Origin of the sequence: Polynucleobacter sp. UB-Siik-W21, assembly GCF_018687415.1 — a bacterium.
Lineage (GTDB): Bacteria > Pseudomonadota > Gammaproteobacteria > Burkholderiales > Burkholderiaceae > Polynucleobacter.
Genome location: NZ_CP061289.1, coordinates 1,436,943 through 1,552,285 on the forward strand (window position 1 = coordinate 1,436,943; position 115,343 = coordinate 1,552,285).

The following is a 115,343-nucleotide window of genomic DNA, read 5'->3' on the forward strand; positions in this document are numbered from 1 at the left end:
GATTCACCTCCACTGCTAGGAATGCTGCTGCATGGCGTTCATGGAGCGTTAATTGGTATCAGCGTTATAGACACGCCAAAGTGGGTTGAGTTAATTGATGCCGCAATGAATGGCGACGCCGTTAAAGCACAAAAAATTCACCGTGATTTTTGTATTCCAATCATGGATGGAGTCTTTGAAAACCAAGAGCCAAGCTCTCCCACCAGTGAAGTGGCTTGCGTTAAAGAAGCTTTAGTACAGCTTGGGCAAATTCCTAACTCTCTCGTGAGACCGCCAGCAGTAGATGTCACTGAGAGTCACCGCGCGCATGTTAAGCGCGGTTTAATTGCTTCCGGCTTATTAAAAGGCTAAGCAGCATTTCCTTTTGGGCTGGTGGTTTTAGAGGAAACCCAAATCCCAGCCACAATCAAGGCAAACGCCAAGCCATGAAATAACTGTGGGGGCTCACCTAACATGGCTGCAGATAAGATGGCAGTAAACAATGGAATAAAGTTTGCAAAGAAAGCGGCTACGGTAGGACCCGCTCCACTGACACCCATACCCCAGCAACGGTAAGCAATGAGTGAGGGTCCAACGGCGACAAACAGAATCAAAGAGCCAGTCCATAGATTGAGATCAAGATAAGCATGCCCAGTGGCAATCTCAAAGCCATCAAACAGTCCGGTCCATAACAGGCCCACCAATACTTGGGCCATCAAAAAATCTGCCCAAGGCCATTGACGTTCCGAGCTTGAACCAGGCTTACTAAGCATCCAGCTATAAGTAGCCCACAAGAACGTGGCTAACATAATAAAGAGATCGCCGATAACCAATTGCATCTCCAGCAAGGTGGATGGCTCACCTCTCGTTAATACAATCGCTACCCCAAGCAAAGAAACGATGGCACCAATCAATTGCAGTAGATTTGGCTTCACTTGGTAAAACACAGCACCAATAAACAACATCCAAATTGGCATACTGGCACCAATTAAGGTGACATTGATTGCGGTAGAAGTTTGTAACGCTAGATATAAAAGAACGTTATAGCTACCTACCCCAAAGAGACCTAAGAGCACAAAACGCTTCTTGTTCTGCCATAAATCACTTCCCGGTTTAAAGACACGCCAACCCAAAGGTAGTAAGAGTAAAGCGGCTAGACCCCAACGTACCGTACTCAAGGTAATCGGCGAAACACTGCCCACCAATAAGCGCCCAGCTATCGCATTTCCAGCCCATAAGGCTGTCGCGATCAACAGATAAGTAGCAGTAGCAAAGGTCAGTTTAGGCATGCAATCGTGAGGGATGGATAGCCATTAAAGGCGCTCTGAATAGGTATACCCTAGCATTGTAGAAACAAATCCTCGGTATTGCTAAGATAGAGCTTAATTAGATAAATGCTAATCCAAAAGAGCAATCAATAAGGGTTCACAGTGCCAATCATTACCAATATCGAAGACTTACGGGTTCTTCACCAAAAACGTACCCCCAAGATGTTTTATGACTATGCAGATTCAGGGTCTTGGACAGAGTCTACCTATCGTGCGAATGAATCTGATTTTCAGAAAATCAAATTACGTCAACGTGTCGCAGTCAATATGACCAATCGCACCACCAAAACAACGATGGTGGGTGAAGAGGTGGCTATGCCAGTAGCACTAGCACCCACTGGTTTAACTGGTATGCAACATGCAGATGGCGAAATTCTGGCAGCAAGAGCTGCTGAAAAGTTTGGTGTGCCCTTCTGCTTGTCAACGATGAGCATCTGCTCGATCGAAGATGTGGCAGAACGTACTACCAAACCCTTTTGGTTTCAGCTTTACGTCATGAAAGATCGCGGCTTTATTGAGCGCCTCATTGAGCGTGCAAAAGCAGCGAAGTGCTCCGCCCTAGTCTTAACACTCGATTTGCAAATCTTAGGTCAACGTCATAAAGATTTAAAGAACGGCTTGTCTGCCCCTCCAAAGCTAACGATCGCTAATATGATGAATATGGCCACGAAGCCACGCTGGTGCTTAGGAATGGTGATGACTCCGCGCAGAACATTCCGCAACATCGTCGGTCACGCTACTGGTGTAGGCAATATGTCTTCACTCTCCTCTTGGACTGCGGAGCAATTCGATCCAGGTTTGAACTGGGGCGATGTTGAATGGATCAAAAAACTCTGGGGTGGCAAGCTCATCATCAAAGGCATCTTGGATGAAGAAGATGCGCGCCTCGCAGCAAACTCAGGCGCTGATGCATTAATCGTCTCAAACCATGGCGGTCGCCAACTCGATGGTGCGATTTCGAGTATCCAAGCGCTACCCAGCATTGTGAATGCCGTAGGCAAAGATATTGAAGTCTGGATGGATGGTGGCATTCGCTCTGGCCAAGATGTTTTAAAAGCATGGGCATTGGGTGCGCGCGGTACGATGATTGGGCGCCCCTTTCTCTATGGCCTAGGCGCCATGGGTGAGGCTGGCGTGACTAAATGCCTTGAACTCATCCACAATGAGTTAGATATCACTATGGCATTTACAGGTCATCGTGATATTCAGGATGTGACTAAAGACATTTTGTATCCGGGAACTTTCTAAATTTCTTATCTCCTTAACCACCCCGCTTTAGTCTTTGGGATTGCATTTCTGTGCTTCGCTTTATCTGTTCTTTTTGGTAACGCAGTACTGAGTCGCTTTCGCACGAAAGACACCGAAACCTCAGAAGACCTCGGTGTCATTCAAACGGCAACCCTGACCTTACTGGCACTCATTATTGGCTTTACTTTCTCAATGGCGATTGACCGGCATGACAATCGAGAGACTCTCGAAGAAGGTGAAGCCAATGCTATTGGTACTGAATATCTCAGGGCGGATCTTCTACCGAGCAAGGCTTCCGCTAGAACCAAGGACCTCCTCAATCAATACCTTGATCAGCGCATTCTCTTCTACTCAAGACAAAGTAAAGATAAAGTTCAGGAGATACAGCAAAAGACCGATGCACTTCAGAATGCCCTCTGGGTTGAAGTGCTAGAGGTCGCTCGTTCACAGCCAAGCCCCACTATAGCCCTGGTCATTTCAGGCATGAATGATGTTTTAAATTCTCAAGGATATGTACAAGCCGCCTGGTGGAATCGAATCCCCTATCCTGCCTGGGCCCTCATGTCAGCAATTGCCATATGTGCAAACATGTTGGTTGGCTTTGGCGCCCGCAATTTTAGAAAAAATGTAGGGCTTTTCATGATCTTCCCTTTTGTGACATCGATATCTTTCTTTTTAATAGCAGATATTGATAGTCCGAGAGGTGGCGTGATCCGCATTGAACCACGCAATCTCATGACTCTGAAACAAAATTTAAATCCCAAGATGGTCATCACCAATCCATCTTCAACCAATCATTAAGCTACACCCTAAATAGGCGGTAATCATGAAACGTGTTGTTGATGTGTATAAGAACCGCGGCCGCGAGTTGGTATGGACTTACGTTATTCACCTACAAAATGATGATGAGTTTCATCCTGGCCAACTCGATTTTGAGGTCGAAGCGCTACGGCTATCTCTGCTGGATAAAAGAGGCCTGCTGAGCGAACTTAGCGCCAAAGTAAGGCTAAATTAACCCTGGGATACCCAGAAATAGGGGAAATTACCCATAGTCTTGTTATTGCTAATGAGAGTCATTATCATTTATGATGAATCATTACCTCAATAACGCCTTACTATGTCTAAATCACAATATCACCCTGCTTCCATCTTTCTTCACTGGTTTGTATTCCTTCTCGTCATCGCAGCATTTATTGCTATTGAATTAAAAGGTCAGTTTCCTAAAGGGAGTGAGCCCCGTGAACTTTGTAAAACAGTTCACGGTGTGATTGGGCAGCTCATTTTTTTAGCCATGGCCCTTCGCCTCATGGTTCGCTTGGTTTATGGCGTTCCTAAGCCTACTAACCCCAAACCGATATTGACTTCTTTTGCTCAAGCAATGCATTGGCTCATGTATGCCCTGCTATTGATATCGCCCATCTTTGGCATGCTTTATTTCCAATACGGTGGCAAAGAAATCCATTTCTTTGGATTGGTATGGCCTCAGCTACTAACCCCTAATCCGGAGATGAAAAAACTCGTTGAAGGAATCCATGAGTTTTTAGGAAATTCACTTTACTTCCTGATTGGCATTCATGCTTTAGCTGGCTTGTGGCGACATTACATTATTAAGGACGACACCCTGCGTCGTATGCTCAATAAGATCAAAGCCCCCGCTTAAGGACTTTTAAAGATGAAACCGCTTTCTAAAAAAGCCAAGATGGCTGTTGGATGGACGATTTTGATGACCGTAGTAGGCACCGCTATGTTGCATCAATGGCAATTCTTTGCAATGGGTTGTGCCTCGCTTGCTTTATTACTAGTAGCTAATCACTACGACCTTCTCAAAGACCCCGAAGACAAAAAATAAACCCCACCGATAAGAGTGGGGTTTATTCAGTAGCTTCATGCGCTTACTGTCATTGCTCTAGAGCGTTGGGTAATCGGTATAACCCGCCTCTTGACCGCCATAGAAGGTAGCGCGGTTATAGGGATTCAGAGAAGCATTACTTTGGAAGCGCTCAACTAAATCTGGATTAGAGATGTAGAGACGACCGTAAGCTACTGCATCAGCCAAACCTGCTTCTAATACTTTTTCGCCCATTGCCTGATCGTAGCCACCAGCAGTGATAAATTGCCCCTGATAGGCTTTACGGAAAAGCTCTGAAGTCACTGGCGCATCCTCATTTACCTGATCTCCGCCACCAGCACTGGTAGCGCGTGGCTCAATCATATGGACATAAGCCAAGTTGTAAGTATTTAACTTCTGGATTGCTGCAGTAAATAGCGCCACTGGATCGCTATCAGCCATGTCATTAAAGGTGCCATAAGGTGAAAGACGAACGCCAACCTTATCACTGGGAAATACTTTACTGACTACATCAATCACTTCGCCTAATAAACGCAAACGATTGTCGATTGAGCCGCCATATTGATCGGATCGTTGATTGGTTTTATCTTGCAAGAACTGATCCAATAAATAACCATTGGCAGAATGAATTTCAACCCCGTCAAAGCCTGCAAGCTTTGCATTCTGAGCGGCCGCTGTGTACTCTTTCAAAAGACGCGCAATATCATCTAAGCTCATTGCCTTGGGAGTTTCGTAGTCGTGCAACTTCCAATCAGCGCCATAAGTTTGCCCTGATGCAGCAATGGCCGAAGGAGCCTCCGGTACGCCCTGCTCTGGATGTAATGAAGAATGAGAAATGCGCCCCACATGCCACAACTGCGCAACGATAGTGCCACCTTTGGCATGCACAGCGTCAACAATTTCTTTCCAGGCAGCCGTTTGCTCTGGCGAGTAAATACCCGGCGTTGCTGGATAACCCATTCCCAAAGGGGAGATTTGCGTTGCTTCTGTAATGATGAGGCCAGCACTCGCACGCTGCGCATAATAAGTCTTTGCCAGTGGATTTGGTACGTCACCTGCTACTGCACGCATCCTTGTCAGTGGCGCCATGACCAGGCGATTCTTTAATTGAATAGAACCCAGTTTTACTGGGGTAAACATAATTTCTTTTCCGGACATTAAATACTTTCTTTATGAATGATGAAACAACAGGGGTGACTCTAACAATGTTTACTATTTCGTGCAGGGCTTACTTTGACTTTTGAAGATTGATACCAAAGCGCTCCCGAATACAAGCCGATAGTGCAGCAAACTCTGCGAGGTGGGCAGTAGACGATCTTGCAACCAAAGCAATGATCCGTTTTGGCGCAGGTGCAGCCATGGCTTTGGCAACCAAATCGCTGTTATTGAGCAGACTACTTTTCACGGCCATCTCTGGTAGCAAAGCAATCCCAAAACCAGATTCAACCATTTGCAACAAGGTCAACAAGCTAGTCGCTTCCATGCCCTCATCCTTCCGAATGTCTGCTTTTTTGCATGCTTGCAAGCTATGCTCGCGCAAGCAATGCCCCTCTTCTAAGAGCAATAGTCGCTCCGCCATTTTGGCAGGCAAAGTAACCTCTTTGCCTTTGAGTGCTGGATCACCCTCGCGAGCTACCAACCAAAAGTGATCATCGAATAATTCTTCTACTAGCAGACCGCTGACATCATAAGGCAAGGCAATTAAGGCGAAATCCAATTTATGCTCAGCCAACCTAGATAACAAGTTCGCTGTTAAATCTTCTCGCAAAGTAATTTTAAGGTCTGGAAATCGTTTACGAACTTCTGGTAACACTGTAGGCAGTAAGAATGGTGCAATCGTTGGAATCACCCCTAACCGAATGGTTGCTGTCATGGGCTTACCCGAAGCACCCGCATACTCCACTAAATCTTCAGAGGCCGTCAAAATTAATTTAGCGCGCTCAAGAACCTCAACACCCGCAGGAGTGATAGAAACATTTTGGCGATCACGCTCAACTAGCTTTATCCCCAAACCCTCTTCTAATTCTTTTAAGCCAGCACTGAGAGTAGATTGCCCGACAAAACAGGTCTCAGCGGCACGAGTGAAATTCAGCTCTTTAGCTAAAGCCACCAAATAATTCAGCTGTCTTAATGACGGTAAATACGCCATGACGCCTCCTTATCGATTAATTTGATTAATAATAGCATATTCATTCATTGGAATGATATCAAAATACCCTCTGCAACAAGCTGTTGAGGCTCAGCAAGAAATAAAGCGGAATTAAATTTAAACTCATCCTTCAACATCAAAGGAACCAAAATGAATTCTTGGCAATGTATCGTATGTGGCTTTATCTATGATGAAGCAAAAGGCCTTCCAGAGGATGGGATTGCCCCCGGTACCGCTTGGGCGGATGTACCAGATAACTGGGAGTGTCCAGATTGTGGAGTATCAAAATCTGACTTTGAAATGGTGCAGATTTAATCATCGAATCTATTTCGATATCTACATTGCATCACCACAATTAACGCATTACTAGGGAGTCCAGCTTGGATCAAAATAATTCGAAATCCTCATCTGCTATTGTCATTGTTGGTAGCGGATTGGCTGGATATACCGTCATACGCGAAATCCGGAAACTCGATAAAGAGATTCCTATTACGCTTGTGACAAAAGAGCCGGGATACTTTTACTCCAAGCCAATGCTCTCAACTGCGCTAGCTGGAAAAAAAGAGGCAGCTCAATTAATTTCTACTCCAGCAGAGGCTATGGCAAGCCAATTAGGGCTCAACATCTTGTCTGAAACAGATGTGCATGCGATCGATAGCGCCAAGCAAATCATCAACACGAGTAAAGGTGAGATCACTTACCGTCAACTCGTCTTGGCTCTGGGCGCAGATCAGATTCACCTCCCACTTCAAGGCAATGCCGCTCATGAAGTATTGACTGTCAATGATCTTGAAGACTATGCAAAGTTTCGCAATGCCATTTCAGGCAAAAAGAAAGTCGCTATTTTGGGTGCCGGACTAATTGGCTGCGAGTTTGCCAATGACTTAGTGCTAGGCAGCTACGAAGTCGATGTCATTGACTTGGCACCTCAAGCTCTTGGACGCTTGATTCCAGAGATGGCAGCAAACGATTTGCAAAGTAAACTAAGTGCTGCTGGAGTGCGTTGGCATTTCAACACCACTGTGCAATCCATCGATCGCAATAGCAATGAACTCAATATCACTTTAGCCAATGGCACTCTGATTGCTAGCGATGTAGTGCTGTCAGCTGTGGGACTAAAACCTCGCCTTGATCTTGCTAAAGCAGCTGGCATAGCTACCGGCATTGGCATTCAAGTCAACCGAGAATTAGAAACCAATGCACCCCATGTATATGCACTAGGTGATTGTGCTGAAGTGGAAGGTCTGGTGCTGCCTTATGTGATGCCGATCATGCAAGCAGCTCGAGCATTGGCAGTGACGCTGACTGGTCAACGTACTGCCCTCACCTATCCTGCAATGCCCGTGATGGTGAAAACACCGGCATTGGCTACGATCGTTTCGCCCCCAGCCAAAGGTGTCGCTGGGCAGTGGAAAACCAATCCCGTTGAAGGCGGACTAGAAGCGCGCTTTGAGTCTGATGATGGCAAGCTTTTAGGATTTGTACTGATGGGCACAGCGACTGCACAGCGTGGTGCCCTCACTAAGGAGTTGCCCGCTATTCTGGCCTAGCGTTTTTACGCTTACCCTTTAGGGAATAAAAAAGGCCCGCATCGCGGGCCTTTTTACTAATGCGAACTCAGAGTGATTATGAAACGATCACGAACCAAGTAGTGTTATGTGATTGTGCAGACATCAAGAACAACATTGGCACTGAGAGCACTGTGTTCAAGCGGGATGTCAACATCGCAACGCGAGCAGATTTTGCTTTGACATCAGCTTCAACAGTTACGATGCCAAGAGCACGTTTCTGATTAGGCCAAATGATGAACCATACGTTGAAAGCCATTATTAAGGCAATCCACATGCCCAAGCCAATCGCACGGAATGGTGCTTGCAATGTAAACGCTTGATGGAGGTAGCCATTCAAAGCAGCAACAATCAAACCAGTCACTACCGTGAAGAGTGCTGCGTAACGAAACCAAAACAATGCTGTTGGAGCAATCACTTTACCAATGGCTGGCTTTTGCTCATCCGGGATTTTTGGCATAGATGGAATTTGCACAAAGTTGAAGTACCAGAGCAAACCAATCCACATCACACCAAACATCACGTGCAACCAACGGAATATGAATGGCAATTCAGCAGAGCTAAAGTTACCGCCCAAAGCGAGAATAATTAAAACGAGGAGCACAAAACCAGCCAATACTGTGCGTCCCAATGAGGTCAAAATTGAAGCCATGAAAGGATCTCCTAGATATAAGAATGCGCTGTAACTATAAACGATTCTGCTGATTTTGTTCGGGTAGCCAAAATTCCATCATTCTTACCCAAAATTGTCACTTCGATAGTGACTTCGCCCAGTTTGGGGCGCAAAATAAGCAAAAAACAGCAACCAAACGAGACGATATATGCCTGCCCCATCTTTTTTCAAAACACTGATTTACCTCACACTCACAGCATTTACTTACATCTCTAGCGTCTACGCTCAGGAATTTCCACCTAAGAAGACCATCACGATTGTGGTTGGCTTTGCAGCCGGCGGATCTGCTGACAGTGCAGCTCGTGTGATTGCCAAAAAATTAAGTGAAGATCTTGGACAAAATGTGATTGTGGACAATAAGCCCGGTGCTGGTGGCAACATTGCGCATGCTTATACCGCTACTGCACCAACTGATGGATCGGTCATCCTCTTTGGCTCCATCGGACCACTGTCTATCGCACCGCATCTGATGAAATTGCCCTATGATCCCCAAAAAGATTTAGCCCCCTTAACGATGGGGGTTACCTTCCCGAATGTCTTGGTGGTAATTCCAGAGCTGGGTGTCAAGAACTTTAAAGAATATATAGCGCTAGCCAAAAAGAATCCTGGCAAGATTACTTTTGCCTCTACAGGTAGTGGCTCTGCATCTCACTTACAGGGCGAACTCTTAAACGTACGTGCTGATATTGATACCGTTCATGTCCCCTATAAAGGTGGCAGCCCAGCGATGGTCGATCTTCTAGGTGGCCGAGTCTCTTCTTATTACTCTGCTCTAGCGACTGCTGATCCCTATATCAAAAATGGCAAGCTCATTCCGATTGCGACCACTGGATTAAAACGCGCACCCACCCTTCCCAATGTCCCAACGATTGCAGAGTCAGGCTATCCAGGATTTGATGCCAGTAACTGGTATGCATTTGTAGCACCAGGAAAAACGCCTGACATCATTTTAGAGAAGTGGAATAAAGCGCTAGTAGCAGCGCTGAAAGATAAGGCCACTAGTACGCAATTAGCCGAGCATGGCTTAACGCCCAATCCAGGCAGCAGAGAAGACTTACAAAAATACATTGCGAGTCAATCTGCGATGTGGGGCAAGATCATCGCAGATAAAAAGATCACTGATGAGTAAGCTCTGCAGAGTTACTCAAAGCTAGCGCTATTGGTAATAAATATTTACTGAGCAGCCCAACCGCCATCCATATTCCAAGCTACGCCACGAACTTCCGAGGCGTCAGGACCACAGAGAAATACCGCAAGCGCGGCTAACTGCTCTGGAGTTACAAACTCTCCAGACGGTTGCTTCTCCGATACCAAGGCAGTCTTAGCGGCGTCATTAGAGATGCCTTCACGCTCAGCGCGAGCGTCTACCTGCTTTTGTACCAATGGTGTCAATACCCAACCTGGGCAAATCGCATTACAGGTAATACCAGTGCGGGCATTTTCAAGTGCAGTGACTTTGGTTAAACCAATGATGCCATGCTTAGCAGCGACATAAGCTGCCTTCTGAGTCGACGCAACCAAGCCATGAACAGAGGCAATATTAATAATACGGCCCCAGTTACGCTGTTTCATTCCCGGCAGCGCATGATGTGTCGTATGGAATGCAGAACTTAAATTAATGGCAATGATGGCATCCCATTTATCTGTTGGGAATTCTTCAATATTGGCGGTGTACTGAATACCAGCGTTATTCACCAAAATATCCAATGAGCCAAAACGTTTTTCCGTTTGCGCAATGAGATCTTTAATCTCGGCAGGCTTACTCATATCTGCGCCGTGGTAATCCACTTCGACCCCACAGGCCTTGATCTTGGCAATCGCTTCCTCTTTTTCGCCAAAGCCATTGACCATGATGTTGGCACCTTGTTTTGCTAAAGCAATGGCCATACCCAAACCAATACCGCTAGTAGATCCTGTCACTAGGGCTGTTTTACCTTTTAATGAATACATATCGATTTTTACCGTATCAAGTTAACCCAAAGACTAGCCCAAAAAGGGTTTGCCTAAAAACTTGATGTTACAGGATGTGCAAACCCCCATTCGGGGTTATGCACCAAGGTCAGGAGAAGCCTTGAAAAATTAGATTTTCTTGAGCGCCCGCAGGATCTTCTCACAGGTAATTGGCTGATCAAACACTACAGTATTAAACGGCAGCAAAGCATCGTTGATAGCATTTTGGACTGCGCCAGGAGCACCAGCAGTTCCGGCTTCACCAGCCCCTTTGGCACCCAGCTTAGAAGATTGGGTTGGGGTTTCTACGTGAGCCACCTCAATATCTGGCATCTCGTTTGCCATCGGCACAAGGTAGTCAGCCATACTGCCATTACGCAGCAAACCACTCTCATCGTAGAGGCACTCTTCAAAGAGCACGCCACCGATACCCTGAACAATCGCGCCGCGAACTTGCTCATCGACCAACATCGGATTAAGTACACGACCACAGTCTTCTACCGCCCAATGTTTGAGGAGCTTCACAAAGCCGGTATCAGGATCTACTTCCACATAGGATGCTTGTACGCCGTTGGTAAAGATGAATGGATAATCTTTTTGGGTGTAATGGCGAGTCACCATCAAGTCTGCAGAAAAGCCCGCTGGCAAAGTATCGGTCCGGAAATAGCCAATGCGGCCGATTTCACTAAAGGGCAATAACTGTTCACCAGTTGCTTTATCCAAAACATGACTGCGATGCACGCTTAACTCAGCAACCGGACGATTCAAAATCGCACCCGCCAGTTTCAAAATATTTTCTTGCAATGCTTGGCAGGCCAGCAATACTGCTTCGCCACCAACGCCAGCCCCACGGGAAGCCCAAGTACCGCCGCCGTAAGGGGTGACATCGGTATCGCCAGTAACAATACGTACTTGATTGATAGATACACCTACAGCATCCGCAGCAATCTGCGCATAGATACCTTCTGTGCCTTGACCTTGTTCACCAACGCCTACTAATACGGAAACTACACCACTAGGATCTAAACGCACTGAAGCGCCATCTTGAGACGCAATACGCGCACCACCTACTCCATAGAAAGCAGGGCTTGGGTTAGTGAGCTCAATTAAAGTTGCAAAGCCAATACCACGATAGATACCCTTCTTACGTAACTCTGCTTGCTCTTTGCGCAAAGCTGAGTAGTTCATCATCTTTTCAATCGTACGCAAACATTGTTCGTGTGAGAGTACTTCTAACTTGATGCCCGAGATTCCAGAACAGGGATAAGCATCATCAGGAATCACATTGCGCTTACGAAACTCTAGCGGATCCATCTGCAACTTTTGAGCAGCCAAATCTACCAAGCCCTCGGTCACTGCACACGCAATCGGATGACCGACTCCACGGTATTGGCAAGTGGGGGTTTTGTTCTGAAACACCACATCTAAATGCGCACGATAATGTTGGTGCTTGTAAGGACCACCAACCAAGTTCACTACTTGGTTACCTTCAATCGCACTGGTCCTGGGGAACATGGAGTATGGTCCAATACCCGTTAGGTCATGAATCTCAAAGGCTAAGATATCGCCTGCTTTATTAGCCGCAATTCGCCCTTTAATGCGGTGCTCACGAGCATGAATATCGCTCGTAAAAGATTCCAAGCGATCGGCCACAAACTTCACCGGGCGCTCCAGCATCATAGCCAAACCGACGGTCGCAAAATCATCAGGATAGGCGTGCACCTTGATACCAAAAGATCCGCCAACGTCTTTACAAATTACATGCACATCGGATTCAGATAAACCAAACTGACGGCAATACAAGTCTTGCATCATATGCGGCGCTTGTTGCGAGTGATACACGGTCAGACGACGCTCACCCGGGTTGTAATCTGCAATTTGGCAACGCGGCTCTAGGGTTACGCCAGTGTGGCGCCCAAAACCAAAAGTAGCTTCAGCGACAACATCTGCAGTCGCAAAGGCTTCATCAACATTACCAACATCTAAGCTGCGGGTGAAGCACAAGTTGTCACCCAATTCTGGATGAATCAATGGCGTCTTCGGATCCAACGCGGACTCCATAGAGATCACAGCAGGCAATTCTTCCCACTCCACATCAACGAGTTGCAGGGCATCTTCTGCCTGCGCCCTTGTCTCTGCGACCACGGCAACTACCGGCTCACCTTGCCAGCAAGCCCTATCAATTGCAAGAGCATGCTGAGGTGCGGATTTCATACCAGCTAAGTGACCTAGGGTAGCAACCCAAGGCTTACAAATTTTTGCCATCTGAACGCCATCAACGATTGCTAGAACTCCTGGCATCTTGCTCGCTTGCTCAGTATGAATTTTGCCGATCTTCATATGGGCTACTGGTGAACGCCAGAAGACCACGTGGCCCATGCGTGGCAATTGAATGTCATCAATATAAGTACCTTGACCTTCCAGCAAGCGACGCGCGCTATGTCTTGGTTCGCTATTACCGATGTAGCGTTGATCGTTAGTAACGGGATCGAGAACGAGTCCCTTTAAATCGCTTGGCTTATTCATAATACGTTTCCTAAATCCCTTATCCCTTAAGCGTGAGCAACGACAGGTTTAATTTTTTGACCCTTAGCACGAGCCTCTAAAACATCGACAATCGCATCAACGATAGAGTGATAACCAGTGCAACGACAATAATTTCCAGAGATCCATTCGCGGACCTCCTCACGACTAGCCTTAGGCTGCTTTTCAATCAGTTCAGCAGCCGCCAGCAACATCCCCGAAGAGCAGAAGCCGCATTGCATAGCGTTATGGCGCATAAACGATTCTTGAAGATCAGCCAGAGCACCGCTTTTTGTTAGACCTTCAATCGTTTCAACTACGCAGCCATCAGCTTGCACTGCCAAATATAAGCAACCGCGGATGATTTGACCATCCACCTTGACGGTGCAAGCACCGCAAGCGCCCTGCTCGCAACCGAGATGTGGGCCTTTAAGATGTAAATCCTCGCGGAGAAAATCAACCAAATGACGACGTGGCTCAATTTCTGCATTGACAGCAACACCATTCACCGTCATCGATACTTTTTTCTTCAAGCTCATTTTCAAATCTCCGAACAATCTGAGTAATTAGGCAAGCATGTGCTTGAGACCACGCTCAAGCAATATACCAATCAAATGGGTCTTCGCTTCTGCACTATTGGTAATATCTGCAATCGCATCTATTTCTTCGCGCGCACTTGCTACCGCCTGTGCAATCAACTGATCATTTAAAGACTGCCCATTGATCAAATCTTGCGCAGCACTTGCCATTACAGGTGTAGCACTTACTGAGAAGAAGGTAAATGCGCAGTGACTTAATACGCCCCCTTGTTTCTCAGCCACCGCTGCCAAACCAGCGACCGCGTAATCGCCATGACGCCTTGCTAGTTCGTGGAAGTAAAAAACTTGATTGCTAGTAGCCAGTGGAATTTCAGTAGCGACCAGAATTTCATCTGGCTCTAACGAAGTGGTGTACAGATCAATAAAGAAATCTTTGGCAGCAATTTTGCGCTCGCCACTAGGCCCATGAATCACCATAGTGGCTTGTAAAGTCAAACTGCAAGCAGGCCATTCCGCCGCAGGATCGCCATAAGCGAGTGAGCCGCCCCATGTTCCTAGGTTACGAATCGCTCGATGCGCAATATGAGGCGCCGCAGCTTTTAAGAGTGGTGCGTGTTTTGCAACTAAAGCAGAATCTTCGATTTCGGTATGGGTTACTAAAGCGCCAATCCGCAGTTTGTCGCCTACAACAGAAATACCCTTGAGCTCGGCAACATCGGTAATATCAATCAAGATGCTTGGCTCTGACAGTCGCATATTGAGCGTAGCCAGAAGTGTTTGTCCGCCAGCAATTAATCTCGCGTCATCACCGCCTTGCTCCAGCAAAGACAAAGCATCACTTAAAGCCTTTGGCTTTACATAGTCAAATGCTGCTGCTTTCATTCTGTCTCCTCCACCGCTAATTGAAGTAAGCCTTTGTGGCTCTTTTGATTTCTACTTTTAACTACTATTTTATTTTTTGAACTACTTTTTTATTCACTACCAGCGCCAGACTCCAGCGCCACTGTCTCCCCGCCTAATTCTTTTGCAAACTTTTGAAAAAAGTCATCTGCAATCTTTTTTGCGGAAGCGCTAATTAAGCGCCCGCCAATCTGACCTAACTTTCCACCAATGGATGCTTCAGTTGTATAGGAAATTAAGGTGCCACCTTCAGCAGCTTTGAGCTCGACGCGTGAGCGTCCTTTTGCAAAACCGGCAGCGCCTCCTGAACCTTCGAATGCCATAGAGCAGGATTGATCTGGAATCACATCACTGAGCAGTAACTTGCCCGAGAAGCGGGCTCTGACAGGCCCAATCTTGAACATCACCCTGGCATGGACTTCTTCTGGCGATATACGGCTGATCTCTTCGCAACCAGGAATGGATTTGGCAAGCACATCAACATCGTTCAATCCTCTCCAGACATCAGGGATCGATGCGGCTATGAGTTGTTCGCCATTGAGTTCCATTTAACTTCCTTGGGGTTTGTACGGATAGAGTGTTATCTACCAACTGTTCAACAATGTACCATTATTTAACTTTTGGTCAATAAGTCCAAATTCGGATAAACCCTGAGAATCCATGCGTTTTACTGAAGATAGCGTTTCCAGCCCAGAGCAAGCCGAAAATTCGGCAGAAATACTCATACCGGCACGTCGCAGAATGAATACCGCCGATCGAAAGCGCCAAATTTTGGATCGAGCGATTCAGTTTTTTGCTAAATACGGTATTGAAGCTCAACTGCGTAATCTCACCAAAGAATTGGGCGTTACCCATACCCTGCTCTATCACTACTTCCCCACTAAAGAAGCCTTAATTCAAGAAGTCTACAAAGAGGTTTTCGAATCCCGCTGGAAACCCGAATGGGAAGCATTGTTAGACGATCACAATCTGACGCCAGAAGAAAAGTTCAATGCCTTTTATTTGGATTACACCAAGACAGTACTCACTTACGACTTTGTGCGGATCTTAATCTTTTCAGGGTTAAGCGATCAATCAATTAGTGACCGCTTCTTTGAGCTCTTGCGCTCACGCTTGTTGCCGCGACTGATTCGTGAAACACGCAAATACTGCAATCGACCAGTAGAGCCAAAACCAACCGAGCGCGAGCTTGAATTCTTGATGGGCCTGCATGGCGGTATTTTCTATATTGGCATGCGCCGCTGGATCTATGGCCAAGCCATCTATGCCCCGAGCATTCCAAATTCTGAACAGGAAATCATTCGCGACCGCGTTGAGTCCTACTTACATTCCGCTAAAACTTTATTTGCTTAAATGAAAAGGTCATCATGTCCAATCTAAGCCTCAATCACTTCTCGATCCGTAGTCTAGAGATTGAAAAAACAACAGAATTTTTCAGTAAGCTGCTGGGCTTAACCATAGGCCCAAGACCAGAGTTTCCTTTTCCTGGTGTATGGCTCTACAACGGCGACGATAGCAGCTGGGCAAACGCAGTACTGCATTTGATTGCGATTGATAAGAATGATCCAGATGGTTTAAAAAAATATCTAGGTGATCGTGATACCAGCTCACTTCATGGGTCAGGTGCGGTTGATCACATCGCCTTTTTTGCAACTGGCCTAGAAGAAAAAATTACCTTGTTGAAGCAACTCAAGGTTCCTTATCGTGAGCGCACGGTTCCCATCTTAAAACTTCACCAAATCTTTTTGGATGATCCTAACGGTGTGGTGATTGAGCTCAATTACCCTGCCGAAGAAAAAACAGCCTTAGATGCGAAGGCTGCATAAGGAATTAGCCATGGCAAAAATACTAGTGGTTGGCGGATCCTTAGGCGGTTTATTTGTAGCAAACATCTTGCTACGCCAAGGTCATGACGTCACCCTTCTAGAAAAAGCGACTGGCTCCCTTGATGGTCGAGGCGCAGGCATTGTGACGCACGATGCCCTTGCCCAAGCTTTACGTGCCGCTGGTGTAAGCGTTGATCACACACTAGGGGTACCAGTAACTCAACGCGTTACCCTAGGTTCAGATGGTCAAAGTCTAGGTGAGATGGAGTTGCCACAAATACTCACATCTTGGAGTCGTCTGTATCACATGCTGAAGGAAGCATTTCCAGTAGAGCGCTACTTGCAAGGCAAGACTGTCAAAACAGTAATGCAAGATGCCAATGCAGTAGAGGTGCATTGCGAAGATGGCAGTCAATACAAGGCAGAATTATTAATTGCGTCTGATGGCATTCGTTCAGGTGTTAGAGCACAAGTTGCCCCAGATATTCAACCTGAATATGCTGGCTATATTGCTTGGCGCGGTGTCTGTGATGAGGCCTGCCTCTCGCAATACACGCTAGAGACGCTATTTAATCGTTTTGGTTTTTGCCTTCCTAATGGAGAGCAGATGCTCGGTTATCCCGTAGCCGGATCTGGCAACGATACCCGCCCAGGCAAACGTCGCTATAACTTTGTTTGGTATCGACCCGCTTCTGAGCAGGAAGAGTTGGTTAGCTTACTCACCGATGATGATGGTCATTACTACCCTACTGGCATTCCCCCATTAAAAGTTTCCTGGAAACACATTGCCCATATGCGCAAAGTCGCTCGTGATATTTTGGCGCCACAGTATGCAGAAATTTTAGAAAAAACGGCGTCTCCTTTTTTGCAAGCTATTTACGACGTGCGCTCTGAGCAAATTGTATTCGGCAGAATTGCCTTGATGGGTGATGCGGCATTTGTAGGTAGACCCCACGTTGGTATGGGTGTTACCAAGGCAGGTGATGAGGCTATCGTGATTGCAAAACAGATTGAAACCCTGGGCGCCACCCCGGAAGCTTTGCAAGCCTATAGCGCTGAGCGCCTCAAATTAGGCCAACAAGTAGTAGCGCGAGCCCAGTATTTAGGGCGTTATATGCAGTCTCAGGGTAGCAAAGGAACAAGGGATGCCGATAATCTCAAACGGAATGCCGGTACGGTCATGGCAGAAACTGCCATCGACATTAGCGATTTATTAGCCCAAGGGAAAGCAGTGCCTGAATCTGCCCATTAAAAGGCGCATTCAGTTAAGATTTGATAAACAAAAAGTATTCTTATTTAAACAAGTTTTATATGGAGGAGACAACCATGAAACAAAAAGTAACGAATCAAACTAGAAGAAAGATGTTGATTGGCGGCGCTGCTGCTGCAAGCACCCCACTTTGGCTCAACGTTGCCAATGCCCAAGCCGAAACTATCAAGATTGGTTTTCCAACTCCATTGACTGGGCCATTCTCTGCTGAAGCACAAGACCAAGTCAAAGCTGCTGAATTAGCTATCAAAGAATTCAATGATGCTGGTGGATTTAATGGTCGTAAAGCAGAACTTCTAGTGCGTGATGATAAGCTCAATCCTGGTGAAGCTGCTACTCGCACACTCGAATTGATTGAAAAAGATAAAGTGAATTACGTGGTTGGCTCACTTTCTGCCGCTACCCAGCTCTCCATCAATGCCGTATGTAAAGAGCGCAAAGTACTCTTTAACTCCATCAGTCAATCTGATGCGATTAACGAAGTAAAAGATTGGAGTGTCTATACATTCCATGAAGCTTTGAACCCAACCATGACAGCGGGTGCAGTAGCGCGCTACTCCATTCCCCGTTTCGGTAAAAAGATTGTGTTCCTCACCGCTGACTATGCGTACGGACATGAGATGGTGCGTGCGTTTGAGCGTGCTGGTAAAGAAATGGGTGCCACTACCTTGGCTGATATTCGTCATCCATTGGGTGCATCGGATTACTCAGCATTCTTGCCACGCATTAAAGCCTTGAACCCTGATATTTTGGTGCTCTGTAACTTCGGACGGGATTTGGTAAATGCTGCCAAACAATGTACTGACTTTGGTCTGAAATCGAGCATGAAGATCGTGACACCAGTCTTGTTGTACACCTCACGTTTAGCAGGTGGTCCAGAGGCGTTTGAAGGCATCATCGGTGGCACCTCTTACTACTGGGGTCTAGAAGATCGTATTCCAACAGCCAAAACATTTAACGATGCTTTCCGCAAGATGTATAACGGCTCTGTTCCATCCGATTACGGTGCATTAGGTTACGCTGGCGTGAAGAGCGTATTGGCATCGGTCAAGATTGCTAAGTCCACCGACACTATGAAAGTAGTGAGTGCGATGGAGAACCTCAAGTACGACTGGTACAAAGGTCCTGAGTACTATCGCAAGTGCGATCACCAAGCAGTTCAAACCGTCATCATCGTAGAGTCTAAATCTAAGAATATGAAAGACAAATATGATGTCTTCAATATTTTGACAATTGAGCCTACTACTGAGAAGAACATGCGCTCCTGCGCAGAGTTAGGTCACAAAGCCTAATAGCAAAATCAGGGAGGATCAGTTGATCTTCCCTGAACCACTCCCCTTGCACCTAGTGGTCTTGGGGAGTTTTTCTGAGTACATTTATGACTGGTCTGACGTTTGAACTTTTATGCATGCAACTGCTTACGGGAATTGCCCTAGGCAGTATCTATGCGCTTTTAGCACTGGGTTTGTGCCTCATTTTTGGCATGCTCAACGTAGTGAACTTTGCCCATGGCGCTTTTTTTATGGTCGGCGCTTTCTTGGGCGTGTATTTCTTAGGTGTCACTGGCAACTTCTGGTTTAGCTTAATCCTCACACCTTTGCTCACTGGATGTCTTGGCTTGGTAACGGAACGCTTCTTAGTAAGACCGCTTTATGGTCGTGGACTAGACTACCCGCTGCTGCTCACTTTTGGTCTGTCATATGTATTGATTGAAGTCATGCGCGTGACATTTGGTATCGAAGGCTTACCCTCCATCACTCCTGATGGCTTAACTGGCACCATGAATGTTGGCATTGGTTACTTCCCCAAATACAGACTCTTTTTGATTGGTGCAACAGCACTCATTATTCTTGGCGTTTGGTTCTTGATTCAAAAGACACGCTATGGCCTCATTATTAAAGCAGGCGCGGCTGATCAAGAGATTGTTAAAGTACTCGGGGTCGATATCGCCAAAGTATGGCTCTTAGTGTTTGGTCTGGGCTGTGCTATTGCTGGCCTGTCAGGCATCCTGGCTTCACCAACCCGCTCCGTCAACCCAGAGATGGGTATTCCCATTTTGGCGGAGTCATTTGTGGTGACTGTAGTTGGCGGCATGGGCTCACCTGTTGGCGCTGTGGTTGCGGGCTTATTGGTTGGAGTGGTTTACAGCATGACCTCCCTCTTCTTTCCTGACCTATCCGAATTATCTATTTTTGTATTGATGGCCGTTGTCTTGTTAATTCGACCACAAGGCCTCTTTGGTAAAGCGGGGGCGATGGGCTAAGGCTCCGTATTTTATGAATTTATTTTTCCAACTCATCGCTCGTCATCGCGTTTTAGCGAGCACCCTGTTCTTAGCGATCTTCCCGTTCATCATGCCGTATGAGGCGCTGGCAATTAATATCCTCATCTTCGGTTTATTCGCCATGGGCTTTAACCTGCTGTTTGGCTACATGGGCTTGCTCTCATTTGGACACGGAGCCTTTTTGGGTATTGGCAGCTACCTTACTGGTATCAGCATCGTTCACTATGGCTTAGGATGGGCCACTGCCATCTTGGTAGGCGTGATTGGTGCTGCAATTGGCGGACTCATCATGGGCTTTTTAGCGATCCGCACTCGGGGAATTTATTTCTCGATGGTGACATTAGCGCTTGGCCAAATTGTCTATTACATCTTCTATAAAGCAGAAAGTCTGACTGGCGGTGAAAATGGTTTACGTGGTGTCCGCGTCGACTCATTCAACATCTTCGGTATCCCAGTTGACTTCCTCAACCCCATGGTGAAGTACTACATCATTCTCTTCTTCGTAGTCATTGCGATTTGGTTGATCTCCCGTATTTTGAACTCACCGCTAGGTGCAGTCATGGAAGCCATTCGTGAAAATGAAAAACGAGCAGCAGCCTGTGGCTTTGATGTCGCTAGAACTAAATTGCTCGTATTTGTATTGTCAGCTGCCATTTGTGGATTAGCTGGATCATTACGAGCCCTACACCTTTCCATTGTTCCGATTGATTCCTTGCATTATCTGCAATCTGGTCAAGCGGTGATGATGAGCATCTTGGGCGGCATGGGCACCTTCTTTGGTCCATTTGTAGGTGCCGCAGTGATGCTCTACCTTGAAGACGTTGTTACCACCTTTACAAAACATTGGATGGCAGTGGTTGGCCTAGTATTTATGTTCTTTGTGCTGTTCTTCCCTAAAGGTATCTGGGGAACCATTCTGAGCAAGCTACAAGTTAATCGGGATTTAAAATAATGAATAGCGCAAGCACTCCTATTCTTGAAGCGCGCAATGTCAGCAAGAGCTTTGGTAAATTCAAAGCACTACAAAATGTTTCTACTAGCTTTATGCCTGGAACATTAACCGCGATCATTGGCCCCAACGGCGCAGGGAAGAGCACTTTCTTTAACGTCTTAAGTGGCGCATTCCCTCCGACTAGCGGAGAAATCCTCTTTAATGGCAAAGATATTACTGGCATGCAGCAACATGAGTTTGCACGTATTGGTATTTCTAAAAGCTTTCAGATCACGAATGTTTTTAAGCAACTGACCGTTCATGAAAATGTCCGCGTAGCTGCACAAATGGAAACAGCCCGCTATAACTTTCTGCGAAATGCTCAAAGCTATCCAGGTCCGATTGAGCTCGCAGACCAACTTCTGCACCGCGTGAACTTAGAGCATCTGCGCAATAAGAAAACGGGTGATCTTGCTCATGGTCAACAACGGGCTCTAGAAATTGTGATGGCTTTAGCTTGCAATCCCAGCCTCCTCCTTTTGGATGAGCCTACTGCAGGCATGTCCCCTGAAGAGACCTTAGTCATGATGGAACTCATTCGTACTTTGGCTAGCGAGCGCACCGTCATTTTGGTAGAACACAAGATGAAACTTATTATGGGCTTATGCAAGCGCATCATCGTGTTACATCATGGTGAATTTTTAGCTGAGGGCACTCCCGAAGAAATCCAAAATAATGCTGAGGTGCGTCGGGTGTACCTCGGTCATGGTTAATTGAAGGTTCCTTATGTTGCACATTGAAAACTTAAACGCTTGGTATGACCGCAGTCACGTCTTGCAAGGCATCTCACTTGAAGTAAATAAAGGAGAAATTGTGACCTTAATGGGTCGCAATGGTGCCGGTAAGACCACTACCCTGCGCTCACTCATGGGCTTGCTCTCTAAACGTCAAGGCAAAGCCTCAATCGATGGCACATCCTTTTTAGATCTGCCTGCACATGAGCGCTTTCACTTAGGTCTGGCTTATGTACCAGAAGACCGCCGCGTTGTTCCAGGTTTGACTGTTAAAGAAAATCTGGAGTTGGGTGTGATTGCCCAAAAGAGTCGTGGTGATATGAGCGCTTTAGTAGATGAAATTGCTGAGACCTTTCCTAGGTTGAAAGAGCGTCTTCAACAGGATGGCACTTCCATGTCGGGTGGAGAACAACAAATGCTCGCCATTGCTCGCGCCATGATTGCTAAACCAAAAGTCATTTTGCTCGATGAACCCTCTGAGGGCATCATGCCAGTCTTAGTAGAAGAAATGTTTGAGCTCTTTGCAAAACTGAAGCAGCAAGGTTTAACGATTCTGTTAGTTGAGCAAAATGTCCAGCAAGCTTTGAGGATCTCTGACCGCGCTTATATCTTGGATCAGGGAGAAATTGTGTTTCAGGACACCGCCCAGAATCTTCTCAATAACGAGGAGATCCAACAGAAGTATTGCGCTGTTTAGTTCGCTGCTTAGTTAGCTTTTGAGTTAGCCACTTGGTTGATGATTAAATCAAGTGCAACCAATGGCCTAACTGGTGCCAAAAGCTCTCAGGCACCAAGGACAACAACCAAGTTAATATTAAGTAGCGCAGCATCTTGCCGAAAAACATATACATCAGGCACGATTTCCAAGGCAGTCTTAACCACCCTGCTGCAACACACAAGGGGTCACCAAAACCGGGTAACCAAGAAAGCAGCAGCATCTTTGGTCCCCACTCTCCAAGCCAAGCTTTTAGACGACTATCTGTAGTTTCAGCAATGGATTTAATGCGACTGCGAGCGAGCAATCCCAGCCACCAATCCAGCATGCCTCCCAAGGTATTGCCAACCGTAGCCACCAGTATTGCCACCCAATACAAATGGGGATTGAGAGAGATGTAACCAAAGAGAATGGGCTCAGAGCCAACAGGAAGTAGGGTTGCTGAAACAAAGGCGCTAATAAACACTGCTGGAAGACCCACCGAGGGCATGCCAAACCATCCAAAAAAATGCGTGAGTGCGTGCTCCATGAAACGCATACCCCTTTGAGTAACTTTGTTGGGATTGGTTTAATCCCATCTAGGCTATTTTGCCCTGTTTTGTGGATTCTTCATGATTTTCAAATCTTGCTTAAACTAATGCCTTTACAGCAAAAGCAGCACCCATCTTATAAAACGAGAGATTCATGAATCACCCCATTCCCAAGCCTGATCAATATCAAGATATGCGCGAAGCCTTACGCGACCTCTGTAATCGCTTTGATTCGGCTTACTGGCAAAAGATTGATCACGAACGTGGCTATCCAGAGGCATTTGTAACAGCGATGACTGAGGCGGGTTGGTTGGCCGCACTGATTCCAGAGGAATATGGTGGTTCCGGATTGGGCTTGGCAGAAGCTTCTGTCATCATGGAGGAAATTAATTTTTCTGGTGGCAACTCTGGTTCATGCCATGGTCAGATGTACAACATGGGTACGCTACTTCGCCATGGTAGTGAAGCTCAGAAAAAAATGTATCTACCGAAGATTGCCAGTGGCGAGTTGCGCTTACAAAGTATGGCGGTGACTGAACCAACAACAGGTACCGACACCACTAAGCTCAAAACAACTGCAGTCAAAAAAGGTGATAAGTATGTCGTGAATGGTCAGAAGGTTTGGATTTCTCGTATCCAGCACTCAGACCTCATGATTCTCTTGGCGCGCACCACCCCTATTAATGAAGTACAACGTAAATCTGAAGGGATGTCGATTTTTATCGTTAATCTCAAAGATGCTATTGGTAAGGGCATGGAAGTCAGACCTATCGCCAATATGGTGAACCATGAAACCAACGAAGTCTTTTTCGATAACCTAGAAATTCCTGCAGAAAATCTCATCGGTACTGAAGGTCAAGGTTTTAAATACATATTAGATGGCCTCAATGCAGAACGTGTGCTCATTGCTGCTGAATGTATTGGTGATGCCTACTGGTTTATCGATCGTGCACGTCGCTATGCCAATGATCGCGTAGTATTCGATCGCCCGATCGGCAAAAACCAAGGTATTCAATTTCCGATTGCTGATAGCTATATCGAAACAGAAGCAGCCAACTTAATGCGCTTTAAGGCTTGCGAACTCTTTGACAGTCATCAGCCCTGTGGTCCTGAAGCTAATATGTCAAAGTACCTCGCTGCCAAAGCCTCTTGGGAAGCGGCCAACGTTTGCCTCCAAACCCATGGTGGTTTTGGTTTTGCAAATGAATACGATGTAGAGCGTAAATTTAGAGAAACTCGTCTTTATCAAGTAGCCCCGATTTCAACAAACTTGATCTACTCTTATATTGCTGAGCACGTTCTTGGCCTACCAAGATCTTTCTGATTCTGCTAATAGGCCTTTGATATGAGCGTTCGCCCCTTAGACGGAATTACTGTTGTTGCGCTAGAGCATGTGATTGCGGCACCATTCTGCACGCGTCAGCTAGCCGATTTAGGAGCGCGCATCATTAAGATTGAACGCCCTGGTGATGGCGACTTTGCCAGAGGGTATGACAGACAAGTCGAGGGACTGTCATCTCACTTTGTATGGGTCAATCGCTCAAAGGAGAGTTTGACGCTCGATCTCAAACAAGAATCAGCAATTGCCGTATTGAAGAATTTATTAAAGACTGCTGATGTCTTCATTCAAAATTTGGCACCTGGTGCAGCAGCCCGCATGGGACTGACTGCAGAAGCCTTGCAAAAAGATAACCCCGGTTTGATTTTGTGCGCCATCTCTGGCTACGGTAACGATGGTCCTTATCGCGATAAAAAAGCCTACGACCTCTTAATTCAGAGTGAGGCTGGCTTTCTATCGATTACTGGTACGCCTGAGACGCCGAGCAAAGCCGGTAACTCCATCGCAGATATTGCTGCCGGCATGTATGCCTACACCAATATTTTGGCCGCGCTATTGCAACGAGGTAAGACTGGTAAAGGTACTGTCATTGATATCTCGATGCTAGAAGCTTTAAGCGAATGGATGAGCTTCCCAATGTATTACGCCTACAAGGGGGCTAATCCACCCTCTAGAAATGGCGCATCGCATGCCACAATTTATCCATACGGCCCCTTTAAAGCGGGCGATGGCAAGACCGTCATGCTGGGTCTTCAAAATGAACGCGAGTGGGCGAAGTTCTGCGAGACCGTACTCGAAAATCCTGCGCTTGCCAAAGATGAGCGCTTCGATAAAAACTTCAAACGTAATGAAAAGCGCGCTGAATTACTAGAAATCATTAACGCCTGTTTTAGCAAACTCAGCTCTGAACAGTTAATTGCTCGCTTAGAGCAGGCGCAGATTGCTAATGCCCATCTAAATGACATGGAAGGCTTGTGGAAGCACGAGCAATTAAAGGCACGTCATCGCTGGACAGAAGTCAATACTCCCAATGGTCAAATCCCCGCACTGCTGCCACCGGGCTTAAATGACAGCTACGAATATCGAATGGACCCCGTGCCATCGGTGGGGCAACATACTGACGCCATCCTCAAAGAGCTGGGTATAGCGGAATCTGAAATCGCTAATATGCGTGCAAGCGGAGCAATTTAAAGTAGCGGCGATGTGAGATGGGCGGCATTCTCGAGATAGTGATGCCAACGTGGTCGCTTCGCCCAAGTCGTCATGTCTATGAAATCCGATTCGTTTAAATAAGACTGCACTAGTTGGTTCAGCTTGGCGCAGAAATCTTTGTCATAGGCAATCAAGCTAATCTCGAAGTTCAAACGCAAACTGCGTTGGTCAAAATTAACCGATCCAAAGACAGCAATTCTGCTATCCACTAATAAGCTCTTGGTATGTAGCAATCCCCCGCGAAACTCTGCAATCCGCACCCCCGATCGCAATAAATCAGCGTAGTAGCTTTTACTACTCCAGGCAACCAAGGTCGAGTCATTCAACTTGGGAACAATCAGGGTCACTTTCACACCTCGTCTTGCAGAGGCCATGAGGGCCTGCAAGAGACCATCGTCTGGACCAAAGTAAGGAGTCGTAATGGTTAATTCTTCACGGGCATCAATAATGGCCGAGAGCAACACTTGATACAAAATATCATCTCGATATACAGGGCCTGATGCAAGCTCTTGCGCAATGGCAGCCCCCTCAAACGGCGCTGCGGGAGGATTTCTATCATTGAAGTGCGTAATCTTAGGGTTATCAACGCTCCAGTCAAATGAGAAAGTCAGTTCAAACTGCGCTGCTACTGGACCCTCTACGCGAACCATGGCATCAACCCACTCACCCACCCCTGAGTCTTGTTTAAAAGTGCGTGGATCTACCATATTCATACTACCTGTCCACACGATGGAGCCATCAACGACAAATATTTTTCGGTGTAATCGCAGATCTGCCCGTCGAAACTGAAAGCGACCCACCTGAATTGGTAATGCTTCGGTTACCTGAATACCAGCATTGCGAAAACGCGCTGGCCATTTAGATTTAAACCAAGCAGAACTACCTAAAGAATCTAATAGCACTTTACATGACACGCCACGCTTGGCAGCAGCGATTAAAGCCTTTCCAACACGGTCTGCATCTCCACCTAAAGCCCAAATATAAAACTCGAGGTGAAGACTTTTCTTAGCTGCATTGATCTCGTCAATAAAGCATTGCAGAATTTCGAGAGAGTTTGTATGCAGCTCAAGCTTGTTCCCAGCCACAACCGGAGAGCCATTCTTGGCCTCTGCCAGTAGGCTTAAAGCTCTATCCTCTAAAGGCATCCCCAGCCTATCCTTAGCGTATTGCTGACGCATGTTCTCAGTGATCTTTTCATATTCACGATTCATGCGAGTAATTTTTCGCGTTAATTTTCGACCTACCGGACGCTCACCAATCAGGACATATAAACCGATTCCTAACACTGGAAAGGTCATCACAATAAAGATCCAGGCAAAGGCAACGCCAACTGGCCTTCTCACCGCAATAATGACGCCAATAAAGTAAGTGACTAAGAAAAAATGGGCGAAGAGTAGCCAATTTAAGTTCAGCTCAAATGTATGTTTTAGAAATAAGCTTAGTAGGTCATTCATATCAGTTCCAGTTCTGCTGCAATGCCCAAATGATCAGACAATTTCATCCATTCATGCAAAATTTCTGCTGAATGGATCTTAAGTCCACGAACATAAATGCGATCCATGGGTAATAAGGGCTTCACGCTAGGGAAGGTCTTCGCTGGTGTGCCCGTTAAGACTTCAAACACCTCTTCAAACCCTGCAAGCCGCATAGGGGCACTGACACGGTTACGCCAGTCATTGAAGTCGCCAGCAACAATCGTTGGCGCGTCATTCGTCAATTCTCCAATATAACGAATAATCTCTTCTAATTGACGTTCCCTACCCCGTTCAAACAAAGCGAGGTGCACACAAAAACAATGGATCTCTGGGCTTCCATTGCCCAACTGAATCACGCTATGCAATAGTCCACGCCTCTCAAAACGATAGGCAGAGATATCGTAATTTTTACCCTTGTGCAAAGGGTGCTTTGATAATATCGCGTTACCGTGATGGCCATCTGGATATTCCACATTTTTACCGTAGTGCCAGTCATGCCAAAAATCTTCAGAGAGAAAATGGGTTAACTCAGTTAGGGGCCATTGACCAAATCGCCGAATTCTACCGCGATGCTCTTGCTGCAGTTCTTGAAGAAACAATAAATCCGGATGATGACTTCGCATCTTTTGACGCAACTGATAAATAGTGGAATGGCGATGCAGAGGTGATAGACCTTTATGCACATTCATACTCATCACCGTAAAACGACTAACTTTGATTTGGGTCATTCACTCTGCCCTGCTGCGCGCTGGCGACGTACGCGAGCCAAATAGATCTCACCTTCCACCAGTTCTTGGCACTGCATACATTTATTGCAAATAGATGCCTGGTCCCTCAACTCATCAATCGAGTCGATAGGATGGGTGTCTAGGTATTCGCGCAGGTCAATATCCAAGACCTCGTTGCAGAGGCAGACTACTTCAGCCATAAGTCACAAATTAGGGGTATGAGTCTCATTAAACTCATTTTGCCATTGCCTTGATAGAATCGACCGCATGTTGAACGCTTTTTCAGATGCCTTTGCACTTCTTGCCCACCTAGACGGTGGAGTGCTAGGGATCGTCCTGGTCTCCCTACAGGTCAGTATGACTGCCCTCTTCTTTGGGGTTCTGTTTGGACTTCCAATCGGCGCCCTTTTAGCGACCGAAGAATTTACTGGCAAGAAAACCGTGATCGTGACCCTCAACACCCTCATGGGTGTGCCCACGGTCATTATTGGGGTGATTGTTTACCTGCTTCTCTCTCGCACAGGGCCTTTAGGGGCGTGGGGATGGCTTTTCACACCCAAGGGCATGATTGTGGCCCAAACACTGCTAACAACACCCTTAATTGCAGCCTTAAGCCGGCAAATTCTGGAAGATTCCTGGAAGATTCATCGGGATTCATTCATGAGCTTACGTCTGCCACTACTATCTCGCTATCAGTGGCTCATCTGGGACTGCCGCTTTTCGCTGACCATTGCCTTGCTAGCTGGTCTTGCCAGAGCCATTTCCGAGGTAGGGGCAGTCATGATTGTGGGCGGCAATATTCAAAACTCGACTCGAACCATGACTACTGCAATTGCACTAGAAACCAGTAAAGGCGACTTACCATTGGCACTTGCTTTAGGCATCGTGTTGCTGGGAATCGTATTGATTGCAAACCTATTTACTTTTATTGTTCGTCAAATGGTGGAGCGTCGCTATGGCTGATTTGACAGAGCAATTTGAAAAGTACATTGAACTGAAAGACATTACTGTCCTTAGTAATGGTCGAACCATTCTCAACATACCTCATGCCATCATTCCGGCCGATCGGATTACAGCATGCATAGGGCCAAACGGGGCTGGTAAAACTACGCTCTTAAAACTACTCGATGGCCTGATCAAGCCTGATACCGGAACGGTGAACTATTCCTTTAGAAATAAGACAGCATTGGTTTTACATCACACACCCATGATTAAAGCCTCAGCTAGAACCAATATCAGCCTGGTGAGAGATGCAGATTCTGCAATCACTTTGAGTGAGATTGATCAAGTGATTGAGCGGGTGGGACTCAAGAATTTAAGCGCTAGCCCAGCACACAAGTTATCGGCTGGCGAAAGACAAAAACTGTGCCTTGGCAGAGCTATTTTGCAAAAACCGAATTTGGTATTACTGGATGAACCCACTGCAAACCTCGATCCTAGCGCCACCGAGCAAGTTGAAGACATCATTCGAGAATTTAATCAACAAGGATCAGACGTGATTTTTTCATCACACCAACTCGCGCAAGTGCAAAGGCTTGCGCAGTACATCCTCTTTATTGATCAAGGTAAGATAAAAGAAAAGGGACCCGTAGGCCCCTTCTTTTCAAATCCTCAAACAGCAGCAGCGAAACGTTACTTACATCAAGAATTACTAGCTGACTAGAGGCTAATCAATTACTTTGCTGCAGGTGCAGCTGGCGCAGGTGCAGCCGCTGCAGCAACTGGCGCCACAAACGGTGGCGGCGCTACACAAGCTGCAGGTGCAGCAGTTCCAGATACTTTATAGCGTTCAGCCACTCGATTTTGAGCTTGGCAGAGTTGAAATGCACCCACTCTGTCACCGTAAGCAGTTTTAGCTTTCGCCAAAGTGGCAGCTTCTTGTGCCTCAGGAGTTAATGGTGGCAATGTTGCCATCACCGATGCACTAGTTAGCGCGCAGAATATAAAAGCAATGATCTTTTTCATAGCTTTGTCCTTATTTATTAACCTTGTTGTACCAAAGCTCATGATGCTCTTTAGCCCAAGTAGCATCAACGTAGCCAGACATCATGCCGTCTGAGGAGCCTTGCATACCAATTGAACCAATATAAATATGACCCATGGCCATCGTAGTCATCAGAACTGCCGCACAGCCGTGAATAATATTGGCAATCTGCATCGTGCCGCGAATGTATTCAACTTGCATAAATGGCACGATCATGTCTAGCACAAGACCAGATGCAGAGATCACTAAGCCCAAGAAAGTCATACCAAACCAGAACCAAATTTTCTCGCCAAAGTTGAAGAAACCTGCGGGAGGATGTTTTCCACCAAGCATTCCGCCAAATGACATGAGCCAGTTAAGATCACCTTCGCCAGGAATATTTCTGGTAGCAAACAACAGGAAGAAAATAATGATGCTCAGCGTAAATAGCGGGCCAGAATAATTATGGATATTCTTGCAAACCATCAAGAATGACCCAAATGCAGCGCCACCCATTAAAGGCATTGCGAAATACTTTCCGTACAAAATCAACATGCCAGTGAAAGCAAGTCCAACAAAGCTAATCGCCATCACCCAGTGAGTAAAGCGCTCGAAGCCATTAAAACGCTTGATTTTTTGCCCTGATAACGGCGCATGCAATTTGATTGGGCCTTTGATAATAAAGACAGCTGCAATGCCAAAGAAAGCAATCGCCAATAGCCAGCCACCGAAGACGGTAATCACTCCATTGCGAATCACGCGCCACTGCTCACCAGAGCGCTGAATCAGGACACTAGCTTCTTTGTCTGGAATGCTGACATAGTTATATGGGTCGCTATTCGCAGAAGTAAAAATGGATGGGTTAGCTGGCTGAGCTTGCGCTTGCGTACCATTAGCCAAGCTATTCGGATTTGCTGGCACAGACGCAGGTGGAACATCAACCCCGCTAGGCGAAGGCAAGGGTGCCATTGGCCCACGCTCAGCAAAGCTCATGCCGCTCGCGAGAGTGAGTGACAAACCTGCAGCCACCACCAAAGTGCGTAGAACTTTAGAAAATGATCGTTTCATACACATATCCTTAAACGTTTTCGTTTTATTTATTGTTGTTTAGTTGATCACTTAACGCGACTGTATTCGTTTTGACCTTGAGTACGCTTATCAACCGACTCAGTCCAACTGGCTTGATTTTTTGGGGTCCAGTTTTTGGTCATGAAGCCATTGTCCGCACCCATGTATGGTGCAACATCAGGTCGCTTAGCAGCTTTTGCTGCAATTTCTGGTGGCTCTGAACAAGCAGCTAACAGCGCTGCTACTGCAAAACACAAACCGAGAGTTTTGAAATTGAATTTCATTATTTCGCTCCTGGAATTTTTGCAGCAGGCGTTGGAGTTGGCGCTGGAGTGTCTGGTCCACCATAAGCAGTAGTCCAACCAAAAGCCTTAGAGCCGGCATACTTGCCATTCTTCTCACGAGTGGCAACACGATTATTGAAGATGCCAGAAATAATATCGCTATCGCCACCAATCAAAGCCTTGGTAGAGCACATTTCAGCGCAAAGAGGTAATTTACCTTCTGCCAAGCGATTACGGCCATATTTCTCAAATTCAGCAACGCTACCGTTTTCTTCAGGACCGCCACTACAGAATGTGCACTTGTCCATCTTGCTACGAGAGCCAAAGGCACCCTTACTCAAAAACTGTGGGGCGCCAAATGGGCATGCAAAGGAGCAATAACCGCAACCAATACAAATGTCTTTGTCATGAAGCACGACACCTTCATCGGTACGGTAGAAGCAATCGACTGGGCACACAGCCATACAAGGAGCATCAGTACAGTGCATACAGGCCACTGAAATTGATTTCTCTTGACCGACAATGCCATCGTTCACCGTAACAACACGGCGACGATTTACGCCCCAAGGTACTTCGTTATCGTTTTTACAAGCAGTGACACAACCGTTGCATTCGATGCATCGTTCTGTGTCGCAGATAAATTTCATTCTTGCCATTGTGTTCTCCTGACTTTATTTTTTAACTTAGGCAAATTTTTCGATTTGACACATGGTGGTTTTGGTTTCTTGCATCATAGTCACCTGGTCATAACCATATGTAGTCGCAGTATTGACCGCTTCACCTTGAACTACTGGTGCTGCGCCCTCTGGATAGTACTTACGAATGTCTTCGCCCTGCCACCAGCCAGCAAAGTGGAATGGTACGAAAGCAGTTCCCTGATCAACACGCTCGGTAACCATTGCACGTACTTTGATCTTGGCGCCGGTTGGCGACTTTACCCAAACGTAATCCCAGTTCTTAATGCCACGATCTGCTGCAGCCTTAGGATTAATTTCCACAAAGTTTTCTTGTTGGAGCTCTGCTAACCATGGGTTAGAACGGGTCTCATCACCACCACCTTCGTACTCAACCAAACGACCAGAAGTCAGAATGATTGGGAACTTCTCATATAACTTGTCATTCAAGTTTTGATCTTGAACAGTCTTATAGAGCGTTGGTAAGCGCCAGAAATTCTTCTTGTCTGCAGAAGTTGGATACTTGCGCATCATCGGTGCATTAGTACTGTAAAGCGCTTCACGGTGAATTGGAACTGGGTCTGGGAAGTTCCAGACAACCGCACGTGCTTTGGCATTTCCAAATGGATGGCAACCATTCTTCATCACAACGCGTTGGATACCACCAGACAAATCGGTCTTCCAGTTTTTACCTTCAGCGAGTTTTTTCTCATCTTCGGTTAACTGATCCCACCAACCTAATTTCTTCACAAAGACGTGGTCAAACTCTGGGTAGCCAGTAGTAATGGCAGCACCCTTGGAATGAGATCCATCTCCGGCCAACAAACTCACTCCTTCACGCTCAACACCGAAGTTCGCGCGGAAGTTACCGCCACCCTCCATCACAGTCTTGCTGGTGTCATAGAGGTTTGGTGAACCTGGATGTTTGATTGCGGCTGTGCCGTAGCAAGGCCAAGGCAAGCCATAGTAGTCACCTGTTGTGTCGTACCCAGTCACAGGATCAACTCCACCACGAGACTTCAAGGTCTTCGGATCGAATGTTGCAACCATTCTCATATGCGCTTTGAGACGCTCAGGCGTTTGACCGGTGTAACCAATCGTCCAGACAGAACGATTAATTTCACGCAAGATATCCTCAATTTGTGGCTCTTTCCATTGCTTACCAGCAAATTTAGAGTTGAGCATCTTGTAGTTCTTGGATAGCTCTTGACCAAAACCTAAGCGATCAGCAAAAGCTTGCATGATCACATGGTCAGGAACAGATTCAAATAATGGATCGATCACTTTCTCGCGCCACTGCAATGAGCGGTTTGATGCAGTAGCAGTGCCACAAGTCTCAAACTGGGTTGCTGCTGGCAACAAATAGACATTGCGGTTCTTGTTGATTGTCTGTCCTTCTGCTGGTGGCATTGCAGCCATCGCAGCGGTTGCACTTGGATAAGGATCCACTACCACCAAGAGATCCAACTTATCCATCGCACGCTTCATATCTAAGCCGCGAGTTTGTGAGTTTGGAGCATGACCCCAGAAGAACAAACCTTTCACGTTAGTCTGCTGATCAATCATGTCGTTCTTTTCAAGAACAGCATCCACCCAACGAGAAACAGTGGTACCTGACTTCTCCATCATGTCTGGTGCATAGCGACCTTTAATCCAGTCGTAATCAACGCCCCACACTGCTGCGAAGTGCTTCCATGAACCAGCTGCCAAGCCATAGTAACCAGGCAATGAATCTGGGTTAGGACCTACGTCAGTTGCGCCTTGAACGTTATCGTGGCCGCGGAAAATATTAGTACCACCACCAGATTTACCAACGTTACCGAGAGCCAACTGCAAGATGCAGGAGGCACGCACCATTGCATTACCAATGGTGTGCTGGGTTTGACCCATACACCAAACAACTGTACTCGGACGATTTGTTGCCATAGTCTTGGCTACTTGATAAACCTGTGCCTCTGGAACACCGCAAGCCTCTTCAACTGCAGCAGGCGTCCACTTTTCCATCACTTCTTTGCGGATCTCATCCATACCGTATACGCGGTCGTTGATGTACTTCTTATCTTCCCAGCCGTTTTTGAAGATGTGATACAGAACGCCGAACAAGAAAGGAATGTCGCTACCTGAACGAATACGAACGAACTGATCTGACTTAGCAGCGGTACGGGTGTAACGTGGATCAACCACAATCACTTTGCAGCCGTTTTCCTTAGCGTGCAACAACATCAACATTGAAACTGGGTGAGCTTCAGCAGCGTTGGAGCCAATATACATGGCTGCCTTGGCATTCATCATGTCGTTATAGCTATTGGTCATCGCGCCATAACCCCAGGTATTGGCTACCCCGGCAACTGTGGTCGAGTGACAGATACGCGCCTGATGGTCTGTATTGTTGGTGCCAAAGAAAGAGACCCACTTACGCAGTAAGTAGGCCTGTTCATTGTTGTGCTTTGATGATCCAATAAAGAACATCGCATCTGGAGAATACTTCTCACGAATACCCTTCATCTGAGCGGTAATTTCAGTAAGTGCCTGATCCCAAGAAATACGCTGATACTTACCATCCACCAGCTTCATTGGGTAGCGCAAGCGATAGTCACCGTGACCATGCTCACGCAAAGCAGCACCTTTGGCACAGTGCGCGCCCATATTGATTGGGGAGTCAAACACTGCGTCTTGACGAACCCAAACACCATTCTCAACTGTGGCATCTACCGCACAGCCTACTGAACAGTGAGTACAAATCGATCTCTTGACTTCAATCTTGCCCTTGCCGTCCAGCATGGCTTTACTTGGCTCAGCTACAGCTTTTTGCACCAAGCTTAATTGGCTAGCAGCAATACCAGCACCGATACCGACGCCTGAACGCTTTAGGAATGTTCGACGATCCATCGTCGGCACCGCTGCTTTTAAGCCACGCGATAAGCTGCCGATGAGGCGTGATGAAGTACGACTGCTTTGTGGGGTATTTGATTTACGAGTCAGACTCATATGATGTCCCTGGGAAAGTTTTTTTATTTATTAATGATTAAATCAATTCAACTGAAACCAACTCTTTAGAGCATGGTGCTTTCGTAATACTTACGCATGTGCGCAGTAATCGTTTGGCCTTTGCTCTGATCTTTTACGGTGCTACCAATTTCTTGAATAACAGCCTTACCAATAGAGGTTTGGGAGGCTACGGCAACCGCACCTACTGCAGCGCCTGCACCAATAAAGAAGTTGCGGCGAGATGGCTTATTTTCTTCGCTAGATACAACTTTGGATTTCGTGCTCATGGCATGCTCCTATTTGGTTATTCTTGATATCCGTCAAGTGTAATTCGTATTTGCATTTTTGACACTTATATGACTTGTAGGGCTAACTAGGACTTTCCCTTTGTTGCAATGCAACATTAAATCATGTCAAAACTTTGTCCCTCAATCGCTAGGAATTCTCGGGTTAGCGTGGCGATTGGACGATACAAATGCATCTCGGGAATGTCTTCAATCGCATCACATAAGTCCTCAAACCAAGGACGAATATGCGCATTGAAAAAAACCCTTTGATTTGTAAGGTTTGATACCTCTACATCGTCACCCGCAATCAGATATCGCATCACCTCGCAAAGTGCAGAGATATGGTCTTCGGTTTCAGTAACTTCTTCAGCCGACTCAAGACCAAATTCCTCTAATGCCTTACGAATATTGACTAAGGGTCTTTCATTTAAATGACCAGCCATATAGAAAGAGCCATTAAGAACCACATTAGGCTTGCCCACACTAATAAAGTTCAGATCAAACTCATCATGCCAAGCTTTGGCTGGATTGTTCTTGGCTACCTCAACAACATCCATCCAGGCTTTAGCCAAAGGCGCCTCATCGCTTGCATCCTGCTGATCTGCAGTAGCCGCAATTTGATCAAGCAACTCTTGATCTGGTGGCAAATGAAAAAATCTGGCGATCAGACCATAAAGATCCGCTCTCGCCAAATCCTCTGGCAGGCCTACATCACCTACTTCAGTTGATGCATTCTCTTTTTCGCTCATGTTTCTTTTTTCACCATATCCACTACTCGACAATCACCACACATCTTTAATCTATCCATTGCCGCTCCAGCAAAGGCACCATGAGCACCAAGCTTAGTCAGCATCAGATCAACCATCTTCGCAGTACCGAAGGGCTTTCCACAACTGATGCAGTGAAACGCTTGCGTTTCATTCAGCACCACCTTCTGTTTCCGTTGCTCAACTGTTTGTAGGCGTGGCATTAAGGTGAGAGCATGCTCGGGACAAGTTTGCGCACAAATGCCACATTGCACACAATGCTTCTCAATAAACGACAATATGGGTTCATCAGGATTATCGAGCAGCGCGCCCTCCGGACAGCTGCTGACACAAGACATGCATAAAGTGCAAGCGTCTTTGTTAATTGCCAGACCACCTAATAAAGAATTGTTTGGCAAAGCCACACCCAACTCAGGCAATGGTGTCTTTGCTTGCTTTTGTAGATGCTCTAGCGCAGCTTCCAAGGTTTCACGCTTTTGATTGGAGAGGCCATAACTGGCGGGGGTGCACATGACATCCAGAGCGCCCCGTTGACGCAGCGTACCCATGGCTTTCGATACACCTTGAAGATCGTCTACAGAATCAGCCACTACCAATTGAATGCGCGCTTCAAAGCCATAGGCTTGCAAAATAGCATTCGCTAATTGAGCCTGCTCTTCAAGAGCGGCACGATAAGCCGGATCTTCATCACCACTCAATAGCATGATGACTTCAGCAAAGCCGTAGGTTAAAGCCCCCAACCAGAGATCTAAGCCAGTAGAGGCAATATGTTCTATGCCATAAGGAATAACAAATGATGGCAGTCCTTCATATTGTTTTGGCATCACATGCGCGGAGCGGCCCAAGCCATCAATCATGCGAGTGCCAGCCTTCAAGGTATGTAAGAGCAAGCTTGGGGCGACTGATTGATTGAGCTTTTTGGCTTCAGCATGAAAAACGCTAGCCAAGGTTTTTAATTCTTTACCTTGATGCGGCACGCTTGGATAGTTATAGCGCATCGCCCCCGATGGGCATACAGTCGAGCAAGCACCACAACCCATGCAAAGATTAGGATTGACTTCAACGCTACCTTGCCCATTTTTAAAGATAGAACGGATGGCACCGGTAGAGCAGACATCAATACAGGCACTACAGCCTACTTTACCGTTGCGTCCATGGGCACAAACTTTTTCGTTGTAGGCAAAATATTTAGGCTTCTCAAACTCACCCACCATCTCTAATAATTGATTTACAACCAATGCTTGATCAAGAGGATCTTTACCAGGAGCAAAGTAGCCCTGAGGAGTTTGGCTCATCGGCATTTTTGGATCTGCGCGTAAATCCAAGATCAAATCAAATTCGGCGCTGCGTTTACGTTCCACACGATCAAATGCAATGGCGCCAATACTGGCACAGGCGGTCACACAGGCTCGATGGGATTTACATTTGTCTAAATCAATTTGAAATGAGAGATCAATGGCATTTTCAGGGCAGACTTCAACGCAAGCCCCGCAACGAGTACACATCTCCGGATCAATTGGGTTTTGTAAATCCCAATCTACTGAGAAATTACCCAGATAACCCTCAAGCTTAGTCACTACGCCGGTATAAATGGGATAGTTGCGCACTAAAGGCAAATCACCTGACTCGGTACACAACACAGAGATACCCAAAGAAGCGCCAAGCTTTTCTGCCCAAGGTAAGACCTGAGATCCAGGGCCTACTAATAACAATCTTCCCTGACTTTCATAATTCACCACAGGCACAGGCTCAGCTTCGGGCATATCAGCCAAAGCCAAAAGTGCCGCAATCTTAGGTCCTGATAATTTTGCTTCTTGCGTCCAACCGGCAACTTCGCGAATATTGACAAAGCGCAATGGCGCCACCAAAGGCTTTTCAGATTGCTCTGCTAATTCAGCAAAGAGTGCTCCCTCTTGCGTGCAAGCTACGACTAGAGAGTCAGAACCATCCAGGGCTTTTAAAAAAGATCCAACTTCCTGTCGACATAAGGAACGATGTACTGAAACACCCAAAGCCTTCGCATCCAAAGGCATCGTGCCATTACAGTTACAGACTAATTTTTGACTCATTGACAACCTTCTTAGGTTTTTTTCTGATCTGACGCAAGCGGCATTTTATCCAGACTGGCAGATTTTTCCTGTGCTTGGATTTGAGTGGATGTTAAATCACTTTGTGTGGGAGCCTCTAAAGTGGCTTGATCAGGCTCTGCTGCTTTAGTAATCCCAGCAGGCCCTTCCTTTTGATCAGCTTCATCACTACTCTTCTTGAAGAGATTAAGCATATCGCTTTGGACCATTCTTTCTAGCATGCCAGGTGGTAAAGGATCCGGCTTGGAATAGTCATCAATATAGATATCTAGACCATCCATCACATTGAAATGGGGATCAGTAAACATCTTCTTAAGAGCGGCCTGCTGAACAGCAGGATCAACATCCGGTTTCATAAATGCAGAAAAGTCCGGCGCAAAGCGATCGATCTTTTCGACATCATCTAAAGTCGCTGGCGGTGGCACCTCAGGATCTGGGGCCTTCATTTCTGCATTTGTCTGAGCTAGTGGCTGAGTAGCTTCTTTTTGTTGCTCCGCTACTTCATCCTCTTTGCCTGCCTTACGGCGTGACCAGCGACTTAGAAAACCATCTGCCATCATTCCTCCGCTGAGCGCTCGGCGCCTTTAAATGATGCTGGCTTGTGCCGTTTTTTGGGCTCAGGTCGATAATTTTCATTGACATACTCTTGCAGCCAAGAGGCATGCTCATCATTCATAGGAACAGTGTCCACTGACTCTCCTCCATCAAGCAATCGTGCTGCTTCGTTATAGCTCACACAGATACGATGAGGAACGGCAATACTGACTTCCGCTTTAGCCATCTCAAGTGACCGTGCATCAATATAGCGATCAATCTCTTCTTCCAAGCGCCACATCACAAACCATGCGGGCGTTGTTGCAGAAACGTTCAGGTAATAGCCTTCAGCCTCATCAGGAAAAAGATTTAATTCAAAGCCGGTGAATAACCAAGATTCACCCTCAGCATCACGACCCAAGAACTGCCCTGAGATAGCGCTATTTTGATTGGCATTGAATTGTCCAAAATCAGGGAGCACTTCCTGAGGAACCCATCGGTATGACACCCATGGGTTATCCATATTTTGTTTACGCATTAGCACTGCAAAGCGCATAAGTACCCAGCGCCTTAGGTGTTCTGAACCACAATGTTCGGAAATTTGCTGCTCATATCTTTTGACAGAGTAGCAACACGAATAGCGACTTGTCTTGCGATGTTCTTATAGATTGCACTAATGGCTCCATCCGGGTCAGCAACCACAGTTGGACGGCCAGCATCTGCCTGTTCACGAATCGATAAATTCAGTGGCAATGAACCCAAGAAATCAACGCCATACTCTTTGCACATTTTTTCACCGCCACCACTACCAAAAACATGCTCTTCATGACCGCACTGAGTGCAAACATAAGTACTCATATTTTCAATAATGCCGATGATCGGCACACCGACTTTTTCAAACATCTTTAAACCTTTGCGAGCATCCAGCAGTGCGATGTCTTGCGGCGTAGTCACAATGACCGAGCCGGTAACAGGCACCTTTTGCGATAAGGTCAACTGGATATCACCAGTGCCTGGTGGCATATCAACAATCAAGTAATCTAGATCACGCCAGCGGGTTTGACGCAGTAGTTGCTCCAAAGCAGAAGTCACCATAGGACCACGCCATACCATTGGTGCATCTTCTTCAATTAAGAAACCAATAGAGCTAGCTTGCAAGCCATGGCCTTCCATTGGCTCAATCGTATTCTCTTCAACAGATTCTGGTCTACCGGTAATACCTAACATCATGGGCTGACTTGGCCCATAGATATCGGCATCTAATATTCCGACTTGCGCACCTTCAGCTGCTAACGCTAATGCCAAGTTCACAGCAGTGGTTGATTTACCAACTCCACCCTTACCGCTCGCAACAGCAATAATATTTTTCACGCCCGGCAATAATTTAACGCCCCGTTGCACAGCATGCGCGACAACCTGACTGCTCACATTCACGCTGACGTTTTTAACCCCAGGCAATGCGCGCACAGCATTGATAACGGATTTACGAATCAAATCAAATTGACTTTTAGCGGGATACCCCAAAACAATATCGAACGAAACATCGCCATCTTCAATACGCAAATTTTTGAGGTTTTTAGCTGTTACAAAGTCGATCTTTGTATTGGGATCAAGCAAGCCCTTGAGGGCTACTTGTACAGCATCTACAGTAACTGACACTACTTTCTCCTATGCTCAGTAGCTCTGAATACATCTTCAGAACTGCTTTAATTAATTTTTGGAACATCAAGTAGATTAACCGCACCAGCAAAACTTTGCTGAGCAGGTGCTTATGGATCTCTTGGTAATTATTGAATAACCGGAAAACCTGCTTCCGTAATGATCTGACTGGCCTGCTCAGCCGATAAGGAAGTTTCTAGATTGACCATCTGAGATGGCAAATCAGCCTGTACTGTAGCTTGCGGATCCTGAGCTTGAATTGCCCTCGTTACGGCATTAATACAGCCCCCACAGGTCATACCGGATACTTTAAGACTCAACATATCAACCTTTTTGCATTGAATTTACTTGGCATGAAGTAGATTATCTTCCATATGAACACCCTAAAAGAGATGAGTTCTGAGCTTTTTACCTTAGATATTGGTGGAATGACCTGTGCCTCTTGCGTTGGGCGGGTTGAAAAGGCGCTTCATCAGATCCCTGGAGTAGAAGCTGCCAGCGTCAATTTAGCAACTGAGCAAGCCAGAATTCGCCTCAATACATCATCCCCTAGCAACATTGCTGAGGTTATTGCGGCAGTGAATAAAACCGGCTATGAAGCGCGCTTGAGCAATCCCCACTCAAGTGCAGAGATAAAACCCTCGCATTCATTTTGGGGGGCAGATGGTCTGGGAAGAGTGTTACTGAGTTTTGCTTTATCAGCGCCACTCATCTTGCCAATGCTGTTAATGCCCTTTGGGATTCATTGGGTGCTATCTCCCAAATGGCAACTGCTCTTAGCAAGTCCAGTGCAATTTTGGCTTGGGTGGCGATTTTATAAGTCTGGTTTTAAAGCACTTCTGTCAGGCGTTGGCAATATGGATTTACTAGTTGCCATTGGGACAAGTGCTGCTTATGGTTTGAGCGTATCTCAAATGCTGACTTCACCGCATGCAGTTCATGAGCTCTATTTCGAGGGGTCTGCTGTCATTATTTGTATGGTAATTCTTGGCAAATGGTTAGAAGCTCGTGCAAAGCAACAAACTAGTGAAGCGATACGAGCACTACAAAAACTTTGGCCAGAGCATGCAAAAGTCATTGACCCTAGGATTGCTATCGCAGAGGGTGTTCCACTCGACCAATATCGCGATCTCCCTCTAGAGCAGGTTTTCCCTAAAGACCGTGTATTGGTTTTACCTGGGGAGCGCATTCCTGTAGATGGCTTCATCTTGCTTGGATCTAGCCATATAGATGAATCGCTCCTGACCGGAGAAAGTGAGCCAGTTAAAAAAATACTGGGTGTAAAAGTCATTGGTGGATCACTGAATGGCGAAGGCTTACTGGTGGTTGAGGCGCAAGCTGTTGGCGTAGAAAGTGTTCTTTCCCAAATCATTTCATTAGTAGAGGATGCGCAAACCCAAAAAGCGCCCATTCAAAAATTAGTAGATCAAGTCAGTGCAATCTTTGTACCGAGCGTGATTGTGATTGCCATCATCACTGGATTGGTAAATTGGTTTTACCTGGACTCTGCATCGATTGCCATACTGAGAGCAGTCTCTGTCCTAGTGATTGCCTGCCCTTGCGCTCTTGGCTTAGCAACACCTGCAGCCATCATGGCGGGAACTGGTATTGCAGCGCGCTTTGGTATTTTAATTAAAGACCCTCAAGTACTTGAGTTAGCACACCGCTTAAGTATTGTTGCGTTTGATAAAACAGGTACTCTCACGATTGGTAAACCCAGGCTTCTCAATATCATTTCATTTACTGATTCTGTAGATGAAGATGCCATCTTAGCGAGTGCTGCAGGCTTGCAATTGGGTAGCGAGCATCCCTTAGCTAAAGCCTTGCTAGATGCAGCTAAACAAAAAGGGGTCAGCCCAATACCACCCTTGAAAAGTAAGGCGCTAGCAGGTATTGGCATTAGCGGTAAACCGAGTGCTGGTAGTTGGATGGGTCAAAGCCTCTGCTTACAAAGTGTTGCCTCACTAGATGCAAACCCACACCAAGCAGACATTATTCAAAAAGCACAAGTGTGTTTCGATGCAGGGCAGACTGTTTCTGTGCTCATGAATGAAGCTACTTCGTCTCCGATTGCGATCGTTGCCTTTGGTGATGAACTCAAACCGAATGCCAAAGAGGCGATCGCTTCTTTACAGCAACTGCACATTCGTACCGTGATGCTCTCGGGTGATAACACTGCGGCAGCAAATCGCGTGGGTCAGTCCATCGGGATCGATGAAGTCTTTGCGCAGGTGATGCCAAGCAACAAAGCAGATATTATTCAGAAACTGCAATCCTCTCAAAAAGATGGTGATCGTCATTGGGTGGCGATGGTAGGTGATGGCATCAATGATGCTCCCGCTCTCGCAACAGCAGATGTTGGTATGGCCATGTCTACCGGTACTGATGTTGCAATGCAGGCTGCAGGCATTACTTTGATGCGCGGAGATCCCACTTTGGTGGCGGATGCTATTGATATCTCCAAGAGAACCTGGAGAAAGATTCAGCAAAACTTATTCTGGGCTTTTATCTTCAACTCCACCGGAATTCCGTTGGCAGCACTAGGCTATCTTTCACCAATGCTCGCCGGCAGTGCCATGGCACTCTCGAGCTTTTGCGTTCTGAGTAACGCCTTACTCCTAAAACGCTGGCGCCCCTCTCACGCGTAAGCAATCTTTATTTGGGGATTTTACGAATGAGCTCAATATCGCCATAAATAGCGCGTGTTTCTGATTTTGTATTGTCAGTATCAGTTAATAAGGCAATCCCAATAACTTCGCCAGGAGCCTCACCATAAGCACGTCTGTAATCAGCGGCAAGATCACGTTGGTGTTTGTGCCAATTTCCTAAATTTTCCCAACCAGAATCCACCACAATCATTTTGATACGCGAGGTATGCGCATTGGTAATGACCGTGTCGATTGGAGATTTACCTGACCAGATATACATCAAAGTAGCGTATGGCATTTCTTGACCGCTAATGAGATTGGCCATCTCAAATGTCATTTTTTCTTTTAAAGAAAGTTTTGATTTATTGCCATCAAAGGCGACCAAAATTCTTAAGGGCGCATCATCTTGATAACTCTCAGCATTGTCAGCATCAGGCAAAGCGCCTAAAGCCTTCCATTCCCACTGTAACCATAAATTATTTGCTTGACGTGGGCGCAGTTTCACCGCCAACCCTGAAGCAGAGGTTTTGGAGTTGGCACTCAAAACAGTTTTGCCTTGGTAAGTTTCTAGGCGATAAACCGTATTCTTTTTATAAGGAGCAATCCGATAGAAATTCCAGCCATTAGGCATCCCATCGCGCGGAGTCTCAGCCGAAAATTTTGGCAACTCATCTTGTGCAGGAATTTGAGCGACATTAAAAGCCTGCCCTGACTCATTTTGCACTGACCCGCCACCCAGCCCTGCGCAAGCCGTTAGAGCCAGCGCAATGCAGACAATGAAGAAAAGGGAAAGGAGCTTGGGCATGGGCTAATTGTCCCAATTATTGACCTAAGTAAGTCTAAAATCAAAGTATGCGCCGACAATCTCCCTCTAGCTGGGCTGCAATCTGCATCTGTATTGCAGCAGTGGTGCACTTTGCTCTAGGATTTGCGATTGAATTCTCGGTTGATGAAGCGCATTACGCACTGTATGCACAGCATCTAGCGTGGAGCTATTTTGATCATCCGCCACTCGTTGGCTGGATTCAGTGGCCACTAGTAGCACTCGCCTCCTCCGAAGGCATTATTCGATTGATCCCAGAGTTACTCTGGGTACTTTCCTGTTTCTTGGTTTATCAAGTGACTTTGGAGGTGCATCACTTTATCCAAGGACGTAACGCTGGATATCTGACAAGTGCACTACCTTCGTCTAACACTTGCGGACTCATGGCAGTACTAGCCATCATTGCGGCACCAATGCCACATGTATTAGCAATTGGCTTGTTACCCGACAGCTTACTCATTCCGCTGAGTCTAGGTCTGCTGTTGATGGCACTACGCTGGTTAATGAAAGATCACTTCAGCATTGCTGATTGGCTTATCACTGGAGCATTGCTTGGTTTAGCGGGACTCAGTAAATATACTGCCGTCTTTACTGCAATGGCATTGCTGCTGATTTTTTTAAGTAGCCCTAGAAAACCTTGGATTAACAAAATCGGTTTTTGGCTTGCTGCAATTGTTGCTCTTCTACTCATTAGTCCTGTTCTATATTGGAATTGGACTCATGACTGGATCTCATTTAAATATCAAGTGGCTCATGGAGCTGGCAGTGTTTGGCTCTGGCGCAGATTTGGTGGCTACCTGGCTATCCAAGTGGTGGTCTATGGACCCCTACTCATTTTAGGTGCCTATCTTTTTATTAAACATTGTATTCACGGCACCAGACTAGCTTTATTAGCCTTACTAGGATTCTTTGTGATTCCTTTTGTAATCTTTACAAGTCTCTCTGGTGGTGGCGGATTACCACACTGGACATCGCCTGCATGGTTTTGTCTGGCGCCATTTGCAGGCATTGGCTTAGCAAAAGCATGGTCCACTCAACGTCATCAGCTCATTCGAATTTTATTCATCGTACAAGTTGTACTCTGTTGTATTGGATTTACCTATGTTCTGTCTGGTGGCATGAATTCAGTAGCTATCAAATCCAACCCGATTGCAGATCTCTATGGCTGGAAACTAGCAGGTCAAAAGGCTGCTGAATTAAGGCAAGCAACAAAAGCGAGTGGGATCGCCGTTCAAAATTGGACTTTAGGTAGTCGCACCGCTTGGTATGCCCAACCGCTTCCAGTGTTTGTTTTGGATGAACGTCAAGACCAGTTTGATCTCTGGTTTGGGCAATTGCCCCGTGGGGCAAACATCATCCTCATAAATTGGTCGGGAATGTCTTTTGCACCCCCGCTTGGTAAGCAGTCTGCCTTTGAACGCTGCGAAGCTTTGGATACCCTAGAAATTGTGCGATTTGGACAAATCTTGTCTAAATTTGACTTTAGCCTTTGCAGCAACTGGCAAGGCACTGGTTTAGCGAAGTAATTCACCCAAATTCAAGACCTTAGGCGCCCAAAGCATTATCCTTACGCCTATGAGTTCACTGCCCCAGTCCACCCCAAAAGCCCAATCTGGGTGGAAATCAATGCTAAAGCGCGCCTGGCCGACCATTCGCATTTTGCTATCCATCGCCCTGCTTTGGAAAGCCACCAGCGGAATCGACTGGCATACCCTCCTTGATTCTGAAATCAAGATGCAACCAGCTTGGCTAATAGCTGCAGGAGTAGCAATTTGTTGCGCGTTTATTTGTGGCGGTCTGCGTTGGGGATTTTTAATGCGGAGTGTGGGTTTTCAAGGTGGCTTCAAAACTTATATCGCTCTATATTTTGCTGGCGGACTCATTAACCAAGGACTACCAAGTACGCTAGGGGGAGATAGTTATCGCGCCATCACCGCAACACATCTCAACAGCACCGGAAATCTCACTGAAACACAAGAGCTTGATAAAGAGCTTCATCACTCTGTTGATTTAGAGCATGCCCCTGCAAAACTGCGCCTCAGCTTTGCGATGGTTTTAGTGGATCGCTTTTTAGGTTTAGCGGGCAATAATTTACTCGGTGGCTTAGGCTTAATTCTCGGTGGCGCTACGCTTGCTGCCTGGGGACAAGATTTAGGTTACGCCGTTGTTGCCGTCATGGTGTTAGCAGGGTTAATCATCGCCTTGGTATTGGCTTGGGCGCCAACCCGTCAACTACTGCAAAACTTACTTGACCGCCTGCGTATGAACAACGCCATGCCTGGTATTCGTTTGGCCTTTTCCTGGCCGATGAATATTGCACAAGCCCTCTTCGCAATCGCCATTCATGGCTTCATTATTTTGGCTTTTGGTTGTTGCCTCAGAGCCTATGGTGCTGAAGCGCCAATCTCTAGCCTGATGATTGGCCTGCCCGCATTAAGTCTTTTGTTAATGCTCCCGATTAGTATTTCTGGCTGGGGTTTGCGTGAAGCAACTCTATCGTCTGTGCTAGCACTATGGGGCGTTAACCCTTCACTTACTGTATTAGCCTCTATAAGCTATGGTGCAATTACTGTGATCTCAGTCCTGCCGGGTGCTTACTTTTTATTAAAACGAAAATAATTCTTTCAGAGCAAAATTATGACTATTAGCGTCAATACCATGCGTGCCATTGATCATTGGGTTGGAGTACCCCTTTGCGCAATTGCCAGCCCATTAGTGGTATTGATAGATGCTGTAAAAAGAATTTTTAGCCGTGGTCCAAAAACTCCCAAGAAATTACTGTTTATCGAACTCTCCGAAATGGGGAGCGCCATCTTGGTTGACCCAGCGATGCGCAATGCACAAGCGCGTGGCGCTGAATTATTTTTCTTAATCTTTAAGAGCAATCGCGCTAGTCTCACCCTTTTAAATACGGTTAAGCCAGAAAATATTTTCACGATTGACTCTTCAAGCTTGGGTGGATTAATTAAAGACACCTTGCGCTTTTTGCTCGTCGCCCGTGCACATCGCATCGATACCGTGATTGATCTTGAGCTCTTCTCACGCTTTACTGCCCTTCTCACTGGACTATGTGGTGCTCGTCATCGCGTGGGCTATCACATTTTTCACGGGGAAGGTTTATGGCGTGGCTTCATGCTTACCCGCAAGGTGCATTACAACCCGCACATTCACATTACTAAAAACTTTCTCTCTTTAATTCATGCAGCTTTTGCAAAAGAGATTGAAGTGCCTTTTAGCAAAATTCAGATTCCGGATTCTGAAGTCAAACTTGAGCAAGCCATCATCCATCCAGATGTTATGAAAAAAGTGCTTGCTCGGATTGAAAAGAAAGCTGCTGAAGCCGGCATTCCCTATACCTATGGAAAAAATCGCCTCATTTTGATTAATCCGAATGCTAGCGATCTCTTGCCACAACGTCGCTGGGCGCAACAGCGCTTCTCGGAGCTCATTCAAGCTGTAAATCAGCGCTATCCAAACGATTTAATTCTGATTACGGGCTCCCCTACTGAATTTGTCTATGTCGATAAAGTGCGCTCTGTTGCCAACGTTAAAAATGCTCTGAACTTTGCAGGCCAAGTTACCTTTACTGAATTGCCACCGCTGTACACGCTATCTGATGTGATGGTGACCAATGATTCTGGCCCAGGTCACTTCTCTGCAGTGACACCACTCAGAACAGTGGTTCTGTTTGGACCAGAGACGCCCGCCCTCTACGGCTCTATTGGTAACTCTATTGCAATCACCGCCAATCTTGCTTGCTCACCTTGTGTGAGCGCAGCTAATCATCGCAAAACACCTTGTCAAGATAATGTCTGCATGCAAGCCATTTCGGTTGCGCAAGTATTGGATAAAGTGACTGTTCAATTGCAAGAAGCGGATAGAGCAAAAGGTCGTTCAGCTGGATGAGCAAGACAGTAATCCCCAAACTAGCTTGGTTTGTCCCGCTTGCTCCTATCGCTCTTGCTGCAGCGATTTACTTTGGGGAATTTCAAAGTAGTAGCTTTTTATTCATTAATCGTCTTACCCAGTTATTGCCTGACACAGTTTGGGCCTGGCTCACTTTTCTAGGGAATGGCTGGGGCATATTTGCATTGGCATTTCCGCTACTCCTTTTAGCGCCCCGCTTACTCACTGCCGGTTTATTTGCAGGTGCCCTCTCCGCAATTGCCAGCACAATTCTCAAAAACGGGTTTGATCTTCCAAGACCAGCTGGTCTTTTAGAGAATGGTAGTTTTTATCGCATTGGCGAGCCCCTGCTGCATAAAGCATTGCCATCAGGTCACACCCTTACGGCTTTCGCGATTGCCAGTGCACTGTATTTTGTCTCCAGCAGAGCGAAGCGTAGCCATCTATTGCCACTGTTCTTGGTTGCGGCATTAGTAGGCTTATCGCGCAGCGCAGTTGGCGCACATTGGCTCACAGACATATTGGCCGGAGCAGGCGTTGGCATTTGGTGTGGGATGTTGGGTGCCCTACTTGCACAATACGTTCCAGAGAATCAACTATCCCTCAAGAATCTTTGGCCTCGCTTGATTGCCCTTGGCGGTGTTGCAGCTATCTATGCGCATTACACCCAAATTATGGATCTTGAATTAAATCTGCCATTGCAATATGCCTCCATTGCCATCGTAGCTATCACCTTCATATTTTTTGTTAAAGCGCAATTTAACAACTCACCTGGCAGCCCAGAATAGTTTTGTATGTTTAGCTATCGACATGCTTTTCATGCTGGCAGCCATGCTGACATTCTCAAGCACCTTACCCTTATTCATCTTGTAGAGTATTTACAAGAAAAACCGGTAGCCTTGACGATGGTCGACACCCATGCTGGTGCTGGTATCTATAGCCTAGAGGATGGCTTTGCTGCTGTGAGCAAAGAAGCAGAAGGTGGAATATATCGTTTATTGAAATTCAAAGAAGCGGGCAATCCCATTCCGGAAAGCGTTCAAACATATTTGGATTGTATTAAGGCGGAAAATGTTGGGGGGGATCTCAAGACTTATCCTGGGTCCCCATTTATTCTGGCTCGACTGTTGAGACCGCAAGATCGCCTGAAGTTATTTGAACTTCATCCCAAAGAGATTGATATTCTTCGCCATAACATTGGAGAACTGAAGCAATCAAAACAGATTGATATTTATGCTGAAGATAGTTTTAGCAGACTGAAGGGCTTACTACCGCCTCCTAGTAGGCGCGGTTTAGTACTCATTGATCCTTCTTATGAAGACAAGCAGGATTATCGGTATTTAGAGCTTGCAATCGAAGAAGCATTACAGCGTTTTGCTACTGGCTGTTACGCAGTCTGGTATCCGATTCTTTCCAGAAGAGAATCTATCGCTCTACCTGATCGCATGAAAAAGATTTGCGCCGCTCATCAGCGCTCTTGGCTTCATACTGAGTTGCGTGTTGAGAATGCACCTGGTGAACGGCGCCTTCAAGCGAGTGGCATGTTCATTATTAATCCACCGTGGACACTAGAAAAGCATCTCGCTGATGCACTACCCACTTTAACCAAGGCTCTAGGTATTGATGGTGGAGCGCAATTCTTACTCAAGAGTTTTGAGGCATAAAACGAATCTTAGATTTACTCAGTCGCGCACATCAATCATGATCTCGTTGCGACGCATGAACGGTAGTGTCCAAGGCGGGTTATAGCGGGCGAATTTTGGTGAGCCATTCGCTGATAGATTGTGTGTCTTCATCCACTCTTCTAACTCTAAGACTCTCTCGGCGACTTTTTGACTGTTATAAAAACCTGAGAAGGTAATCACCGCTCTTTTGACTGCAGGAATTTGCCTGATCTGCACCTTTGAATTGAGGGGCTTCGGTAGCGTTTCCATAGTGTATTCAGAGGGCATGACAAATGAAACCACCCATTGCCCAGCCTTACTCTCAATATTGACTGGGGTGGTCATGGCTATCTTGGCACTTTTAGCAGGCTGCTCCTCTACCGCAACTGGAGTAGTCATCGCAATTTTTTCACTAACTTGGTTTTGGCCAAAGATATAAGCAGCAATGAGCCGAAAGCCTTGACCTGATGCTTCATCGAGATCGCCCTCAACCTGAACCTCAGCCAAAATCATCGGCGCATAAGATCGAAGTTCAAATGGGGGCGCCTTTTCAAGCACGGAATATTTTGGTTCTTCAATTGCCATGACTGCCCCCGTGAAAGTCAGCGCTAAAAAAAGAATACTTTGCGTGATAAATCTTTTAAAAGACATCTTCACCAGCTTGTCTTAAGATTAAAGCCTGCAGCACTGTACTCAAGAGTAGCACTTGCTCCAACGGGTAGAGTAAGTTTATTGGCTTGATGGCCAAATGGTAGATCAGTCAAAATAGGAATGGATTTTGCTAGGCGATGACGAATAGCCTCAACTGCACGCTCAAGCGTATAGCCTTTATCGTTGTCGTATAAACGATATGCCGAGAAACCGCCTAGTAATACTGCTGACTGATTACCCAGTACACCAGCATCCAATAACTGCATCAAGTTTCTTTCCAGCCGATAGGGATGCTCATTCACATCCTCTAAAAATAAAATACCGCCCTTGGTTTGGGTGCTTGATGGCAGATAAGATGTTCCGATAAGACTGGCTAGCACCGTGAGATTTCCACCCCAAAGCATTCCAGTAATTGAACCTGAATCTACTTGTCCCAAGAATGCTTGAGATGCATTAATAGTGCAATCGAGTTTTCTTTCTTGTATAGCAGATAAGAAATGCTTCCACATGAATTCATCTGGAGGAATTGGCTTGCCATTCTCATCGATTCTGCCAAAGTCATAATTGAGCATAGGGCCAGATAAAGTAATCGCGCCCGTCTTAGCCAAGAGACCCAGCTCAAAACTTGTGAAGTCGCTATGCCCACAAATCTGGAGCCCACCCTTCACTGCTTGAGCAATTGCATTCCATTGAATATCAGACAGCAAACGATGAATACCATAACCACCACGCATTGCCATCACAATTTGCTTCGTATCTAATGTGGCTAAGTGATTGAGCTCATTTAATCGCTCGGCATCACTTCCAGCAAAACGCTCGTGTACACGATGAACACAATCAGGATTATGAATCGCCATACCCTGGCTTTTTAACCAAGCCATCCCGGATAAAGGGCTCTTCTCATCCAGACTAGCGCCTGATGGAGCAACCAGATGGATGGAGTTCAACGTCGCTCCTTAAAGAAGCTGCGCAGTAATTGACCACACTCTTCACTCATGACGCCACCCTCAACGCTGGTTTGATGATTAATTTCTTTTGAAGAGAATACATCCAAAACACTTCCAGCGGCACCTGTTTTAGGATCTGGTGCGCCAAAGACAAGCCGCTCTACCCTGGCATGCAGGATGGCGCCTGAGCACATTGCACAAGGCTCTAGGGTTACATATAGGGTGGTGCCTGGAAGGCGATAATTTGCTTCCACCCTTGCCGCTTCTCTCAGAGCCAGCATCTCGGCATGCGCACTAGGATCATGATGCGAGATAGGTTGATTAAATCCCCTAGAAATGACCTTACCGTCGCGTACCAAAACTGCACCAACCGGCACCTCATTTGCAGCAGCAGCTAATTGAGCTTGCTTAATCGCTTGCTCCATAAACTGATGATCAAGTTCAGCTTGATTCATTTAACTAGGGTGAACGTCAGCCCAACAATTTGGAGTTTCATATAGACGAATTGCTGAGAGCTCAAGACGACCACCAAATGCTTTAGCAAAGACAGGCTGCAAAATAGCGAATGCAGCATTTGCCAGATTCTCGACAGTGGGAACATGCTCCATGATGACGGTTTTATGATTTGGCAATGTCGCCAAGAATGCCACCAAACCTTGGTCTTCTTTAGCGACTAAAAATGCATGATCCCAAGGTTCAACAACATGTTGATTGGTGAGCTTTTTGATATCACCAAAATCTAAGACCATGCCATCATCGGCCTTGCCAGGATGATCTGCCACCTCACCAGTCAAGGTCACCTCGATTGCATAGCGATGCCCATGCAAATGCTTGCATTGCCCATCATGATTTGGAATGCGATGACCTGAGTCAAACTCAAGACGGCGGGTAATGGAGATGGCAGCTTGTTTACTAGTCATTTGGTGCTTTAAAGAATTGGGCGCAGCCCTTTTATCGGATTCCAATCAGTTTATGCGATTGAATACTCAGTCTCCACAAGGGACGTTTTTGGCACAAACCCACTGCCAGCTCAGTATTGCTTTTAAGATTTGGTCCATCCATGGGTTGCAAGAAGCGATTGCGGTAATCCATCTTCTCAAAACGGGCCATTAGATTTTCTACAGAATCATGCCCAGCTTGCGGAACCACCAACTTGAGTTCGTTTGCCTGCAACACAATCAGATCAGAACCTGCCTTTGGACTAACGCAAACCCAGTCAACTCCTTTTGGAACCTTGATGGTGCCGTTAGTTTCAATCGCCACCTCAAAACCTTTTTGATGAAGCACGGTGATGAGCTCTTCATCTAACTGCAAGAGTGGTTCACCACCAGTAAACACCACATAACGTTGCTGCGGGCCTGCCGAAGTACTTCTCCAAGCAGTCTCTATAGCCTTTGCTAAATTATTGGCAGTCTCAAATTTTCCACCACCAACACCATCACTACCGACAAAATCGGTATCGCAAAATTGACAGACTGCTGAAGCACGATCCTCTTCGCGACCACTCCATAGATTGCACCCGGAAAAACGGCAAAAAATAGCAGCACGTCCAGCGTGAGCGCCCTCACCTTGTAAGGTTGGAAATAGTTCTTTAACGGTATACATAGCAATAGGCTATTTTAAGCGCTTTGCTTACTTCCAGGAGACTAACTCCCATTGCCAATAGTCTTCCCAGTAGGCGTTTGACCAAAACACTCCGGGCGTAATGTAGCGCCCACTGCCCCTGCGGATCACCCAGCGGCCGATTTCCGGAGAGAACCAAACATCTTCCTCGCGGATATTTTGAACTCTAAAGAGGTCATTACTCTCAAAATAAGGTATCTCATTGTGGAGGTGAAGAGTCAGAAACTTTCCTAATGGAGACTGGATTTGCTCCCAAGCAAGTGCCGACATATTGAGCCCCCAGTAATAACTTCCATCTGGATAAGCGGGAACTTGATAGTGGATTTTATAAAACCGATACCAGCCCACCTGAAGTTGTTCAGGCCAAAGAGGAATTGCCTGCTGAAATTTTTGTGGAGGGCTCCAATGCGGATCCTGCAAGACAAAGCCCCAGGGCGCTTGGATTTCATCGGGCAATGGACCCGACTTGACTCCCGAGCGTGCAATACGAATTTCACTACCTACCGAGACAACTCTTTCGGTGACCGTATCAATGATTTCTTGGTTAAATACATTACGGACTTGGTAAACCCATTCTTGCCCTACCTTGGGCGCCCGAACGATTGGCGTTGGTATGGGTTGACCTACATTGACACCTTGAGGAAATGGCTGCGAAGAAATGCACCCTAGCAAAAAAATTGGCAGGGCTACTAAAAAGAATCTGCGCCAGTGTTTTACTTGTATGAAGTGAGTTGCCATTGAAGACTATCTTCCAAATTTGGCATGCCTAACTGACCCTGAATCATATAAGAGCCAGAGGATTCGCGGGCAACCCAACGACCAATACTGGGAGCAAACCAGACAGTTTCTTTACGGATGCAATTGACTTTGTTGTCATCATCGCTCACATAATTAATCAGATTTTGGTAACGCAAAGTCAGAAAACTACCTGCAGGTACAGTCATTTGTTCCCAACCGTGGGCGCTCATATATTCTTGCCAGCCATAAGCATTATCTGGGTAGCCTGCCAAGCTATATTTGGTAATCAATTGCTTACTCCAGCTTGAAGCTAACTCTTGAGGCCATAAAGGGATGGCTGGGTTAAAGCTAATGACCCTAGACCAATGCGGATCTCGAATCACTGTACCCCAAGATCCTTGAATTTCATTAGGTAGTTTTTCGCCGCTTTCGTTCGATCGATCAATCACAATCGTTGAACCAATGCTGGCTACACGCTCAGTAATCAGCCCTAAATTTTTACCGTCAAATACATTGCGTTTAACGTAGGTCCATTCCTGGCCAACTTGGGGCGCACGAATAGCGGGTGCCGGGTTAGGCTGCGCAACTGGAATGCCACGCTCATATGAAAGCGGCACGCCACAAGCTACCGGCGCTAACGCAGCCGATGTGATGAATGTGCGACGAGATAAATTCATATACTCTCCTAATCAATATTTATTGTGACTATACCCCAAGCAAACTGAGCTCTTCAGCAGTAAATCCTGCTTGCTTACGAGCCTCAAAGTTAAATGGCCCCCGTAATTTGGGTGCGGAATATTTTTTTGCTAGATCTCTATAGGCGGTAATTGGCGAGAGATTGTCTTTCTCACATAAGAAATTGAACCAATGATTACCAATGGCAACATGACCGATTTCATCTCGGAGAATGGTCTCTAGAATATCGACTGCGCCGAGCTCTTTAATTTGCTTGAAACGATCTCGAATCATGGGTACGGCATCTAGGCCCCTAGCTTCCATGGTGCGCGGAACAAGCGCCATCCGAGCAATGACTGAGTCTTGTGTTCTCTCTACCATTTCCCACAAACTATTGTGTGCAGAAAAATCACCATAAGAAAATCCAAAGGATTGGATGTATTCGTTCACTAGTTTGAAGTGGTAAGCCTCTTCTTTGGCAACTCTGAGCCAATCTTCATAGTATTGCTGAGGCATGTTAGGAAAACGCCAAATCGCGTCTAAGGCAAGATTAATCGCATTAAATTCGATATGGGCTAGTGAATGCAATAAAGCCACCCTTCCCTCAACGCTATCCATTTTTCTTTTGGGAACCTGAAGAGGTGGAATCAATTCAGGCCGTTGTGGGCGCCCAGGCAAAGCCAGATCTTGACTATTCAATAGTGCAGCAGGATTTATGTCGACGAGTTGCTTGTGATATTCGTCAAATAATTGAAAAACTCGGCTTACCTTTATTTGCGCATCGGTAATGGCCAGTATTTCAAGAGTGGCTTGGCGTAACTCAGTCATTTATCAACAATATATAGGGTTCTCAAAGCCTACAAGAAAGATTGCATCGTCATAATTTCCACGATGAAAACTCATTGCCATTATAGGAACAGGTCTTGTATGATCAACAGAGTCTAGAACGAACGCAATTGCTTAGGGAGCGATGAAATGTCCAGAGATAAATTGGGATTGTTTGCATTTGGCTTAGTACTAATAGGCTTTGTGGTGTTTGTAAAAACCGGCTCTTTTTTTCTCTTTTCCATAGGCATCGTATCTGTCGCCCTGTTAGTGTTTTCAAAAAGCAAATTCATTAAATAGATGACTGGTGAAAAGCTAGAGCTAATCTTTGAGTTTGGTGTGATATTGATCTCACCCATCATCTATCATCTCTATCTTTTGAAATACAAAAAAATTGCGCGAGAAATTGTTTTTAAGGATATCAAGATTTACTTGTTCCTTTACATTCTGATTGCCATCACCGGCTTATTCGCTCTATTGAGATAGCCCAATCATGAAGGCTGAGTTGGCTTAAATCCTAACGGTCGTATTCGCTAGCAAACTCATGATTCACGTCGCGATGCTTTGCCTCATCCTCTCGGACTGCAATCACCACATCACGCAATGTAGCGTCTGCAGATAAGTTCCAATAGTCAATGGCAATTTTTGGCGCAGGGATATTGGGTAAGCTTCCATTATCAATTTCACGTAAATATTCTGTATAGGAATAAACCGCTTCTTCTTCAAAATATCCAACAATACGATGAGCTGTTCTTGGAAAAAAAACGTAGATAACAAAAAACATATTCCAAAATACTGCTTGCGCAGTCAGGACTAAAAAGCGCTCAAAGGCATTTGGCTTAGCAATCTCAATAAAAGTCATTAAGTGCATTCTTTCATTTTCCGCCTCATCCAACAAAGTACGGATCTTCGGACCATATCCCGTTTTCATCTTGCGCAAACTGGTCAGATGCGTCCACATCCCAGAAACCATGCCAGGAACGCCTGCAACGGTCTCAAGAACGACTGCGCGGTGACCATATCTTTTTTGGAAAAAAGTATCTGCAAAAAAACGCATACTTTTTGTAAAGAAAAGGGCCACCCGGTCGGAGAAATTAATGGGTTGGTAGTGACTCATTTGATACTCTTAAGCTAGTTATTTATATAAATATTACTCGCTTAAGAAAATATCTGCTTGGCTCAGTGAAGCTTGACGATAGAATGCGTTCTACGGTGGATTAAACGGCTGATGGTGTCTAAAGCCACCTTAACCCAGCCATGCAGGGCCAGTTGATGAAGTTTGTACAAGCTGATGTACATCAGCTTTGCAAACAAACCTTCCACCATCAGACTGCCGCCAATCAAACCTCCCATCATGCTGCCCACACTACTGTATTCACCCAAGGATACGAGTGAGCCAAAATCGCGATATTGATAAGGTCGCAGCGGCTTGCCATCCATGATTTGATTGATTTGGGAAAAGAGATGTGAGGCTTGTTGATGGGCTGCCTGAGCTCTAGGAGGAACAATGCCGCCCTTGCCATTATTCGCCTCTGGCCATGGGCATGCAGCACAGTCTCCCATTGCAAAAATATGAGGGTCAAGGGTAGTTTGCAAGGTTGGTAATACCAATAGTTGATTAGCGCGATTACTTTCTAAGCCGCCAATCCCATTCAAAAAGTCTGGTGCCTTAACCCCAGCCGCCCACACAATTAATTCAGCTGGAATTTCTACGCCACTAGATAAACATACTCGATCAGACTGGATTTCTTTCACCTTGGCATTAGTCATGACTTCAACGCCAAGATCAGTGAGTAATTTTTCAGCCGCGCTGGAGATTCTTGCAGAGAGTGCAGGTAATATCTTAGGAGCAGCCTCAATCAAAATGACTTTGAGATCTTTTTCAGGATCCACGCGATCCATGCCAAAAGAAATAATCGCACGCGTAGTGCGATGTAATTCTGCGGCTAACTCTACTCCAGTAGCACCAGCCCCAATAATGACAACCTGTAATTGATGGGCTTCCAAAGGCTTGGTTTGAGCTTGCGCCCTAAGACAAGCATTGATCAAACGTAAGTGAAAGCGCTTTGCATCTACAAGAGACTCAAGCCTTTGAGCATATTGTTCAACGCCCGGGGTACCAAAATCATTCGTTAAGCTACCAATAGAAATAATTAGGGTGTCGTATTGAATCGTTTGCTCAGGCGTAATCAATACACCCGCGTCATCATAAAAAGGGGCCACCTGAATTTGTCGGTTGACTCTATCTATACCGGTTAACTCACCTAAGCGAAAACTAAAATGATGCCAGTGTGCTTGCGCAATGTAGTCTAGCTCTTGATCGGCAAGATCCATAGAGCCTGCAGCAACCTCATGCAGTTTTGGCTTCCATAGATGGGTACGATTCTTATCCACCAAAATAACGGATACTTTTTTAGAGCCACTATTACGGGAGCGAAAACGATCGCCGAGTTTGGTTGCGAGCTCTAGACCGCCAGCACCACCTCCCACAATCACGATTCGATGTTCTTTAGTCATGGACTTCTCTTAATTTGTTTTATCTGCATCCCAGTCGCACTTCTAGGCGAAGGGGCCATTCAGTCGAACTGTATCCCAATTTAAAACAATCGCAATACTGACCCATACCAAATACGGCAAGATGTATAAGCTATATTTAGTAGAAATTTTTCTGATTGTCAGAAAAATAGCTAGCACTGAAAGCCATAAAAATACGGCTTCATATAAAGACCAATCAGGTCTTTGAAAACGAAAATACAAAATGCTCCACAGTAAATTCAGAAGTGCATTGAGCCAAAAGAAAATATTCAGGCGACCAAGAATCAAAGTATCCGAGGTCAAGTGTTTTACCCCTACCCAAGCGATACCTGAAAGAATAAAAATAGTAGACCAAATGGGACCAAATAAAAAATCAGGGGGTTTCCAAAAAGGCTCTTTTAAAGCGTGGTACCAAGGCCCCAAATCCGTTGCTAAGCCGCCCAGAATGGCTATGGATAGGCCCCACACAAATGGCACGACCATTTTCTTATTCAACATGGGTTAATCAGCCTTTGGTTCAGTATTTAAGCGTAATAGTTGATTAAGAAAAAAATCAAAATGAAAAGATTCAGAGTGCCAAAGATGATGGCAACAGGTTTACCAATGTATTGCCACTTTTGTTCTTTTGATAAACCTTGAGTGTCTTTTTTTTCTATCTTAAACATGAAATAGATCGTTAGATTTGAAAATGCTCACGCACCTTAGTCAGAATTTTTTTCGGGGATAGACCATAAAAATCTAGCAGCACATTAATATCACCATGCTCGACATACTCATCGGGTAGTCCAATTTGTAAAGTCGGTATTTGAATCTTGTGTGCTGATAAGGCTTCTAAACAGGCGCTACCGGCCCCTCCTTGGATAGCGCTATCTTCAACAAAGACCAAAGCATCATGATTTTTTGCCAGATCTAATAATAATTTTTCATCTAGAGGTTTCACAAAGCGCATATCGGCAACCGTAGCATCAAGCTCCTCTGCAGCCTCTAGCGCACTGTAAAGCAAAGGACCAAAACAAACGAAAGCAATCTTTTTACCGACGGCTACAGTATTTTTGATTTTGCGAACGATCAATCCTTCGCCAACAGTAATAACCTCAAGTTTCTGAGAGGCTTCAGGACCCAATCCAGAACCCCGTGGATAACGCACCACTGAGGGACCATTTAAGCTAAAAGCTGTGGTCAACATATTTCTGCAATCTGCTTGATTAGATGGCGTCATGAGCACCACATTCGGCAAGCATCTTAAAAAGGCCACATCAAATGCACCTGCATGTGTTGCACCATCTGCACCAACCATGCCGGCTCGGTCTACGGCAAAGACAATCGGTAAATTTTGCAAGGTCACATCGTGGATCAGTTGATCGTAGCCCCTTTGTAAAAAGGTGGAATAGATAGCGACTACTGGCTTGAGACCTTCACAAGCAATACCTGCCGCAAAAGTCACCGCATGTTGTTCTGCAATGCCTACGTCAAAGTAACGTTCAGGAAACTGTTTTTCAAACTGAACTAGACCAGAACCCTCACGCATCGCTGGCGTAATACCAATCAGACGCTGATCTTGCTTTGCCATGTCGCAAAGCCATTCACCAAACACTTCGGTATAGGTTTTTTTACCTGGCGCGGAAGGCTTTAGACCTTCGCTAGGATTAAATTTTCCCGGCCCATGATAAGCAATCGGATTTAACTCTGCCCTCTCGTATCCTTTACCTTTTTTGGTAACGATATGCAGAAATTGTGGACCATCAGTTTGGGCAATCTTTTTTAAATTACTCAATGTGACAATCAAATCTTCCAAGTTATGACCATCGATTGGGCCATAGTAATCAAAACCAAATTCTTCAAAAATGGTAGCTGGACCAATCATCCCCTTAGCATGACCCTCCAGTCTTTTTGCAAACTCTCGCAAGGGAGGGCTATAGGAAAGCACCTTATCTAAGCCTTTTTTAGTGGCCCCATAAATTGAACCGCTAATCAGTTTTGCTAAATATCGATTGAGAGCTCCGACGGCTGGCGAAATCGACATTTCGTTATCGTTCAAAATCACGATCAAGGGAATGGATTTATCAACTCCGGCATTATTTAAACCTTCATAGGCCATGCCCGCGCTCATGGAGCCATCTCCAATCACGGCAACCACATTGCGCTTTTCGCCCTTCACTTTACTGGCGACCGCCATTCCTAAAGCAGCTGAAATACTAGTGGAAGAATGTGCTGTGCCAAAAGCATCGTATTCGCTTTCCGAACGCTTAGGGAATCCAGACAAGCCTCCAAACTGACGCAACTGAGGCATTCCCTCTCTGCGCCCAGTCAAAATTTTATGAGCATAGCTTTGATGGCCTACGTCCCAAACGATTCTGTCATCAGGCGTATTGAAAACGTAGTGCAAGGCGACTGCTAACTCTACTGTTCCAAGATTAGAAGATAGATGCCCACCCGTACTAGCAACAGATTGAAGGATAAATTCACGCAATTCATCGGCCAATTGTGGAAGCTCAGACTGTTCGAGTTGCTTTAAGTCCTGCGAAGAATTAATCGTATGGAGTAGTTTGGTGACCTGGAGCATATTCAACGCCGTCATTATTTTGGAGGATAAATACTAGTGAGAATTCGCTTGAAATCTTCGATCTCATTATTGGGTGAATTTTGTAATGCATTGATAGGGGCATGCATAAATTTATTCGCTAGGGCATCTGCCATGATCGATAAAACCTCAACCGGATCTTCGCCCCTTTTAATACGCCGCACTGCTTTTTCCAATTCAATTTCTTTGAGTCGGCCTGCAGTATTTTGCAAGGACTGAATGATTGGCACTAGTGTTCTTTTTTGTAGCGTCTGGAAAAATTCACTCACACCATTGTCAATAATAATTTCAGCGTCAGCCATTGAAAGCTCGCGGATATTACGACCTTCATTAACCAGGCTGCCCAAATCATCAACCGAATACAGGTAGGCATCCTTGAGAGAGCGAATCTCTGGCTCTATATCACGTGGCACAGCTAAGTCGATTAATACAATCGGCCTACTATTTCTAGTCTTCAAAGCTGTTTTAACAAGCCCCATACCTATGATGGGCAAGGAACTAGCCGTGCATGAAACAACGACATCAAACTCATGCAAACGGGTCGGTAGCGATTGCAAAGGAAAGGAGTCGGTTTTTAAACCCTTCTCTGCAAAAACTTTGGCCATTTCGTCGCCACGGTCAACGGTACGATTCGTGATCGCAATCTGCTTTGGTTTTTTACCAGCAAAGTGTGAGGCGCATAACTGAATCATTTCGCCCGCACCAATAAATAAGACTTTTGAGTTATTTAAATCACCAAAGATTCTTTCGGCTAAGCGAACTGATGCGCTAGCCATGGAAACTGAATGTTTACCAATATCCGTTGTTGCGCGTACTGCCTTAGCAACTGAAAAAGTTTTATTAAATAGTGGCTTTAAATAGGACCCCAATGTGCCTGCTTGATCAGCGAATTCAACCGCTTTCTTCATTTGACCCAGAATCTGAGTCTCACCCAAAACCATTGAGTCCATTCCGCAGCTCACTCTAAATACATGCTTTACAGCATCAGTCTCTTTTGCAGAATAAATATATGGCTTTAATGCATCACTGTGCAAACGCTTTTGTGCAGTCAGCCAATTAAAAGCACGCTCTTCTAAATGATGACTCGGTTGAATCACGTCATTAGCGGCACAGTAAATCTCCATGCGATTGCAGGTCGATAAAATGGCGACTTCGGGCATTAACTCGCGATGGGTGCCTCGCAAATAATCACGAAGATCTAATAATGAGTCTTGCAAATCCTCTGGAGAAATAGCGACACTCTCTCGAATATCAATTGGAGCTGTGTGATGATTCACACCAAGATTGAGTAATTGCATACGAGAGGCTATCTAAAAATAGCTTGAAGTGGGCATAGAAAAATCATGAAAATGATTCTTCCCCGTGATTCACAAGATGTCAATCAAGATTGACACCTATTTCAGTTTCCCACCTAGGGAAAACCCACATATGAACCCATTATTGCTGGCTCTTAGCAGCAGCCTCGTAAGTTTTGAATTTTTTGTATGAATTCACTGTGGAATACAAGGCCAAGGCCGTGATCAGCACAAAAAGTAAATTGGTAAATGAATACTCCTGATAGAGAATCCAGATCTGCCCGAGCAAGGCGATGGGGAAGACAACGATGGCAAATTTGAGCCAAAGCATGGTTCTTTTAAACTTCGCATCAATTGGGCTCGATGTAGATTGCTTATTCATAACCTATCCTTATCAAACAAGAGGCCGGACCTCACATTAATCTCAACGCAGTATACGAAAAATGAAGCTTGTGAGGCCCTGCGCAAGAATGAAGGTGAAAATTGCCCCCATGAGGCCCATAAAAACACCAGGGACGTCTCCTAAATCGAGCTGCTTGGCAAATAGGAGGGACATGGCAAACCCGCCTGCAGCACAAGCGATCTCAAAAATGATTTTGATAGTGCTAAAACGCTCACTAGATTGACTCATATGACACCTCAATTAGACCGTGTTCGGAGCCCATTTTATCCCCCAAAAGCCCTAAAACAGCTCAAAAATAGCTGTTTTGCCATGTATTCTGCAGTGCAACACGTTGACTTATAAGGGAAATTCCTTAGAAAAGTGTCTAGATTTTTTTACACATTAGGACTAAATTCACCTTGTGGCAAAGAAGGTTAATTAGTACCCTCGTGTGGGTTTGCACGACGCAGTTAGATTTGAGAGGAAAACACTATGACAAATAACACTCTTACAGGTCTGAGTGTTGAGGAGGCGGAAGAGCTACATCGCAACCTCATTCAAGGTACGCAATTTTTTGGGATGATCGCAGCACTTGCCCATTTACTTGCTTACATCTATTCACCTTGGTTGAAGTAATTTAAGGAGCTTAAGATGATCTACGGAAAAATGTGGACAGTAGTAAAGCCAACAGTTGGTATCCCATTGTTTTTGGGTGCAGTAGCAGTTGGTTCCTTTTCAGTTCATTTGGCATTACTTAATAACACAACTTGGGTGAAGGCTTTTTTAGAAGGCGGTAAGTCTGCTAAGGCTGGCGCTACTTCTGGAGCGCCCGCGGCACCAGCAGCACAAAAATAAGTTTTATTTTGTCTCATAAGACCTAGATCGTTAGATCTGGGTCTTATTTTTTTGTTTTGCATACTCGTCAGTTAAACTCAGTTTTAGATGAATCGCTTTAGTCAAAAATTAATCAGTACCTGGGCTAATTTAGGCCCCCGTTTTTTGCCCTTCGCAGACGCCGCTTCTGCTGAACTACCACTAGGTAGATTACTCAGACTATCCCTCTTCCAAGTATCAGTTGGCATGGCCTTAGTGCTCTTAGTGGGCACACTGAATCGAGTAATGATTGTGGAGTTACATGTACCAGCATCATTGGTATCGATCATGGTTTCCTTGCCCATTATTTTTGCTCCTATTAGAGCGCTGATTGGTTTTCGCTCCGACACTCATAAATCTGCTCTCGGTTGGCGTCGCGTTCCTTATATTTGGATGGGAACCATGGTGCAATTCGGCGGACTAGCCATCATGCCTTTTGCTTTGCTAGTGTTAGCTGGTGCAGGCAATGCGAGCGAAGCGCCAGCATGGATTGGATTAGCAGCTGCTGGACTGTCATTTTTATTTGTTGGCGCCGGCATTCACACAACTCAAACTGTTGGTCTTGCCTTGGCTTGTGATCTTGCGCCGCCTAAGGCGCAACCTAATATTGTTGGCCTGATGTTTGTGATGTTACTCATTGGCATGATTGGTAGCGCTTTGATTTTTGGTCAGTTATTAGAAGAGTACAGCCCTGGACGCTTAATCCAAGTCATTCAAGGGAGTGCTGTCGTCACGATTTTGTTGAATGCCATTGCACTTTGGAAACAAGAAAGCCGCGAAGAAGCGCGTGCTAGAGCGCAAGTCGCTAGAGAACAAAACTTTAAAGAGTCCTGGGAAACCTTCAAGGAGGGTGGTCAAGCAATTCGTCGCTTAATTGCAGTAGGTTTTGGCACCATGGCATTTAGCATGAATGATGTTTTGCTAGAGCCTTATGGCGGTGAATTATTAAACATGAGTGTGAGTGCTACCACTGTGTTAACTGCTACTTTGGCCGTTGGCTGTTTGTTTGGCTTTAGCATTGCCTCCAAGGTATTAAGTGCTGGTTACGACCCTTTTAAGATGGCTAGTAATGGCGCCAAAATTGGTATTCCTGCATTCATGTTGGTCATCATCGCTGCGCCATTTAATAGCACTCTCATTTTTATTCTCGGGGTGGTATTAATTGGCTTTGGTAACGGGCTATTTAGCCATGGCACCTTAACTGCCACCATGAGATATGCCCCAGAAAATCAAAGCGGCTTGGCATTGGGTGCATGGGGAGCAGTGCAAGCAACTGCTGCAGGGATTGCAGTTGGCTTTGGAGGCATTTTTCGGGATATTTTGGCTGGCATGGCTTCCAGAAATTATTTTGGCGAAGAGCTCAATAGCCCAGCTACCGGTTACTGCGGTGTCTATCTAATAGAAATCATCTTGCTGCTCATCACTATCGCAGCAATGACCAATTTCATATGGCCAGCCAAGCCAGTAGAGTCGGTTGCTTAATTGAAGCTGCCTGCTAGGCTCCCAAGCTACTAGCCGTCATCAACCAAATGACCAACTTACCGCAATTAGCTGAAAAGACCTTCATCCTTTCGGGCTTCTTCATTAGCTCGGTTAGCTTTATCTTGATTAGCTTGAGTCTGTGGGACTTCATTTCTGCCGATATGTTTTCTTTTGGTCTTTCTTCAGGCATTCGTGTATTGGGTGGCTGCGCTATCATTGGATGCCTTCTGAGCGCAATTGGCTACGGAATTGGGGATTATTTTAATAACGAAGTGAAGGAGTGAATATGTTTAAAAAATCAGATTACTTCATTCTCATGGCGGTGGTGATTTCATTCTTTACCTCAGCCTATTTATGGTTTGTAGTCCAAGATCGTGAGCAGTCGATCTTTACAGCGCTTTGGGTGCCCTCAATATTTTGCTTTGGGATTTATTTCAAATTATCTGCATTATTGAATCGTAAAAAATGAGTAACACTACCCTACTCCTTCTATCGATCTTTGTTTTTTGTCTCTTAATTGCTGGCCTGTATTACATGGTTCGTGAATTTATGGGTGAAGTTCAAGATGCCTTCCCAGATGTCAACGAATGGTTAGACTCCGATAAGAAGAAAAAGAAGTAACTACTTCTCTAGGCAGCATCTCATTTAGAGTAGTTTTTGAAGCGCTTCTTCCATCTTACTAGCGCCATCGGCCGATGCAAGTCGTGTGATGGATTGACCATCTTTGCTCACAATAAACTTAGTGAAGTTCCACTTAATCCCAGTGGTTCCCAATATGCCAGGAGCCCGATCCTTTAAATAAGCATACAAGGGATGAGTGTTATCCCCATTCACATCAATTTTCTCAAACATCGGAAAAGTCACACCATAGTTAGTGCTGCAAAAGCTTTGAATCTGCTCTGCAGAGCCCGGCTCTTGAGCGCCGAATTGATTGCATGGAAATCCTAAAATTTCTAACCCTTTGGCTTTGTTTGCCTCATACAGTTTTTGTAAATCACGGTATTGAGAAGTAAAGCCGCAGTTACTGGCGACATTCACGATCAAGAGCACCTTACCAGCATAATCCTGTAAATTTTCTGCACTTCCATCAAGTCTTTTGAGGGGGATATTCGGTAGCATGATGACTCTCCATATTCATAAAATTGGTCTGCAAGTATTTCTTATTCAGGTCATAATAAATGCATTATCTTTACCTTGCTTTTTGCCCCACTACCCTAAAATGATAATGACCAAAGGACTGTGTGAACCCTTCTAATGCACCTTATCGGAGCCTCTGCACTGACTGTGGTATTTCTCGCACTGATAATCCAAAACGTTGCGGCGAAGCTTGTCAATTTATCAAGCCCAATTACCCAGAATTAGAAACTCAGGTTCATGGCAGGGCAAGAGATTTGGGTCGTCCTGATGAACTGCATTTTGGTCCCTTCATCAAAATGCTGAGGGCTGCACTCAATCATCCTAGTGCAGGCGCGCAATGGACTGGAATTACCACTCGGATCGGGGAGCGCCTACTTGAAACAGGCGCAGTCGATGCCATTCTGACGATGACCGAGGATCCCCAGGATCGCTGGAAACCATTGCCGATCATTATTGATAAAGCATCAGATATGGCCAAGTGTCGTGGCATGAGAATGGGCTATGCGCCACTTCTCTCGCTATTAGAGCCGGCGATTGCTAAAGGCTATAAAAAGATGGCTGTGATTGGCATCCCTTGTCAGGTATACGCTTTAAGGGCTCTAGAAAAAGAATTAGGCCTCGAAAAACTTTACGTGATTGGAACGCCGTGTTCTGACAACACCACCACTGAGAACTTTCATCACTTTCTGTCCTTAGTTAGCCCAGAGCCAGATGAGATTAACTATCTTGAATTTAGAGCGGATTATCACGTTGAAGTGCGCTTTAAAAATGGCAAAAAGAAAGAGATTCCGTTTCTGCAATTGCCGCTCTCTACTTTGCCAAATGACTTTTTTCCCTTAACCTGTCGCACCTGTGTTGATTACACCAATGTGCTGTCTGACATCACAGTTGGCTATATGGGCGGTCAGGGTGAGCAATGGCTGATCGTTCGTAATCAACGTGGCGAAGAATTACTAGCGCTCTTGGGTGATGAAGTGCACACCTCTGTACCAGGAAGTGCTGGCAAACGTCACTCAGCCGTGGTGGGCTTTATGAAAAATGTTGAGCGCGCTGCTGGTGGCCTTCCTTTAAGAAAAATGCCGAACTGGTTAAGACCGATTGTGGGTTGGTTAATGCCTAAGGTTGGACCTCGTGGTCTTGAATTTGCTCGCACTCGCGTAGAAATGAAAGCCATTGAAACTGTGATTCATCTAAGAAGAGAGCAGCCTGCAAAAATGGCCTCGATGATTCCTAAACACATCTGGCCTCTAGTAGAACCCTATGGCATTAAGCCCAGCGAATCAGAAATTCACAAACCTTAAAACCTATTTTCCCTTTGGAGTATTCCATGGCTTTATTTCTATTCGGTCTCTTTATTTTTCTCGCCAGTCACTCTTGTCGCATCTTTGCTGAGTCATGGCGCAACCAAATCATTGATCAAATCGGTGAAGTGAAATGGAAAGGCCTCTACACCATCATTTCCTTAATTGGATTCATCATCATGGTAGTTGGCTATGGGCAAGCAAGACAAGATACCTTGGTTTTATGGCAGCCTAATGCATTTCTCATTTATATCGCCTTGGTATTAAACCTCATCGCCTTTATCTTCTTAGCCGGAAGCTCGCCTTCGAATAATGCGATCCGCCTCAAGCTAAAACATCCAATGATTCTCGGCGTCAAAGTATGGGCCCTAGCGCATTTACTATCTAACGGCACCCTAGTAGATCTCATCCTATTTGGCAGCTTTCTCATCTGGGCTGTTTTGGATTTTCGTTCTGCCAGAAAACGACCAGTTCATATGCCTGAGCAAGCTCAAATCAGCACTAAGGCTACTGTAATTACTATCGCTTCTGGCGTGATTCTCTGGGTGGTTTTCATATTCGGATTGCACCAATACTTGATTGGGGTTTCTCCTCTCGCTCAACTCTCTTAAGCGCTAGTTTTGGCGTCTGCCCCGATGAGTCTAAAGAACGCTTTAGCGTCTCTATTATTGGCTTTGGCTTTATGGGGTTGCGACTCTCATGCACCCAAAATAGACGCGATTGATCGTAAAGCAAAGACACTGGCATGCGTTCTCAATGGTAGTCCTATGCAGATAGTCATTCATAAAGACTCGCTGGTTGCAAGCTTGCTCTATGAAGGCAAAGAGATTAGGATTGACCTATTAGAGGTGAAAGATTTCTACCAAATATTAATGCGCTTTGACCCACAAATTGGGCAACTTAAAATCAATAAGATGGGCAATGAATTGATTCAACTCAAAAGCGGTAATGAACAAATCACTACTTGCAGCATTCAACTCACTGAAAAAAACTGAGGTAAATATCATGAGAAAACATCACTATATTTTTGGCTTACTTTTTTTCTTATGCGCACAAACTGAGGTGATAGCCCAAGCTGAACCAAAGCCAAATGCCCCTGTTAAAACAATCCCTTCACTAGACGTTGCCCGCTATCAAGGGACTTGGTACGAGATTGCCAAGTTTCCAAATTGGTTTCAAAGAAAGTGTATTGCTGATACCAATGCCACCTACAAGATCAAAGATGATGGCAATGTGAGCGTGACGAATCGCTGCACATTTGAAAATAATGAAAAAGGTGAGGCCTTAGGTACCGCAAGGCAAATTGGTGACTCCACTTCACCCAAGCTAGAGGTCCGTTTTGCACCAGCTTGGTTAGGGTTCCTGCCTTTAGTCTGGGGCGACTACTGGGTCATTGATATTGACCCAGAGTACCAGTTGGCCGCCGTCAGCGATCCCAGAAGAGAATACCTCTGGATACTCTCACGCACTAAAACAGTGGATTCCAATCGCTACCAAGCGCTATTAAGCCGCTTGGTGAACGACAATGGCTTCAGTCTCGAAAAACTGAGCCTGACCCCACAAAATTAAACTGAGAACAAGAACTTAATAAAGACAATTCCGGTAATCAAACCGGAAAAGGCAATAATCCCAATCAGATACATTTTGCCGGACTTCATTTTTAAGGTTGCTGCGCTATTATCTTTCATGATGCTACTTCCTTTCAGTAGTCAAAACTGATTAAAAACTGCTGCCAAACTAACACCCCACTCTTTAAACTTTTGCAAAACCCAATAAATGGGCGGTATCTTTTAAGAAAATCTTGAAGTGCGCCAAAGGATCACGGCGAACAAGTTTCTTATTCATATACGATTCAAATGTTAAGCGCTGAACGTCTTTATCTTCACACATCTTGACAAAGCGTTCGCGGCGTTTATCGTTGTTGTACCAAAAACGCTGCATGATTCCGAGTACCAAAAATACAGTACCGTGTTCTTTCATGAAACGCTTGCGAGCTTTTGCTAACACCTTGCCATTGCCAGTTACCAGGAGCTCTTCAACAGCCTCAGCAGCGACTCTGCCGCCATACATTCCGTAATAGATGCCTTCGCCTGAGGCTGGCGCAACCACGCCAGCAGCATCTCCTGCCAAGACAACATCTCTGCCGTTATCCCATTTTTTTAATGGCTTCATTGGTAGCGGTGCGCCTTCATGCCTGAGCATTTCAGCACCCTCAAGACCAGTTTGTTTCTTGAGCGCACCTACTGCACTTCTTAAAGAGAAGCCTTTATCAGCAGTTCCAGTTCCAATACTCATGGTTTTGCCATGAGGAAAGATCCAGCCATAAAAGTCTGGAGATAAAGCGCCTTGATAAAAAACATCGCAGCGAGAACCATCAAAGTCAGCTGGTGGATTATCAGGAACCTTCACTATCTCATGATAGGCAAAGACATATTCCACATCCTTAGCGCCTGGAATCGCTTGGCGTCCAACCCCAGATTTAGCTCCATCTGCACCAATCACTGCCTTAGCACGAACAGCTATGGTTTCATCAGGTGCGCCATGCTTGCCACGCACAACATAGTGAATGACTGAGACTCCATCTTGATCTCGAGTGATTTTCTCAAAGATGCCCGTTCTTCTCTCGGCACCATCATTGGCGGCACGCACGCGCAAAAATTCATCAAACTTATCGCGATCGACCATCCCGACAAAGCCGCCCTCAATATGCATATCTACTGCCTTATCTGACGGCGCAATCATTCTGGCGCAATTGGCCTTGGCTACAAGGAGCTCATCAGGGATTTCAAAATCCTTAATTAGGCGTGGAGGTATGGCGCCGCCGCAAGGCTTGATTCGGCCCATGCGATCCAAGAGGAGCACTTTGCGACCTTTCTTGGCCAGATCACTTGCCGCTGTGGCTCCAGTTGGACCACCACCAACTACTACGACATCAAAAGTTTCTAAAGTACCCATTCTGATCTCCATATATTGAGCACATCATTTAATCTTGAAAAACTTACGCACCTACCAAATGCTTTGACAACTCGTTTGTTTGCTTGTGCGGACGTGTCTGAAATGACAAGTACGCAGCCACAACAAATAAAACAGCTTCTAATAAAAAGACAAATGCATAGGCAGTCGCTGGGTTTCCTAAAACAATCCGAGCTATATCGCTCAGACCAGTCCCGACGATGCCACCTAAACCAAAAGCAAGGGCCTGCGAAGCGCCCCAAATACCCATGCGAACCCCTTCACGCTTTTCACTGCCTAAGCTGGCAAATTGCATCATTGAGCCAATGGCTGCAATTGAAAAAGCGCCATTAAAGATACCTAAGAAAAAGACAGCGGTCTTGAAAAAGAGACTGCTGGCAACCGGTCCGGATAAGACCAAGCCCATCATGGCAATCGCTGAAGCAAGACACCCACCAATAGTCCAATTGCGCAGAGAAGTTAAATTCTTGGACTTTGCTCTGCTGGTAATAAACGCTAACGCGAGCATCCCTACCAAGACACCACCATTTTGAAGGCCTGATAAAGCCGTGGTTTCAGCGGGGGTGTAGCCAAACGCCACTGCAGCAAATGGCTCCAAGATCAAATCTTGTGAGCTATAGGCCAACATGGAAATGAAGACAAACCAGGTAAATGAGCGTACGGTTCCCTCTTGCCAAACTTCAGCAAGTGCCTCACGGAAATTAACCTTGGTATTCTGTTTTTGTAAATCCTCGCGGGCTAGATTGATCGCTTGTTTTTCAACTGACTCTGCTGGTGTCTCCATACCCCAAATAGCCAAAAAGGTAACGATAACTGCTATTACAGAAACGGTAGAAGAGATCATCAATAAACGCTCAAAAGAAAATGGCGTCAAAAATTTTCCGCTGATGCTGGCAGTCATTGCAAAGCCAAAAATCATCATTAGCCAAACACAGGTTGCTGCAGCTGCTTTGCGTTTTGGGTCAACGCGTTTAGCAAGTAAAACCAATAAGGCAGTACCGCTAGCACTCACACCAATACCAATCATGGCAAAGGCAACTATCGCTAGCGCAATACCCAAAATAATAGATTGCTCCAAGAGAATGATTGAAGTTGCAGCCAATATGCCGCCACTTGCTAAAACCAATATGCCGCCTCGTATCCAAGGTGAAGCACTTCGAGTCTGATCTGAGCCAAAACCCATGCGGGGACGAACCAATTGAACCAAGTAATGCAGAGCAACTAGTGCTCCAGGCAAAATAGCTGGAAGTGCAAGTTCAATTACCATCACTCGGTTTAAGAGAGAGGTGGTTAAGACCACGATGGAACCTAAAGAGGCTTGCACCAATCCTAGCCTAGCAATTTGCAGCCAACTGAGATAAGAAATGTTTGCGGTGCTCATAGGTTCAATGAATTAACTGATAGCAAATCGCCCTGCTACTGCAAATGCACTGACCATCATTCCTGCAACAAATAATGGCACCCCAAAACCACTCAAAAATAATGCGCGCTTAACTGGATCCTGCAAGAAATAATGCATCATCTTGATTTGACCGGCGATGAGCAGCAAGATCACGAATGCTTGCCAAAAGGCACCCCAAATCAAAAGCAGCCCAAGCACACCGAACTGTGGAACCAGCATCATCAAACAGGCATTTTCAGCGGCGCCTGCGATACCTAGTTGCACTGGCAGAGATAGAACGCCCATTCGACGATCGCCCTCTACTGCCTTGAAATCATTCAAAGTCATAATGCCATGAGCGCCAATGCTATATAGAATGGCAAGTAAAATCGAAGGGGTCGATGGAAATACATCACCCATCATGACAGCCGAACCGGTAAACCAAGCTAAGCCTTCATAAGATATTCCGCAAGCGGCATTACCCAACCAACCGTTTTGTTTAAAACGTAATGGCGGCATGCTGTAGAGCCACGCTAATAAAAGACCAAGCAGTGTCGCAACAAATGCCCAAGGACTAATAAACCAGCCCAATGCCAGTGATAGCAATGTCCAAATGAAAGCGACATAAAGCCCCCAAGTTCCGGGCATGCGACCTGAAGGAATGGGACGCTGAGGCTCATTGATGGCATCTACTTCACGGTCAAACCAATCATTCACTGCTTGGCTAGCCGCACATACCATAGGGCCTGCCAAGATCACGCCAGCGATTAATAAATGCCAGCGACCCTGAAAAGAAACACCAGTCGCTATCACACCGCAGGCAAAAGCCCACATTGGCGGAAACCAAGTAATCGGCTTCAGTAATTCGAGAATGGCCGAGGGCGCAGGATACCTCTGCACCGGAAGAGTATTTATGATCGCATTCCCCATTTCCACAAGCCTTCACTAGAAAAAGGAACAACCATCAAAATATGCTCCAACACAGCCAAAGATAAAATCGCGCCGGTGAGAGACATGGAAGCTACTTCAAAATCAGTACTACTGGGATGAATTGCAACCTCCCAGAGTGGAATAGCGCACAGCACACCACCAATTACTGAGAGTGGCAACAAGGGATTCATCGGCTTGCAGGTGAAGTAAGTAAAGATGTATTTCAGGTGATTCGGTAAAAACCGTTCGTTCAGGTTCAGTACACCCAAGAAGATATTGAGCTTCGCACTCTGTCTCATGAGCCAAAGAATCATGAAGGTCCAAAAGCCTGTCTGGTTGGCACCACCCCAAGTCATGATGGTTACTAACACTGCTAGAACTACCAAAGCAATTTCATGGTGCTGAATAGTCTGAAAGGCATAGTGCATCTTTTTTAAGCCACGACAATCTTCAGGACAAGGCTCTCTACGAGGGCCAGTGACATAACCGAATAAGAAACCGATTTCTTGCCAACCCCAAACTAAAATTGCGCAGGTAAAACCACAATAAGCTCCCGCTACCGTACCTAAGTTGGCACTTGTTTTCAGCCCTACCAATGCCATAGCTAGCACCATACCGCTTACCCAAAAAGCATTTCTATAGGTGGAGGGATGGCGCTGATTTAAGAGCAGAATGATCCCGGTGCTAAACCACCATATAAAAATCGAGTAGAGGATAGGCCAAACGATGCTCATAAAATTACCAGGTAGGGACCATCCGAACGTTGGCAGGTAAGGTGTTATCTTGGACTGGAATGAAGTAAAGCTTCGCAAACACTAAACCAGCGCGAGCACCCAGAATGGCTGTCTTCACTTTATTAATAAAGCCACCCTCTTTCTTGTATGCGTCCATCTTCTCAAACAAGGCTCGCATCTCCTCAAGATAGTGATAGAAACGCGGATCATCTAAATTCACAGAAATTGGGAAGACCTGCTTAATAATTTCGTTTGTGATGAAAAGTACTTTCTTGTCGTAATCCGTTGGAGAAATTTTCATCGCTTTATATAGCTCAATGCGGGTATGGTCGCGCACATACATCGTTGCATAGACTGCCAAGATGAAAAAGCGAATCCATAATTTATTTACACCTTGCAGCAACTTAGGATTAGCACGCATGATCAACGCAAAGGATTCGCCATGACGGAACTCGTCATTACACCAACGTTCAAACCATAAAAAGATTGGATGAAAACGAACCTCAGGGCGACTCTCAATTTCCCTAAAGATCGTGATGTAACGGGCATAACCAATCTTTTCTGAGAGATAGGTCGCGTAGAAAATAAACTTCGGCTTGAAGTAAGTATATTTCTTAGCTTTTGCCAAAAAGCCTAAGTCAATACCAATATTAAAGTCCTTCAGCCACTGATTAATAAAACCAGCGTGGCGGCTTTCATCCCTGGCCATATAGCCGAACAAGTTACGCATATCTGGATTGCTGACCTTACGCTTGATCTCAGCGTACAAAATACATCCAGAGAACTCAGAGGTAATCGAGCTGATTAAGAAATCAACAAACTCATCATATAAGGCGGGATGCAGATTGGAATAATTCTTATCCATATCTGCAGGACGCTGGAAGTGATCCGCATTATTGTCGCCCTCATACTCTGCCATCAATGCATCCCACTCTGAGCGCAAGGAGTCAATGCTAATGCGATCCATCTCTTTAAAGTCAGTCGTATAAAAGCGCGGGCTTAATACCGCATCTTCTAATGCCATCTTGGTGGAGTCATTGATTGATCCCTTTGCAGGGATCTGACTTTGCAACATGCTTTCTGCGCTATCTAAATTCATTTCCAACTCCAATAAATATTTATGACTTACTTACTGCTACTACATTTGATGCATTAAATAACCTAAAAAATGTTCCAGCATTGGTAGGGCCAAAAGACTCTAGGTCTACCATACGACCAGTTGCGGTATCAGCTAGAGTTAAACGACCATCTGTACGATAAATTAATTCAAATGGAGGTCCACTATCCAAGCCTCTGCGTTTTCTTTCTTGTGCAAGACCGCGCAATGTACCCCTGACAAAACCGGCTTCACCTTGCACAGCCTCAATTTGCTTACCAGTTTTGTAATCGATGACAGCGATAGAGCCATCAGGACGATCCTCAAAACGCAGTTGCAAAACTTTTAGAGGCGATGCATCAGGTTCACGCACCTGACTCAAGTCGCGACTATTAATAAATACCAACAATAAAACAATGATGATCACATCAGCGATCAGCATTTTCGCAACGGGTGATAAAAAATCTTTTCCTTGGGTAACACTCATGCTGTTTGTGCTCTCGCTTGTTCAACTGCAATATCTTGAGGCTCTATCTTGCTAAGACCAGTGGATGCCTTCCAGGCTTCAGTAAGTAATTCTGCAACCTGCTGTGCCTCGGGAATACAACGCATCATCGGTTCTGGTTTTGCTAAACGCCAAGGCCGCACGTGAGGCCATAGGTGGAAGAAGGCAATCTTATCTTCGGTAGCAATTTGCATTGGGATATCACCAGTACCATCTGCATATAACTTTAAATCAGCACTTCTCAGCGTTTTATAAGGGAGGTTAAAGGTCACCGTCAACACAATACCCACTCGCATCACAATTCGACGATTGGTTAAGGTATACATCGTGGTAGTTGCTGACCAGTAAGCCAAAAGACCTATGAGCAGCAGACCAATCAGCGCTAAAAATACTGCGAGCGCAACACTACTCCAACCTTCTGACAAACCACCTTCACTACCTGCTACTGAGAAAACCTGCAAAACCACGATGACCGCAAAATAAACTGCGAGCCATTGCAGACGAAATACATGTTTAGCCATAGCAGTCCAACTAGGAGCGCCTTGCCAAAGAATCGTTTCGCCAGCAGGTAATGGTTCGGGCAACCCTAAGGCTGCCTCGAACTCATGCTCTGCTGATTCATATGGTTTTTGATTCACAAAATACTTTCAATTGAATGGGATTTAAATAAGGGGTTCTTGGCGCTCTGGGGTCGCATACAGAGTACCGCCGCCAAAGTAAGCCATGATCTTTTCTTCTTCTAAGAGCGTAATCTGATCTTGACTCTTTAAGCCTGGTACTAAAGCAAACTGATTGCCCAAGATCGATTCCACCTTGATAGCGTCTTTACCAATACGAGAAAAATTCATTGGTAGTAATACTCGTCTGCCACCAAACTCTGGCAAAGTTTCAATTTCAAAATAGCGAATCACGACTTCAGCCTGATCAATCCAGAGCTCTTTCACGGTGCCAGCTACCACACCATCATCACCCTTAACTTGCATACCAATCGGATTTCTATCCTGCTTGGCTACGTTAAATTGACCGAGTAAGCGCCCCGGCAAAATACGTTTTTGACCTTCTGATGTCATGTCAGGAATATCCGCACGCTTCGTAAAGGCGCCCGGCCCTACACCGTCTAACATCGGGTTACCAGTTGGCACTAAAGGCGCACCATTTAAATAGCTTGAAGGTCTAGCGGCCACTTTTTCCAGAGGCTCATCTTTGGGAACAGTGACATCGCCCCAGTACTCTGTATGAAAAGTCTTCGGTGCCGGCATACCAGCTATTCCAGCCGCTCGTCGGGTCTCGCCACGAACGTCATACTCTAGCGGAAAACCTTCACGCTTACTTTCTATAGTCAGGTAATAAACGAGGCCTGCAAAAAATACCCAAAATGCATATAGAACCAATTGTGCAACATCTACATATTCTGTAATTGCTCCGGTTGCCATCTTGCTCTCCCTTTTAACAATAATGCTTATCGTGAAAAAACATACTGTGCCACTATTTAACTTGGTAATTCATCTAAACCGAACTTCTGAGAAACATTCATCACAGGTTCCTTGTTCATAATGACTAAAGGTCCAATTGCAATCAATGTAGCAAACAACAAATAAAACTCAATGTGATATACAAAACTATAGCCTGTAGCGGTAGAAATCAAACCCTCACCTAGGAAGCCATTTGTCGCCAGGCTAGAAATCACATCCCGTATGACGCCGCCAGCTGCAATAGCAATACCAGATGCGCTAGCGTGTACCGCGCCCCAAGCACCTAAAACCAAACCATTCATCCCGCCTGATTCAAAACTCATGGCGGCAGTCAAAGTGCTCACAGAAAATAATCCGCCACCAAAGCCAATTAAAAATGCGCCGCAACGAAATAAGGTAGGCGAAAGCAATGGTTCGGAAAAAATGACGCAACTAAATGCCGCAATACCAAACAAAGCGCCAATAGAAGCCAGGCGATAGGGATCAATTGAGCGATTTAGATAACGCGCAGCCACACCAAAAGCAACGAGAGCGCCTAAAGAGGTCAGACTGGTTAATACAGTGGTAGCACTAACCGATAAACCTAATACTTCAGCACCATAGGGTTCTAAAATAATGTCTTGCATACTAAATGCGGCTGTACCTAAACCCAAAGCTACCAAGAAACGCATCACTTTGCCCTGCTGTGAAAAAGTGGCCCAAGTTTCTTTAAAGCTTGGAGTTTCGATAGAGTGCGCTGTTAAATGGGGCTGACGAGGCTCTTGCTTCCAGGCTGCAATCAAGTTGAGTACCAAGGTAGTTGCTGCAACACCCTGTACTACCCGAATCAACAAAATAGGGGTGATATCAATCAGCAAATAGCCAAAGATGGCACTACTGACTGCCATACCAACCAACAGCATCATATACATTAGCGCGACCACTCTAGGTCTAGCTTGAGGCTCAGCCAGATCAGATGCTAAAGCCAGACCAGCGGTTTGAGTGGTCTGCATACCAGCGCCTACCAATAGAAAAGCAAGCCCGGTAGCGCCTTGCGCAAACCAAGCGGGCCAAGTGGTATCGCCAGACAAGAGAATGAGTGCGAAAGGCATGATTGCAAAGCCGCCAAATTGCAACCAGGAACCAATCCAAATATAAGGCACTCTGCGCCAACCCAGAAAAGACTTATGGCTGTCACTCTTAAAGCCAACTAGTGCTCTGAATGGAGCAAATAGCAGAGGCAAGGCAACCATAATCGAAACTAAAGCCGCACTCACTTTCAACTCAATAATCATGACTCGATTCAGAGTGCCAATCAACATGACCATTGCCATGCCTACAGAAACCTGAAACAGAGCCAGCCTCAAGAGACGACTGATTGGCAACTCTTTGGTGGCGATATCAGCAAAAGGTAAGAACTTTGGACTCACTCTCTTCCAAGTTTCAAATAACTCTTTGCCACGCCAGGTCAGAGTAAACATTTTCATTGTTATCGCGCTTTATTCTGATCAGTTGGCTTTTTGCTTAAGCGCATCGCCTGTGAAAAATAAAAAGCGCGTTGCACTTTTTGCGTACTGACTGGCGCCCAATCTGCTAAACCATCATGCTGACTGAAGGTTCTGGTGAGAGAGTCAATCGAAATGGGCTGAATAAAAGGTGATCGATCACTTCTCGGAAATACACTACCAATCGTTAACAAGGTACTCAGAGCAGCATTATTGGGGGCAAATGTAAAAGCAATATTGGCACGCGTACGATTGGCAAGCTTCGCCATCGCATCAGCAATATCCAAGTGGTGATAGTGAATCATGGAATCCATACAAACCACATGATCAAACTCACCCAAGGCGGGATCTAACATATCTCCAGAACGGAACTCAATAGATCCAGAGCCAACATCACGACCAATTCTCTCGCGCGCTAAATCAACTAAGGTAGGCGATAAATCAATAGCGACTACATGCGCACCCCGCTTTGCTAAATCAGCTGCTAAGACTCCAGTACCGCAGCCAGCATCCAAAACACGCTGTCCGGACAAATCAGTCGGTAAATAGCTTAGCAAGACATGACGCATCTCTTCACGACCAGCTCGTACCTTAGCGCGTATACCGCTGACTTTGGCCGTCGACGTTAGCTTTGCCCAAGCATCTACCGCAGTGCGGTCGAAATACTCCTGAAGCTGAGTACGTTTTTGAGTATAAGAATTTTCAAGCATGGCTAACGATCGCCTTTAATTATTTCAACCATGGGGAATAGATATAAGCTAAGAGATGCGCTATTACCGCTATGAATCCAAAAAATTGTGTTCCTTGCACAAGGTTGCGATGCAATTCTTCCGCCTCTGCAATGCTTAAGCCAGTTAACGTTGTCTGAGCACTGCTAAAACTTGCTGCTTGTGCAGCTTGTAATTGAATAGTCTGCGCGCCAAGCATAGACTCGCGCGTCTTCTTTTCTTGATCTAGGCGAGCCATCCGTAGCTTCCAGATAAATTGACCTGCATTGATCACATAGGTTGCATAGGCTGCCAAAGCCAATAGCATCAGTTGAATTGGGTCCAGATAACCAGTACCCAGCGCTACAAGATATAAGGTATGAAGCAACAACACCAACATACTAAATACGTCTTCCCAGAAAAATGCTGGGGCAAACAAGTAGCAGTTAAAAACAACCTTCTCCCAAATACAACCAGTGATCATGATGGTATAGAGCGTTAATGTTTTAACCACTACTGAAATATTGGCGGCATGATCTCCCTCGCCGGTAAATAAAAAACGCAGGACGAGGTAAAGACTAACCAAGAAAACAACAAACTGAATAGGCGCCAAAATACCTTGGACAAGTGTCCACTTGGTTTCGTCTCTTCTTACCCTCTCTTCTGGGGTATAAAGTGGCTTATATGTTTTTTCCATGCACAGTCTGATATATTTTCTGCAACAACCTTAAGGCAATTATTAATACACTTTTAAAGCACAAAAGTGTCAATTAAAGTTTACGGTATCTGGAAAAAGAAAGTCCTCGGGATAACCCTATTGGGGGTACTTACCCTATAGCAACTTACTCAAAAAAAGCGCTAAATAGGATCATTACTAAATGATCAGTTTTGAGAGAAATAGCGCCCTTCTTTTTTGCAGTGCAGCATATTTTTCTAGGAGCACTTACAGCCTTTCATTTTGTATTCATTACTAGGCTATTAGGAGATGGGCTTTGTCAGATTCACTGAAAAAAACGTTCCAATCTAATGTAAGTGAATTGGATAACGCAGAAATGAAGCTATGGCTAAATAAAACCATAGAATCAGAGATCATCCCGCGCTTGCTGATGGGGCATAAATTAGAACCAGCAAACGATCAATTTATTCGCCAGATTAATGAAATCAATATTACGCAAGTTGAAATTGTCGACTTTTGCCAAATATTGTTGGATGGCCCCATAGAGGATTCATTCTCCTTTATAGATAAGATGCAAAAATCGGGGCATACCCTTGTATCGCTCTATATGAATCTGATTCCAGCGTCTTGTAGACGCTTGCAGCATCTTTGGGAAAATGATGAAAACAGCTTTACAGAGGTTACGGTCGCGCTAGGGCGTGCTCAGAACCTCATTCATCAACTTAGCCCTCTCTTTATGAGTCAAGGCAATCTCGCCCATTACCAGGGTAACGCCCTTCTGATTAATGCACCGGGGTCGCAACATACCCTGGGGATCTTAATATTAGGTGAATTTTTCAAGCTGAATGGTTGGAATACGACAGTCGAAATTGAAACTTCTAGTGCAGAATTAAAGGATCGAATCAACTTGCAAGCCTATGATTTATTGGCAATTTCTATCTCATGTGAAGATCAGTGGGATACTATGGAGGCATTGCTAAACGAAGTAAAGAAGGTATCAAAAAATAAGGGGATACTGACCATGGTGGGCGGTCCATTATTTGATTACAAACCAGAATTAGTAAAAGCTTGCTCTGCAGATGCCTGCGCCCTAACAGCCGAAGAGGCTATTAAAACAGTGTCGGATCTTTTAGCCCAAAGAACTAGCCTAAATTAATATGCCTGCCTCACATCATCCAGAGCAACTCTTTTCAGGCCTAAGCAGTAAGGAGCTTAGTCTGATTGCTCAAGCCTCGGCAGATATTTCGCTTCTGTTGGATGATTATGGAACCATAGTCAACATCTATTCTGAAAATCAGAGTCTAGCCAAACAGATCCCAGATGGCCTCATAGGAAAAAAATGGTTAGACATTGTTGTACCAGACAGCGTCAAAAAAATGCACTACTTGATAGAAGACGCTAGCTCAGACAAGATCACTAAGTTTCGACAAATCAATATGGTCGGTAACCATCAAAATTTGGTACTGCCAATGATGTGCACTTCCATCAAAACATCATCCAATAAAAAAATTATCGTTATTGGCAGGGATCTTTCGGAAGCATCCAAGCTGCAACAAGATTTAGTTGCTGCCCAAAAAGAAATTAGTAAAAATTATCTGCAAATAAGTCAACTAGAAGAACGCTTTCGGTCGATCTTTGAAATCGGTACTGAATCGGTCATCATCGTTAAGGGAGATGATGCTTATCAGATAGTTGAGATGAATGGCAACGCAATTAGGCAAATGCTACTAGCTAAAAATAATTGCATTGGCAGGTCATTTCTTTCGCTCTTACCTGCAGCAGAATTAAACAAAGCCAAAGCCTTTCTTCAGACCGTACAAAATACTGGCGAACCCAATACTCTAGAAACTGTCATTAACGGCGGGCAAGTCATTCGGATCAAAGCAACTTCTTTTATAAATAGCGGAAAACCCTACTTATTATTTAACCTTACGCAACCCGACTTAGCTAAGTCATCCAACTTATTAGATGCTGACTCCTTAACTGTTAAGGCCATTGAAAATAATGCGTATGGTTTTATTGTGTGCACTCTGGAAGGTCAGATCCTCAAAGCAAACAAGGCCTTTATTAAATTAAGTAATGCTAAGACCGAACAAGACTTGATTGGCACTACTATCCAAAATTATCTAGGGCATGACACAACAGATTTTGATCGCATGATGCAGTCCTTAAAAGGAAAAGCAAGTACTCAATCTTGTGTCTCTTCGATTAACAACAATAGTGGTGGTTTTAAACTAGTAGATATTTCAGCGGTATCCGTAGTTCAGCCACGCGCTTGTATTGGCATGATTTTCCGACAAGTAGATTCGAGACAAAATAAAGATAAGCGTATCGACAAGAAACTAGTACGAAATTCTGATGAATTGTCGATGCTGGTTGGAAAAGTCCCCTTGAAGGACATCCTAGCCGAAACCACTGACTTAATTGAGCAACTCTGCATCAAAGCTGCCTTAGATCTGACAAAAGACAATCGTGTTTCTGCCTCTGAGATCTTAGGCTTATCTCGACAAAGTCTTTATATCAAACTCAGAAAGTATGGTCTAGTAGACTCCAATAAGGATATTGATTAGAAAGTCAGTAATGGGCAACCAAGTTGCATTGATGGTCCTTGTAGACATTCAATCATCAGCAAAATTCAGCGGAATCTTAAGACTCATGTTTGCAAGACTATGGCTTTGGTCAACGCCAGGACTAGAGTTCTACAAACACATGGGCTCAGGAAGAAACGGGGGCTTCTCATTTCATCCCAGCGCTACCCATCAAGCACTGTTTTGCATTTTCAAAGATATCGCTAGCGCCGAAAGATTTTATAAAACCTCTCGGCTGATTCAATGGTATCGGGCGCACGCTAAAGAATTTTTTTCAGTAAAACTCAAAACCTATTCAATTAAAGGTCAGTGGTCAGGCTTTGTACCTCAAATTACTGTCGACGCACCTACATCAGGACCAATCGTATCGATTACCAGAGCCTCTATTAAGCCGCTCAATTGTTTGCAATTCTGGAGTAAAGAACCAGCGGCAGAAAGCTCACTTGAGCAAACTTCTGGCTGCATTATTGCCGCCGGCATTGGTGAAGCTCCCTTTTTTCGCCAGGCTACTTTTACGATCTGGGAATCGCAAGCAGCGATGGATCAATATGCCAGACAAGGCGCTCATCAAGCTGCCATCCGCGCATCCATGAGCGGTAACTACTTTTCAGAATCGATGTTTTCACGCTATCAGCCTTTTGATGCCTTCGGTAGCTGGAAGGGTCGCACTCTTGGCTAAGGCTCCAGTTGTCATTATTGGTGGGGGCATAGGTGGATTGACCTGCGCTCTCGACCTCGCCTCTTCTGGGCTTGAGGTGATCTTGATTGAAAAAGAATCTCAAGTTGGCGGCAAGATTCGACAACTGAATTGCTCAAAGGATCTGATCAAGCCTGCACTCATTGATTCTGGCCCAACCGTCTTCACAATGCGCTGGGTATTTGATGCCCTCTTTCAAAAGGCAGGCACCTCACTGGAGTCTGAGTTAAAGCTTGAAAAATTAAATATCTTAGCAAGACACGCCTGGAGTAAAGATGAAAGGCTCGATTTATTTTCTGATGTAGAACAATCTGCACAAGCCATTGCAGCATTTTCCTCTCCAGCGGAATCAAAACGCTTTCTACAATTTTCCGATCAATGTCGCAGACTGTATAAGGCGCTAGAAAAGCCATATATGCTGTCTGCTAAACCAAACTTTGCCGGAATGATTTCGGATTTGGGAGTGTCTGGATCCAAAGTCTTATATGAAATTGGTTTGTTTAATAATCTCTGGAAATCACTCGGCAACTATTTCCATGACCCAAGGTTGCGTCAGTTGTTTGGTCGCTATGCTACTTATTGCGGATCCTCACCCTATCAAGCGCCAGCAACCCTCATGCTGATTGCCGATGTTGAGGCACAGGGCGTCTGGGCGCTGGAAGGTGGCATGTATTCATTAGTAAAAACGATTCGCAAATTAGCCGAAGCTAAAGGTGTGCAATTTTTAACCGGGCAAGCATGCGAAGAAATCTTGTTAGATCACGGTCGCATATCAGGTGTCAGGCTTACGGATGGAGCTGTTCTGCATACTGAATCTGTCGTTTTTAATGGCGATCTTGCCGCACTGCAAACTGGCTTACTCAATTCAGAAGAAAGTAAAGCGCTGAACGCAAAAATGATTCCGCCTTCACCTGCTAAGAGATCTCTTTCTGCAATTACCTGGTCGATGAATGCTAAGACAGATGGCTTCCCTTTGGTGCGACACAATGTGTTCTTTAATCAAAATTATCATGCAGAGTTTGATGATATTTTTAGTAAGAGACGTCTTCCTGTAAAACCAACAGTCTACGTTTGCGCTCAAGATCAAAGTGATGTTTATCAATCATCCTCAAATACTCAAAGGCTACTTTGTCTGGTAAATGCTCCCGCAAACGGCGATCAATCAGAATTTAATGCTCAAGAAATTGACGCCTGCGAACACGAAACTTTTGGTCTTCTGCAACAATGTGGTCTCAACATCGACTTGGATAGCGCAATATGTCAACGTACAACGCCCTCCCTTTTCAACCAGCTCTTTCCGGCAACGGGGGGAGCCCTTTACGGCCAAGCCAATCATGGTTGGATGGAAACTTTTGGGCGAGCTTCAGCGCAAAGCCCGATTCCGGGCCTCTACCTAGCGGGGGGCAGCGTGCATCCGGGTCCGGGAGTACCGATGGCCGCGCTCTCGGGACGAATGGCGGCCGCAACACTGATGGATCACCTCGGTTTGATCAAGCTGTCGGGCAGAACGCTTATCTCTGGTGGTACATCGACGCTCTAAGCGATGACGGTAAGCACGGCATAGTCCTGATTGCATTTGTTGGTAGCGTATTTTCACCTTACTATGCGTGGGCTAGAAGAGGTAATGCCACTGTTAATCCAGAAAATCATTGCTCATTGAATGTTGCCATTTATAGCCGAGGAAAAAATCGTTGGGCGATGACTGAGCGAGGAGAAAAACAAGTTTCCCGCAATGCTACTGAATTTATGATTGGCCCCAGTAATCTGCGTTGGGATGGAGAAAAATTAATCGTTCATATCGAAGAGCGCGCAGTGCCTTTTGGTCAAAAAGTTTCAGGTACGGTTGAACTCTATCCAAATACCTTATTCAACTTTAGTACGCCTTTAGATGCTGCTGGCAAACATCGTTGGGGCCCTCTTGCCCCTTCAGCACGGGTCAAGGTGCGCTTAAACTCCCCAGATTTACAGTGGGCAGGTAACGCTTATTTAGACTCAAATGAAGGTGATGAGCCTATCAGTCAATCTTTTCATGAGTGGGACTGGTCCAGAGCGGAGATGAGTGGTGGTCGAACTGCTGTCATTTACGATATACGAGAAAAGAGTGCTCAAGAAAAGATATTGGCATTGACCTTTAATCCTAATGGAACAATTGACCATTTTGAACCTCCGCCAAGACAGGCTTTGCCAAAAACCATTTGGGGTATTCGAGGGCATATGCGCAATCAAAGCTCTAAAGGTTTAGAGGTAGTTCAGGTTTTAGAAAACACGCCTTTTTATACGCGTTCCGTTTTAAATTCTGAACTACTGGGTGAAAAGGTGCTTTCGTTTCATGAAACCCTCAGCGTGCCAAAGCTAACGCTGACCTCAACTCAATTGATGCTGCCTTGGAGAATGCCTCGGATTACGTGGTAATTGGCAACTGAAGTTAATACGTTTACTGTAAAGCTCTGCCACTCTTGCGAGGATTGCGACGACGTTCTTGTCTCTCCATGAGATCAACAAACCACAGCAAACGATCGTGAGCCGTTCCTTCAAAACGCTTTTCATGAGGCACTTCAATTACCGCATCTACTAAATACTGAATGGCTTTATCAGCATCCACTTTCAGCTGTCTAGAAAATATTTTAGAGATTGCCGTAAAGGCTTCAGCTAAAAGGACTACTTTTCTCTTGGAAGGTACGTAGGCTCTTGTCGAAACAGAATCCAAATTAAGCTTTTCTACCTGGCGACCAATCTCCGCATAAATCAGTCGAGCCGCCTGAATGGCGGGACGGCAATCCCATGGCAAATCAGAAATACCGTTCTCTGCACGAGAATATAAAACATCTGCATGCTTTAAGAGACGCGCAATCACAGAAGCAATTTGATCATTAAACTCTGGCTTACTGAGCCAAGCCTGCGGATCTAGACCTGCTTCCCTGAGCCAAGCAAGGGGTAAATAGATGCGCCCGTTTGCAGCATCTTCACCAACATCACGTGCGATATTCGTGAGCTGCATGGCTAAGCCAAGTTCACATGCTCTTGCCAAGGTCTCAGGTTCTCGACGATCCATAATGACACACATCATCGCCCCTACAGTACCTGCAACGCGTGCGCAGTAATCGAGTAGATCTTCTAAGGTTTCGTAAGTTTTAAATTGGGTGTCCCACTCATAGCCCTCAATCAATGCGAGAGGCAGACTGATGGGCAAATCAAATTCTTTCACCACAATCGATAAAGCACGATCAGCAGCAATATCATCAGGCATACCTTGATAGATACGATCAAGGCGTTCACGCAATTTTGGTATCGCATCCGGCTCTGCATCTATCGCATCAGCTACATCATCCGTAATTCGACAAAACGCATAAAGGGCAGTTGCGGGATCTCTCACTCTCTGAGGCAAGATTCTGGAGGCGGCGAAGAAGGACTTGGATCCATCCCGCATGGTTGCGACGCACTCTTGAAGATCTTTAATATTTTGACTCATGTTAGGACTTTTTTAGGATCGGCTACTACAGACATTAATGCTTTTGCCGAAGATAAAACACCGGGGATACCCGCACCAGGGTGGGTTCCAGCGCCCACCATATAAAGACCTGCAACATCCTCACTACGGTTATGAGGTCTAAACCAAGCGCTTTGTAATAAGAGGGGCTCAAAACCAAAGGCAGCACCTTTGACTGACAAGAGGCGATCCTGAAAATCTTGAGGTGTCATACAAAAAGATGTCTTGAGGTGTTTTTCAAAGCCAGGCAAAACACTTTTATCTAGATACTTAGCGATCGCTTGACGATAAGAGTCAGTCTCTTTAGACCAGTCCGTACCGCTTGCTAAATTCGGCACTGGAGCTAACACGTAAAATGTATCGCCGCCAGCAGGAGCTAAAGATGGATCCGTAGCTGTTGGTCTATGCAAATACAGACTGAAGTCATCTGCCAAGACGTGTTTCTTAAAGATATCCGTTAATAGCTCTTTATAACGTTTACCCAACAAGATCATATGGTGGGGAACATCAGGATATTGCTTGTCTGTGCCAAAGTACCAAACAAAGAGACTCATTGAATATTTACTACTATTGACCTTAGAGTCAGTCCACACTTTCCGATGCTCTGGGGCGATGAGTTTCTGATAAGTCCAAGCGGCATCCGCATTCGAAACCACAATATCAGAAGGTATAAATTCACCATTGGCAAGTGTGACACCCTGAGCTTTACCATTGACTACTTCGATACGCTTCACTTCAGAGTTAAGCCGAATCTCCACCCCTCTATCAGCCAATAAACCCGCTAAACCTTTAATTAAAGAGCCAGTTCCACCCATAGCAGAATGAACGCCATGGCGTCGCTCCAAGGAGTTGATGAGTGCATAGACCGCGGTTACAGAAAAAGGATTTCCACCAATTAAGAGTGGATGAAAACTCATCACCTGACGTATCTTGTCATTTTTTAAATGACGTGCAACTAACTTATAAATACTCTCCCAAGCCTTCATCTTAATCATCGATGGAATTGCACGAATCAAATCACCAATCGAATCAAATGCAGTGGAACTGAGTTCCTGAAATCCAAGCTTGTAGCATTTTTCTGCCTCCGCTAAAAATCGCTCATAACCTGGCAAGTCTTCCGGTGCAAACTTAGCTACTTCAGCGCGCATTCTGGCGGGGTCACCTGTATAGTCAAAGTGGGTTCCATCATCAAAGCGGATGCGATAGAAAGGATCCATTAAACGAAGGTCAACATCGTCGGTCATTTTCTTACCGCACAACTCCCATAACTCATTAAGCAGGAAGGGTGCAGTAATAATGGTTGGGCCTGCATCAAAAGTATAGCCATCGCGTCGATGAACGTATGCCCTACCCCCTGGAGCATCGAGCTTTTCTAAAACAATGACCTTATAGCCTTTACAAGACAAACGAATGGCAGCTGCTAAACCACCAAATCCACTTCCAATCACAATGGCAGTGGATACTTCATTTTCCTTAAAGTCAGCTTTTTTTAACATTTCCTCAAACCAACTTTTCTACAAAAAAATAGCGTCATATTGATCGTATGACGCTATTGGTTAGAACGAACTATAGATTACTTCATTGCCACCGATTTTGCTGGTGGAACAGGATCCTTAGCCTTCATCGCTGGCTTTGCTGGACCAGTTAAGAAAGGATAGTCTGACAACATCGATACTCCATAAAGTGGCTTGTAAGCCCCTTGGTGGCAAGTAGCACAATTGGCTTTGGCAACATCTCCAGTAGGCCCTAAACGATGCTCTGGAAATAGACCTTTAATTGGCTCCATGTAATTATTATTGATATCTTGCGCCATCCGAATGGCATACCAAGCTCTAGCTCTTTGTGGAGGGCTCTCTTCCCAAGATGAGAAATTACGCGAGTTATGGCAATACGTGCAATTAACACCCAATGATTTTGAGAAGTGCATCATCAAACCATAGGTCGCTTCAGTTTCGTTGATGCTGTGTTTATTGCCTGTTGGTAATGCGGTGCCACCCTGCACACGAATGTTGCTCGATTTCGTGAGGTACTGAGCAAAATAATCATTTGGCAAGGATGAATAGCCTGAAGAAGCAACTGGCGTATTTTGTCCGTCTTTATCACCTAGCAGTCCGTTGCCCGTCTGTTGCTTCGGCGCTTTGAACCAAACTTGCTCAGGGATATTATTGCCACGATGGCAGGTGTAGCATGTCACGCCCGTCTGCGCTACGTGATCTTGCCATTGAGTATTCACTCGCTGTGTCATCAAAATCATATTGCGCGCAACTTGCTTGGTGTAGAGCGAGTCATCTGCAAAGTTCGCAGGGTTATGACAATAAGTACAACCTTGCTCTGGCGCAACCCAGCTTGTCATGGAAGCCATGAAGGTACCAAATTGAGCTACGCTCAAATTATTCAGAACTTTCACATTTTTATAGACTGCTCCTGCTTTTGGTCCATCTGCTGGAGCAGCGCCATACGAGACAGGTACAGCATTTTTCTCAGCCTGTTCAGCTAAGATGCGCGGGTTGTAAATCAAATCCATGCCTGTTCCACGGAAGCCATGCTGGACAGCTTCAATTGGAGGCCTCTCGCAGCCGGACAGAACCAGAACACTTGCCAACAGAGCCGGCAATATCAGAAATTTTCTTAATTGCTTCATGGCTTAACTCCTGTAATAACAGGTGCAGCAGGTGCAGCTGGCGGGACGAATCCAGAAGTGGCTGGATCGGGGATAGGGACTCCAAAAACGTCTGGATAAGAAGGGGCAACATTATGTTTCACTGCCCATAAATACCAGTTATCCACTACAGTACCAGTGAGCAAAATACCAATGCCACCTACTAAAGGTGTTAGTACTGCAAACCACCAAGCCCAACGGTGAATCGACTCCATCGTGGCATTAAAGCCCATGGTCCATCTCCAGAACAAAGCGGCTCTTTCTGAAGCTGTACCACGATCAACGATTTGCTCAATCTCGCGTTCGCCACCAAAGCGGCTGACTGCCAAAATCGTTGCGCCATGCATGGCAAATAAGAGTGCTGAGCCATAGAGGAAAACAATCGAGAGCATGTGGAATGGGTTATAGAATAAATTGCCATAGCGCAATGAAAATGCGGCAGTCCAATCTAAGTGCGAGAAGACTCCAAATGGAACCGCCTCACTCCAGCTACCCATCATGATCGGACGAATGAATCCCAAAACAAGATATAACCAGATAGCCGCTAAGAAACCCCAGGCAATGTGAGTGCCCATACCTAAAGCGATAGCACGACGATACATTCTTGCCCACCACAATAGAATCGATACGGTTAGGAAGAAGCCTGCCATCATCCACCAGCCACCTTCATTGAGGGGCATAAACAGAGACAAGCCATGTTTAGGTAAAGGTGGATCCAGTGACAGCCAAAATAATTGGCGCACAAATTGAATTGGGCTCCAATTGACTGAGGCCAGCATATTCCAGCCCATGATCTGAATGGCAATAATGCCGAAAAATAAAGAGGCTAAACCAAGACGCCCTAAATAAATTGGTCCTAACTGAGCATTACCCAGTCGGCCAAATAAATGATAGAGCTTGGGCTCACCAAAGCGCTCGCGCTCATCATAAGGATCTATAGAGACTCCATGATGTGGTGGCGCAACGACTTGAACTTGAGTAAAAAGGTTTTGATATTCCATAATTTTTATATTCCCCTCTTATCGCCAAATCGGCAGGTTCAACCACCAGCCCCACCATTCTGGCCAACCACGAGTCCAAAATGGGCCGCTAATCACAATACAAACGGCGCTCCAGAAAACTGCTGCTAAAGCTAAAAATAATCCGAGGCGATGAATGCCTAAAGTTCCGATGGAATAACCGATCGCATCTCTAAAAAAAGTATCTTCATGCTCAGGCGTTTTAACAAACTGCCCTTTTTGTGGATTAGTGGACGATAAGACCAAGCCACCGTGTAATACCAAAGCGAAGGTGGTAGTAAAGAATAAGGACACAGCGATCATATGCGCTGGGTTGTAATGAAAATGTAAGTACTGATAGCCTGTATTCGATACCCAATCGAGGTGACTTAAGATGCCATATGGGAAACCGTGACCCCATGCACCCATGAGTACAGGTCTAATGACTACTAAAGTGAAGTACGCAAATACCGCCATTAAGTAGGCGAAGGGAACATGAAGTCCCATACCCAGTTTTCGGCAAATTTCAATTTCACGTAAAGCCCACGAAAAGAATGCGCCTAGAGCACATACTGTGATGAGCTGCCACAGGCCTCCTTTTAATAAGGGGGCAAAGCCTAATCCATAACTGATATCCGGTGGGGCAATGTTAATTTGCCAAGGGTTCCAGGTTGGGCCCTGTGAAGCGCCCCATAAAATGAGCGCAGTGCCTAAAAAAGCAAAGAAGACAGTCGTAACACCAAAAAATCCAACATAAAACGGCCCTACCCAAAAATCGAATAAGTCCCCACCAACTAAGGTACCACCTCGAACACGATACTTTCTTTCAAAACTTAGCATGGCCATTTTTATGCTCTCCAATGAATGGATAAATAGGGTTTAGCTAAAAAGCTTTTTAACCTAACCCTATTCACCATTTTTTATACAAATTACTTTGCTGCTGGAACTGATGGTGGCATTGCAGAACCTGTTTTTGCTTCCATCGCCTTGAACTGGGCTTGGCTCAAACCATCCAACCAGTTGAAACGAACGCTGCTCAGCAAAATCAAATGAATCATTGCTGCAAGACCAAACAGAAAAATACCTTGAACAACCATTGATCGCAACGGATCATACAGTTTCCAAATTCTCCACATAATCTTCTCCTAATTTAAGTAAGACATAAAACCATAAACAGCCGACCTTGTGCCCTCGATAAGCGATTTTTCTTCAGCCCCTGGAAGCCAAGAACTCCACTTATTTGGCAAAATCTGGGTAAACAAAGAAATAACAAAGCACACTAGAAAACACAAAATAAAAATAAGATTGAAAGAAATAGAATCTTCTCTAATCATATTTTTTTCCCTGCTCATAACGTGATCATTTTTCATTTCATCCCCCTAAGATTGAGTCCTATTTCAGTGGAACCAAGGACGCCAAGCCCAAACCAAAATATGGGCTACTACTGCTATCGAAACAAAACCAACTAAACCTTGGACGTACAACTGGTGAAACTCCTTGGCTTCGTCATCAGTAAGGCCGGATATTGAACCTGTTCTGTGGTCGCTCATAACCTAATACCTCCTTCAAAAATAGCCTTGCGGCCGTTACCGCGCTTAACCCGCGCGACATGGGCTGTAGCGTACGGCATGCCACATTCCGTTTTCAACAAATCAATTGATTTGTTGTAGTTAACTTTTGCCAATGAAGTCATCATGCTTCGACCTCTTCAATAATTTCTTTACAGGATGACTTCACTCTGGCAGCGGTGATTCTTTCTTCGCCAGCTTTTTCTGCTTCTTGCTCTACACGATCACGCATCTCTTTAGCGGCAGAAATCTGAACCAACACTGGCCTGGTTTTAATATAGTCAGCTACCAATTTCTGAGCATCTTGATCCCAAGGCAGAGCATTCGAACGATAAGTACGCGTTAGCGAAGCATCGACCTTATCCATATCGGTACCCAAGGGCAGGATATAAAAGAGCGCATCGAATAGTCCGTTACAAAATTCTTGAATGATGTAGGTTGCGCCGGCGTAGCCCATAAATGGAGTACCGGTATGGCGACGAATAATGGCGCCAGGAAATGATGAGGGAATATAAGAGGCTTTGCTGCCGTTTTCAGCCAAATACATTCTTTCGTTATAGCTACCAAACATGACTAGCGGTGGCTTTTCTTTGGTTAACTTACGTACGTCTTGATTATTGGTTTTCTCACCAGGCTTTCTTGGAACAGCAAAGCTGCAAGGTAGGCCCATCTCATCGGATAAGAAATGACGAATGCCTCTGGTGTAAGTTTCATTAGCGACTACTGCATAACTTGCAGTACTGAAAAAGTCTTGGGTTACTGAACGCCACAAGTCCCAGATCGGTTTAATGGTGGTATGTTTCTCGCGTTCAATAAATGGCTCTGGATCCACACCAAGCAATTCACCGAGTTTGCGCAAGAATTGAGTAGTGCTATGTAAACCTAGAGGCGCTTGCAAATAAGGACGCTCCAAAGCTTCGCAAAGCATGCGTCCAAACTCACGGTACATACAGATATTCACATCAGCATTGACTAAGTTCTCAACTTCAGCCAAATGGGATCCCAATGGGAAGACCATATTAATTTCAGCGCCAATACCTTCGACCAAACGACGAATTTCTGCCAAATCACTCGGCATATTAAAGGTGCCATAACAAGGTCCAATAATATTGACGCGTGGCTTTTCACCTTCTGCTCTAGGTTTACGCTCTGGAATCTTACGAACGCCATACTCGCTCCATAACCAATACATAGCGCGATTAGCACATTGCCATTGATCTTCATCGATGGTTCTTGGTAAGAAACGAGCAATATTCATGCCCTCAGGAGTAACGCCACCGCCAATCATTTCTGCAATGGAACCTGTCACTACTACTGCTGGTAAGTCTGGGTCTAAGGTAGCATGCGCACGCTTCATGGCGCCTTCAGTACCTTCACGCCCTAACTGCTCTTCCTCTAAGCCAGTAACGACAATTGGTAACTCGTGAGGAGGTAATGCATCGGTGTAATGCAAAACAGAAGTCACCGGTAAGTTTTCGCAACCTACAGGACCGTCAATAACTACTTGCAGACCTTTGATAGCAGTAAATACGTACACTGCTCCCCAATATCCACCGGCGCGATCATGATCGATGACAAACATTACATCATCTCCTCAGCTTTACGCTTCTTGATTTTCTTCTCTAGTTTGCGACGCACTTCAGCTTTGAACTCTGGATGATCTTGAGGAACATTCTCCCAAACACCAGACTTAAATCCAGATCCAACATCACCAAAGAATGCTTTCATCTCATCAAAACGCGCTTGATTACCAATCGCGGCATTGATTACTTGCGCTAATGAACCAGCACCTGCAGGACCCATCAACGGTCTTGCTGAAATCAAATTCGTAAAATACAGAGAGGGGATTGATGCTTGCTTAGCAGCTTGCACTACTGGGGTAGTTCCAATCGCCAAGTCTGGTTTGAATTCTTTCATTGCCGCCAAATCTTGCTCCAATGAAGCGCGGAATTGAACGTGTACTCCTTTGGCCTCTAACCATTCACGATCTTCATCGCTCCATGGCGTGCGAGGACAGGCAGAGCCAACATAACGAACATCGGCACCACTCTCAATCAGTAGACGCGCTACGATGAGCTCTGAACCTTCATAGCCACTTAAGGTAATACGGCCCTTAATTGGTGCCGCAGCAAGCACGCCTTTAATGGCTGGAAGAATCTTGTTTTGTGCAGCAGCGATCAGATCCTGCGGAGTATTGGTTGATTTACCAATGGTCTCTAACCAACGTGCTGTACCTTCATAACCTACTGGAGCTGAGCCAACAATGGAACGTCCTGCTGCTTCAAACTCACGAATACAAGAGGTGTAAAACGGATGTAATGCAGCAACAGTTACACAATCGAGCGCTTGATACATTTCACGCCATTCACGAGTGGGTACTGAAGCACCAACTGCCAAGCCCATTGGCTCAATCATCATACCGATGCCAACAGGATCTGCTGGGAAAATTTCACCTAATAAAGTAATCGTTGGCTTACTTGAGCGACCAGCACGAGGCGCTTGCACTGGGCCCGACATGGCTTCATTGCGAGCGTAATTGAGCATGGCACCGGCTAGAACATCTTTTGCTTCAGCATGGGTTGGAACACCAAAGCCTGGCACATCAATCCCAATAATCCTGACACCATTAATTTCTTTTGGCAGCAACTGAAGTGGAACACCACTGGCTGTTGGTACGCATAAATTAATAATGACGATCGCGTCATATTTTTCTGGATCAGCCTCTTGGTAGACAGAGTCGCGAATATCTTCAAACAACTTACCAGTCACGAGGGTCTCTGAATTAAACGGCACATAACCCACGCTACGACGGGCGCCATAAAAATGAGAAGTGAAAGTTAAACCATAAACACAGCAGGCAGAACCGGAAAGAATCGTGGCAGTTCTACGCATCCGCAAACCTACGCGCAATGCTCCAAATGCAGGGCACATACTTTGTGGTTGGTCATGCGGGCCCTTAGGATAGTCTTTGGCATATTGCTGCAGAGTCTCCGACTTACCCGCTGCCTTAGCAGCAGCGAGCATCTCTGCTTCACCGGAGTGACAGCCCAGACCATCACCTAAAGTAGGATCGGTCTTTAACTTTTCCTCTGGAGTAATCGGAATGATCGTTTTAGTCATAGCAGCAGATTGCTCTCTATCTCTTTAAGCTTGATCGTAAATAACTTCGAGTGTTTTCTTAACGACTTCGTCTTTACCCATCATGTCTTTCACAGTAGCGGGCTTCAAAACAATGTCGCGACCAGTCACTTCTGAAGAGAACAAACCCAGTAACTCATCTTGACTTAATGGTTTAGGACGAACTGGTGGAGCTTCTGAAACATTGGTAGCCAGCTCTTCGAATAGTGGGGCCCACTGCGTGCCAGGCTGACCAATAATTTCATAGCTAGCACTCTTGCGACGAATATCTTCGTTCGCAGGAATAGCTGCCAGCACTGGAATACCAGCCTTTTCAGCAAACGCTTGAGCTTCACCGGTGAGGTCATCTTTATTGATCACCATACCTGCTACGCCCACGTTACCGCCTAATTTACGGAAGTACTCCACCGCTGAACAAACGTTGTTAGCAACATAGAGAGATTGCAAATCGTTACTAGCAACCACAATGACCTTTTGGCACATATCACGTGCGATTGGCAAACCGAAGCCGCCGCAAACCACGTCACCCAAGAAATCAAGGAGCACATAGTCAAAGCCCCAATCATGAAAGCCCAATTTTTCTAAGGTTTCAAAGCCATGAATAATGCCGCGACCACCGCAGCCACGACCTACTTCTGGACCACCGAGCTCCATCGCAAATACACCATCACGAATAAAGCAAACATCGCCAATCGATACTGACTCACCAGCTAATTTTTTCTTCGAGGAGGTTTCAATAATGGTTGGGCAAGCTTTGCCACCAAATAGGAGAGAAGTAGTATCGCTTTTAGGGTCGCAACCAATCAACAACACTTTCTTGCCTTGCTGAGCCATCATGTAAGACAGGTTCGCAAGCGTAAAGCTCTTACCGATTCCGCCCTTGCCATAAATAGCAATAATTTGGGTTTCTTTGGTCACTGGACCTGTGGAAACTGGATCGGGCTCAATTGCAGCCTCTTTCTTGAGGTCCATGAATTGCACTGTTGCTGTTGCTGGGATGCTTGATGAACTCATTGTAGATTTCTCCAATCTAGAACCATTTTTAAACAATCGATATTGTTGAAAGCCGTGTGATAGGCCTCATTTGCATCATTAGGTGAAGAGCGATGCGTAATCAAGCCATCTAAACTTAACTTGCCCGACTCCACCAAATCTTTAATTGCAACTAAATCTCCAGGCGCCCACTGTGCTGCAATACGAATACGCGCTTCCCGCATAAATGCTTGCGGAAACGAAAAAGAAATCGTGTCATAAAATCCTGCCAAAACAATTTCACCGCCAGGAGTAAGGCAGCTGATCAATGTATCTACTAATTTGGCATCGCCACTCACATCCACAATCGTTTTGTACTTCTTAATCTGATCGTCTTTAGGATCTATGGCCTCATAACCTACAGCGCCTTCTCGGCGGCCCGCATTGGTCTCCCAAACTACTGGGCGCTTGCCTTTAGCAACTGCAATCCGCGCAATCAAGCGACCTAATACGCCATGTCCAACAATTAAATCTGGTTGCTCCTGACCAGGACCAGAGGTCACGTGATAACCAGTCGCAGCCAAAGCAAAGAGGATTGCCTCTTCGCCTAAATGATCTTGAATCGCAATCACGCGATTGCTATCAACAATCACGCGTGAAGCTGCACCACCAAACAGACCTCGAATTTCTCCATAGCATTTAGCTCCTGGAACAAATACTCTTTGTCCCACCTTCAGATTCGAGTCAGTACCTGCTTTGACTACCCTACCTACAGACTCATAACCGGGCACGAGCGGATAACCCATGCCAGGAAAGTTGGGCATTTTTCCGGTCCACAATAATTTTTCTGTACCAGTACTAATGCCGCTCCACTCCATATCTACCAAAACATCGATGGGGGTCATGGGCGTTAATTCAAGATCAGCAAGAATGACACTTTCTGGCTTTTCTAGAACAATTGCCCTGGTTTGATACTTATCGGTCATGTCTCTTGGGTCATTCAATTTTTGATTAAATGTGTAAAAAAATATTTACACTTTAGTTTTTAATCCTTAATTGCCCACTTGTCATCTAGGGGTTTTCTCTACTAAATTGAGTATTTAGAGAGACTTCTATGGATATGTTTTTGAGGTGCGTCTTACGTACCCTAAAGAGCAGGTTTACTGCACTGCAATATTTGTGCATTTAAGGGCATATAGGAATTTAATAATTGAATACCAGTAAAACCTGCATCGCCCAGTAAGCGTCTTATTTCAATTTCAGTTCTCGGTCTGCCCCTACCCATTGCCAATAAATAAAAACCAAAATAGGCGTGACCCATTGCCTCAAAACCTTTGGTCTCAGCCATTGGCTCTGCTAGCAATAAAGTGCCGCCAGGATTAAGGGCATCAAACACATTGGCGAGTAACTGCTTTACGCGAGCATCATCATGATCAAAAATAACCCGCACCAGGGTGGCAAGATCGCACCCTCTTGGCAAGGGATCTTGAAAAAAGTTACCGCCAATCGCTTGCGCGCGCCCAGAAAGTCCAATGTCTTTGAAGTGAGCATTGGAGAGCTCTGCTACTCCAGGGATGTCAAATAATTTGAACTGCAAATGAGGGTAACGCGCGGCCAACCTTTTAATAAAGGCGCCCTGCCCACCACCAATATCAAGAACCGTTTGATGCTTACCCATAGAATAGGCATCGATAATTTCATCTGTTACCAGTGATTGCGTATGCGCCATCAATTTGGAGTAAGCGGCAACCTTTTCAGCAGACAAGTTTTCTGGTGCAGCACCCTTTTCAGAAGTGATATAGGGCCAGTATTCGTTGAGCGAAGCAGAACTGGTATCGCCCTGCAAGAGCGCGATTGGGTCAGCGAGATCACGATAAAAATCGGCATGGTGTTTAACCATATCCAATATAGCGATGTTTCCAACCAATGGGGCGCTCTTCATGCTGAGGGCATAACGATCTTCGCTACGTTTTACAAGCAACTCAATAGCAACAGCTGCATCCAATAAGCGCCTCAGGCCAGCAGGTTTTAATGGGATTTGTTGTTGCAGTTCATCGAAGCTGAGAGCACCCTTCGCCAAAATATCAAACAGGTTGATTTGAGTGCAGGCTAATAGGACTTGGGTATAAACAAACCCCGCCATCAAATCAAAAATATCGGATGCTTGTTTTTTGACTAACCAGCGAGTAAGGGGGAAGCGTGTAGCCCAGCGCTGAAAGCTGGGTGAAGCAATGAGTCGATTTCGCCAATCGAAGAAAATTTCCATGAATGGCAATTCAGAAATTAAATAAGGTTGGTAATGGGATTAAGAATGACTGGTTTGACGAAATAAAATTTTTCTTTTTGCATCTTTAAACCAATCTGAAGGCACAAGACGCTCAGATTCTTGAGTAACAAGAGCACGCAACATCTTCTCACCTTTGCAATGCGGTATAGAGGCAATAGCCTTCCTTACTAATTCATCAAAGCGTTGCACGGCACCACTAAGACCCAAATCCCTAGCAGAGCTCGGACGATCATGAGCTATATCCTGGCCAGCAGGCTTTCCTAATTCTGCTTGATCAGCTACGACATCACGTATGTCATCTGCTACTTGATAAGCCTCACCGAGCCATTCACCAAGTGGCCTCCAGGTGGCGGCATCAGCACCGGCTGCTTGTGCACCAGCAGCAGTTGCTGCCTCGAACAAAGAGCCTGTTTTAGCACGTTGATAGTCGCTCAAATCGACTTTTGGCTCACACTCCCACGCTTGACCTGCAACAATTCCATGGGGTGAACCGACACTCATCGCAATCGTATTCATGAGTGGACCCAAGCGGAAGATAGAGCGTGTACCAGAACTAGCTAAGCACTGAAATGCCAACACAATGAGTGCATCTCCGGCGAGCACTGCAATACGCTCGCCATAAGCAGCGTGCACAGAGGGTCTGCCACGTCGTAACTCTGCATCGTCAAAGCAAGGTAAATCATCATGCACTAAAGATGCACAATGCAATAACTCAATGGCACTAGCAGCCGCATTTGATAAAGCAGGATCATCATCACCACAAGCTGCAGCAACAGCTAAACATAATTGCGGACGGATTCTGGCTCCACCTGGAAACACTGAATAATGCATTGCCTCTTGCAAGAGCTGTGGCCCCTGTTTGGATTGAGCCAAATGCATCGCATCCTCAAGACTTTGATTAATTCGTTCTAATATGCTCATATTAAATTTTGTATTGAAGTATTGTGTTTAAGAAATAGTTCTGACCACTGAAAATCATTAAGCCGCTAAAGAGTTATTGTCGTAAATGCCCTCTAAGCGATCCTCTAGCTCGTCATTAGCCTCTTGCATCGCTTTGAGCATTTCTGGCTCAGGCTGCCAGTAATTTCTTTGCGACGCTTCAGTCAAACGATTCGCTAAACGAGCAGCAGCAGTAGGATTTAGTTTTGCTAAACGCTCACGCATTTCAGGGTTCAGCATAAAAGTCTCTGTTAACTGCTTATAGACCCAAGGCTGCACTTGACCCGTAGTCGCAGACCAGCCCATGGTGTTGGTAATATGCACCTCAATTTGTCGCACACCCTCATAACCACTTTCCAACATGCCTTCGTACCATTTTGGATTGAGCATCCGAGTGCGAGTTTCTAAAGAAACCTGCTCAGAGAGTGTTCTGACTGCGCCCTCACCTTTTGTCTGATCACCAATAAAGACTGGGACGTCGGCACCACCCTTGGCACGCTTCACTGCTCTCGTAATTCCGCCCAAGGTATCAAAGTAGTTATCAATTGTTGTTACACCTAACTCCATCGAGTCAAGATTTTGATAAGTCATTTGCACATCGGATAAAACGCTCTTTAACAAAGCGTTATTTTGAATCGGTACACCAGCACGTCCGAAAGCAAAACCTTTTCTACGGGTGTAGGTTTCAGCTAATTCATCTTCCTCTTCCCACACGCTGTTTTCAACCATATTGCTAACGTTAGAACCATAAGCGCCATCGGCGTTTCCATAAACACGCAATGAAGCTGTTTCTAAATCACAACCATGTTCTTTTTGGTAAGCCAAAGCATGCTTACGAATAAAGTTTTGTTCCAGCGGCTCATCTTCCGCAGAAGCTGCCATAAATGCTGCCTCAGCTAGCAACTTAATTTGCAAAGGTAGTAAATCGCGGAATATGCCAGACAAGGTAATGACTACGTCAACCCTTGGACGACCCAGCTCACTTAAAGGAATTAATTGTGCGCCTGCTAGACGACCATAACTATCGAAGCGTGGTTTTGCGCCCATCAATGCAAGCGCTTGACCAATTTGACCGCCTTCAGATTTCAAGTTATCACTGCCCCACAAAACCATCGCAATCGATTCTGGAAGTGAGTTGCCATCTTCTTGGTATTTATCCAAAATGCGCTGAGCCTGTTTAGCCCCATCTTTCACGGCAAATACGCTGGGAATACGGAATGGATCAAAGCCATGTAGGTTGCGACCCGTTGGCAATACTTCAGGATTGCGCATCACATCGCCACCAGCTGCTGGGCGAATAAAGCGTCCATCTAACGCATCTAACATACCAGCCACTTCAGTCTCTGCAGACATCAACTCATTGGACTGCACCATCTTGCCAAACAAATCTTCTAATATCTCGCGAGTACCAAGCTCTAATAGCTTAGGATGAGCATCAATCACTTTGTCAAACTTCTCACCATTCATCAGGGCTTCTACCACTCCATCTTCAACTGGATGATCCAGAGCTACATCAGCCATCGCTTTTAATAATCCAAAGCGCTCAGCTAAAGGTGGCACAGCACCAACCACATGCAAGCCATGAGGAATTAAGGTGTACTCGAGCTCGAGTAATTCATTAAAGAGATTGCTGACGATATTTTGCAAACCATCTAGATCTGTTTTATCCCAGACAGGCTCGGCTTTGCATAGATCAATCTCTGCTGCTTGGGCCTGAATCAGATCTCCCAAATCTATCCGCTCCTGATTTGCATCAACATCTAAAGATCTAAAGCGCTCAATCGATGCTTTGAGATCAGCCAAGCCGGCATATAAACCGGCTTGCGTTACTGGCGGAGTAAGGTAACTAATCAGGGTTGCACCAGAGCGGCGTTTAGCAATCGCGCCCTCAGAAGGATTGTTCGATGCATACAAATAAATATTAGGCAGATCATTGATTAAACGGTCTGGCCAACATGCGCCACTCATGCCAGTTTGCTTACCAGGCATGAACTCTAATGCGCCATGCGTACCAAAGTGAATGACTGCTGTAGCAGCAAAGTCTTCCCGCAAGTAACGATAGTAAGCAGAGAATGCATGGGTTGGCGCAAAACCACGTTCAAATAGCAAGCGCATCGGATCACCTTCATAACCAAACGAAGGTTGCACAGAAATCAGCACATTGCCAAACTGCTTACCAAGTACAAAGATGGAGCTTCCGTTAGAGAGTTGCTTACCTGGAGCTGGGCCCCATTGCGCTTCAATTTCTTTTAACCAAGGTTCACGCCGAACATGATCATCTACAGGAATTAAGGTATGCACGTTTGCATCTGCGCCATACTGCTGGGCATTGCCTTTTAAGATTGAATCACGCAACTCATCTACGGACTTGGGAACGTCAACGGTGTAGCCACGCTCCTTCATGCCAACTAATAAATTTTGGACCGATTGGAAGACGCTCAAGTAAGCAGCGCTACCAATATTGCCGGCATTCGGTGGGAAATTGAACAATACAATGCCGACCTTACGTTGTGCACGCTCCGAACGACGCAAGTCAACTAACTTTCCAACCCGTGCAGCCAACATTCCAACACGCTCGGTGCAGGTAAACATATCCTGTGGATTGTGATCATCTGTAAATGAACACTGCTTATGGCAACCTGTACAGGTGGTACCAGATGCACCGGGTCGCCCACCATACACCATCGGAATGGTTGAGCCATCTAGTTCAGGAATCGCCACCATGATGGTACTCTCTACTGGGAGCAAACCACGCTCAGAACCTCCCCACTGCTCAAGATTTTGAAACTCAACAGGGTGAGCCGCAATATAAGGAATATCTAATTTAGCCAACACCTCTTCAGCCGCATGAGCATCGTTATAGGCCGGACCACCCACCAAAGAGAAGCCTGTTAGAGAAATCATGGTATCAATCGTTGGCTTGCCCTCTTTTGTAAAGTAATCATCAATAGCTGGGCGAGCATCTAGACCAGCCGCAAAAGCAGGCACTACTTGCAAACCTTGCGCTTCTAATGCAGCAATGACCGGATCATAGTGGCCGCTATTACCAGAGACCAAGTAAGAACGCAGAACCAAAAGTCCGACTCTTCCGCGCGCTTTTGCATCTGGCACTACCTTAGGCAAATCACTTAAATTACTACTCAAGCGATTTTTCATGCGTGGGTGATACACCCCAGAATCTGGATATTCGACTGGATCAAGGGCCTTCGCATTTTTACGCAAGACCTCACGTGAACCAGCTGCATAACGATTAATCAGATTAACCATCATGTTGTACATGTTCTCTTGAGAACCACCCAGCCAATACTGCAATGACAAGAAATAAGCCCTGAGATCTTGGGCAGTTCCAGGCACAAAGCGCAGCATTTGCGGAATCACGCGCAACATCTTCATTTGCTTTGCGCCAGCAGTCGAACTCTTGCTGTTGCCGTCTTTGTCTTTGGCGCTCGGACGCAGCTTTTTCAGCATGGCCATCAAGCCACTGGCTGGTTGACTCATATCGAGCTTGCCAATTTTCGTTAACTTAGTAACGTCTCCTGCAGACATGGCACAAACCATGGCATCACAATGGTCTCGCCTTGCTTTAAGATCTTCCAAAATTGGTAAATAGTGATCCTCTAGGAACAACATGGTGGCAATCACGATGTCGCCACTAGCAATGTCGTCCTTACAGTGTTGTAAATGCTCAGGATTACCGGCAAATTCACTGGCTGAATGGATGCTCAGCGTTGCTCCCGGAATAGTCTTCTTGAGATCCTCATAGGCACGGTTTGCAGCACTATTTAAATGAGTATCCATAGTCACAAGCACTAACTTAATAGGCTCATGCATATTGGAAGATTTTGTTTTGGTAAGCATTCAATAAGTGTTATTAAAAAGATTAAATTTAAAAAAATTTACTTTTTAGTTTTTACTTTCTATCTCTGATTGATTCTTGAAGAATCCTACAATACTGTCAACCAAATTAGACACCTATTTCGCCTCAAAACTATCCTTTAAGGGTATCTCCTAATAAAAACTCAATACCGGTATATTTAAGGAATTGAGCACTCATCAATTGATTTGCTGCTATGCAATAAATCAATTTATTAGGCTCGTATTAAATAATTTCAAGGAATCTGAATGGCACGTAATTACCCTTTCTCTGCAATTGTTGGGCAAGAGGATATGAAGCTGGCAATCTTGATTGCGGCACTCGATTCCAGTGTTGGGGGAGTGTTAGTAATGGGCGACCGTGGCACAGGAAAATCCACGGCAGTTCGTGCACTTGCAGCATTGCTTCCGGAGATGAGCTCAGTTCAAGATTGTGTATATGCCTGTGATCCGAATGCTGCACCAGGAACCTGTCCTGTATGCGATGAATTAAGAGCCAAGCTCAAGGTTGGTGGAAAACTCAAGGCCATTAAGAAAGCAGTGCCAGTAGTGGACCTGCCATTGGGCGCTACGGAAGATCGGGTTATTGGCGCATTAGATATCGAAAAAGCACTGAGCTCCGGAGAAAAAGCATATGAACCCGGCCTTCTTGCTAAAGCACATCGAGGCTTCCTGTACATAGACGAAGTGAATCTTTTAGAGGACCACTTAGTCGACTTATTAATCGACGTTGCTGCTTCTGGAGCCAACGTGGTCGAAAGAGAGGGTCTCAGTATTCGTCACCCTGCAAAATTTGTTCTAGTCGGCAGTGGTAACCCAGAGGAAGGTGAATTACGTCCACAACTACTCGATCGCTTTGGTCTTGCTGTTGAAGTGAAGACTCCTCAAGAATCAAAGTCTCGAGTAGAAATTATCAAACGACGCGATGAGTTTGAGCGCAATCAAGCGAAGTTCATGGAGGCTTGGGAAAAAGAAGATGACATCATTCGACAGCAAATTCAAGCTGGGAAAAAGAAATTGCCTTCAGTCAAAGTGGATGATGCGATGCTCGAAAAAGTAACTCAGCTTTGCAGTCACCTGGGAACTGATGGTCTACGTGGGGAGTTAACCCTGCTGCGCGCAACCCGAGCTTATGCTGCACTCTGCGGAAAAAATCAGGTAACGATCGAGCACCTGAAAAAGATTGCAGTACCTGCCTTACAGCATCGACTCAGGCGCAATCCTTTGGATGACTCTAGTTCTGCCGTTCGAGTCAGAAGAGCTTTAGAAGAATTGTTTCCCGAAAAAAGTAAGTAAAAACACTCAATCAGCAAATACTGTCTTTTGGAAAATCTAGCACAAACGCAAGAGATTAGTAAGAGCGCCAAACTCGAAACTTGGTTGCGGGCGCTCCAGGTTGCCCAACTCTTAGCTATTCATCCGCATGGTTTGGGTGGCGTAATTTTGCGTGCACGCTCTGGACCAGTCAGAGATCGTTGGCTAAGCTACCTTAATACCGTCGCTCAATTAGGAGGTATGCGCCTGCCTTTACGCAAAATGCCTCTTGGCATCTCAGATGAAAATCTGATTGGCGGCATCGATCTCGATCAAACATTACGCACAGGCAAAGCCGTTCTCAGGCAGGGACTCCTCGCGCAATGCGATCAGCAGCTATTACTCATGCCAATGGCAGAGAGAGTTGAAGTAGGCGCTGTAGCGAAAGTGGTGAGTGCTTTAGATAATGGATTTATTGCAATTGAGCGTGATGGGCAAAGCCGCAGAATTGAAAGTCAATTTGGAGTTGTGGCTTTGGATGAGGGTATCGAAGATGACGAACAACCCAATGAAAAAATTCGGCAGAGAACCGCATTTCTGTTGAACCTCGATATTCTCGGATGGAGAGATCTACCAGAAACTGATGATGATTTTCTGCCTGATGCCCAAACACTTCAATATGCACGTGAGAACTTCTCTGTAGTCACTGTGAGTGAAGATAGTCTCAATGCATTGGTTGGTGTTGCTGAACAGTTGGGGGTGATATCGATACGCGCCCTCAATCTGGCTATGAATACCGCGAAGTGTTTGGCAGCTTTTGATAGAGAAGATGAAGTGACTAACATGCATTTGCAACAAGCGATTGCATTAGTTTTATCCCCACGCGCTACGCGACTGCCACAAAGCGCTCCGCCCGAAGAGGAAGAGATTCCACCTGAACCAGAGTCAGACGAACAACCTGAGAGTGAGCAAGATCCCTTAGATCAAGAGCCGCCACCTCCTCCAGAAACACCTCCACCTGATCCGAGTGAAGATCAAAATAGGAATGAAGATGAGGGGGAGGAACAGGAAAATAATGCAGAAAATCCACAAGCGCTTGAAGATGAAATTTTAGAAGCCGCTCAAGCAGCAATCCCTGCAGACCTCTTGGCGCGCTTGGCAGATTTAGCTGACTTAAAAACACCTAAAGGTATGGGTGGCAAAACTGGCGCTATCAAAGTCGGCCGCATACGTGGTCGTCCACTCGGAAATATACCCGGCATGCCCGAGGGTGGCAAAACTCTGAGCATCATCGATACGCTGCGTGCTGCTGTTCCTTGGCAAGCTGTACGCAGAGCAGAAATGAAGGCAGCTGGCAAAACAATCCCTCTTGGGAAAATTTTGATTCGCAAAGAAGATTTTCGGATTAAGCGCTATCAAGAGCGCACTCAAACCTTAACGATGTTTATCGTAGATGCATCTGGCTCCTCCGCGATGCATCGCCTTGCAGAAGCCAAGGGTGCAGTGGAATTGCTATTAGCTGAATGCTACGTAAGACGAGATCAAGTAGCAGTGATGTCATTTAGAGGTAGTGTTGCCGAACTCGTCCTCGCCCCTACGCGTTCATTAGTCAAGGCTAAACGAGCCCTCAGTGGTCTGCCTGGCGGTGGTGGGACCCCCCTGTCTCGTGCGATTGATGAATCTTTTGAAGTTGCTAGCGCATCGATGCGAAAAGGACTTACCCCCGCCTTAGTCTTCTTAACGGATGGCCGAGCCAATATTGCTAAAGATGGCTCTCCTGGAAGACCAAAGGCAATGGAAGATGCGCAGCAGTCAGCACGCGCTGCATCTCATTACTCTTTTAAGTCCTTATGGATTGATACTTCACCGCAAGCTCGAGACGAAGGTAAAGCCATGGCTGCAATGCTGGGGTCTATGTACTTACCACTACCGAATGCAGGCGCTAATGAGGTTTCTCAAGCGATCATGCAAGGCCTGAAAAAGGCTTAATCGCCAAACTCAGTCTTCAAGCCTTCGAGAATCAGTTGTGCCACTTTGTTTGGCTCAAGTTCATGCATGATGTGACCACCTTCCCATTTCACAATCTCTGCAGCAGGAAAATAATCCAGAATAATCTTTTCTAAAGGTTTTACTGGAATCCACGCATCCTGATTACCTAAGACGCAAATTAATTTACCGCGATATAAATTTGCTTCAACTAAAACTTTGTGAATATCTGCTGCTGCCATGAAATTCATGGAGCCGCGTACATGTTCTGAACGCTCAAAGAGTTTACGGTAATAAACTCTGCGAGTCTCCGGCAAAATCGTATTCGTTGAGTCTAGCAGCTTATCGACCATTCCTAAACTAGGTGAAAGTGAAGCAAGCAAGCTAGAAAGCGTTGAGGATCGGGTAATGGGACCTAAGAGTGGTCCAAAGAAACTAGTGTACACAGCTGGTGGCGGTATAAAAGAGGGATTCAAAGCAATCACTAGCTTAGGTGGCTTTGATGAACCTACGGCAAAACGCAATGCTAAAGGTGCGCCAGCAGAATGGCCGACTACGATCGAGGGTGCTTCAATTCCCAATTGCTCAATGAGTAGCTGCAAAGAGTTTGCTATTTCATCAAGTGTTAAGTCTTCTAGTTTTGCACCTAAGGTAAAGGCATGTCCTGGCAAATCCGGCACTAAGACTTGTGCATGGGCTTCTAACAGAGGAATCAGATCAGACCAAGAATGGGTTGAGCTGCCAGTGCCATGTAATAACAAAACAACAGGGCCCTTACCAGTGAGCTGCACATGCCAATCTAAACCTCCAACAGAGACGGTACTACTATGTTGTCGATTGGGCCAATCTAAGGGTATTCGTTTCATTGCTTATAAGAACTCTTTGAGTGCCTGAAGTCCAATTGTAGGTTGCTCTTCTTGTGGCAAGTGGCCAATATTAGGCAAGGATACTCTCTTCACATTAGACATTACCTTCAAGTAATCGTTTGAATTTGCAATCGGGATAAAAGCATCTTGCTCACCCCAGATCAATAAAGTTGGTGCTTTGATATTGGTCAAAGAGGGCACTGGATCTTGTAAGACAGTTTGCTGCATACGAGCCAAAATGGCACCTCTTACCCCAGGGGCTAACATCAGGTCGTAGTAACGATTTACTAAAGCATCATTTAATGTTTTTGGATTCGCGTAAGCTGGTTCAAGGTTCATTGCTAAAAAAGTTTTAGAAAAGAAATAGCAATAGAGCTGAGCAATTGCAGGGACTTCAGTCTTTTTGCCGTACTCAATTCCTGGGCTAGCATACCCATCCGGTGAGATGAGCACCAACTTCGCAACCTGATCCGGATACCGCGCGGCAAATTGCCAAGCAAACTTGCCGCCCATCGAATTGCCTACCAACACCACCTTTGGAATTTGTAGCGCTCTCATGAAAGCCTCAAGTACCTCCACACTTCTCTCATCGGTATAGACGCCACTTGGATCTTCTCCGGTAAGACCAAATCCTGGCAAGTCTACAGAAATCACACGGTAGTCCTGACTTAAAGCTTCTGACCAAGCATCCCAAGTCTGCAAACTTGCACCAAAGCCATGCAAAAATAGAATGGGTATCGGGTTTTTGGAAGGGCCAGTATCTTGATAATGAATGTTGACTCCCAATGCACTAACATATGCATTTTTAGGAGAGCCATACATTTTTTCTAACTCTGTTTTAGACTTATCGGGAGCCCATAAATAGAGGGCTGCAAAAAAGATGAAGGTTGTTAATACCAGAGCAATGATCTTGAACGCTTTGAGGAGCATCGATTTCTAGCCTTAAAATAACAATGATGAATTTCTACCAAAACTAAGACTGTAATAGAAAAATGCCTGCCAATACTACTCAACCCCTTGCCATTATTACCGGAGCCTCATCTGGAGTTGGCTTATATGCCGCCAAAGCTCTGCTGGCTCGTCATTGGCGACTGATACTGGCAGTCCGAGACCCTCAAAAAATGGAGTTATCCGCCAAGGCACATCAATTTGATTCAAGCCAATATGAAATCTGGCAACTAGACCTTGGAAATCTCGATAGCGTTAAAGCATTTGTCCAACGCTTTAATGAAAGCGGTCAAAAGCTTAACGCTTTGCTCTGTAATGCGGCGACTTATTTACCACTCTTAAAAGAACCTGCCCGCTCTCCTCAAGGATTTGAAATTAGCGTAGCAACGAATTATTTTGGGCACTACGTTCTGAGCAGAATGCTGCTGGACAAGTTAATCCAAACTGCCAAACAATATGAGCATGCACGTCTGATTACCTTAGGCACTGTGACCGCCAACTCAGAAGAATTCGGCGGCAAAGTACCTATTCCTGCCCCCGCAGATATTGGTGCTTTAGAAGGTCTCATGGCAGGCTTTAAAGCACCGATTGCCATGATCAATGGAAAACCCTTTAAACCTGGCAAGGCATACAAAGATAGCAAGCTATGCAATATGGTCATGAATCGAGAGCTACAAAAAAGATATCACGCTAGTACTGGCGTGATCTTTAATACCCTATATCCTGGATGTGTAGCTGAGACGGCACTCTTTAGAGACACTCCGCCACTCTTTCAAAAAATATTTCCCTGGTTTCAGAAAAACATTACTAAGGGTTATGTGAGCCAAGAGCTTGCTGGAGAACGTGTTGCTCAAGTGGTTGCAGATCCACGCTTTACCCAATCAGGCGTTCATTGGAGCTGGGGCAATCGCAACTCCGCTATCAGAGAGCCTTTCGCCCAAGAACTTTCTATGAAAGCCAAGAGCGAAAAATTAAGCAAAGATCTCTGGGAAATTACAGCCAAGCTCGTTGGCATGCCCAGTGATTAACTAAGTAGATTAATCAAAGCCAAGCAAATCAAATATATCTCTGTCCTTCATTGGTATTGAAGGCAAGGGATCTGCTCCGGCCCAAAGTGCTGCAGCCAAACGCATGTACTCTTGCTGGACTTTTTCAAGCTCAGGAGAGTACTCCATCTCAAATAAAGTTGACTTTTTAAGACGACTACGACGAATCACATCCAAGTCAGGGAAGTGAGCCATCGTTTTTAATCCGACCTGTTCATTGAATTTATCGATTTGATCGGTATCCTTACTGCGATTTGCAATCACGCCACCTAAGCGAACGTTATAGTTTTTGGCTTTTGCACCAATAGCTTGAATAATCCGATTCATCGCAAAAATAGAATCAAAGTCATTGGCAGTAACGATAAGCGCGCGATCAGCATGCTGCAGTGGCGCAGCAAAGCCACCACAAACTACGTCGCCCAAGACGTCAAAAATCACGACATCGGTATCGTCCAGTAAATGATGTTCCTTCAGGAGTTTCACAGTTTGCCCAACCACATAGCCCCCACAACCTGTTCCTGCTGGAGGTCCGCCTGCTTCTACACACATCACGCCGTTATAACCTTCATACACAAAATCTTCGATGCGCAACTCTTCGGAATGAAAATCCACTTTCTCCAGCACATCAATTACCGTAGGCATCAGCTTTTTGGTGAGGGTAAATGTTGAATCATGTTTAGGATCGCATCCAATTTGGATGACGCGTTTTCCTAATTTAGAGAAAGCAACCGATAAGTTAGATGAGGTGGTGCTCTTACCAATCCCACCCTTACCGTAAATCGCAAAGACCTTCGCTTTACCAATTTTCAAATTAGGATCTAGCTGAACTTGAAGGCTCCCTTCACCATCAGGTGGTGGACTGCGAAAATCTGAAACGGGTATGTTAATTGCTTTCATTTTGGATTGCTTTCACTGTTTTTGACTAGATGTCTCTATTTAACTTTTAAAGTGTGCCTTTGCATCATACAAAGTTTCTAAGGTAATACTCAAAAGTCCTTGCTCAACTGCATAACGCTCTGTATTTCTTCTGGCCTTGCCTCTCACAAAAAATGGGATTTTATTGAGTTCTTTTTCAGCGTCATTTTCCCAGGAAGGTGCTCCATTCTTGACAGTAATCATCGAAGGGGCATTCTCTGGGGCCTCTTTTGCGGGAGTCGAATGTCCAAGATGGGATGGCATCGCGCCATCATGAAACTCAAAGTCTCCTTTGAACATGCCAATTAAATGTTCTTCGAGACCCATCATGAGAGGATGAACCCAAGAATCAAATAATACGCAGGCACCTTCAAAGCCCATTTGCGGAGAATAACGAGATGGAAAATCTTGGACATGCACTGGAGACGAAATGACTGCACAAGGTATTTTTAAGCGCTTGGCAATATGACGCTCCATCTGGGTTCCTAAGATCAACTCTGGCTGAAGTTCAGTAATCTTTTCTTCAACTTCTAAATAGTCGTCCGAAATGATTGCCTCAAGCCCGAACTCAGCAGCAGCCTCACGCACTTCACGCGCTAATTCACGGCTATAGGTGCCTAGTCCAACTACTTTGAAGCCCATTTCATGAGCAGCTACTTTTGCTGCAGCAATAGCATGCGTTGCATCACCAAAAATAAAGACTCTCTTGTTGGTGAGATAGGTTGAGTCTACCGATAACGCATACCAACGTGCTCTAGATGATTGACTTAATTTTTCAACATCACACTCAATACCTGCTAACTGGCAGACTTCAGTAATAAAAGCTTGAGTACCCTTAAATCCAATCGGAATCGTTTTAGTCGAAGGCTGACCAAAGCTTCTGCTCATCCAAGTGACTGCAGTGTTTGCTGTCTCTGGGTATAAATTGACATTAAAGTCGGCTTCATGCAAACGCGCGATATCTGCAGGGTTAGCGCCTAAAGGTGCAACCACATTGACTTCAATTCCTAAATCACGCAATAAACGAGAAATTTCTTCGACATCATCGCGATGCCGGAAACCGAGAGCCGTAGGCCCTAAAATATTACAACTCGGCTTTGCATTGGCTGCACGGGCTGAACGTTGTTGGCCTGGAGGCAGAATAAATGACTGCCCCAATAGGCGAACCATCTGATAAAAGGTTTCTGCTGCGCCCCAATTCTCTTTCTTTTGATATGCCGGCAATTCCAGCGGCAAGATCGGCACAGGCAAATCAAGCGCGGCGGCTAAGCCACCAGGATCATCTTGAATCAACTCTGCTGTACAGGAAGCGCCCACCATTAATAAATCAGGCGTAAAACGGGCATAAGCTGATCTAGCAGCATCTTTGAATAACTCTGCAGTATCGCTACCTAAATCACGCGCCTGGAAAGTGGTGTAAGTGACCGGCGGTCTCTTTTTCATCCGCTCAATCATGGTGAAAAGGAGATCGGCATAAGTATCGCCTTGCGGAGCGTGCAGAACATAATGCACCTTCTCCATTGCGGTAGCAATGCGCATCGCTCCAACATGGGGTGGTCCTTCATAAGTCCAAAGCGTTAATTTCATACGGTCTCCGCCATCATGAGCTTATGTTTTCTCGTTAAAGGGCGAGCAAATAATTCCGCAAGATCAGCTGCTTGGTTAAATCCTTGAATAGGTGTGAAGACAAGCTCAATCGACCACTTTGTAGTAAAGCCCTCGGCTTCCAAGGGATTCGCTAATCCCAAGCCACAGACAACCATATCTGGCTGTTGCGCGCGACAACGGTCTAATTGATTTTCTACATTTTGCCCTTCAGATAATTGCGTCTGAGAATCCAACATAGTTAATTCTTCCGCCATATGCTGACGATGCAAATAGGGAACGCCGACTTCCATCAATTTCATGCCAAGCTCTCTATTTAAATAACGAGCCAAGGGTATCTCTAATTGTGAGTCAGGGAAGAAGAAAATAGATTTTCCTTGCAGGATCTCACGATGCGGCGCAAGTGACTTATTGGCACGATCACGTTGGGGTGCAATGACCTTCTCAAAGATATCTTTAGGCACACCTAATTCTTGGGCGGCGGCTGCAAACCATTTTTCTGTTCCCTCTACACCCAATGGGAAAGGTGCAGCAATTCTCTGAGCCCCTAAATTTTCCAAGAATCTAGCGGTATCGGTCAAAAATGGCTGAGCCAATAAATACTTTGTCTTTGGACCAACAACGATTTTTTGCGTCGACTCCCTAGGTGGGAAAAAAGCAAAAGACTTGAGACCCAGGTCTTTAAAGATGCGACTAAATTGATCTTCAACCACATCAGCCAAACAGCCGACCACCAATAAATCAACTTCATCAGACTGATTAGACTTGGGTAGATCTTGCACTAGCGCAGCTAAACAAGCGTCTTCCCCTTGGGTAAAAGTTGTCTCAATACCGCTGCCAGAATAATTCAGAATGCGTACATTTGGCGCAAATGTTTTACCAAGACGTTGTGCTGCCCTCGACAAATCTAACTTTATGACTTCTGACGGGCAAGAGCCCACTAGAAATAATAGTTTGATATCAGGACGACGCTCTAGCAATTGCTTTACAACCTTGTCTAACTCATCATTAGCATCTGCAAGACCAGCTAAATCACGATCATCAATGATTGCTGTTGCAAAACGTGGTTCGGCGAAAATCATCACCCCAGCGGCAGACTGAATTAAGTGTGCGCAGGTTCGAGAACCAACCACCAGAAAAAATGCATCTTGAATTTTTCGATGCAACCAGATAATCCCAGTCAGGCCACAGAAAACTTCTCTTTGGCCACGCTCTTTTAAGGGCTGGAAATCCATCTTCACTTCATTGGCTACAGAATTCAATTCTTACCTCAGACTTTGATGAACGAATTGAATTGGGAATGGAGGACCATCGAACCAATTTCAGACGGGGCACAGAAAAAAGTAGTCATACAGTCATACGCAAATCAATAGATGCCTTAGTAAAAGGCTCTTGAAGGCTTTTAGATATAAGTGTTTATACCCATAAAAAGCCTATCGCTAAAAGGGGAATATTGCCAAGCCAAAGAAAAAGCCCCAAATATTAAGCAACTTGGGGCTTTTAATTGAGTGAAGTTTGAACCTTATCGTTGCGACTTTAGCAATGCTTTAAAGGTTAGCACGCTGAGAGATACTGCAATTCCTAGCGAGACCAAAAACATGGCAAATTTAGACTGGGTCTGGCCCGCAGGAAAGATCAAGTAGAAAGCAACGGTAATGCTGACGACCATTCCAAAAAATCCTGCAATTTTAGAAATCCGGTCTTTCATATCATGGAATTTAAACATGCTCTGTATCCTTTCAGGTTTTATATCTTGTGCGCATAAGAACATCAATGGATGATTGCTAATTGATGTCGAAAACTTTAAACCTCGTTTTTGGTAGAGTCAAGACACTAGGGTAAACCCTCTAAAAATTAGCAGCTTTCTCTATCTCCAGCATGCCATCTTCGATGGAATAGATTGGTTCATAAGCTAACTGATCTTTGGCTTTCTGAATCGAGACAGAAAAAGGGTACGCCATTAAATGGACCATCTCCCTAATTAACGGGGGTTCGCCACGAAGCGGTAAGTATTTCCAACCATTTTCTGTAAACCGAGCCAACGGCCTAGCCAAGGAGCGAGGTATCGATAAAGATGGCACCTTGTAATGACCGGCTTTGAGTCTCTTGGTCATCCATTGCCTAAATGGAACTGCTTGCCCATCGCTGATAAAAAAACTCTCTTGGGTTGACTCTGATAAAAGCGCTTTATTTACCGCTTCGCAAAGATTTTGAATGTAGCATGTTGAGAAGGGGTAGCCACCCTGATCAAACCAGCCAAACTGATTCAGATCAGCAGCCTTGCCCAAGCTCTGGTCGACCAAATCACCTTTACCCCAAATGGATGCAGGTCGAAGGCTTATCGTTCGGAACTCTTCATTTCCAGCATCAAGCACCAACTGTTCTGCTTGGGACTTGCTATGACTATAGGGAAAGTCATGCAGCGCTGGTAAAGATTGAGATTCTAAAAGATTCAGATTTTGCCTCAAGGGATCTTTAGCGATCGATGCATCACTCATGTAAATAAACTGCTTTACACCGGCCAGCTTAGCTGACTCTAAAACATTTTTTGTCATCAGCACGTTAGTCTCAAGCAAAGCTTGCTCTGAATTCCAAAGCCTCATCTCTGCGGCACAATGAATCAGGACGTCAAAATCCTGAAGTCTCTTCGTAAAGCTTTGGATATCGTTTAAGTCCCCCGACCAAATCTCAAGATTCTGCCAAGGTTTGCTATGAATAGCATGCGGCGTACGAAAGTGGCAGAGGATTTCGTGCCTGGCAGCATTTAAGGACTCAAGCAAATGACTTCCAACAAAACCACTAGCTCCAGTTAAAAAGATCTTCATAGAACGAAAGAGTTAGTCACTTACTAAACCTTTGCCCAAGAAATAGAGCTGATTTTCCATAGTAATAGGCGGTGGCCAACAATATCTTTGGTGAGAATGCGATGATGGCAATCAGAAGCAAGGGAATGAAAGACCAATGTTGAGTTGATCCATAAGCACCCAATATGATGAGTGCTAAAAAAATGATCTTACGCACTCCACCGCGAGGTAGCCAGGGACTTCTTTTATATATAGGTTCTTTATGAGTCGCGGGACTGTCGTCTGCCATCTTCCTAGTATCACTAAAAATACAAATCCAATCTAAGTGAACTATCATAGATAATTATTAGGGATTCTTCAATGACCAAGCTAAGCAACAAGACAAATCCCCATGGGTTGCGTACCTTAGCAGCACTTCTTCCCTTTTTGAAGCCATATAAAAAACAATTTATATTGGCAATCTTTAGCCTAGTTCTTGCCGCTAGCGCAACTTTAGCTGTTCCCTTCTCTTTTAGGCAAATCATTGATTTAGGTTTCAACACGGATAGTGGTAACCAAATCAATATCACTTTTTTAACCCTATTTATTGTTGCTGCCTTAGTAGCACTGGGAACCTCTCTCCGTTTTTATATGGTGTCCTGGTTGGGAGAAAAAATTACGACTGATATACGCTCAGCTGTCTACAGTCACGTCATCAAACAAAGCCCCGAGTTCTTTGAATCTACACATAGCGGCGAAATACTCTCGCGCCTCAATACAGATACCGTTCTGATTCAGACATTAATTGGTACTAGTGTCTCTATGGCGATCAGAAACATTCTTTTACTAGCAGGCGGTCTGGTGATGATGTTTATCACTAGTCCAAAATTATCTGTGCTGATTTTTGCAACCCTACTACTCACAATTATTCCAACGATGATCATGGGCAGGCGAGTCAGAAAGCTCTCCCGAAACTCGCAAGATAAGATTGCTGATGCCTCAGCTTTGGCAGGAGAGAAATTAAATGCCATCCCCACTATTCAGTCATTCACTAATGAAACAATAGAAATTCAACGATTTGATCAATCCATTCATACCGCTCTTGATGCGGCTATCCATCGATCACAAGCCAGAGCCTTACTGACATTTGTTGCTATTTTGTTTGGCTTCACCAGCATTATTTTGGTACTTTGGCTTGGCGCCTATGCAGTGATGGACAAGCAAATTACTGCCGGAGAATTATCGCAATTCATTTTGTATGCTGTGATTGTTGCGGGAGCAATCGCTGGCATCTCAGAAGTAATCGGTGACACCCAAAGAGCGATTGGTGCAAGTGATCGCCTGCTAGAACTCTTAAACGTTCAATCTTCTATCCAAGCCTCAGTAATTATGGAATCAGTACCTCAGGTCAATGCCGCGGGTATTGGCGTAGAAATACAAAATCTCTGCTTTCAGTATCCATCCAATCAAAATCAGGTTTTATCAGATGTCTCTCTAGAAATTAAACCTGGGGAAAGAATTGCCATTGTTGGCCCATCAGGCGCCGGTAAGACAACGCTCTTTCAACTCCTGCAACGCTTCTATGATCCCACTAGCGGAGAAATTCTTTTCAATAACATCAACATTCGCAATCTGCGACTTGAAGCACTTAGAAAAATGATCGGCATTGTTCCACAGGATATTGTGATTTTTTCAGACAACGCTATGGAAAATATTCGTTTTGGCAGAATGGATGCGACTGATGAGGAGGTGATATTAGCAGCGCGTCTTGCCATCGCTGATGAATTCATTTCTAAATTACCAGAAGGTTATCAAAGCTTCTTGGGAGATCGAGGGATCCGCTTATCTGGTGGGCAAAAACAGCGAATTGCGATTGCTAGAGTATTGTTAAAGAATCCAGCCTTATTACTCTTAGATGAAGCTACTAGTGCCTTAGATGCTGAGTCTGAATTACTTGTTCAGCGCGCGCTTGAAGCTGCGATGGACCACCGGACAACGATTGTGATTGCTCATCGACTGTCTACCGTAAAGCAGGCAGATAAAATTCTTGTGTTGGAAAATGGACGGATCATAGAAACTGGAACCCATGCCGATTTGATTCTACGAAGTGGTCTTTATGCCCGCTTAGCGAAACTGCAATTTACTGACCAATAATTGAGAATCCCTCAGACTCAATAAATCAGCATCAGTCATGCTTTAGATTTTAAATACTCACCAAATGAAAATACTGAGTTAGGGCCTAAGCGAGGCTTCAGCTTCTGAGGTTCTTTCTTGGATTTTGCTGCCACAGGAATTTTAGGGACTGCATTAAGTCTTACTTGACCAAGACCTTGTGTAGATTGCTCAAGGACAATAGATGATCTTTGAAGAGCGTCAGATAATGTAATTTGCTTCATCTGCAGATCCATATAGGCATCTAGGTTGGCCCAAAGAGATACACCTAAATCCTCATAAAGTGGCTCTTGTCCGTTCATCAGACTAAGCACATCATATAAAGAAATATCTTCAGGCTTTTTGGCTAAAGAATAGCCTCCTCCAGGACCGCGATGACTACGAATGAAACCCGCAT

123 protein-coding genes (2 of these 123 cut by a window edge) are annotated in these 115,343 nt (G+C 45.4%); 46 read left to right on the forward strand and 77 right to left on the reverse strand.

The genetic code is table 11. The features are described from left to right. Positions 1-351, forward strand: the 3' end of a protein-coding gene (locus C2756_RS07470) for a dihydrodipicolinate synthase family protein (protein WP_215318326.1). The gene continues 603 nt to the left of window position 1, outside the view; only the last 351 of its 954 coding nucleotides appear in the window; its start codon lies off the left edge, out of view; the stop codon is at positions 349-351. Here C2756_RS07470 and C2756_RS07475 read toward each other — a convergent pair. Further along, on the reverse strand, positions 348-1,268 hold the full coding sequence (locus C2756_RS07475) for a DMT family transporter (protein WP_215318327.1): 921 nt from the start codon (positions 1,266-1,268) through the stop codon (positions 348-350). The two genes, C2756_RS07470 and C2756_RS07475, sit on opposite strands and share 4 nt — an antisense overlap. Positions 1,269-1,409: 141 nt before the next feature. Between C2756_RS07475 and C2756_RS07480 the strand changes: the two genes are divergently transcribed. From C2756_RS07480 to C2756_RS07500, 5 genes are all read left to right on the forward strand, one after another. Then, complete coding sequence (locus tag C2756_RS07480; RefSeq protein WP_215318328.1) at positions 1,410-2,555, forward strand: alpha-hydroxy acid oxidase; 1,146 nt, start codon at positions 1,410-1,412, stop codon at positions 2,553-2,555. Between the two features lie 192 nt (positions 2,556-2,747). Continuing rightward, a complete protein-coding gene (locus tag C2756_RS07485; RefSeq protein WP_251369955.1) occupies positions 2,748-3,356 on the forward strand; it encodes a hypothetical protein in 609 nt (202 codons plus the stop codon). Positions 3,357-3,381: 25 nt separating this feature from the next. Next, positions 3,382-3,570, forward strand: coding sequence for a hypothetical protein (locus tag C2756_RS07490; protein WP_215295156.1), 189 nt, complete (start codon positions 3,382-3,384; stop codon positions 3,568-3,570). Between the two features lie 102 nt (positions 3,571-3,672). Beyond that, entirely contained in the window at positions 3,673-4,215 is a 543-nt protein-coding gene (locus tag C2756_RS07495) for a cytochrome b (RefSeq protein WP_215318329.1), read from the forward strand. A gap of 12 nt (positions 4,216-4,227) precedes the next feature. Then, entirely contained in the window at positions 4,228-4,404 is a 177-nt protein-coding gene (locus C2756_RS07500) for a hypothetical protein (protein ID WP_215295160.1), read from the forward strand. A 57-nt stretch (positions 4,405-4,461) separates the two neighbouring features. Here C2756_RS07500 and C2756_RS07505 read toward each other — a convergent pair whose 3' ends face one another. Together C2756_RS07505 and C2756_RS07510 are read right to left on the reverse strand one after the other, a co-directional pair. Next, complete coding sequence (locus C2756_RS07505) at positions 4,462-5,562, reverse strand: alkene reductase (protein WP_215318330.1); 1,101 nt, start codon at positions 5,560-5,562, stop codon at positions 4,462-4,464. Between the two features lie 70 nt (positions 5,563-5,632). Then, positions 5,633-6,553, reverse strand: a complete 921-nt coding sequence (locus tag C2756_RS07510; RefSeq protein WP_215318331.1) for a hydrogen peroxide-inducible genes activator — start codon at positions 6,551-6,553, stop codon at positions 5,633-5,635. A 150-nt stretch (positions 6,554-6,703) separates the two neighbouring features. Between C2756_RS07510 and C2756_RS07515 the strand changes: the two genes are divergently transcribed. Both C2756_RS07515 and C2756_RS07520 read left to right on the forward strand, forming a co-directional pair. Next, the gene (locus tag C2756_RS07515) at positions 6,704-6,868 is read left to right on the forward strand and encodes a rubredoxin (RefSeq protein WP_215295166.1); all 165 of its coding nucleotides are present in this window, start codon (positions 6,704-6,706) and stop codon (positions 6,866-6,868) included. A 65-nt stretch (positions 6,869-6,933) separates the two neighbouring features. Further along, positions 6,934-8,103, forward strand: coding sequence for an NAD(P)/FAD-dependent oxidoreductase (locus C2756_RS07520; RefSeq protein WP_215318332.1), 1,170 nt, complete (start codon positions 6,934-6,936; stop codon positions 8,101-8,103). A 76-nt stretch (positions 8,104-8,179) separates the two neighbouring features. On the opposite strand, the gene C2756_RS07525 is transcribed toward C2756_RS07520, so the two are convergent. After that, on the reverse strand, positions 8,180-8,773 hold the full coding sequence (locus C2756_RS07525) for a urate hydroxylase PuuD (RefSeq protein WP_215295169.1): 594 nt from the start codon (positions 8,771-8,773) through the stop codon (positions 8,180-8,182). Positions 8,774-8,942: 169 nt separating this feature from the next. Here C2756_RS07525 and C2756_RS07530 point away from each other — a divergent pair, with 169 nt between their 5' ends. After that, entirely contained in the window at positions 8,943-9,923 is a 981-nt protein-coding gene (locus C2756_RS07530) for a tripartite tricarboxylate transporter substrate binding protein (protein ID WP_215318333.1), read from the forward strand. Positions 9,924-9,967: 44 nt separating this feature from the next. Here C2756_RS07530 and C2756_RS07535 read toward each other — a convergent pair whose 3' ends face one another. The 5 genes from C2756_RS07535 to C2756_RS07555 form a co-directional block, all read right to left on the reverse strand. Next, complete coding sequence (locus C2756_RS07535) at positions 9,968-10,744, reverse strand: 3-hydroxybutyrate dehydrogenase (protein ID WP_215318334.1); 777 nt, start codon at positions 10,742-10,744, stop codon at positions 9,968-9,970. A gap of 129 nt (positions 10,745-10,873) precedes the next feature. Continuing rightward, positions 10,874-13,270, reverse strand: coding sequence for a xanthine dehydrogenase family protein molybdopterin-binding subunit (locus C2756_RS07540; protein WP_215318335.1), 2,397 nt, complete (start codon positions 13,268-13,270; stop codon positions 10,874-10,876). Positions 13,271-13,296: 26 nt separating this feature from the next. After that, complete coding sequence (locus C2756_RS07545) at positions 13,297-13,806, reverse strand: (2Fe-2S)-binding protein (RefSeq protein WP_215318336.1); 510 nt, start codon at positions 13,804-13,806, stop codon at positions 13,297-13,299. Positions 13,807-13,833: 27 nt separating this feature from the next. Further along, positions 13,834-14,688 (reverse strand): xanthine dehydrogenase family protein subunit M, encoded by an 855-nt coding sequence (locus C2756_RS07550; protein ID WP_215318337.1) that lies wholly within the window; start codon positions 14,686-14,688, stop codon positions 13,834-13,836. A gap of 89 nt (positions 14,689-14,777) precedes the next feature. Then, positions 14,778-15,254 carry a CoxG family protein gene (locus tag C2756_RS07555; RefSeq protein ID WP_215318338.1) on the reverse strand — a complete coding sequence of 159 codons (477 nt, stop codon included), beginning with the start codon at positions 15,252-15,254 and terminating at the stop codon, positions 14,778-14,780. Between the two features lie 112 nt (positions 15,255-15,366). Here C2756_RS07555 and C2756_RS07560 point away from each other — a divergent pair, with 112 nt between their 5' ends. From C2756_RS07560 to C2756_RS07595, 8 genes are all read left to right on the forward strand, one after another. Next, the gene (locus C2756_RS07560) at positions 15,367-16,059 is read left to right on the forward strand and encodes a TetR/AcrR family transcriptional regulator (protein WP_215318339.1); all 693 of its coding nucleotides are present in this window, start codon (positions 15,367-15,369) and stop codon (positions 16,057-16,059) included. A gap of 14 nt (positions 16,060-16,073) precedes the next feature. Beyond that, the gene (locus tag C2756_RS07565) at positions 16,074-16,532 is read left to right on the forward strand and encodes a glyoxalase (protein WP_215318340.1); all 459 of its coding nucleotides are present in this window, start codon (positions 16,074-16,076) and stop codon (positions 16,530-16,532) included. A 10-nt stretch (positions 16,533-16,542) separates the two neighbouring features. Then, on the forward strand, positions 16,543-17,784 hold the full coding sequence (locus C2756_RS07570; protein WP_215318341.1) for an FAD binding domain-containing protein: 1,242 nt from the start codon (positions 16,543-16,545) through the stop codon (positions 17,782-17,784). Positions 17,785-17,858: 74 nt separating this feature from the next. Continuing rightward, on the forward strand, positions 17,859-19,094 hold the full coding sequence (locus C2756_RS07575; RefSeq protein ID WP_251369956.1) for an ABC transporter substrate-binding protein: 1,236 nt from the start codon (positions 17,859-17,861) through the stop codon (positions 19,092-19,094). A gap of 116 nt (positions 19,095-19,210) precedes the next feature. Beyond that, positions 19,211-20,065 (forward strand): branched-chain amino acid ABC transporter permease, encoded by an 855-nt coding sequence (locus C2756_RS07580; protein ID WP_251372017.1) that lies wholly within the window; start codon positions 19,211-19,213, stop codon positions 20,063-20,065. A gap of 13 nt (positions 20,066-20,078) precedes the next feature. Beyond that, on the forward strand, positions 20,079-21,038 hold the full coding sequence (locus C2756_RS07585; protein WP_215318342.1) for a branched-chain amino acid ABC transporter permease: 960 nt from the start codon (positions 20,079-20,081) through the stop codon (positions 21,036-21,038). Further along, positions 21,038-21,790: an ABC transporter ATP-binding protein gene (locus C2756_RS07590; RefSeq protein WP_215318343.1), complete on the forward strand. Its 753-nt coding sequence runs from the start codon at positions 21,038-21,040 to the stop codon at positions 21,788-21,790. Before C2756_RS07585 ends, C2756_RS07590 begins: the two co-directional genes overlap by 1 nt. A 13-nt stretch (positions 21,791-21,803) precedes the next feature. Beyond that, a complete protein-coding gene (locus C2756_RS07595; protein ID WP_215318344.1) occupies positions 21,804-22,508 on the forward strand; it encodes an ABC transporter ATP-binding protein in 705 nt (234 codons plus the stop codon). Between the two features lie 43 nt (positions 22,509-22,551). Here C2756_RS07595 and C2756_RS07600 read toward each other — a convergent pair whose 3' ends face one another. Beyond that, a complete protein-coding gene (locus C2756_RS07600) occupies positions 22,552-23,055 on the reverse strand; it encodes a YqaA family protein (protein WP_215295194.1) in 504 nt (167 codons plus the stop codon). Positions 23,056-23,210: 155 nt separating this feature from the next. On the opposite strand from C2756_RS07600, the gene C2756_RS07605 reads away from it, so the two are divergent. Beyond that, the gene (locus tag C2756_RS07605) at positions 23,211-24,380 is read left to right on the forward strand and encodes an acyl-CoA dehydrogenase family protein (RefSeq protein WP_215295195.1); all 1,170 of its coding nucleotides are present in this window, start codon (positions 23,211-23,213) and stop codon (positions 24,378-24,380) included. Between the two features lie 21 nt (positions 24,381-24,401). Beyond that, positions 24,402-25,586, forward strand: coding sequence for a CaiB/BaiF CoA-transferase family protein (locus tag C2756_RS07610; protein WP_215318345.1), 1,185 nt, complete (start codon positions 24,402-24,404; stop codon positions 25,584-25,586). On the opposite strand, the gene cls is transcribed toward C2756_RS07610, so the two are convergent. From cls to C2756_RS07625, 3 genes are read right to left on the reverse strand one after another with little or no spacing between them, the layout of a single operon-like run. Then, positions 25,583-27,061: a cardiolipin synthase gene (gene cls / locus C2756_RS07615; protein WP_215318346.1), complete on the reverse strand. Its 1,479-nt coding sequence runs from the start codon at positions 27,059-27,061 to the stop codon at positions 25,583-25,585. The genes C2756_RS07610 and cls overlap by 4 nt on opposite strands. Beyond that, positions 27,058-27,810 carry an endonuclease/exonuclease/phosphatase family protein gene (locus tag C2756_RS07620; RefSeq protein ID WP_215295201.1) on the reverse strand — a complete coding sequence of 251 codons (753 nt, stop codon included), beginning with the start codon at positions 27,808-27,810 and terminating at the stop codon, positions 27,058-27,060. The genes cls and C2756_RS07620 overlap by 4 nt, the downstream gene beginning before the upstream one ends. Then, positions 27,807-28,010, reverse strand: a complete 204-nt coding sequence (locus tag C2756_RS07625) for a hypothetical protein (protein WP_215318347.1) — start codon at positions 28,008-28,010, stop codon at positions 27,807-27,809. The genes C2756_RS07620 and C2756_RS07625 overlap by 4 nt, the downstream gene beginning before the upstream one ends. Before the next feature lie 67 nt (positions 28,011-28,077). Between C2756_RS07625 and C2756_RS07630 the strand changes: the two genes are divergently transcribed. Together C2756_RS07630 and C2756_RS07635 are read left to right on the forward strand one after the other, a co-directional pair. Beyond that, entirely contained in the window at positions 28,078-28,773 is a 696-nt protein-coding gene (locus tag C2756_RS07630; RefSeq protein ID WP_215318348.1) for an ABC transporter permease, read from the forward strand. Beyond that, complete coding sequence (locus C2756_RS07635; RefSeq protein ID WP_215318349.1) at positions 28,766-29,473, forward strand: ATP-binding cassette domain-containing protein; 708 nt, start codon at positions 28,766-28,768, stop codon at positions 29,471-29,473. Before C2756_RS07630 ends, C2756_RS07635 begins: the two co-directional genes overlap by 8 nt. A gap of 11 nt (positions 29,474-29,484) precedes the next feature. Here C2756_RS07635 and C2756_RS07640 read toward each other — a convergent pair whose 3' ends face one another. The 12 genes from C2756_RS07640 to C2756_RS07695 all read right to left on the reverse strand — a co-directional run bounded on the left by C2756_RS07640 (position 29,485) and on the right by C2756_RS07695 (position 40,444). Next, positions 29,485-29,775, reverse strand: coding sequence for a hypothetical protein (locus C2756_RS07640; RefSeq protein WP_215318352.1), 291 nt, complete (start codon positions 29,773-29,775; stop codon positions 29,485-29,487). Between the two features lie 10 nt (positions 29,776-29,785). Then, a complete protein-coding gene (locus C2756_RS07645; RefSeq protein ID WP_215318354.1) occupies positions 29,786-30,841 on the reverse strand; it encodes a formate dehydrogenase subunit gamma in 1,056 nt (351 codons plus the stop codon). A 47-nt stretch (positions 30,842-30,888) separates the two neighbouring features. Next, positions 30,889-31,125 (reverse strand): hypothetical protein, encoded by a 237-nt coding sequence (locus tag C2756_RS07650; protein WP_215318356.1) that lies wholly within the window; start codon positions 31,123-31,125, stop codon positions 30,889-30,891. Further along, positions 31,125-31,781 (reverse strand): formate dehydrogenase FDH3 subunit beta, encoded by a 657-nt coding sequence (fdh3B, locus tag C2756_RS07655; RefSeq protein ID WP_215295215.1) that lies wholly within the window; start codon positions 31,779-31,781, stop codon positions 31,125-31,127. The genes C2756_RS07650 and fdh3B overlap by 1 nt, the downstream gene beginning before the upstream one ends. Positions 31,782-31,808: 27 nt before the next feature. After that, positions 31,809-34,787, reverse strand: a complete 2,979-nt coding sequence (locus C2756_RS07660) for a formate dehydrogenase subunit alpha (protein ID WP_215318357.1) — start codon at positions 34,785-34,787, stop codon at positions 31,809-31,811. A 65-nt stretch (positions 34,788-34,852) separates the two neighbouring features. Continuing rightward, entirely contained in the window at positions 34,853-35,074 is a 222-nt protein-coding gene (locus C2756_RS07665) for a hypothetical protein (protein ID WP_215295218.1), read from the reverse strand. A gap of 116 nt (positions 35,075-35,190) precedes the next feature. Next, positions 35,191-35,823: a molecular chaperone gene (locus C2756_RS07670; protein WP_215318359.1), complete on the reverse strand. Its 633-nt coding sequence runs from the start codon at positions 35,821-35,823 to the stop codon at positions 35,191-35,193. Continuing rightward, positions 35,820-37,910 carry a 4Fe-4S binding protein gene (locus C2756_RS07675; protein WP_215318361.1) on the reverse strand — a complete coding sequence of 697 codons (2,091 nt, stop codon included), beginning with the start codon at positions 37,908-37,910 and terminating at the stop codon, positions 35,820-35,822. The genes C2756_RS07670 and C2756_RS07675 overlap by 4 nt, the downstream gene beginning before the upstream one ends. Positions 37,911-37,921: 11 nt before the next feature. After that, positions 37,922-38,485, reverse strand: a complete 564-nt coding sequence (locus C2756_RS07680) for a DUF3306 domain-containing protein (RefSeq protein WP_251372018.1) — start codon at positions 38,483-38,485, stop codon at positions 37,922-37,924. Continuing rightward, a complete protein-coding gene (locus C2756_RS07685; protein ID WP_251372019.1) occupies positions 38,485-39,000 on the reverse strand; it encodes a DUF3305 domain-containing protein in 516 nt (171 codons plus the stop codon). Before C2756_RS07685 ends, C2756_RS07680 begins: the two co-directional genes overlap by 1 nt. 32 nt (positions 39,001-39,032) lie before the next feature. Then, on the reverse strand, positions 39,033-40,121 hold the full coding sequence (gene apbC / locus C2756_RS07690; protein WP_215318367.1) for an iron-sulfur cluster carrier protein ApbC: 1,089 nt from the start codon (positions 40,119-40,121) through the stop codon (positions 39,033-39,035). 128 nt (positions 40,122-40,249) lie between these two features. Continuing rightward, a complete protein-coding gene (locus tag C2756_RS07695) occupies positions 40,250-40,444 on the reverse strand; it encodes a heavy-metal-associated domain-containing protein (protein ID WP_215318369.1) in 195 nt (64 codons plus the stop codon). 51 nt (positions 40,445-40,495) lie between these two features. Here C2756_RS07695 and C2756_RS07700 point away from each other — a divergent pair, with 51 nt between their 5' ends. Next, the gene (locus tag C2756_RS07700; protein ID WP_215318370.1) at positions 40,496-42,769 is read left to right on the forward strand and encodes a cation-translocating P-type ATPase; all 2,274 of its coding nucleotides are present in this window, start codon (positions 40,496-40,498) and stop codon (positions 42,767-42,769) included. A 7-nt stretch (positions 42,770-42,776) separates the two neighbouring features. Here the strand turns inward: C2756_RS07700 and C2756_RS07705 are convergent, their stop codons facing one another. Then, entirely contained in the window at positions 42,777-43,574 is a 798-nt protein-coding gene (locus C2756_RS07705) for a DUF3047 domain-containing protein (protein WP_215318372.1), read from the reverse strand. A gap of 47 nt (positions 43,575-43,621) precedes the next feature. Here C2756_RS07705 and C2756_RS07710 point away from each other — a divergent pair, with 47 nt between their 5' ends. The 5 genes from C2756_RS07710 to C2756_RS07730 are packed head-to-tail and all read left to right on the forward strand — an operon-like array spanning position 43,622 to position 49,162. Continuing rightward, positions 43,622-45,118: a glycosyltransferase family 39 protein gene (locus C2756_RS07710; RefSeq protein WP_215318374.1), complete on the forward strand. Its 1,497-nt coding sequence runs from the start codon at positions 43,622-43,624 to the stop codon at positions 45,116-45,118. Positions 45,119-45,167: 49 nt separating this feature from the next. Next, positions 45,168-46,211, forward strand: coding sequence for a lysylphosphatidylglycerol synthase transmembrane domain-containing protein (locus C2756_RS07715; RefSeq protein ID WP_215318377.1), 1,044 nt, complete (start codon positions 45,168-45,170; stop codon positions 46,209-46,211). 18 nt (positions 46,212-46,229) lie between these two features. Further along, positions 46,230-47,498 (forward strand): glycosyltransferase family 9 protein, encoded by a 1,269-nt coding sequence (locus tag C2756_RS07720; RefSeq protein WP_215318380.1) that lies wholly within the window; start codon positions 46,230-46,232, stop codon positions 47,496-47,498. After that, positions 47,495-48,286 carry a phosphatase PAP2 family protein gene (locus C2756_RS07725; protein ID WP_215318387.1) on the forward strand — a complete coding sequence of 264 codons (792 nt, stop codon included), beginning with the start codon at positions 47,495-47,497 and terminating at the stop codon, positions 48,284-48,286. The genes C2756_RS07720 and C2756_RS07725 overlap by 4 nt, the downstream gene beginning before the upstream one ends. Positions 48,287-48,292: 6 nt before the next feature. Next, a complete protein-coding gene (locus C2756_RS07730) occupies positions 48,293-49,162 on the forward strand; it encodes a 23S rRNA (adenine(2030)-N(6))-methyltransferase RlmJ (protein WP_215318396.1) in 870 nt (289 codons plus the stop codon). Between the two features lie 18 nt (positions 49,163-49,180). On the opposite strand, the gene C2756_RS07735 is transcribed toward C2756_RS07730, so the two are convergent. From C2756_RS07735 to C2756_RS07810, 16 genes are all read right to left on the reverse strand, one after another. Then, positions 49,181-49,747, reverse strand: coding sequence for a heme-binding protein (locus C2756_RS07735; protein ID WP_215295247.1), 567 nt, complete (start codon positions 49,745-49,747; stop codon positions 49,181-49,183). A 68-nt stretch (positions 49,748-49,815) separates the two neighbouring features. Continuing rightward, entirely contained in the window at positions 49,816-50,760 is a 945-nt protein-coding gene (locus tag C2756_RS07740; RefSeq protein WP_215318398.1) for an LD-carboxypeptidase, read from the reverse strand. Continuing rightward, entirely contained in the window at positions 50,757-51,215 is a 459-nt protein-coding gene (gene tadA / locus C2756_RS07745; protein ID WP_215318400.1) for a tRNA adenosine(34) deaminase TadA, read from the reverse strand. The genes C2756_RS07740 and tadA overlap by 4 nt, the downstream gene beginning before the upstream one ends. Beyond that, complete coding sequence (gene queD, locus C2756_RS07750; RefSeq protein ID WP_215318402.1) at positions 51,216-51,680, reverse strand: 6-carboxytetrahydropterin synthase QueD; 465 nt, start codon at positions 51,678-51,680, stop codon at positions 51,216-51,218. A gap of 31 nt (positions 51,681-51,711) precedes the next feature. Next, a complete protein-coding gene (queE, locus tag C2756_RS07755; RefSeq protein ID WP_215318404.1) occupies positions 51,712-52,365 on the reverse strand; it encodes a 7-carboxy-7-deazaguanine synthase in 654 nt (217 codons plus the stop codon). A 27-nt stretch (positions 52,366-52,392) separates the two neighbouring features. Next, on the reverse strand, positions 52,393-53,121 hold the full coding sequence (locus C2756_RS07760; protein WP_215318406.1) for a hypothetical protein: 729 nt from the start codon (positions 53,119-53,121) through the stop codon (positions 52,393-52,395). Further along, positions 53,097-53,798 carry a hypothetical protein gene (locus C2756_RS07765; protein WP_215318408.1) on the reverse strand — a complete coding sequence of 234 codons (702 nt, stop codon included), beginning with the start codon at positions 53,796-53,798 and terminating at the stop codon, positions 53,097-53,099. The genes C2756_RS07760 and C2756_RS07765 overlap by 25 nt, the downstream gene beginning before the upstream one ends. Before the next feature lie 28 nt (positions 53,799-53,826). Next, on the reverse strand, positions 53,827-54,624 hold the full coding sequence (locus C2756_RS07770) for a ferritin-like domain-containing protein (RefSeq protein ID WP_215318410.1): 798 nt from the start codon (positions 54,622-54,624) through the stop codon (positions 53,827-53,829). 514 nt (positions 54,625-55,138) lie between these two features. Beyond that, positions 55,139-55,738 carry an alternative oxidase gene (locus C2756_RS07775; RefSeq protein ID WP_215295263.1) on the reverse strand — a complete coding sequence of 200 codons (600 nt, stop codon included), beginning with the start codon at positions 55,736-55,738 and terminating at the stop codon, positions 55,139-55,141. A gap of 62 nt (positions 55,739-55,800) precedes the next feature. After that, positions 55,801-57,138, reverse strand: a complete 1,338-nt coding sequence (locus C2756_RS07780; protein WP_215318412.1) for an NAD(P)/FAD-dependent oxidoreductase — start codon at positions 57,136-57,138, stop codon at positions 55,801-55,803. A 42-nt stretch (positions 57,139-57,180) separates the two neighbouring features. Further along, on the reverse strand, positions 57,181-57,654 hold the full coding sequence (locus C2756_RS07785) for a TspO/MBR family protein (protein WP_215318414.1): 474 nt from the start codon (positions 57,652-57,654) through the stop codon (positions 57,181-57,183). Between the two features lie 26 nt (positions 57,655-57,680). Continuing rightward, on the reverse strand, positions 57,681-57,821 hold the full coding sequence (locus C2756_RS07790) for a hypothetical protein (protein ID WP_215318416.1): 141 nt from the start codon (positions 57,819-57,821) through the stop codon (positions 57,681-57,683). 11 nt (positions 57,822-57,832) lie between these two features. Then, complete coding sequence (gene dxs / locus C2756_RS07795) at positions 57,833-59,719, reverse strand: 1-deoxy-D-xylulose-5-phosphate synthase (RefSeq protein WP_215318418.1); 1,887 nt, start codon at positions 59,717-59,719, stop codon at positions 57,833-57,835. Between the two features lie 14 nt (positions 59,720-59,733). Continuing rightward, complete coding sequence (gene hemA, locus C2756_RS07800; RefSeq protein WP_215318420.1) at positions 59,734-61,035, reverse strand: glutamyl-tRNA reductase; 1,302 nt, start codon at positions 61,033-61,035, stop codon at positions 59,734-59,736. 139 nt (positions 61,036-61,174) lie between these two features. Continuing rightward, on the reverse strand, positions 61,175-61,414 hold the full coding sequence (locus C2756_RS07805) for a hypothetical protein (protein WP_215295274.1): 240 nt from the start codon (positions 61,412-61,414) through the stop codon (positions 61,175-61,177). Between the two features lie 42 nt (positions 61,415-61,456). Next, positions 61,457-61,663 carry a hypothetical protein gene (locus tag C2756_RS07810; RefSeq protein ID WP_215318422.1) on the reverse strand — a complete coding sequence of 69 codons (207 nt, stop codon included), beginning with the start codon at positions 61,661-61,663 and terminating at the stop codon, positions 61,457-61,459. 243 nt (positions 61,664-61,906) lie between these two features. On the opposite strand from C2756_RS07810, the gene pufB (C2756_RS07815) reads away from it, so the two are divergent. The 6 genes from pufB (C2756_RS07815) (at position 61,907) to C2756_RS07840 (ending at position 64,390) form a co-directional block, all read left to right on the forward strand. Continuing rightward, positions 61,907-62,050 (forward strand): light-harvesting antenna LH1, beta subunit, encoded by a 144-nt coding sequence (gene pufB, locus C2756_RS07815; protein WP_112294365.1) that lies wholly within the window; start codon positions 61,907-61,909, stop codon positions 62,048-62,050. 15 nt (positions 62,051-62,065) lie between these two features. After that, positions 62,066-62,269: a light-harvesting protein gene (locus C2756_RS07820; protein ID WP_215295278.1), complete on the forward strand. Its 204-nt coding sequence runs from the start codon at positions 62,066-62,068 to the stop codon at positions 62,267-62,269. A 144-nt stretch (positions 62,270-62,413) separates the two neighbouring features. Further along, entirely contained in the window at positions 62,414-63,769 is a 1,356-nt protein-coding gene (locus C2756_RS07825; protein ID WP_251372020.1) for a PucC family protein, read from the forward strand. Positions 63,770-63,816: 47 nt separating this feature from the next. Next, positions 63,817-64,053 (forward strand): hypothetical protein, encoded by a 237-nt coding sequence (locus C2756_RS07830; RefSeq protein WP_215295281.1) that lies wholly within the window; start codon positions 63,817-63,819, stop codon positions 64,051-64,053. A 2-nt stretch (positions 64,054-64,055) separates the two neighbouring features. Then, a complete protein-coding gene (locus C2756_RS07835; RefSeq protein WP_215295283.1) occupies positions 64,056-64,238 on the forward strand; it encodes a hypothetical protein in 183 nt (60 codons plus the stop codon). Next, complete coding sequence (locus tag C2756_RS07840; protein ID WP_215295285.1) at positions 64,235-64,390, forward strand: hypothetical protein; 156 nt, start codon at positions 64,235-64,237, stop codon at positions 64,388-64,390. The genes C2756_RS07835 and C2756_RS07840 overlap by 4 nt, the downstream gene beginning before the upstream one ends. Positions 64,391-64,414: 24 nt before the next feature. Here the strand turns inward: C2756_RS07840 and C2756_RS07845 are convergent, their stop codons facing one another. Beyond that, entirely contained in the window at positions 64,415-64,891 is a 477-nt protein-coding gene (locus C2756_RS07845; protein WP_371817100.1) for a glutathione peroxidase, read from the reverse strand. Positions 64,892-65,010: 119 nt separating this feature from the next. On the opposite strand from C2756_RS07845, the gene C2756_RS07850 reads away from it, so the two are divergent. From C2756_RS07850 to C2756_RS07865, 4 genes are read left to right on the forward strand one after another with little or no spacing between them, the layout of a single operon-like run. Further along, complete coding sequence (locus tag C2756_RS07850) at positions 65,011-66,207, forward strand: Coenzyme F420 hydrogenase/dehydrogenase, beta subunit C-terminal domain (RefSeq protein WP_215318426.1); 1,197 nt, start codon at positions 65,011-65,013, stop codon at positions 66,205-66,207. Positions 66,208-66,233: 26 nt separating this feature from the next. Next, positions 66,234-66,818: an NnrU family protein gene (locus C2756_RS07855; protein WP_215318428.1), complete on the forward strand. Its 585-nt coding sequence runs from the start codon at positions 66,234-66,236 to the stop codon at positions 66,816-66,818. 24 nt (positions 66,819-66,842) lie between these two features. Continuing rightward, positions 66,843-67,202, forward strand: a complete 360-nt coding sequence (locus tag C2756_RS07860; protein WP_215318430.1) for a hypothetical protein — start codon at positions 66,843-66,845, stop codon at positions 67,200-67,202. A gap of 10 nt (positions 67,203-67,212) precedes the next feature. Next, positions 67,213-67,776, forward strand: coding sequence for a lipocalin family protein (locus C2756_RS07865; protein ID WP_215318432.1), 564 nt, complete (start codon positions 67,213-67,215; stop codon positions 67,774-67,776). Here the strand turns inward: C2756_RS07865 and C2756_RS11165 are convergent. The 12 genes from C2756_RS11165 to bchF form a co-directional block, all read right to left on the reverse strand. Then, positions 67,773-67,895: a hypothetical protein gene (locus tag C2756_RS11165; RefSeq protein ID WP_255534195.1), complete on the reverse strand. Its 123-nt coding sequence runs from the start codon at positions 67,893-67,895 to the stop codon at positions 67,773-67,775. The genes C2756_RS07865 and C2756_RS11165 overlap by 4 nt on opposite strands. A gap of 64 nt (positions 67,896-67,959) precedes the next feature. Continuing rightward, positions 67,960-69,162, reverse strand: a complete 1,203-nt coding sequence (locus C2756_RS07870; protein WP_215318434.1) for a geranylgeranyl diphosphate reductase — start codon at positions 69,160-69,162, stop codon at positions 67,960-67,962. Positions 69,163-69,205: 43 nt separating this feature from the next. Beyond that, positions 69,206-70,561 carry a BCD family MFS transporter gene (locus C2756_RS07875; protein WP_215318435.1) on the reverse strand — a complete coding sequence of 452 codons (1,356 nt, stop codon included), beginning with the start codon at positions 70,559-70,561 and terminating at the stop codon, positions 69,206-69,208. 12 nt (positions 70,562-70,573) lie between these two features. After that, positions 70,574-71,461 carry a chlorophyll synthase ChlG gene (chlG, locus tag C2756_RS07880; protein ID WP_251372021.1) on the reverse strand — a complete coding sequence of 296 codons (888 nt, stop codon included), beginning with the start codon at positions 71,459-71,461 and terminating at the stop codon, positions 70,574-70,576. An 11-nt stretch (positions 71,462-71,472) separates the two neighbouring features. Continuing rightward, positions 71,473-72,225 carry a putative photosynthetic complex assembly protein PuhE gene (puhE, locus tag C2756_RS07885; RefSeq protein WP_215295302.1) on the reverse strand — a complete coding sequence of 251 codons (753 nt, stop codon included), beginning with the start codon at positions 72,223-72,225 and terminating at the stop codon, positions 71,473-71,475. Between the two features lie 4 nt (positions 72,226-72,229). After that, entirely contained in the window at positions 72,230-73,324 is a 1,095-nt protein-coding gene (acsF, locus tag C2756_RS07890; RefSeq protein WP_251372022.1) for a magnesium-protoporphyrin IX monomethyl ester (oxidative) cyclase, read from the reverse strand. Positions 73,325-73,343: 19 nt separating this feature from the next. Beyond that, a complete protein-coding gene (gene puhC / locus C2756_RS07895) occupies positions 73,344-73,808 on the reverse strand; it encodes a photosynthetic complex assembly protein PuhC (protein ID WP_215295303.1) in 465 nt (154 codons plus the stop codon). Next, a complete protein-coding gene (puhB, locus tag C2756_RS07900) occupies positions 73,805-74,464 on the reverse strand; it encodes a photosynthetic complex putative assembly protein PuhB (RefSeq protein ID WP_215318437.1) in 660 nt (219 codons plus the stop codon). Before puhB ends, puhC begins: the two co-directional genes overlap by 4 nt. 24 nt (positions 74,465-74,488) lie before the next feature. Then, on the reverse strand, positions 74,489-75,259 hold the full coding sequence (puhA, locus tag C2756_RS07905) for a photosynthetic reaction center subunit H (protein WP_215318439.1): 771 nt from the start codon (positions 75,257-75,259) through the stop codon (positions 74,489-74,491). A gap of 56 nt (positions 75,260-75,315) precedes the next feature. Continuing rightward, complete coding sequence (locus C2756_RS07910) at positions 75,316-76,764, reverse strand: BCD family MFS transporter (RefSeq protein ID WP_251369960.1); 1,449 nt, start codon at positions 76,762-76,764, stop codon at positions 75,316-75,318. Positions 76,765-76,766: 2 nt separating this feature from the next. After that, the gene (bchM, locus tag C2756_RS07915) at positions 76,767-77,492 is read right to left on the reverse strand and encodes a magnesium protoporphyrin IX methyltransferase (protein WP_215318441.1); all 726 of its coding nucleotides are present in this window, start codon (positions 77,490-77,492) and stop codon (positions 76,767-76,769) included. Positions 77,493-77,511: 19 nt separating this feature from the next. Next, on the reverse strand, positions 77,512-78,186 hold the full coding sequence (gene bchF, locus C2756_RS07925) for a 2-vinyl bacteriochlorophyllide hydratase (protein ID WP_251372023.1): 675 nt from the start codon (positions 78,184-78,186) through the stop codon (positions 77,512-77,514). A 295-nt stretch (positions 78,187-78,481) separates the two neighbouring features. Between bchF and C2756_RS07930 the strand changes: the two genes are divergently transcribed. From C2756_RS07930 to C2756_RS07950, 5 genes are all read left to right on the forward strand, one after another. Beyond that, positions 78,482-79,321 (forward strand): B12-binding domain-containing protein, encoded by an 840-nt coding sequence (locus C2756_RS07930; RefSeq protein WP_215318442.1) that lies wholly within the window; start codon positions 78,482-78,484, stop codon positions 79,319-79,321. 1 nt (position 79,322) lies between these two features. Then, complete coding sequence (gene ppsR, locus C2756_RS07935; protein WP_215318444.1) at positions 79,323-80,735, forward strand: transcriptional regulator PpsR; 1,413 nt, start codon at positions 79,323-79,325, stop codon at positions 80,733-80,735. Positions 80,736-80,745: 10 nt separating this feature from the next. Next, positions 80,746-81,432: a spheroidene monooxygenase gene (locus C2756_RS07940; protein WP_215318446.1), complete on the forward strand. Its 687-nt coding sequence runs from the start codon at positions 80,746-80,748 to the stop codon at positions 81,430-81,432. Then, on the forward strand, positions 81,425-82,990 hold the full coding sequence (gene crtD, locus C2756_RS07945; protein ID WP_251372024.1) for a 1-hydroxycarotenoid 3,4-desaturase CrtD: 1,566 nt from the start codon (positions 81,425-81,427) through the stop codon (positions 82,988-82,990). Before C2756_RS07940 ends, crtD begins: the two co-directional genes overlap by 8 nt. 116 nt (positions 82,991-83,106) lie before the next feature. Beyond that, positions 83,107-83,862, forward strand: a complete 756-nt coding sequence (locus C2756_RS07950; protein ID WP_251372025.1) for a carotenoid 1,2-hydratase — start codon at positions 83,107-83,109, stop codon at positions 83,860-83,862. A gap of 22 nt (positions 83,863-83,884) precedes the next feature. Here C2756_RS07950 and C2756_RS07955 read toward each other — a convergent pair whose 3' ends face one another. The 14 genes from C2756_RS07955 to C2756_RS08020 form a co-directional block, all read right to left on the reverse strand. Further along, a complete protein-coding gene (locus C2756_RS07955; protein ID WP_215318451.1) occupies positions 83,885-84,919 on the reverse strand; it encodes a phytoene/squalene synthase family protein in 1,035 nt (344 codons plus the stop codon). Next, positions 84,916-86,433, reverse strand: coding sequence for a phytoene desaturase (locus C2756_RS07960; protein ID WP_215318453.1), 1,518 nt, complete (start codon positions 86,431-86,433; stop codon positions 84,916-84,918). Before C2756_RS07960 ends, C2756_RS07955 begins: the two co-directional genes overlap by 4 nt. A 77-nt stretch (positions 86,434-86,510) precedes the next feature. Further along, on the reverse strand, positions 86,511-87,578 hold the full coding sequence (gene pufC / locus C2756_RS07965) for a photosynthetic reaction center cytochrome PufC (RefSeq protein WP_215318455.1): 1,068 nt from the start codon (positions 87,576-87,578) through the stop codon (positions 86,511-86,513). Further along, the gene (gene pufM, locus C2756_RS07970) at positions 87,575-88,597 is read right to left on the reverse strand and encodes a photosynthetic reaction center subunit M (protein ID WP_216861642.1); all 1,023 of its coding nucleotides are present in this window, start codon (positions 88,595-88,597) and stop codon (positions 87,575-87,577) included. Before pufM ends, pufC begins: the two co-directional genes overlap by 4 nt. 18 nt (positions 88,598-88,615) lie before the next feature. After that, complete coding sequence (pufL, locus tag C2756_RS07975; protein ID WP_215295324.1) at positions 88,616-89,440, reverse strand: photosynthetic reaction center subunit L; 825 nt, start codon at positions 89,438-89,440, stop codon at positions 88,616-88,618. Between the two features lie 83 nt (positions 89,441-89,523). After that, positions 89,524-89,730, reverse strand: coding sequence for a light-harvesting antenna LH1, alpha subunit (gene pufA / locus C2756_RS07980; RefSeq protein WP_088524712.1), 207 nt, complete (start codon positions 89,728-89,730; stop codon positions 89,524-89,526). 261 nt (positions 89,731-89,991) lie between these two features. Beyond that, complete coding sequence (pufB, locus tag C2756_RS07985) at positions 89,992-90,144, reverse strand: light-harvesting antenna LH1, beta subunit (RefSeq protein ID WP_215295328.1); 153 nt, start codon at positions 90,142-90,144, stop codon at positions 89,992-89,994. Positions 90,145-90,286: 142 nt separating this feature from the next. Further along, the gene (gene bchZ / locus C2756_RS07990; RefSeq protein WP_215318457.1) at positions 90,287-91,744 is read right to left on the reverse strand and encodes a chlorophyllide a reductase subunit Z; all 1,458 of its coding nucleotides are present in this window, start codon (positions 91,742-91,744) and stop codon (positions 90,287-90,289) included. Further along, entirely contained in the window at positions 91,744-93,282 is a 1,539-nt protein-coding gene (gene bchY / locus C2756_RS07995; protein ID WP_215318460.1) for a chlorophyllide a reductase subunit Y, read from the reverse strand. The genes bchZ and bchY overlap by 1 nt, the downstream gene beginning before the upstream one ends. A 24-nt stretch (positions 93,283-93,306) precedes the next feature. Continuing rightward, the gene (locus tag C2756_RS08000; protein WP_215295333.1) at positions 93,307-94,314 is read right to left on the reverse strand and encodes a chlorophyllide a reductase iron protein subunit X; all 1,008 of its coding nucleotides are present in this window, start codon (positions 94,312-94,314) and stop codon (positions 93,307-93,309) included. Next, positions 94,311-95,258, reverse strand: a complete 948-nt coding sequence (gene bchC / locus C2756_RS08005; RefSeq protein ID WP_215297449.1) for a chlorophyll synthesis pathway protein BchC — start codon at positions 95,256-95,258, stop codon at positions 94,311-94,313. The genes C2756_RS08000 and bchC overlap by 4 nt, the downstream gene beginning before the upstream one ends. 161 nt (positions 95,259-95,419) lie before the next feature. Further along, positions 95,420-96,538 carry a methyltransferase gene (locus C2756_RS08010; protein ID WP_215318461.1) on the reverse strand — a complete coding sequence of 373 codons (1,119 nt, stop codon included), beginning with the start codon at positions 96,536-96,538 and terminating at the stop codon, positions 95,420-95,422. 39 nt (positions 96,539-96,577) lie between these two features. Next, the gene (locus C2756_RS08015; protein WP_215318464.1) at positions 96,578-97,480 is read right to left on the reverse strand and encodes a polyprenyl synthetase family protein; all 903 of its coding nucleotides are present in this window, start codon (positions 97,478-97,480) and stop codon (positions 96,578-96,580) included. 57 nt (positions 97,481-97,537) lie between these two features. Next, positions 97,538-101,356, reverse strand: a complete 3,819-nt coding sequence (locus C2756_RS08020) for a magnesium chelatase subunit H (protein ID WP_215318470.1) — start codon at positions 101,354-101,356, stop codon at positions 97,538-97,540. 264 nt (positions 101,357-101,620) lie between these two features. On the opposite strand from C2756_RS08020, the gene bchI reads away from it, so the two are divergent. Together bchI and C2756_RS08030 are read left to right on the forward strand one after the other, a co-directional pair. Beyond that, positions 101,621-102,667, forward strand: a complete 1,047-nt coding sequence (gene bchI / locus C2756_RS08025) for a magnesium chelatase ATPase subunit I (RefSeq protein WP_215318472.1) — start codon at positions 101,621-101,623, stop codon at positions 102,665-102,667. A gap of 27 nt (positions 102,668-102,694) precedes the next feature. Next, entirely contained in the window at positions 102,695-104,614 is a 1,920-nt protein-coding gene (locus C2756_RS08030; RefSeq protein WP_215318474.1) for a VWA domain-containing protein, read from the forward strand. Here C2756_RS08030 and bchO read toward each other — a convergent pair. Together bchO and C2756_RS08040 are read right to left on the reverse strand one after the other, a co-directional pair. Beyond that, positions 104,611-105,477, reverse strand: coding sequence for an alpha/beta fold hydrolase BchO (gene bchO / locus C2756_RS08035; RefSeq protein WP_215318475.1), 867 nt, complete (start codon positions 105,475-105,477; stop codon positions 104,611-104,613). The genes C2756_RS08030 and bchO overlap by 4 nt on opposite strands. 3 nt (positions 105,478-105,480) lie before the next feature. Then, positions 105,481-106,407: an alpha/beta fold hydrolase gene (locus C2756_RS08040; RefSeq protein WP_215318477.1), complete on the reverse strand. Its 927-nt coding sequence runs from the start codon at positions 106,405-106,407 to the stop codon at positions 105,481-105,483. A 62-nt stretch (positions 106,408-106,469) separates the two neighbouring features. On the opposite strand from C2756_RS08040, the gene C2756_RS08045 reads away from it, so the two are divergent. Continuing rightward, positions 106,470-107,453, forward strand: coding sequence for a protochlorophyllide reductase (locus C2756_RS08045; protein ID WP_215318479.1), 984 nt, complete (start codon positions 106,470-106,472; stop codon positions 107,451-107,453). Between the two features lie 9 nt (positions 107,454-107,462). On the opposite strand, the gene bchL is transcribed toward C2756_RS08045, so the two are convergent. From bchL to C2756_RS08070, 5 genes are all read right to left on the reverse strand, one after another. Continuing rightward, positions 107,463-108,368, reverse strand: a complete 906-nt coding sequence (bchL, locus tag C2756_RS08050) for a ferredoxin:protochlorophyllide reductase (ATP-dependent) iron-sulfur ATP-binding protein (RefSeq protein ID WP_215295351.1) — start codon at positions 108,366-108,368, stop codon at positions 107,463-107,465. A 39-nt stretch (positions 108,369-108,407) separates the two neighbouring features. After that, a complete protein-coding gene (gene bchB, locus C2756_RS08055) occupies positions 108,408-109,973 on the reverse strand; it encodes a ferredoxin:protochlorophyllide reductase (ATP-dependent) subunit B (RefSeq protein ID WP_215318481.1) in 1,566 nt (521 codons plus the stop codon). Next, complete coding sequence (locus C2756_RS08060) at positions 109,970-111,253, reverse strand: ferredoxin:protochlorophyllide reductase (ATP-dependent) subunit N (RefSeq protein ID WP_251372026.1); 1,284 nt, start codon at positions 111,251-111,253, stop codon at positions 109,970-109,972. Before C2756_RS08060 ends, bchB begins: the two co-directional genes overlap by 4 nt. Before the next feature lie 260 nt (positions 111,254-111,513). Continuing rightward, complete coding sequence (locus C2756_RS08065) at positions 111,514-111,717, reverse strand: hypothetical protein (protein ID WP_215295355.1); 204 nt, start codon at positions 111,715-111,717, stop codon at positions 111,514-111,516. Positions 111,718-111,838: 121 nt separating this feature from the next. Beyond that, a complete protein-coding gene (locus C2756_RS08070; RefSeq protein WP_215318482.1) occupies positions 111,839-112,816 on the reverse strand; it encodes an NAD(P)-dependent oxidoreductase in 978 nt (325 codons plus the stop codon). A gap of 339 nt (positions 112,817-113,155) precedes the next feature. On the opposite strand from C2756_RS08070, the gene C2756_RS08075 reads away from it, so the two are divergent. Then, positions 113,156-114,928, forward strand: coding sequence for an ABC transporter transmembrane domain-containing protein (locus C2756_RS08075; protein ID WP_215318484.1), 1,773 nt, complete (start codon positions 113,156-113,158; stop codon positions 114,926-114,928). Between the two features lie 35 nt (positions 114,929-114,963). On the opposite strand, the gene C2756_RS08080 is transcribed toward C2756_RS08075, so the two are convergent. Beyond that, on the reverse strand, positions 114,964-115,343 hold the 3' portion of the coding sequence (locus C2756_RS08080) for an Rrf2 family transcriptional regulator (RefSeq protein ID WP_215295361.1). 154 nt of this gene lie beyond the right edge of the window; the window shows 380 of its 534 coding nt (coding positions 155-534); the start codon falls outside the window, past its right edge; it ends in the stop codon at positions 114,964-114,966.

Excerpts from the sequence above, each read along its gene's own strand:
- C2756_RS07475 (WP_215318327.1), bottom strand. The coding sequence starts at position 1,268 with ATGCCTAAACTGACCTTTGCTACTGCTACTTATCTGTTGATCGCGACA.
- C2756_RS07485 (WP_251369955.1), top strand. The coding sequence starts at position 2,748 with ATGGCGATTGACCGGCATGACAATCGAGAGACTCTCGAAGAAGGTGAA.
- C2756_RS07490 (WP_215295156.1), top strand. The coding sequence starts at position 3,382 with ATGAAACGTGTTGTTGATGTGTATAAGAACCGCGGCCGCGAGTTGGTA.
- C2756_RS07495 (WP_215318329.1), top strand. The coding sequence starts at position 3,673 with ATGTCTAAATCACAATATCACCCTGCTTCCATCTTTCTTCACTGGTTT.
- C2756_RS07500 (WP_215295160.1), top strand. The coding sequence starts at position 4,228 with ATGAAACCGCTTTCTAAAAAAGCCAAGATGGCTGTTGGATGGACGATT.
- C2756_RS07505 (WP_215318330.1), bottom strand. The coding sequence starts at position 5,562 with ATGTCCGGAAAAGAAATTATGTTTACCCCAGTAAAACTGGGTTCTATT.
- C2756_RS07510 (WP_215318331.1), bottom strand. The coding sequence starts at position 6,553 with ATGGCGTATTTACCGTCATTAAGACAGCTGAATTATTTGGTGGCTTTA.
- C2756_RS07515 (WP_215295166.1), top strand. The coding sequence starts at position 6,704 with ATGAATTCTTGGCAATGTATCGTATGTGGCTTTATCTATGATGAAGCA.
- C2756_RS07525 (WP_215295169.1), bottom strand. The coding sequence starts at position 8,773 with ATGGCTTCAATTTTGACCTCATTGGGACGCACAGTATTGGCTGGTTTT.
- C2756_RS07530 (WP_215318333.1), top strand. The coding sequence starts at position 8,943 with ATGCCTGCCCCATCTTTTTTCAAAACACTGATTTACCTCACACTCACA.
- C2756_RS07535 (WP_215318334.1), bottom strand. The coding sequence starts at position 10,744 with ATGTATTCATTAAAAGGTAAAACAGCCCTAGTGACAGGATCTACTAGC.
- C2756_RS07540 (WP_215318335.1), bottom strand. The coding sequence starts at position 13,270 with ATGAATAAGCCAAGCGATTTAAAGGGACTCGTTCTCGATCCCGTTACT.
- C2756_RS07545 (WP_215318336.1), bottom strand. The coding sequence starts at position 13,806 with ATGAGCTTGAAGAAAAAAGTATCGATGACGGTGAATGGTGTTGCTGTC.
- C2756_RS07550 (WP_215318337.1), bottom strand. The coding sequence starts at position 14,688 with ATGAAAGCAGCAGCATTTGACTATGTAAAGCCAAAGGCTTTAAGTGAT.
- C2756_RS07555 (WP_215318338.1), bottom strand. The coding sequence starts at position 15,254 with ATGGAACTCAATGGCGAACAACTCATAGCCGCATCGATCCCTGATGTC.
- C2756_RS07560 (WP_215318339.1), top strand. The coding sequence starts at position 15,367 with ATGCGTTTTACTGAAGATAGCGTTTCCAGCCCAGAGCAAGCCGAAAAT.
- C2756_RS07565 (WP_215318340.1), top strand. The coding sequence starts at position 16,074 with ATGTCCAATCTAAGCCTCAATCACTTCTCGATCCGTAGTCTAGAGATT.
- C2756_RS07570 (WP_215318341.1), top strand. The coding sequence starts at position 16,543 with ATGGCAAAAATACTAGTGGTTGGCGGATCCTTAGGCGGTTTATTTGTA.
- C2756_RS07575 (WP_251369956.1), top strand. The coding sequence starts at position 17,859 with ATGAAACAAAAAGTAACGAATCAAACTAGAAGAAAGATGTTGATTGGC.
- C2756_RS07580 (WP_251372017.1), top strand. The coding sequence starts at position 19,211 with ATGCAACTGCTTACGGGAATTGCCCTAGGCAGTATCTATGCGCTTTTA.
- C2756_RS07585 (WP_215318342.1), top strand. The coding sequence starts at position 20,079 with ATGAATTTATTTTTCCAACTCATCGCTCGTCATCGCGTTTTAGCGAGC.
- C2756_RS07590 (WP_215318343.1), top strand. The coding sequence starts at position 21,038 with ATGAATAGCGCAAGCACTCCTATTCTTGAAGCGCGCAATGTCAGCAAG.
- C2756_RS07595 (WP_215318344.1), top strand. The coding sequence starts at position 21,804 with ATGTTGCACATTGAAAACTTAAACGCTTGGTATGACCGCAGTCACGTC.
- C2756_RS07600 (WP_215295194.1), bottom strand. The coding sequence starts at position 23,055 with ATGGAGCACGCACTCACGCATTTTTTTGGATGGTTTGGCATGCCCTCG.
- C2756_RS07605 (WP_215295195.1), top strand. The coding sequence starts at position 23,211 with ATGAATCACCCCATTCCCAAGCCTGATCAATATCAAGATATGCGCGAA.
- C2756_RS07610 (WP_215318345.1), top strand. The coding sequence starts at position 24,402 with ATGAGCGTTCGCCCCTTAGACGGAATTACTGTTGTTGCGCTAGAGCAT.
- cls (WP_215318346.1), bottom strand. The coding sequence starts at position 27,061 with ATGAATGACCTACTAAGCTTATTTCTAAAACATACATTTGAGCTGAAC.
- C2756_RS07620 (WP_215295201.1), bottom strand. The coding sequence starts at position 27,810 with ATGACCCAAATCAAAGTTAGTCGTTTTACGGTGATGAGTATGAATGTG.
- C2756_RS07625 (WP_215318347.1), bottom strand. The coding sequence starts at position 28,010 with ATGGCTGAAGTAGTCTGCCTCTGCAACGAGGTCTTGGATATTGACCTG.
- C2756_RS07630 (WP_215318348.1), top strand. The coding sequence starts at position 28,078 with ATGTTGAACGCTTTTTCAGATGCCTTTGCACTTCTTGCCCACCTAGAC.
- C2756_RS07635 (WP_215318349.1), top strand. The coding sequence starts at position 28,766 with ATGGCTGATTTGACAGAGCAATTTGAAAAGTACATTGAACTGAAAGAC.
- C2756_RS07640 (WP_215318352.1), bottom strand. The coding sequence starts at position 29,775 with ATGAAAAAGATCATTGCTTTTATATTCTGCGCGCTAACTAGTGCATCG.
- C2756_RS07645 (WP_215318354.1), bottom strand. The coding sequence starts at position 30,841 with ATGAAACGATCATTTTCTAAAGTTCTACGCACTTTGGTGGTGGCTGCA.
- C2756_RS07650 (WP_215318356.1), bottom strand. The coding sequence starts at position 31,125 with ATGAAATTCAATTTCAAAACTCTCGGTTTGTGTTTTGCAGTAGCAGCG.
- fdh3B (WP_215295215.1), bottom strand. The coding sequence starts at position 31,781 with ATGGCAAGAATGAAATTTATCTGCGACACAGAACGATGCATCGAATGC.
- C2756_RS07660 (WP_215318357.1), bottom strand. The coding sequence starts at position 34,787 with ATGAGTCTGACTCGTAAATCAAATACCCCACAAAGCAGTCGTACTTCA.
- C2756_RS07665 (WP_215295218.1), bottom strand. The coding sequence starts at position 35,074 with ATGAGCACGAAATCCAAAGTTGTATCTAGCGAAGAAAATAAGCCATCT.
- C2756_RS07670 (WP_215318359.1), bottom strand. The coding sequence starts at position 35,823 with ATGAGCGAAAAAGAGAATGCATCAACTGAAGTAGGTGATGTAGGCCTG.
- C2756_RS07675 (WP_215318361.1), bottom strand. The coding sequence starts at position 37,910 with ATGAGTCAAAAATTAGTCTGTAACTGTAATGGCACGATGCCTTTGGAT.
- C2756_RS07680 (WP_251372018.1), bottom strand. The coding sequence starts at position 38,485 with ATGGCAGATGGTTTTCTAAGTCGCTGGTCACGCCGTAAGGCAGGCAAA.
- C2756_RS07685 (WP_251372019.1), bottom strand. The coding sequence starts at position 39,000 with ATGCGTAAACAAAATATGGATAACCCATGGGTGTCATACCGATGGGTT.
- C2756_RS07695 (WP_215318369.1), bottom strand. The coding sequence starts at position 40,444 with ATGTTGAGTCTTAAAGTATCCGGTATGACCTGTGGGGGCTGTATTAAT.
- C2756_RS07700 (WP_215318370.1), top strand. The coding sequence starts at position 40,496 with ATGAACACCCTAAAAGAGATGAGTTCTGAGCTTTTTACCTTAGATATT.
- C2756_RS07705 (WP_215318372.1), bottom strand. The coding sequence starts at position 43,574 with ATGCCCAAGCTCCTTTCCCTTTTCTTCATTGTCTGCATTGCGCTGGCT.
- C2756_RS07710 (WP_215318374.1), top strand. The coding sequence starts at position 43,622 with ATGCGCCGACAATCTCCCTCTAGCTGGGCTGCAATCTGCATCTGTATT.
- C2756_RS07715 (WP_215318377.1), top strand. The coding sequence starts at position 45,168 with ATGAGTTCACTGCCCCAGTCCACCCCAAAAGCCCAATCTGGGTGGAAA.
- C2756_RS07720 (WP_215318380.1), top strand. The coding sequence starts at position 46,230 with ATGACTATTAGCGTCAATACCATGCGTGCCATTGATCATTGGGTTGGA.
- C2756_RS07725 (WP_215318387.1), top strand. The coding sequence starts at position 47,495 with ATGAGCAAGACAGTAATCCCCAAACTAGCTTGGTTTGTCCCGCTTGCT.
- C2756_RS07730 (WP_215318396.1), top strand. The coding sequence starts at position 48,293 with ATGTTTAGCTATCGACATGCTTTTCATGCTGGCAGCCATGCTGACATT.
- C2756_RS07735 (WP_215295247.1), bottom strand. The coding sequence starts at position 49,747 with ATGGCAATTGAAGAACCAAAATATTCCGTGCTTGAAAAGGCGCCCCCA.
- tadA (WP_215318400.1), bottom strand. The coding sequence starts at position 51,215 with ATGAATCAAGCTGAACTTGATCATCAGTTTATGGAGCAAGCGATTAAG.
- queD (WP_215318402.1), bottom strand. The coding sequence starts at position 51,680 with ATGACTAGTAAACAAGCTGCCATCTCCATTACCCGCCGTCTTGAGTTT.
- queE (WP_215318404.1), bottom strand. The coding sequence starts at position 52,365 with ATGTATACCGTTAAAGAACTATTTCCAACCTTACAAGGTGAGGGCGCT.
- C2756_RS07760 (WP_215318406.1), bottom strand. The coding sequence starts at position 53,121 with ATGGCAACTCACTTCATACAAGTAAAACACTGGCGCAGATTCTTTTTA.
- C2756_RS07765 (WP_215318408.1), bottom strand. The coding sequence starts at position 53,798 with ATGAATTTATCTCGTCGCACATTCATCACATCGGCTGCGTTAGCGCCG.
- C2756_RS07770 (WP_215318410.1), bottom strand. The coding sequence starts at position 54,624 with ATGACTGAGTTACGCCAAGCCACTCTTGAAATACTGGCCATTACCGAT.
- C2756_RS07775 (WP_215295263.1), bottom strand. The coding sequence starts at position 55,738 with ATGAGTCACTACCAACCCATTAATTTCTCCGACCGGGTGGCCCTTTTC.
- C2756_RS07780 (WP_215318412.1), bottom strand. The coding sequence starts at position 57,138 with ATGACTAAAGAACATCGAATCGTGATTGTGGGAGGTGGTGCTGGCGGT.
- C2756_RS07785 (WP_215318414.1), bottom strand. The coding sequence starts at position 57,654 with ATGTTGAATAAGAAAATGGTCGTGCCATTTGTGTGGGGCCTATCCATA.
- C2756_RS07790 (WP_215318416.1), bottom strand. The coding sequence starts at position 57,821 with ATGTTTAAGATAGAAAAAAAAGACACTCAAGGTTTATCAAAAGAACAA.
- dxs (WP_215318418.1), bottom strand. The coding sequence starts at position 59,719 with ATGCTCCAGGTCACCAAACTACTCCATACGATTAATTCTTCGCAGGAC.
- hemA (WP_215318420.1), bottom strand. The coding sequence starts at position 61,035 with ATGCAATTACTCAATCTTGGTGTGAATCATCACACAGCTCCAATTGAT.
- C2756_RS07805 (WP_215295274.1), bottom strand. The coding sequence starts at position 61,414 with ATGAATAAGCAATCTACATCGAGCCCAATTGATGCGAAGTTTAAAAGA.
- C2756_RS07810 (WP_215318422.1), bottom strand. The coding sequence starts at position 61,663 with ATGAGTCAATCTAGTGAGCGTTTTAGCACTATCAAAATCATTTTTGAG.
- pufB (WP_112294365.1), top strand. The coding sequence starts at position 61,907 with ATGACAAATAACACTCTTACAGGTCTGAGTGTTGAGGAGGCGGAAGAG.
- C2756_RS07820 (WP_215295278.1), top strand. The coding sequence starts at position 62,066 with ATGATCTACGGAAAAATGTGGACAGTAGTAAAGCCAACAGTTGGTATC.
- C2756_RS07830 (WP_215295281.1), top strand. The coding sequence starts at position 63,817 with ATGACCAACTTACCGCAATTAGCTGAAAAGACCTTCATCCTTTCGGGC.
- C2756_RS07835 (WP_215295283.1), top strand. The coding sequence starts at position 64,056 with ATGTTTAAAAAATCAGATTACTTCATTCTCATGGCGGTGGTGATTTCA.
- C2756_RS07840 (WP_215295285.1), top strand. The coding sequence starts at position 64,235 with ATGAGTAACACTACCCTACTCCTTCTATCGATCTTTGTTTTTTGTCTC.
- C2756_RS07855 (WP_215318428.1), top strand. The coding sequence starts at position 66,234 with ATGGCTTTATTTCTATTCGGTCTCTTTATTTTTCTCGCCAGTCACTCT.
- C2756_RS07860 (WP_215318430.1), top strand. The coding sequence starts at position 66,843 with ATGAGTCTAAAGAACGCTTTAGCGTCTCTATTATTGGCTTTGGCTTTA.
- C2756_RS07865 (WP_215318432.1), top strand. The coding sequence starts at position 67,213 with ATGAGAAAACATCACTATATTTTTGGCTTACTTTTTTTCTTATGCGCA.
- C2756_RS11165 (WP_255534195.1), bottom strand. The coding sequence starts at position 67,895 with ATGAAAGATAATAGCGCAGCAACCTTAAAAATGAAGTCCGGCAAAATG.
- C2756_RS07870 (WP_215318434.1), bottom strand. The coding sequence starts at position 69,162 with ATGGGTACTTTAGAAACTTTTGATGTCGTAGTAGTTGGTGGTGGTCCA.
- C2756_RS07875 (WP_215318435.1), bottom strand. The coding sequence starts at position 70,561 with ATGAGCACCGCAAACATTTCTTATCTCAGTTGGCTGCAAATTGCTAGG.
- puhE (WP_215295302.1), bottom strand. The coding sequence starts at position 72,225 with ATGAGCATCGTTTGGCCTATCCTCTACTCGATTTTTATATGGTGGTTT.
- acsF (WP_251372022.1), bottom strand. The coding sequence starts at position 73,324 with ATGAATTTAGATAGCGCAGAAAGCATGTTGCAAAGTCAGATCCCTGCA.
- puhC (WP_215295303.1), bottom strand. The coding sequence starts at position 73,808 with ATGAGTGTTACCCAAGGAAAAGATTTTTTATCACCCGTTGCGAAAATG.
- puhA (WP_215318439.1), bottom strand. The coding sequence starts at position 75,259 with ATGGCAACCGGAGCAATTACAGAATATGTAGATGTTGCACAATTGGTT.
- C2756_RS07910 (WP_251369960.1), bottom strand. The coding sequence starts at position 76,764 with ATGAAAATGTTTACTCTGACCTGGCGTGGCAAAGAGTTATTTGAAACT.
- bchM (WP_215318441.1), bottom strand. The coding sequence starts at position 77,492 with ATGCTTGAAAATTCTTATACTCAAAAACGTACTCAGCTTCAGGAGTAT.
- bchF (WP_251372023.1), bottom strand. The coding sequence starts at position 78,186 with ATGGAAAAAACATATAAGCCACTTTATACCCCAGAAGAGAGGGTAAGA.
- ppsR (WP_215318444.1), top strand. The coding sequence starts at position 79,323 with ATGCCTGCCTCACATCATCCAGAGCAACTCTTTTCAGGCCTAAGCAGT.
- C2756_RS07940 (WP_215318446.1), top strand. The coding sequence starts at position 80,746 with ATGGGCAACCAAGTTGCATTGATGGTCCTTGTAGACATTCAATCATCA.
- C2756_RS07955 (WP_215318451.1), bottom strand. The coding sequence starts at position 84,919 with ATGAGTCAAAATATTAAAGATCTTCAAGAGTGCGTCGCAACCATGCGG.
- C2756_RS07960 (WP_215318453.1), bottom strand. The coding sequence starts at position 86,433 with ATGTTAAAAAAAGCTGACTTTAAGGAAAATGAAGTATCCACTGCCATT.
- pufC (WP_215318455.1), bottom strand. The coding sequence starts at position 87,578 with ATGAAGCAATTAAGAAAATTTCTGATATTGCCGGCTCTGTTGGCAAGT.
- pufM (WP_216861642.1), bottom strand. The coding sequence starts at position 88,597 with ATGGAATATCAAAACCTTTTTACTCAAGTTCAAGTCGTTGCGCCACCA.
- pufL (WP_215295324.1), bottom strand. The coding sequence starts at position 89,440 with ATGGCCATGCTAAGTTTTGAAAGAAAGTATCGTGTTCGAGGTGGTACC.
- pufA (WP_088524712.1), bottom strand. The coding sequence starts at position 89,730 with ATGTGGAGAATTTGGAAACTGTATGATCCGTTGCGATCAATGGTTGTT.
- pufB (WP_215295328.1), bottom strand. The coding sequence starts at position 90,144 with ATGAGCGACCACAGAACAGGTTCAATATCCGGCCTTACTGATGACGAA.
- bchZ (WP_215318457.1), bottom strand. The coding sequence starts at position 91,744 with ATGTTTGTCATCGATCATGATCGCGCCGGTGGATATTGGGGAGCAGTG.
- bchY (WP_215318460.1), bottom strand. The coding sequence starts at position 93,282 with ATGACTAAAACGATCATTCCGATTACTCCAGAGGAAAAGTTAAAGACC.
- C2756_RS08000 (WP_215295333.1), bottom strand. The coding sequence starts at position 94,314 with ATGAGTTCATCAAGCATCCCAGCAACAGCAACAGTGCAATTCATGGAC.
- bchC (WP_215297449.1), bottom strand. The coding sequence starts at position 95,258 with ATGACCGATAAGTATCAAACCAGGGCAATTGTTCTAGAAAAGCCAGAA.
- C2756_RS08010 (WP_215318461.1), bottom strand. The coding sequence starts at position 96,538 with ATGGAAATTTTCTTCGATTGGCGAAATCGACTCATTGCTTCACCCAGC.
- C2756_RS08015 (WP_215318464.1), bottom strand. The coding sequence starts at position 97,480 with ATGAGCATATTAGAACGAATTAATCAAAGTCTTGAGGATGCGATGCAT.
- C2756_RS08020 (WP_215318470.1), bottom strand. The coding sequence starts at position 101,356 with ATGCTTACCAAAACAAAATCTTCCAATATGCATGAGCCTATTAAGTTA.
- bchI (WP_215318472.1), top strand. The coding sequence starts at position 101,621 with ATGGCACGTAATTACCCTTTCTCTGCAATTGTTGGGCAAGAGGATATG.
- bchO (WP_215318475.1), bottom strand. The coding sequence starts at position 105,477 with ATGAAACGAATACCCTTAGATTGGCCCAATCGACAACATAGTAGTACC.
- C2756_RS08040 (WP_215318477.1), bottom strand. The coding sequence starts at position 106,407 with ATGCTCCTCAAAGCGTTCAAGATCATTGCTCTGGTATTAACAACCTTC.
- C2756_RS08045 (WP_215318479.1), top strand. The coding sequence starts at position 106,470 with ATGCCTGCCAATACTACTCAACCCCTTGCCATTATTACCGGAGCCTCA.
- bchL (WP_215295351.1), bottom strand. The coding sequence starts at position 108,368 with ATGAAAGCAATTAACATACCCGTTTCAGATTTTCGCAGTCCACCACCT.
- bchB (WP_215318481.1), bottom strand. The coding sequence starts at position 109,973 with ATGAAATTAACGCTTTGGACTTATGAAGGACCACCCCATGTTGGAGCG.
- C2756_RS08065 (WP_215295355.1), bottom strand. The coding sequence starts at position 111,717 with ATGTTTAAATTCCATGATATGAAAGACCGGATTTCTAAAATTGCAGGA.
- C2756_RS08070 (WP_215318482.1), bottom strand. The coding sequence starts at position 112,816 with ATGAAGATCTTTTTAACTGGAGCTAGTGGTTTTGTTGGAAGTCATTTG.
- C2756_RS08075 (WP_215318484.1), top strand. The coding sequence starts at position 113,156 with ATGACCAAGCTAAGCAACAAGACAAATCCCCATGGGTTGCGTACCTTA.